We start from the raw sequence: 110,624 nt of genomic DNA, 5'->3' as shown, positions 1-110,624 counted from the left end.
GCGATTTTGGAAGATGTGATTGCATCGTCGGCGATATCTAAAGGTGTACCAGCCTGTCCATTGCCGTCAATTGCCGTAGTGGTAAGAACTACGCCTGCCGTTGGGGCTGTCCATTGTGCTACACCAGCCACTGTGGTAAGAACTTCGCCATTAGTTGTAGAAGGGTTTATCTTGGCCTCTGTAACATTTGCATCCGCAATATCCTCAGCTAGTATTGTACCGTTCAATATCTCGTCCGTAGTTACCGCTCCTGTGTTGATATCGTCTGCGATAATGGTGTTTAGCGCGATTTTGGAAGATGTGATTGCATCGTCGGCGATATCTAAAGGTGTACCAGCCTGTCCATTGCCGTCAATTGCCGTAGTGGTAAGAACTACGCCTGCCGTTGGGGCTGTCCATTGTGCTACACCAGCCACTGTGGTAAGAACTTCGCCATTAGTTGTAGAAGGGTTTATCTTGGCCTCTGTAACATTTGCATCCGCAATATCCTCAGCTAGTATTGTACCGTTCAATATCTCGTCCGTAGTTACGGCCCCTGTGTTGATATCGTCTGCGATAATTGTGTTCAGTGCGATCTTGGAAGATGTAATTGCATTATCTTTAATGTTTAGGGTTACATCCGTGAAGGTGGCATTGGCACCTCCTGTAACGTCAAGATCTGTAGAAGTAATATCGCCAGTGCCACCTACGCCACTGACTTGGGCATCCACATAAGCCTTATTGACAGCATCTTGTGCATTGGTGGGGGTGTCTACATTAATAAGCTTGTTTCCACCAACATCAACATCGGCCGTAGCTGCCCCAAAACCACTTAAAGGAATACTGGTCTTATCTAAATCTAAATTGCCAACAGTTCCATTTTGAATTTTGTCGGTATTGATAGCATTATTAGCAATCTTAGCATTGGTTACTGCCCCGTTATTGATTTTAGCCGTTGTCACCGCACTATTGTTGATTTTTCCTGTGGTAATGGCATTATTGGCTATGGTTACCACTCCCGTGTTCGTAATGGTGGCATCCCCACCCATGGCAACGCCAGTGGCTACATTGGATGCATTGCCCACATAAATAGTACCATTGTTCAATGTACTTACGGCCCCTGTGGCATTGTCCACATATGTTTTTACCGCATTTTGAGTGGGGTAGCTGTCATCTGAAGTCCCTAAAAGAACATTAGGGTCTTTGTCGTCAATATGGTCGGCAATGGCCGTGGCATTGATACCTATATTGGTGGTATTCGAACCAATATTCAAGGCATTGCTTAAAATGTCCCCCGTATTTACACTTAGGGCATCGGTATTGTCCTGAATGCTCGTCAATATCGCGGTATCGTCATAATAGGCCCCACCGTCGAGGCCGATCAAAATGGCATTGTCCCCATCACCGCTTACAATATCGGTACTGGTGATATACCCCACCGTATTCGAAAGGTAGTCCTCGACCTCTACGTTGTTCAGGGCAAGCACCCCAACGGCGTTTTCTTCGAGTTCGTTCGCGCCTACGGCATCGTTGCCTATTTTATTCTGTCCTATACTATTGTCCTGAATGTCATCCCCATTGATGCCCCCATCCACGATCTGTTCGGTACGGATACTGTTCGGGGCCACCTCAATATGGTTGTCCTCCCCATTGGTGGTAATGACGATGGTGCTTCGGGTATTGATCAACGGTTCTGTGGTCAGGTTGGGAATGCCCCCCACTTCCTCACAGACATTGATCCATTCGGTACCGTTGTAATAATGAATGCATTGCAGGTCGGTATTGTAGACCACAGCCCCGGGTAAGGGGATAATGGTGTTCATTTCTGCCGTACTTACACGGGTGACCACCAAGACCCGGGAACCGCTTTCGAGTTCCAACACCGATGAAGGGTCTATGGTCTGGGGATTGTCCCCGATCTTGATCTGACCTTTGGCGGTTGTGGCCAATAAAAGTCCCAAAACCAGAAAAAATAGTGTTCTTTTCATACGTTTGTCTTAATTGCTGCTTTAATCGATTTTGCTACCCCATACCGTCGGATAGTGCCCTATTGTTCCAGGGAAATGCGCGCTTGGTGGCTTTTTTTCGGCCCCAACACCCCCTGTTTTGTTTCTTGTTCCTTATTTATACCACTCATAATGAATGTTTTCCTTTCGCAAACCATTCGGATCGAGGGCTAACAAAAATAGAATTATATCAATACATTGCTAACTTTAGGAGATAAAATAACCGCTTATTGGGTTGAAGGGTCAACCTTGGCGGATAAACACTTTCAGGCGAACGTATTTCCCCTCATGGGCAAGCCCGATTCCCGTTTTTTATTGGGTTGAAAACAAATTAACAAAAGTTTAGACCCGACTCCTTTTATAAACCGTTTAGTTGTGTTTTCTTTATATCTCCTAAAATTGACTTAATGAAAGGATTTTTACTCTCCGTATGTTGTTTGTTATTTGTGAGTGCAGGTTTTTCCCAGGAGGATGATGGCCGCAGCTTCCTTAGGGGGCAGGTACTCTACCGCAACAGTTTTGTACCCAATGAGAACGTGATCAATACCACCGCCCAGAACGCGACGATCACCAATGACAGGGGGGAGTTCGTAATTCGGGTAAAAGAGGGTGATGAGCTTATTTTTTCCGCGATCAATTACCAATTGCGCGTGGTGATCATTACCAAGGAGATCATCGAAAAAGGAAGATTGGTGGTCGAGGTGAATGAAAAAGTCACCGAATTGGACGAAGTGGTGGTGACGCCGGAACAGCAAGAAAAGTTCCTTCAGGTAAAGAACGAGCAATTCAAGGAGTACGAATATGATGTGGATCGATCTACCGAGGTAGAGAATATAGCCATGCCGCAATACCAGAGGGGTATGAAAGACGGTATTAATTTCGTGAACATATTCAAGGCGATGGTGAATACCAAAAAGACGCCGGAGGAAAAACGCGAACCTTTAAAATTAAGCCAGGTAATGCGTCAGGTTTACGATGATGAGTTTTTTGTAAATGACCTGCATTTGCCTCAAGACAAGATCGATGCCTTTTTGATCTATTGCGATAACCGGATGCGTACCAGTACCCTTTTGAAAAAGGAGAACGAATTCGAGTTGATCGAATTTTTGGTGAACCACAGTAAAACCTTTCTGAAGCAGATAGATGACGAGGAGTAGGTTACTTCTTCCCTTATTTTTCGTATTGGGTGCGGGTGTTGGCGCCCAGACCTTGCCCAGCAAACAGTTGGAAGGTCGGGTCTACAGCGACAGCGGTGATGTGGCCGCTACCCATGTCTTGAACGTTACCTCAAAAAAAGCCTCGATCACCGATCAGGACGGATTCTTTTCGATTACGGTCAGACTAAACGATACCTTGGTGTTTTCCGCAGTGCAGTACAAACGCAAGACCATGCGGGTTACCCAGTCCGTCTTGGAAAGTAAATTGCTCTATGTGCCTATGGAGGAGCTGATCAACCAGCTCGATGAAGTTATTGTAATGCCGTATAACCTTACCGGGAATATGGCCACCGATCTTGGCCGTACCATTATTGATCCCGTCGTCACTTCGTCTACCTTGGGCCTGCCCAATGCCTATGTAAAGCTGCCCACCAAGGCCGAAAGGGAATTGTTCGCCGCAACGGCCAATCCCATTATGAGTTTCGATCCCTTGATCAATGCGATCACGGGCCGTACCAAAATGTTGAAGCAGCGGGTAGCCAGAAACAAAACATACGAACGCACCCAGCGGGTACGCGCCTTTTATGCCGATTCACTCTATACGACCGAGTTTAAGATCCCACAGGGCAACATAGATGATTTTATGTACTTCTGTGAGGTCGATCCCGTGTTCCAGACCTTGGTCGATAGCCATGACCGGTTTAAAATCTGGGAATTTATGCGCAGGAAAAGTGTGGTATACCGGGAAAATAACAGGTTGGATTGAATGCCGGTCTGGCACGAAGATTGCTTAATTTTGATTGAAATTTTATAGGAAATGAAGTTTTTGAAAAAAAGTCTGGTGGTATTGCTTTTGCCTTTGTTGGCGTTTACGGTAGCCCACAAGTTTTATTTGAGTGTTACCAACGTTACCTATTCCGAAAAGGACCAGGCCATACAGATTACCTCACGTATATTTATCGATGATTTCGATGATGTGCTCCAAGAGCGGTATGGTATCGAATCGCAGTTGGCGACCCCATGGGAATCCGAACTGGCCGATGCCTACATCGAGAAGTACCTGAGGTCGAAATTCCTGGTTTACCTCAATGGGGAGCAACAGGAGTACGATTACTTAGGGAAGGAATACGATAACGATATAATGATATGTTATATCGAGATTCCCAAGGTGGCTGCCGATAGTATGGAGTCCATCACCATCCAGAGTGAACTACTGACTGATCTTTTTGAGGAACAGCAAAATGTGGTTCACTTGAAAATATTAAATCAAAAAAAGAGTTTTGTCCTTATTAGGGAGAATAATAAAGGAATGTTAAAAATGTAACAAGTTTTATCCAATCGTTTAAAAACCTTAATTTTCGCCCTTATTTAATTTAGTAAGTAGTCTATGAAAAGAATCAAGTATTGTTTTGCATCGATTTTCTTCTTGTTTGCTGCGGTTATGACTGCACAGGATGTTGAGCAAGGGGAAAGAGAACCAGGCCACACCAATCAAAGTAAGTTCAGACAAATGTACCAGGAGTTCGCCACTCCGAATACGTATCGTTCCGCATCCGGAACGCCGGGGCCGGACTATTACCAGCAACAGGCCGATTATAAGATAAATGTTGAGTTGGATGACAAGAATGCAAAGATCTATGGTTCAGAAACCATAACCTATATCAATAACTCCCCGGATGACCTCGAATTCCTTTGGTTGCAATTGGATCAGAACGTAAGGGCGAAGGATAGCAAATCCCCATTGCGGAATGGAGGAGGGGTTCCTTTGGCGGAACAACCCGAGGGTTTTATTGCGAAATACATGAAGCAACCCTTTGATGGTGGTTTCAATATAGAATATGTAAAGGATGATTCCGGCAAGCCGTTACCCTATACCATCAACCAGACCATGATGCGGGTAGACCTGCCTGAGGCCTTACAGAGTAAGGAGCAGATTTCGTTCTCGATCAAATGGTGGTATAATATTCCAGACCATACCATTGATAGGGCGCGATCAGGGTATGAGTATTTTTCCGAAGATGGTAACCGCTCGTATGTTATTGCCCAGTTCTTTCCTAGAATGGCCGTCTACAGTGATGTAGAAGGATGGCAAAACCATCAGTTTTGGGGTAGTGGTGAATTTGCCCTTCCCTTTGGTGATTATGAAGTGAATATCACTGTGCCTGCAGACCACATACTCGATGCGACGGGGGAACTTCAGAATAGAAAGGAAGTATTCACCAAGGAAATGATGAATCGCTATGAGAAGGCGAAGAAATCGTATGACAAACCGGTGATCATCGTCACCCAGGAAGAGGCTGAGGCCGCAGAGAAAGGTTTTTCCGAGAAAAAGAAAACATGGAAGTTCAAGGCCGAGAACGTAAGGGATTATGCCTTTGCCACTTCCCGAAAGTTCATTTGGGACATGCAGGCCGTTAAAATGGGTAAAAGGGATGTGATGGCCGTATCCTTATATCCCAAGGAGGGCAATCCGTTATGGGAGGAATATTCCACCATGGCGGTCGTACAAACATTGAAGACCTATTCAAAACACACTTTTGATTATCCTTATCCCAAGGCGATATCGGTGCATGCCAAGAACCAGGGAATGGAATATCCCATGATCTGCTGGAATTATGGTAGGCCCAATGAGGATGGTAGCTACTCCGACCGTACCAAATACGGCATGCTCAGTGTTATCATTCACGAAGTGGGCCATAACTTCTTCCCGATGATCGTCAACTCCGATGAGCGTCAGTGGGGCTGGATGGATGAAGGTTTGGATACCTTTATGCAATATTTGACCGAACAGGCCTTTGGGGAGGAACATCCAGAGGTGATAGCGCCCAACAAGGCCTATCCTTCAAGAAGGGGAGACCCAAGTAAGATCGTTCCGTATATGAGTGGGGATCAAAGTACGATGGCTCCGATCATGTCGAACCCTGAAAATGTATTCCAATTGGGAGCAAATGCCTATAGCAAGCCAGCCACGGCACTTAATATCCTAAGGGAGACCGTTATGGGTAGGGAGTTGTTCGACCATGCTTTTAAAACCTATGCCCAACGATGGAAGTTTAAACACCCGACCCCTGAGGATTTCTTTAGGACGATGGAAGATGCTTCCGCAGTGGATTTGGACTGGTACTGGAGAGGATGGTTCTATTCTACCGATTATGTCGATATTGGGGTAAAAGGAATCAAAAAATATTATGTTTCCGATAAACCCGGTAAAAAAATGCAGGAATATTTGGAAGCTAGGAACCTGACCACAGCCGATCTGCGACCATTGGTTTATCTGGCTGAGGAAGATAGTGAGGATTCCGATTCCAATCTCAAGGGGAAATCCCCTTCCGAAAATTCCGAGACCCTTAAGGAGTTCATGATGGATCATATGACCGCCGAAGAAAGGGCAGCCGTTAAAGAGCCTAAGTATTTTTACGAGATCACGTATGAGAAACCGGGAGGAATACCCATGCCATTGATCGTCGAGTATACCTATGCCGATGGTAGCAAGGAAGATATCACCTATCCCCCTGAAATCTGGAGAAAGAATGATGCAGAGGTGCAATTGGTGATTTCTACCCAAAGTGAATTGGTGGGTATCGTTGTGGATCCCAAGTCGGAAACCGCTGATATTGATCCGACCAACAATTCATGGCCAAGGAAAGAAGGGCAAAATGACTTTGATCGGTTTAAGCAAAACATCAAAGGCTGATCATCCTTAATTAAAAATAAATAAGTCCTGATGATAATATCATCGGGACTTTTTCAATTAGCAATTAATCTTCACTATATTTGACGTATGTATTCGATGTTATTTTTATTTATCAGCGGAGGTGAGATTTTCTTCATCATGTTCATCGTGGTGATGGTGTTTGGAGCCGATAAGATTCCAGGGATTGCCAAAGGCCTTGGAAAAGGGATGCGACAACTTAAGGATGCTACCGAGGATATAAAGCGGGAGATCCAGAAAAGCGCCGATAAACAAGGTGTCGATACCAGTTTTGTTAAGGATATACAAAAAGACATCCGGGATGTTAAGGACAATCTACAGTCCGGTATTGGTGGTGATCTGAAAAAAGGTATGGACGACGTTAAAAAGAATGTCGAGGATGTTACGGGATCTATAAAGCGACAATAAGAATTTACCTATGCTGGAAAGAATTCTGCAATGGGATAGGGAAACACTGATATATTTAAATAGTTTAGGGATAGAGGAGTACGATCATTTCTGGTCTACGATCACCAATATCTATACATGGATTCCCTTATTTTTGTTTTTTTTCGTCTTGATTTTTTGGAAATACAAACGAAGGGAGGCCCTATTCGTAACCTTGACCGTTTTGGCCCTGATCGGTTTTATCCTTATAGCCACCGACGTGACCAAAGGTTTTTTCGAAAGGATACGGCCCAATAATGATGCGGAAGTGAATCAATTGATCCGCATATTGCACCGTCCGTCCACATTTAGTTTTTTCTCGGGCCATTCGGCCAGTTCCTTTTCAATAACCACCTTGATCGTATTGTTCCTTAGGAAAAGGGTGAAGTGGTGTTGGGTGTTCTATATCTGGCCCCTGTTGTTTGCATTGAGTAGGATTTATGTAGGGGTACATTACCCCGGGGATATTATTGTCGGTGCCCTGGTGGGAGCCGGGTCGGCATTTTTATTTTATAGCATTTACGTTCGTATTATCGTACCCTACTTAGGGTTAACCCATCCCTAATGGGGAGCAACACGGTTTCAATCCGTGGATCGTCCTTCAACATTCGATTGTATTCCAAAAGAATTTTAGTGGTCTTGTCCTTGTCCTTTATGGGTTCAACCACTTTGCCAGACCACAAGACATTGTCGGAAAGAATAATACTCCCAGAGGTCGTTTTCTGTAGGGCTACCTCAAAGTAATTGGGATATTCCTTTTTTTCGGCATCTATGAATACGAGGTCGAAGGTGAGGTCGAGGGTAGGGATGATTTTAAGGGCATCTCCGGTGTGTTGTGTGATTTGGGGACCAAATGGACTTTGGTCAAAATATTTACGCTGTATGGTGCTTAGTTCCTCATTGACATCAATGGTGTGCAATTGACCGTCTTTGGGGAGCCCTTCGGCAAGACATAAGGCCGAATAACCCGTATAGGTCCCGATTTCAAGAATATTGGTAGGGCGTATGATCTTGGATAAAAGGCTTAGGACCCTTCCTTGAAAATGTCCCGTGATCATTCTAGGCTGAATGACCTTGACGTGGGTTTCCCGGGAAAGTGCCTTTAATAATTCAGGTTCGTTTTCCGAATGGTCCTGAATGTAATCCTCGATCACAGATGACAGAAAATGCATGCGTAATTTTTTTGTAAAAGTATGTAATTATGAACTATCTTGAAATTTCAATAGATTGATGTTTTAATGTAAGTAGCTATGGACAGTATAATAATTAGGGCGGCGGTCCTTGATGATCTGGAGGTATTGCGGAATTTTGAACAAGGGGTGATCAAGGCAGAAAGACCCTTGGATGTTACCCTAGGGCCCGATCCCATATCGTATTATGATCTAAAGGCATTGATCTTGAATGATGAGGCCCATCTCGTGGTGGCCGAGTTGGGGGGGAAGGTGATCGCATCGGGTTATGCCCTGATCAAAACGGCAAAACCATATTTGATACATGACCGTTATTCGTATTTGGGTTTTATGTACACCGCACCCGAATATCGGGGAAGGGGAGTAAACACAAAAGTTTTGGAAAGTTTAAAGGAATGGTCGTATGCCAAGGGATTGAAAGAAATCAGATTGGATGTCTATAAGGGTAACGAAAGTGCCATCAGGGCTTACGAAAAGGCTGGATTCAAGAAGCATATGGTCGAAATGCGTTTGGAATAACCGTAGCGGTAATGCACTCTTTTTTTAATCTGAAATTGTACTTTTGAATAAAAGAATACGATGCAATTTCAGAATACACTCCCCTTTGCGCAGCAATTGGATGCTGCGGACGAACTTCAAGACTATAGAAAGGAATTCCATTTTCCCAAGATAGATGGTAAGCAGGTCATTTATTTTACGGGAAACTCCTTGGGATTACAGCCTAAATTGGCCCAGTCCTACGTTGATGAGATCATGAACGATTGGAAAGAACTGGGGGTCGAGGGACATTTTCATTCCGACAAACCTTGGTGGGACTACCATGAGCGTTTGGCCGCCCCATTGGCAAAGATCGTGGGTGCCCATGCAGAAGAGGTTTCCGTGATGAATACCTTGAGTGTCAACCTACATTTACTGTTGGTGTCCTTTTATCGGCCCACAAAGACCCGCTTTAAGATTTTATGTGAAGAAAAGGCCTTCCCCAGTGATCAATACCTGTTGCAGAGCCAAGTGCGCTTTCATGGTTTAGACCCCGAAGAGGCCATCGTTGAGGTTCAAAAAAGGGAAGGGGAGCATTTTTGGCGTACCGAGGATATCCTATCCAAAATAGGGGAATTGGGCGATGAGCTCGCCCTGGTCTTGATCGGTGGGGTGAACTACTATAACGGTCAGGTGTTTGATATGGAGTCCATTACCAAGACCGGTAAGGGGGCGGGTGCCATGGTCGGATGGGACCTGGCCCATGCCGCAGGGAACATTGCCTTGGAATTGCACGACTGGGATGTCGATTTTGCCGCATGGTGCAGTTATAAATATATGAATAGTGGTCCGGGAAATGCTTCGGGCGTATTCATTAATAAAAAACATTTGGGTAAGGACGATATACCCCGGTTTGAAGGCTGGTGGGGAACGAAAAAGGAAACCCGGTTTTTGATGAAGCCCGTTTTTGAACCTATGGCAACGGCCGATGCTTGGCAGATCAGTAATCCACCGGTATTGGCATTGGCCCCGTATTTGGCTTCCTTACAGCTTTTTGAGGCTGTGGGGATGGACGCCTTGATTGCAAAAAGAAACCAAATCGTGGCCTATTTGGAGTTTATACTCCATGGGATTGCCCAAGAAGTAAAAGGGAGCTTCGAGATCATTACCCCTAAGGAACGCGGATGCCAATTGTCGGTTTTGCTGCACGGCCATGGTAGACCTTTGTTCGACTACCTCATGCAACACGGGGTGTTGGCCGATTGGCGGGAACCCAACGTCATTCGATTGGCACCAGTGCCTTTTTACTGTTCCTATGAGGATATGTTCCGATTCGGACAGATATTAAAGGATGGTATATTGCTACAAAACGATTAGTGGTCAACCGCTATTTTAAGTAGTTTTACGGCTCTAGCACCGCAAAAAAAATGAATTCACTTCGATTGATCCTAAGCAATCCGCGCTATTTTGGGCCGGCTTGGGTATTTGCCAGTATAAATATTCTTTTTGGTACCTGGGTGATCTACATTCCCTCGGTAAAGGAAAAATTGGGGGTCGACAAGGCCGATTTGGGTATTGCCATCTTTTTTTTATCCTTTGGGATATTCACCATTTTTCCCATTGCGTCCAAGATCATCAATAAGATCGGGGTAGGGAAGGCGACTGCCTTTGGTGTTGTATGTAGCAGTGTCATGGCCCTATTTCCCCTATTGGCACCCAATTATTATGCACTGATGGCCGGACTCTATCTGTTTGGGGCATGTACTGGTTTTACCGATATCGCCATGAATACCTTGGTGGCGGAGATTGAGAAGGAGGACAAGAAAATGTTCATGTCCGCCGTTCATGGTTTTTTTAGTTTGGGGGGTGTTTTGGCAGGACTGGGAAGTTTTTTTATCCTATCCATTGGAAACCCCGCGGTACATATGCTTTTGGCGGTTATTGTAGTGCTTGTGGTGAATGCCGTTTTTTTTAAATATTATTATCATGTTAAGGCAGCCCCGGTGGATAAGGAGCCTTTTAATATAAAACTCTTTAAACCATTGCTTGTCATTGGTATTGTCTCCTTTGTTGCCATGGGGAGTGAGGGGGCGATCATCGACTGGAGCGGTCTGTACCTAAAGGAAGTGGGGTTTGCCCCAGAGGCCCTTTGGGGAGCAGGATTTTTGGGATTTCAAATAACCATGACCTTGGGCCGTTTTGTGGGGGATGCCATAAGTACGAGGATAGGCTCGATAAAGATGGTTGTTTTGGGGGCCATAATCGCCATTGTCGGTTATGTGTTGATACTCTCCACATCGACCTATCTGGCCATTACGGGGTTTGCTGTTTGTGGATTGGGGTATTCGGTGCTGGCGCCCGTACTATATCGTATTGGTGGTAATGTAAAGGGAATCGATTCCTCCCAGGGAATCTCATTTATAGCCGGAATGGGGTATACGGGTTTTTTGGTTGCCCCACCCATTTTGGGCTTTGTTGCCAAAAAATATTCCTTGGTTACCTGTTTTGTGATCTTATTGGGCTGTGCCGTACTTATTTTATTGGCCACCTTCGTTTTGAATCGAAAACGAGTGGAATCTTAAAGCAAGTTTATTTTTTCTTTACTTCCAGATTGGTGAAAAATAAGGTAAACCCTTCCTCATTGGTATGGGTTTGGGCAATCTGGAGTCCGCCTTTTTCAATATAATCCTCCCAAGTGGTCACTAGGGAAGCTTCCGGTTGGTTTTCCTTTCGATAGACCCATTCCTTGATCAGATAGTCGTCCCCAAAGAAAAAATCATAGGCATCACCCGGGGTATACCCCCCCTCGGAACCATAGACCATGGTTAATTTGTGCATGGGCTTCTTGCTTAGTGGCGCCATTTCGTTTTCGTGATGCTCATAAGTGTAGTTCCCTTTATCCCATACAAGATTGAAGGGGGCCAACAACCAAAACTTGTCATTGATGAATCCACCATTGATCGTATGGGTAATACTATCGCGTTGTGACCTTTGGTAGGTAACCGTATCCTTCTGTGTTATTGAGGTAACTTGGTTGTTGTCGATGTTCCAGATCCAACTGCGCTCAAAATGGGAACTGTCCCGGTCCACATTAAAGGTAAAACGCAGCTCGCCAACATTTTCCCAGGACTTGAAGCCATGGGCATTGGCTATCTTTTCTACTAAGGTATATGTCTTTTCCGCTGCGGGTTTAACCTCTTTCTTTTCCGTTTTGCAACCGATAAATAGGAGGGACAACAGGATGAGCTTGCTTATTTTCATGATCAAGTGGTTTGTTCAAATATAATGGAATCGTACTGAAAAAGGGAGGCCGGGGAGTAGCAATATAGACGCTGTTCGGTTTTTTTTGAACGATATGGAAATCCTTCGTTTGGTCAAGGCTCCAGATCTATGGGGGATAACGGTGTAAATGGGTCGGGGCCAATAGGTAAGCGATGATGTTTTTTAATGTAATTCGATGCGCAGGATATCGGTATATTTTTAATAAAATGCTTAGTTTTGGGTTATTAAAAAAATTAAGATGAGTTCGAAAAAGGGAAAAGTACAGGAAGCAATAGATGAAAAGTTATTGGAGGAACGCAAGGTTTTTCTTTGGGGCATGGTCGATGATGAATCTGCCAAGCACGTAATCGATCGTCTGATGTATCTGGATATGCAGAATAACAAAGAGATCCAGTTGTTCATTAATAGTCCTGGAGGATATGTAACCTCAGGTTTTGCGATGTACGATACGATAAAGGCATTGAAAAGTCCAGTGTCTACCATTTGTGCCGGTCTAGCGGCTTCCATGGGGTCGATATTACTCTCAGTGGGTAAAAAGGGAAGAAGGTTCATTCAGCCCCATGCCCAAGTGATGATCCACCAACCTAGTGGTGGTGCTAGGGGACAGGCTTCGAATATAGAGATCCAGGCGAAGGAAATCATTAAGACCAAAGAATTGAGCGCTAGGATCCTTGCCGATAATTGTGGGCAGGATTATGAGAAAGTACTCAAGGATTTTGATAGGGATTATTGGATGAACGCTGAGGAGTCTATCGCTTACGGTATTGTAGACGGTATTTTGGAATAGCCCAAGGGCCTTAACCGATAAAGGAAAAAGTCCTTCGCAATCGAATTGTGAAGGACTTTTTTTTGTGATATATATAGACGCCGAAGCGGAAAGTACTATATATACGTAGAAAGAGGTGGTTTTGGATGTTTTAAAAAAAAATATTTGCCCTTGTGGTGTAAGATGATGCCCAATGGCAACATCTGGAAGACGGCAGGGCATTACAGTTTATTTTATTAAATTTACATACTAACCCTTATTTTCCCCTATTTATAATGAAACAACAACCAAAGAACATTGCCATTGTAGGATCTGGTTTGGTAGGTTCCCTATTGGCCATTTATCTTAAAAAGTATGGGCATACCGTAACCGTATTTGACCGTAGGCCCGATATTCGAACCATTGTTTTTTCCGGGCGTTCCATTAACTTGGCAATGAGTGATAGGGGGTGGAAGGCGCTGTCTGAGATCGGTATCGAGGAGGAAATCAAAAAGATAGCCATACCCTTGGACAAAAGGGCCATGCATGTCGTGGGAAAGCCAGTGTACTTTCAGAAATATGGACATGATGGGGAGGCAATCTGGTCTATTTCACGGGGGGTGTTGAATCGTCGAATGATCGATTTGGCCGAAAAATCAGGGGTTATCTTTAAATTCGAGGAAAAGGTTTGGGACGTTGATCTACCTGAAGCCCAATTGTATACCGGGGATACGGAAAAAGGGGAGTGGCAAGAATACAAATTCGATTTGATATTTGGGTGTGACGGTGCATTTTCAAGGGTACGGCACAAAATGCAACGCCGTAGCCGGTTTGATTACTCCCAGGATTTTATTGATGTCGGCTATAAGGAGTTGACCATTGCGGCCAATGCCGATGGCACCCATAAGTTGGATGCCAATTCCTTCCACATCTGGCCAAGGGGCAAATACATGTTTATCGCCATGCCGAATTTGGATGGTAGCTTTACCTGTACCTTGTTCATGCCTTTTGAGGGTGATGTTTCCTTTGAAAGTATCAAGACCAAGGAAGAGGCCAAGGCGTTTTTTAAAATCAACTTCCCGAGTGTCGATCATGAAATTGAGAATTTGGCCACCGACTTCTTTAAAAACCCGACCAGTGCCATGGTCACTATGAAATGTTATCCATGGACCTATTGGGACAAAGTGGCCCTAGTGGGTGATTCGGCCCATGCCGTGGTTCCTTTTTACGGGCAGGGTATGAATGCCGGTTTTGAGGATATTTATGCGCTCAATAAGATCATAAAGCAATATGGGGACGATTGGGAGGCTATTTTCCAAGCGTATCAAAAAGAGCGAAAACCCAACGCTGATGCTATTGCGGAACTGAGTTATCGCAATTTTATGGAGATGAGCAGTAAAACTGCAGATCCCAAATTCCTATTGCAGAAAAAGATAGAGAAAAGGTTTGCGGATAAATATCCTGATAAATGGATTCCCTTGTATTCCAGGGTTACTTTCTCGGACCGACCTTATGCCGAGGCTTTGGCAATGGGCGATGAACAGGAAAAAATCATGGAACATATCATGGCTATTCCTGATATCGAGGAAAAATGGGATGGTGCCGAAGTGGAGGCCAAGATTTTGGGGATGCTATAATATACCCCATAAAAAAAGGCCATCTATACGACGGCCTTTTTATTGTATGTGTGGTTGTTCTTAAATCTTAGCGAACAATTTTTCCATTTTTTCTTGTTCTTCCTCTGCCAAAACAGGGTCTACCAATATTCTTCCACTATGCTCATCGGTGATGATTTTTTTTCTGGAAGCGATCTCTACCTGAACCTGTGGGGGTATGGTAAAGAAAGAACCTCCTGAAGCACCCCTTTCAATAGGTACGACAGCTAGACCGTTTTTTACACTGTTCCTGATTCGTGCATAGGCACTCACCAAACGATCCTCGATTTGCTCTTGGAATTCCAAGGATTTGTTTAAAAGTGCTTTTTCCTCTTTCTCGGTCTCTGCCAAGATAGCGTCCAATTCACTTTTCTTATGTTTTAAATGGGCATCACGCTCACTTAATTTCTCTTTGGTCTGCGAAATGACTTCTTTTTTCTGTTCAATTTGAACCTTGAACTCCTTAATGTTCTTCTCAGCAAGTTGTATTTCCAATTCCTGGAACTCCAACTCCTTGCTTATGGAATTGAATTCCCTGCTGTTACGGACATTTTTTTGTTGTTCGGTATATTTCTTGATTAATGTTTTGGATTCATCGATCAAATTCTTTTTAGCAGTAATTTCGAAGTTTATGGTCTCCAAATCGGTCTTGAGCTTATCCAATCTGGTTTTAAGCCCCAGTACATCATCTTCCAAATCCTCGACCTCCAAGGGTAGCTCACCTCTAACATTGCGTATTTCATCAACTCTAGAATCGATTAATTGCAGGTCGTACAATGCCCTTAGCTTCTCTTCTACGGTTACTTCACCTTTTTTTGCCATACTTATAAATACTTGATTGGATTCGTTTTGCTTCCCGATAAACGGAGTGCAAAATTAGGAATTTTTTTTGTAAGATAATCAACTAAAAGATTTTTTGTAAACTGTTCTGTTTCAAAGTGTCCAATATCGGCAATTACCATCCTTCCTTCTGCTTCGAAAAACTGGTGGTATTTTACATCGGCTGTAATAAAAATATCAGCACCTGCAGCCATTGCGGCCTTGATGGCAAAAGCACCACTTCCACCCAAAACCGCTACTTTTTCAATAGGCTTTTCGCGTAGTGCCGAATGTCGAATACCCGATGCTTGCATGCTTTTCTTGACCATTTTAAGAAAATCGAGCTCTTTCATCGGTTTTTTTAAGGAGCCGATCATACCCATTCCGATATTTTGGTTCGTATTGTCGAGGGTCAGTATTTCATAGGCCACCTCTTCATAGGGGTGGTTTTTAAAGAGGGCGTTCAACACTTTTTTCTCGGCCGAAGAAGCAAAGGTGATGTTGACCTGTATTTCTTCCTCATGATGGGTTTCCCCTATTTTGCCCTTGGTGGGATTCGCTTTTTCATTCGCCTTGTAGGATCCGGTCCCTTGGGTTGAAAAACTACAGTTGCTATAATTGCCAATATTGCCTGCCCCAGCTTCGAATAGGGCAACCTTTAGTTGGTCGGCGGCCTCCAAAGGAACATAAGTCGTCAGTTTTTTGATCGTATTCTTTTGGGGAATCAGGATTTTCGGTTGCTCAATGCCCAAAACCTCGAAGATTTTGGCATTTACACCCTCCCTGGCATTATCAAGGGCCGTATGCATGCTGTAGATGGCGATCTTATTTTGAATGGCCTTGATCACCACACGTTCAACATAGGTTTTTCCGGTGAGTTTTTTAAGACCACTGAAAATAATGGGGTGAAAGCTAACGATAAGGTTGCATTTATGGGTGATGGCCTCGTCGACCACATTTTCCAAGGTATCCAAGGTCACGAGGATTCCCGTAACTTCCTGGTTGTGGTCACCGACCAAGAGACCGACATTGTCAAAATCCTCGGCAAAATCCAACGGGGCCAATTCTTCCAATATCCCGGTAACTTCTTTTACGATCATTTTCTGGTTTTATTAAGGTTATCAAAGATAAAATATTATAATTTCGTTCTAATGCAACTGTTGAGAAAAATAGCTTTTCCCATTTCCTTGGTTTATGCCTTGGTGGTATATATTCGAAATGGGCTTTATGATATTGGTTTTTTTAAAAGTACCACTTTTAAGACTCCGACGATCTGTGTGGGTAACCTTAGTGTGGGGGGTACGGGTAAAACACCGATGATCGAGTATTTGGTGGGCCATCTGAAGGCCTCCTATAAAGTGGCCGTCCTTAGTCGGGGCTATAAACGGAAATCAAAAGGGTTTCAAATCGCATCGAAAGATGGTGCTGTTGAGGAACTCGGGGATGAGCCCTATCAAATTTTCAATAAATTCCCGGATATAACCGTAGCGGTCGATGCCGATAGGCGCAATGGGATTTCCAATTTGGAGGTATCTGTGGGGCCTGATGTCATTCTTTTGGATGATGCTTTCCAGCACCGGAAGGTAAAGCCTGACTTTTCCATATTATTGACCGCGTATGACAATCTATATGCCGAGGACTGGTATTTGCCTACAGGTAATTTAAGGGATTCGAAAAAAGAGGCCCGACGGGCCCAGGTCATCGTTGTCACTAAATGTCCGGATACCCTGGGGGAGGAAAGGCAACTGATGATTCGTGAATCGCTAAAGCCTAAAAAGGGGCAAGAGGTTCTGTTTAGCCGATTGCAATATGATGATGCTTTAAAGGGCAATACCCCTGCATTGACCTTGGAGGGACTTTTAGGCCAAAAAATAACCTTGGTCACGGGTATCGCCAATCCCGAGCCCTTGGTTCGATATTTAAAGGATAAAGGGGTCGATTTGGAACATTTGGAATTCAGGGACCATCATTTTTTCAGTGGGTCAGAAATTGAACTGTTCAATTCAAGACCAATGATCTTGACAACGGAAAAGGATTTTGCCCGGTTAAAGGGGAAAGTCTCTCATTTGTATTACATACAGGTAAGGCACGATTTTTTGAACGGGGGAGGGGAAATACTGCACAATGCCATACAGGGTATTATGTAGTGGTGTTTGCTTGTCTTCCAAATATATTCTCACCGATTTTTTGATAGAAGACCTCGGGTTTAAAAGGTTTTGTAACGACGTCATTACAGCCAGCGGCATAAAAACTTTCCAAACTATCGTCCAGGGAGATGGCCGTTAACGCAATGATAGGTGTGATGGAATCGAATTTCCTGATTTCTATTGTAGCTTCCTCACCACTGATCCCAGGCATGTGTATATCCATTAAAATGGCATCATATTTGTTTTTATGGGCGAGTTCGATGGCCTCCATCCCATTGCTGGCAATATCGGATGTAATCTCTTTTTTGGACAGCATTTTCTTGGTGATCACCTGATTGATCTTGTTGTCCTCGACAATCATTAAATGGAGTCCTTTGAAATCATAATCCTGTTTAATGATTTCAAAAGGAATGTCATCGATGATGCCATCCTTGCTTTTCAATTTCAATTCAAAGTAAAACGTACTGCCTTCGCCTATATCGCTAGTCAGTTTTATCTTGCTGTCGAACAGACCAAGTAAACTTTTTACAATGGTTAGTCCAAGTCCCGTACCACCGTATTCCCGGTTGATTTGTATGGAGCCTTGTTCAAAACCATCAAAGATCTTTTCTTGTTGTTCCGAGGAAATGCCTATGCCGTTATCCTTGACCTCAAAATATAGGGTAACATCATCTTCTTCCTTATGAACCATTTCGGCCTTTATGGTAACTTCCCCATTTTTTGTGAATTTTAAGGCATTACCGATAAGGTTCATGAAAATTTGGGAAAGCTTTATAGGGTCGCTCATCAAATGTGAGGGTATGCTTTCGTCATAATCCAGGATAAGTTTGGTATGGTTCTTCTTGGCACTTTGTTGCAGGGAATTTATAACCTCCTTTAACACCCTTCTAAGGTTGAACTCCATGATCGAAGGTTCCAATTTGTCGGCATCGATCTTATTGATGTGTAAAATATCATTAATAAAATTCAGGAGGTAATCCCCCGAGAATTTCAAGGCTTTTAGGTGTTCTATCTGGTCTTTATTGGGATTTTCCTCCAATAATAAATGGGTAAGTCCCGTAACGGCATAAAGTGGGGTCCGTAATTCATGACTTACGGTGGATAGGAAATTCGTTTTGGCCTCCATGGCACTAACGGCGGCATCCCTGGCAGCTTGTAGCTCGCTGTTTTTCGTATGCAGCAGTTCGTTGGTTTTTAATTTGATCTGATTGTTCCTGTACAAGGATACTGCCAACAACGAAATTATAATCAAAAAAGCGGAGGTCAATATGGCCGTAATCTCGGATCGGTTTGCCGATTTGCTCAACTCTTCAATGCGTTTGTCCTGCCGCTTGATTTCATTGGCCATATTTTCACTGTGTATCTCATCGGCCGTTTTGGTTTCGAGACTTAATTTTTCGAGACTAAAAAGGGAGTCTTTGGCTATTTGTAGGTTTCGGGTGGCCGCAAGGGCACTTTGGTAATTGCCAATTTCCTCATTGGTTTCGGCCAATAGTCTATTCCCGGTTACGATCTCGACCGAAAATCCATTATCCTCAGCCACTTTTAAAGCGTTGGTAGCATTTTTTGCGGCTTCCTCAAAATTGCCTGTACGCAATTGGGTTTGGGCAAGCCCTAAATAGGCCCTTGTGGCCAAATACTCCTTTTCGTAAACATCGGTATTTACGATCAATGAATTGAAATTCTTCGCTGCACTCTCATATTTTTCGAGGTTCAGGTAAATTTCCCCCTCAGTCAATAGTATGTTGTTAAAGAAGTTACGGTCGTTATTGAGTTGCCGAGCCTCATTAAGCATGAAAATAGCTTGGAAATTCTGATTGTCCCTGAAAAGGAGTATGGCTTCGATATATTTATAAATGGCATCGCCATAGGGGTATTCAACCTCCTCCAAAAGTACTTTGGCCCTGTCCCAATAGTATTTGGTCGTGTTTACCTTGTCCAGTTTCAGATAAAGCAAGGCGAACATATTGTAGCTGTCGATCAGCTTTTTCACATCTTTGTTCTCCTCGGCTATCGCGGCTGCCTTATCCAGGGATTGTAACGCCAAGTCGATTTGGTTTCTATTCCTAAAGGCCCTCGCTTCATCGAAATAAGTTTCAACGTCGTTTTGGTCTGTGTTGACTTGGGCAAATAGGCCGTTGCCAATACAAAGGAAAACCAGGATTAGGATTAATCCCTTAAAGCGTGTATTTGGTGTTTTTAGGTTCAAATGAATCTTTTTTCTATCAATAAGTTGATTACGTCTATGATTCGACTACTGTAACCGGTTTCATTATCGTACCATCCAATAATTTTTACCATTCTTCCGATTACTGAAGTCATCTGTGAATCAAACGTACAAGAATAACAACTATTGTTCACATCAACAGATACTATAGGGTCTTCCGTGTAAAAAAGTACGTTTTTTAATTCATTTTGGGAAGCTTTCCTAAAAGTATCGTTTATTTCTTGAATCGATGTTTTCTTTTTCACATTGAACGTAATGTCCGTCAATGAGTTGTTTGGCACAGGCACCCTGATGCCGCAACCCCCAATGACATCGGCCAAATCCGGGAACATCCGTGTTAAGGCCTTTGCTGCCCCTGTCGTTGTGGGAATGATCGATTGGGAAGCCGCACGTGCCCTTCTAAGGTCGTTGTGGGGCTGATCGTGTAAACTCTGGTCGGTGGTGTAGGAGTGTATCGTGGTGATATAAGCTTGCTCAATGCCACATAGGTCTTTAATGACCTTGATCATGGGAGCGGCGTTGTTCGTGGTACAGGAAGCATTGGAAATGATCTGGTCTTTAGCGGTAATCGTACCTTCATTGATGCCGAAGACCACCATTTTAATCGACTCATCAACTGGGGGAACGGAGAGAATAACCTTTTTGGCACCGTTGGTGATGTGGTGTTGGAGTGCCTCACGGGTCTTGAATTTACCGCTGCATTCAATGACAATGTCCACATCGTTGTCTGACCATGGTATCTGTTCGGGCGAGGTGGCATTGGTCAACATTATTTTTTTATCCCCGACAATAATCGCATTTTCCCCATGGGTGATATGGTTATGCCAAACACCATGGATGCTGTCATATTTTAAAAGATGGGCCAAGGTCCTTGCGTTTGCCAAGTCGTTGATGGCAACCACGTTGAGGTGTGGGTGATCCTTGAGTAATCTGAATAGGGTGCGGCCAATCCTACCGAAGCCATTGATGCCGATATTAACTTTTTTCATAGGAGTTGTCCTAAATTACAGGATGTTTTTCAATAAGGGGCTACGTTACCCAATTAATGGATATGTTTGTGTGCTTTGTAGGAAGAGCGCACCAATGCACCGCTTTCTACATGTCTGAATCCCATTTGAAGTCCGGCTTCCTCATATTTTTTAAACTGTTCGGGAAGAATGAATTCCTTTACAGGTAAATGTTTTTTGGAAGGTTGTAGGTACTGTCCAATAGTAAGTACATCCACATTGACTTTTCTTAAGTCTTCCATGGTTTCCAAAACCTCATCCTCAAGTTCGCCGAGGCCTAACATTATCCCTGATTTTGTTCGGTTTACCCCTTGGTCATGCAAATAGGCCAAAGCTTCGAGACTTCTCTCGTACTTGGCTTGTATACGGACTTCCCTTGTAAGTCTTTTAACGGTTTCCATATTATGTGATACCACCTCAGGGGCAACCTTTACAATACGGTCCAAATGCCTTTCGATGCCTTGAAAATCAGGAATCAACGTTTCCAAAGTGGTAGTAGGGTTCATTCTACGGATGGCCTTTACTGTTTCCGCCCATATGATAGAGCCCATGTCCTTTAGGTCATCACGATCGACCGAAGTGATTACAGCGTGTTTTATGCCCATTAACTTAATGGATCTTGCTACTTTTTCCGGTTCTTCCCAATCTACGGCAGAGGGGCGTCCTGTCTGTACCCCACAAAAACCACATGAACGGGTACATATGTTGCCCAAGATCATGAAGGTGGCAGTGCCTTCGCCCCAACATTCACCCATATTTGGACAGCTTCCCGAGGTACAAATGGTATTCAGGTCATACTTGTCTACCAATTCGCGTAATTGGGTATAATTTTTGCCTGTTGGCAATTTAACACGTAACCATTTTGGTTTGCCCTTTGGAGGTGCAATGCTATCTGCAGCCATATTTAAATTTTCTACAAATATACGAACAATATAACGTTTGACCATCAGTCTAAAGGGTATTGAAACACTATAGGATGATGGGGTCGTAAAGCGGGTTTGGAGTATGTATTATCTTTTCCGAATGATCTCTGCCAGTAATTTCTTGGCCCTTAACAACTTTACCTTTATGTTGTTTATCGGTTCGTTGAGTTCGGTGGCAATTGCGGCATAACTCAATTCATGAAAATACCGGAGGTTGATCACCTCTTGGTAATGAGGCTTCAGTTTTTTGATGTTCTGTAGCAAGGTAGCCAAGTTCTGCTCTGTGATCAGACGATCTTCGGCTGTGGGGGCATCATCCAAAACTTTGGAAATGGCGTCATTGTTTCCCCCTGTTCCCAACACATTTCTTTTGCGTTTACGCAAAAGATCAACATGGATGTTCTTTGAAATCGCAATGAGCCAAGTCTTGAATTTGTATGAATCGTCGAAGGTTTCGATCTTGTCGAAGGCTTTGGAGAACGTCTGTACGGTAATGTCTTCGGCATCATTCTCGTTTTCGGTACGTTTTAGCTGAAAGCCATAAACGTCGTTCCAAAAAGTATCCAATAGTAGACTGAAGGCCATTTGGTTGCCCATCTTTGCCTTGTTGATCGTAACAAGTAAATTGTCTTCGGTATTATTCACATCTGAACAGGGATTTACACCCTGAAGTACATCGTTTTAGTGCAATTCCGCCGTGGCCTCTTTTTCGCAATCCCGTTCACCAGGTAATTTTCCACACATTCCACACGCTTCACCGTCCTTGTTAAGGAAGGGACTCTGGCTTGCACATGTGCCGGCAAAACGGCCGTTTTTCTTAGACCATATTTTAATGGCAATCCCAGCAAAGGCTACTGCTAATAGACCAATTGTCAAAAGAATCAATTTCATTATAAAATTTTTGACAAAGATATAAAAATAAAGCCCTGACTGTATCGTCAGGGCTTAGGAAATAGCTTCTATTATTTTAATGGACTAGTAATTGATCTTGGCGACAATGTTCTCAACCGTCGGGGTGTTATTCCCTCCCTTGGGTTCAATGGTGATATAACTCACCGCTTTGTCGGCATAAGGCAGGGCCAATAACTTCTCTTGTCCTGCTGATTCATCAATGATTCCCAAGTTGATCATCTTACCATTAACCTCTGCCCACATTTGGAAACTTTGGTTTTTGGAAAGGTGGGGAAGTTTTTTGACGTTGATATAGGATAACTTTTTCACGGGATTGATATAGGCCACAGCCTTCAATTCCTTGGCGTTTTTGTTTCCTTTGACGTTGTATTTTTTGGTAAGTGGGTTGTTCAATACGATAAACTGGTTACGAACATCCTCCAATTCAAGTCTCATATCTTCCTTCAGGGTTTCGATCTTGTTGTTCACAAGGACATTCTCATCTTGTAGGTTCTGGTTTTGATTCCAAAGGAAATAGGAGGCCCCGGCGAACATTACCGCTGCAAAACTGGCAGCCATGGCATACCTGAAGAACTTTCTTCTACTGGTGTTCTCGGATTTGATCCGGGCCATGATCTTGTTCTTTAAACCTTCTGGGGTTTTAATGGCATGCAATTTGGCAAAAGTCTCTAAATTGCCTTGAAGCTCGTTGTAGGTTTCCCTAACTTCAGGGTACATGGCCAAATACCGCTCTACTTGCAAGGATTCTTGCTGGTTTGTTGTTCCCAGCAAATACTTTTCAAGTAAATCCGAATCTAAAAATATTTTTATTTTTTCTTTCATTACAACAGATTTAGTAAAAGTGCAAGCATCATCGACGGCCCATAGATTTTCTTCAATTCCCTAAGACCAATCTTCAATCTCGATTTTATGGTTCCCAAGGGAATACCCAATTCATCACTGGCTTCTTGCTGTGTCATACCTTGGAAAAATAGGGCTTCCAGTACAATTTGATACTTGTCCTCTATTTTGTCCAGGTTTTCACGAACATCCATAAATTCAGGCTTGATGCTATCAACACCCAAATTATATACGTCAGAAACATCCATTTGGATTTCTTTGTCGGATTTTGTGTTGACGCTTCGTAATTTGTCTATGGCGGTATTTCTGGTAATTCGAAACAGCCAAGTGAACAGTTTTGCCTTTGAGGCATCGTAGGAATCTGATTTCTTCCAAATCTTTACAAAGCTTTCCTGTAACACGTCCTGTGCAAGCTCTTCATCGCGGACCACTTTCTTTGCCACACCGTAGAGGGTGTCACCATAGTGTTCGTACAAGAGGGAAATGGCTTTTTCGTCCCGTTCTTGCAATAATTCCACAATATGCTTTTCTAGCAGTACGCTCATGTATTGGTATGGCTTGGAAAATATTTTAGCTTACGGCATCCAATCAGGTGGTAATGACCGTATATCCTTTAAACGCTAATTTATAAAATTGATTGTTATAGCTAGCGTTATCTCAAAATTTTAATCCCATAAATGTACAACTGGTTATTGTACATTTTATTTTTGGTTAGTTTGGTTTGGTATAGCCCCTGTTATTCTCTAGCAGGGGTTATTTTATTATATTCACTTCCGGATGTATCCGAATTCCATAGGTGTTATAAACGGTATCCATGATTTTTTGTGCCAAGCCGATAATTTCGGCCCCTGTCGCATTGCCGTAATTCACCAAAACCAAAGCTTGGTTTTTATGTACTCCGGCATCGCCAGAGCGCTTGCCTTTAAAACCACATTGTTCAATCAGCCAGCCAGCAGGTACTTTATAGGCATCATCGGACACTTTATAGTATTTGGCCGTCGAATGGTCAGCAATAAAACTATCGAATTCCGATTTCGATAAAACCGGGTTTTTAAAGAAACTGCCACTATTGCCTAATTCCTTGGGATCTGGCAATTTGCTTTTTCGTATGGCCACTATGGCCTTGGAAACATCCTGAATGGTAGGGTCTCCGATATTCCATTGTTCCAATAGGGTGCCAATGGCCCCGTACGACATATTGGGTTTGTGGTTTCTTTTGGTGAGTTTGAATACGACCGATGTGATAATGTACTTGCCTTTACCCTCATTCTTGAAATAAGAATCCCGATAGCCAAACGCACAGTCTTGCTTGGTAAAGACCTTGGTCGAAAGATCGTCGATATGGATGGCCTCACAACGTACCATGGTATCCTTGAGTTCAACGCCATATGCCCCGATATTCTGTATGGGGGCCGTACCGGTATGCCCCGGGATAAGCGATAGATTCTCCAGACCACCGAAATCACGTTCTAGACACCAGAGTACCAGGTCGTGCCAAATTTCACCGGCCATGACCTTGAGGTAGACGTGGTCATCATCTTCTTCGAGTATTTCCTTTCCTTTGATGTTAATGTACAACACCAAGGCATCAATATCTTTGGTGATCAGCATGTTGCTTCCTCCGCTAATGATAAAAAGATTTGGGTGTACATTGCTTTGTAAGGCTTCCCTTAAATCGTCAATAGTACTGATTTCGCAGAAAAAACTTGCCTTGGCATCAATTCCAAAGGTATTGTAGTGTTTTAATGATATATTTTTTTGGACAATCATTGGTCCTTGTAAGATTTAAGAGCCTCTTTTAAGATAAATACGGCCCTTTTAAGGCGTTCCTTATCCAAAACATAGGCAATTCGTATTTGATTCTTTCCTAACCCCTCAGAAGCGTAGAAACCCGCAGCTGGGGCTACCATAACCGTTTCGCCATCGACCCTGAATTCTTCAAGTAACCACTGGGCAAAAACGTCGGTGTCTTTTATGGGTAGTTCGGCGATACAATAAAATGCCCCTTGGGGATGTCCGATTTTGATTCCTTCTATTTTTTCCAGTTCCCCAATGAGCAGGTTTCTTCTGGAAACATATTCTTTTTTTACATCCTCGAAATAGCTTAGGGGGGTCTCCAAGGCAGCCTCACTGGCTATTTGTGCATATGTTGGGGGCGATAACCGTGCTTGTGCGAATTTAAGGGCTGTTTTCATGACATCCTTGTTCTTCGATACCATACAACCGATTCGGGCACCACACATGCTGTATCTTTTGGAGACGGAGTCTACGATAATGGCGTGCTCGTCCATTCCCGGTTCTTGTAATATCGAATAATGTTCCTTGTTATCATAAGTGAATTCCCGGTACACTTCATCCGAAATCAGGAAAAGATCATGTTTTTTGGCGATAACGGCTAATTTTTTGATTTCTTCCCGGGTGTAGAGGTATCCCGTTGGATTGCCGGGATTACAGATCAGTATTGCCTTTGTTTTTGGAGTGATCAGTTTTTCGAACTCTTCTATGGGAGGCAGGGCGAAATTATTGTCTATTTGGGAAACGACAGGTACGACCGTAACGCCCATCGCAGTGGCAAATCCATTGTAATTGGCATAAAAAGGTTCTGGGATGATGATTTCATCGTCGCTGTCGGCGATGCTCCCCATGGTAAAGGAAAGTGCTTCGGAACCGCCAGTGGTTACCAAGATATCCTGGGCGGTAACCGCTATGTCGTGGTTTGCATAATACCGGGCCAATTTTTCGCGATAGGCTTCGGAGCCTTCGGTTCGGCTATAGGACAATACCGAAATGGTATTGTTCTTTACGGCATCCAGTGCGATCTTTGGTGTTTTGATATCGGGTTGGCCAATATTCAGGTGTATCACTTTTACCCCTTCTTTTTTTGCCTTTTCAGCATAAGGAACCAATTTTCGAATCGGTGATTCGGGCATGGAAAATCCTTTTTTCGATATGGATGGCATATGATCTAAATTTTAAACAAAAATGAGAAATCATTATGGAGAAAACAAAAGTAGCCGTGTTTATTTCATGCCTTTATAATATGTTAAAAAACAGAGAGTTATTGGTTATTTTATGTAACTTAATGAGGATTAATCATGAAGCGATATAATTTTGAAAAACTGGAAGGCTTTTTTTGGGATGTTGCTATGGTGTTTTCCCGTATTGGGAACAGCGCAATCCTATGAATTGCCCAATGGCCAGAAATTCCAAAAGATCAAATTCCAACTCGTAAACAATCTCATTATCCTGCCCATTGAGGTAAATGGTACCGAACTGTCGTTTATGTTGGATACCGGTGTAAGCCAGCCTATTCTTTTTAATATTACCGATCAAGATTCCATTCAGATCAACAACGTATCCGAAATAAAGATCAAGGGATTGGGTGAAGGGGAATCGATAAAGGCACTGAGTTCCCGTGGTAATTCCTTTAAATTGAAGAATATCATCAATCGGGAACAGCTGCTTTATGTGGTGATAGATAAAAGTTTGAATTTTTCAACCAGTTTGGGGATTCCCGTACACGGTATCATTGGCTATGATCTTTTCCGGGATTTTGTGGTGGATATCAATTACGGATCGAAGACCATAAAGTTTTATGACCCTGAACAGTATGTGTATCGGCGCAGTAAAAAGGCAGAGACGTTACCTTTGACCCTTCATAGAAAGAAGGCCTACCTCGATGCCGATGTTGATATCGGCGATTCCGATAGCATCCCTGTCCATTTATTGGTCGATACCGGGAGTACCGATGCCATCTGGCTTTTTGAGGATGAGGAAATAGGGATACCCACCGAACATTACGATGATTATCTGGGCAAAGGCTTGAATGGGGATATTTTTGGAAAACGTACCAAGGTGAACAATATCCGGATTGGTAGTTTTGAACTATTCAATGCCAAGGCCGCATTTCCCGATATACGTTCTTTTATGGCCATCAAGAATTTTGCGAATAGGGACGGAAGTGTCGGTGGAGAGGTGCTAAAGCGATTCAATATTGTTTTTGATTATCCCAGAAGTCAAGTGACCCTTAGGAAGAACAGTATGTTCAAATCACCGTTTCATTATAATTTAAGTGGGATTACACTGCAACACGATGGGGTGAGAATGGTGTCCGATCGTATTTCCGATGGGCGCGGGGTGGTAAAGACCAAGGAAGGTTCATTTGGGAATGTCCAGATTTTATTTGAGGGTCAAACCCGGTTGAGTCTGGTGCCCGAAATTGTGGTTTCTGGTATTCGGGCAGGTAGCCCGGCCGAAACGGCAGGACTCAAAGAGGGCGATATCATACTTGCCGTCAATGGAAAGAGCATTCATAAGTATAAGATTCAGGAAATTATGCAAATGCTGGATGAGAAGCAAGGTAAAAAAGTAAAGGTGCTCATAGAAAGGTATAATAGGGACCTGTTGTTCTCATTTGTTCTTGAGGACCTGTTCAAACATAAAAAACCCTGATTACGTTCATTTACTTAATCAGGGTTTCTTAAAATATTTTTTGTGCCGTACTACTTGGTAGCGGCCTTAATTTCTCCTTTTATCTTTAAGACCTTTGTAGGGGTATCCGCATTGGAGATAACCGTAATCGCTTTTCTGATAGGACCAACACGGTTTGTATCATATTTTACTTGGATATGACCGGTCTTTCCTGGTAAAATGGGTCCGTCTGGCTTCTTGGGAATTGTACATCCGCAGCTAGAACTAACCTTGCTGATTATCAATGGGGCATCCCCAGTGTTTGTAAATTCGAATACACGTACACCATCACTACCTTTAGTTATCTGACCATAGTCAACAGTTTCGGTTTTAAACTTAATTTTCGCTCCAGTTTCCTGGGCAGTAAGGCTAAATCCCAATAGTCCTACAAATAATACAAGTACTATTTTTTTCATCATTATTTAGTTTTGGGTGAATTTCAAAATTAATCTTTTTAAATGAACGTCCAAAATTCTTTTTGTTATATACTAACGTTACTTATTTTTGTTTCGTATTTAATATTGGGTCAAAAAGCCTGTGAAATGAATATTTAACATAACTTTACAGGTTTATTTTTTCGTCACCGATACAATCATAAACAAAAACTGTTCCAAAAAATGGATATCCCTTCAAAATATGAGCCCCAAAAGGTAGAAAACCGTTGGTATGACTACTGGATGAAACACGATTATTTTCATTCAACCCCTGATCATCGGGAGTCGTACAGCATTGTAATTCCGCCACCCAACGTTACAGGAATACTGCATATGGGCCATATGCTCAACAATACCTTGCAGGATGTTTTGATCCGTAGGGCCCGCTTACAAGGTAAAAATGCCTGTTGGGTGCCCGGTACCGACCATGCGTCTATTGCCACGGAAGCTAAAGTGGTGGCGAAACTTAAGGAACAGGGTATCAATAAAGCGGATCTTTCTAGGGATGAGTTCTTAAAACATGCATGGGATTGGACCCATGAATATGGCGGTGTCATCCTGGAACAATTGAAGAAATTGGGATGTTCCTGTGATTGGGAGCGTACCGCTTTCACCATGGATGATACCATGTCGGCCTCAGTCATAAAGGTATTTGTCGACTTGTTCAATAAGGGGTTGATCTATAGGGGGTACCGTATGGTGAATTGGGATCCAGAGGCGCAAACGACCTTATCTGATGAGGAGGTTGTTTATGAAGAAAAACAAGGGTTGTTGTATTATTTGTCGTACCCGATAGAAGGGTCGGATGAAAGAGTGATCATTGCTACAACGCGACCAGAGACCATATTGGGCGATACGGCCATCTGTATCAACCCGAACGATGAGCGTTATTCCCATCTCAAAGGGAAAAAAGCCATTGTGCCTATCTGTAACCGGACAATACCTATTATCGAGGATGAGTATGTTGATATTGAATTTGGTACAGGTTGTCTAAAGGTTACCCCGGCCCATGATATCAACGACAAGGCATTGGGAGAGAAACACGATTTGGAAACCATTGACATATTCAATGCCGATGCCACCATGAACAGTTTTGGGTTGCATTACCAAGGCAAGGATCGATTTTTGGTTCGTAAGGAAATAAAGAAAGAACTTGAGGAAAAGGGCTTTTTGGTAAAGACCGAGAACTATATCAATAAGGTGGGTACTTCTGAAAGGACCAGGGCTGTTATTGAACCCCGTTTGTCAGAACAATGGTTCTTGAAAATGGAGGATTTGGTAAAGCCGGCCATCAAATCCGTTTTGGAAAGCGATGAGATTAATTTCTTTCCGAAAAAATTTGAAAACACCTATCGCCACTGGATGGAGAATATCAGGGACTGGAACATTTCCCGACAATTATGGTGGGGACAGCAGATACCCGCCTATTATTTCGGTGATGGTCAGAATGATTTTGTGGTGGCCGAATCAAAGGACGGGGCATTGGAAAAGGCCCGGGCCAAATCAAACAACCCCAATCTGGGATTGGATGACCTACGACAGGACGAGGACGTTGTCGATACTTGGTTTTCCTCATGGTTGTGGCCGATGACGGTTTTCAATGGCATTTTGGAGCCAGATAATGAGGACATCAATTATTATTATCCCACCAATGACTTGGTTACGGGTCCTGACATTATTTTCTTCTGGGTTGCCAGAATGATTATCGCGGGTTATGAATACCGGGATGAAAAACCCTTTGACAATGTTTATTTTACGGGAATCGTCCGGGATAAGCAAAGGCGGAAAATGTCAAAATCCTTAGGTAATTCGCCCGATGCCTTAAAATTAATAGAAAATTATGGTGCCGATGGGGTTCGTGTAGGGCTGTTATTGAGTTCTGCCGCCGGTAACGACCTGTTGTTCGATGAAGACCTTTGCCAACAGGGTAAAAACTTCGCCAATAAGATTTGGAATGGTTTCCGATTGCTTAAAGGATGGGAAGTTACGGATATCCCACAACCGGAAGCATCTTCACTGGGTATCGCTTGGTATAAGGCCAAATTCAACCAAACATTGGCCGAAATTGAGGACCATTTCAGTAAATATCGTATTTCCGATGCCTTGATGGCAACCTATAAGCTAATCTGGGATGACTATAGTTCTTGGTTGCTCGAGATCATTAAGCCGGCTTATCAACAACCCATCGACAAGAAAACCTTTGACGAGGTTATCGGGATTTTTGAAAACAACCTGAAATTGTTGCATCCTTTTATGCCTTTCCTTACCGAAGAGGTTTGGCAGCACATCGCGGAGCGTTCGCCCCAAGAAGCTTTGGTAATTGCACAATGGCCAAAAGTGGGGAAAGTGGATGAAACGTTGATAGGGCAGTTTGAATTCGCCGCTGAGGTCATATCCGGTATACGTACCATTCGAAAGGATAAGAATATACCCATGAAGGAAAGTTTGGAGCTGTTGGTCTTGAATGCGGGTAACACTGGGGACGACTGGGATGCTGTAATTAAAAAATTGACCAATGTATCCGCCATTTCCTATGTTGATAATGCTGTGGAAGGCGCATTGACCTTCCGGGTAAAAAGCAACGAATATTTTATTCCCATCAGCGGGGCGGTTGATATTGAGGCCGAAAAAATAAAGATAGAGGAAGAGTTAAAGTATACGAAAGGATTTTTACAGTCCGTACAGAAGAAGCTTTCGAATGAGCGTTTTGTAAACAATGCCCCAGAACAGGTCATCGCCATTGAACGTAAAAAACAAGCTGATGCCGAGGCTAAGATAACGACCCTGGAAAAAAGTTTGGCAAGTTTGAAATAGTAAACAACATAAGAATCATGAAAATAATAGCAATAGGAAAAAATTATGTAAATGATCTAAGTGAAATGCCCAAAGAGGAGGTCGTTCCTATAATTTTCACCAAACCGGATACATCCCTTTTGGAAAATGATGCGGATTTGGAACTGCCCGCTTTTTCCAATGATGTTTGGTATGAGGTGGAATTGGCGTATAGAATAGGGAAAACCTGTAAGAATGTCTCGGAAGGGGAAGCGTTGTCATATATTGATGCCGTTGCACTTGCCAATGACTTAACCGCCAAGGATGTTTTAAAGCAAAGTCGTGAACCCAATAAAGGGCCATGGGCTTTGGCTAAAGGTTTTGATGGGGCTACACCTATTTCCGAATTTTTACCCTTAACACAATTTCCGGATATTACGAACATTGATTTTTCAATGCGTGTTAACGGTGTTGAGACCCAAAAAGGCAATAGTGGCCTAATGATTACCAGTGTAGAAAAATTAATTGCCTATGTCGCTGGTATAATGACCTTGAATCCTGGTGATGTTGTTTTGACAGGTACGCCTTCCAAGGGTGCTGGCAAGGTGAATTCCGGGGATGAAATGGTCGGATATTTAGAAGGCCAAAAAATGTTCACTACCAAAGTGAAATAAGGCTTAAAAGATTTTTAAATCTTAAATTACCGAATTAAGGGACAGATTATTATCTTTAAGAAAAACAATTTCTTATGATAAAATCTGTCTCTTTTCTTTTGTCTTTGATTTCCGTTGGGATTTTTGCCCAGGAAAAAAAAGAAATACCACCTGTTGAAATTCAAATACAAACCGCTGTACTCCCTGCTCCAGAGGAAGATAGGGATGCTGCCATGGTATATGGTTACAATGCCTCGGGCGAAATGGTTGTATTGCGGGAAGGGACGAATAATCTTGTTTGTATTGGGGATGATCCCAATAAGGAAGGCATCAGTGTTTCCTGTTATTCCAAAAAACTGGAACCTTTTATGGCTAGAGGCCGTGAACTTGCGCTCGAAGGAAAAAACACCAAAGAAAAACGTGAAATCCGTGGAGCGGAGGTGGCTTCAGGAAAAATTCCGATGCCAAAGGTGCCCAGTATGACCTATATCTATTTTGGAAAGGATGAAAACTATGACAAAACCACAGGATTGCTCAAGGATGGCCAGTTCCGGTATGTGATCTATACGCCGTTCGCCACTCCGGAAGAAACGGGCTTGCCCATAAAACCACATGCAAAGGGGATGCCGTGGTTAATGGATCCAGGTACCCACAGGGCCCATATTATGATCGGCCCTTTTAATTAATTCGAATTCCACTTCATTCATTAACCCGAATACAGTTGGTCATAACTTGACTTTAAAACATTCGTTGATTGGACCAAATCTGTATTTAAAAATAGGATCAGCTTACATGAAATTTACCGCAGAAGACTTACAGTCGGCCAAGACAAGAAAAGACTTGATAGCCATTGCAAAGAATAAAGGGATTGACATCGACAATGTTGTAAGAAATGCCAAGTATGAAATAGAACTGGCCAAGCTTCAAAGTGAGTTGGTGAACCTGCAACAATGGATTACCCAGAAGCAGTTAAGGGTAGCCGTACTTTTTGAAGGTCGTGATGCCGCCGGAAAAGGAGGTTCGATCAAACGGTTCAGGGAACATTTGAATCCTCGTTCCTCTCGTGTTGTGGCGCTTTCAAAACCAACTGATAACGAAAGGGGGCAATGGTATTTTAGAAGGTATATCAAAGAATTGCCCAATCCTGGGGAAATTGTCTTTTTTGACCGTAGTTGGTACAACCGGGCGGTTGTAGAACCGGTGATGGGGTTTTGTTCCAAAGATCAATACAACCAATTTATGGTGCAAGTGCCCGAGTTTGAACATATGTTGTATGAGGATGGTGTTATTATCATAAAATTTTGGTTTTCCATCTCCAAAGAGGTTCAAAGTAAAAGATTCAATGCCCGACTTAAGAACCCCCTGAAGCAATGGAAATTTAGTCCGGTCGATCGGATGGGGCAAAAACTCTGGGATGATTATACTTTTTATAAGGAACAAATGTTCACCAAGACACATACCGATTTCAGCCCATGGATCATTGTAAAAACCAATGACAAGAAAACAGCCCGATTGGAGAGTATGCGCTATTTACTCTCTATGTTCGATTATACGGATAAAAGACAACTCCCAGACTTGATTCAACCCGATCCGAACATCATTTTTCGTTATTACAGGAATGCCAAACAAATTGATATATAGTATGAAGAAAATACGAGACATTGAACTTTCAAAGGAAGATTTGGCTTTACTCAACTCTAAACTAGGCTTAAAAAGTTTGTTTGGTAATAAGCGTATTGACCTGGAGCGAACCTTGGCCGAAGTGAAATATGAACTTAAATTACGGGAGCAACAGGCCGAACTGGTGAAGCTTCAGGCATGGGCCATAGAAAATCGGAAAAAAATCGTCATCCTCTTTGAGGGGAGGGATGCTGCAGGTAAGGGAGGGGCCATACGTAGAATGGCAGCCCATATAAACCCTAGGTATTATAGGATTGTCGCGCTTAACAAGCCCACGGAGGACGAGGAAGGACAGTGGTATTTTCAACGCTATGTGAACAAATTGCCCAAGCCGGGTAAAATCGTGTTTTTTGACCGTAGTTGGTACAATAGGGCAGTACTCGAACCGGTTAATGGCTTTTGTGACCAAGAACAATATGATAGGTTCATGTCCCAAGTCAATGATTTTGAAAAAATGATCATCGCATCTGACACCTATTTGATCAAATTTTATTTTTCTATCACCAAGGAAGAACAGGAAAAGCGTTTTGAGGATATTCGTAAGAGCGACTTAAAACGTTGGAAATTGTCCCCAGTGGACGAGAAAGCCCAAGATCTTTGGGATGAATATACAAAGTACAAACAAGTAATGCTCCAGGACACGGATACCGAACATGCCCCTTGGATAATTATCAAAGCTGATAAAAAGACAGAGGCACGGCTAGAGGCTATTGGTCATGTTTTAAAGGCCATACCATATAAATAACATCAGAATATATCCCTTTGGGAAATGACACTGGCTTCCTTTGTTTTTATTTTTTCCTCTTTGAGCAACACGACCAAAGCGGCCAAAATAACTATGTTTTTAGCGATATATTGTCCAAGAAGCGTTAGTTGGAAGTAGTTGTTCTGAAACACCTCCGAAGGGAAAAATAACCAAGGGGTGAATGTTAGGGTGATATGGATTATCGCCGCCCAGTAAATCATGCTTTTGTAGACGTTGAGTATAAGTAGTATGCCAATGGTGATTTCCCAAAAAGCCAATAAGAGGATGGTTGTTTCGGAAGGAATCAGTCCGAAAGTCAGTTCATATATGGTGGTTTTTGCCAAGTCTTCGGCCGGACTGATATCCGGGAAGAATTTTAAAGCCCCAAACCATAGGTAAACAATACCAATAGCGATAGGCATCATATTTTTTTTGATGAATAGGTAAATTAATCTCATTTTGGTGGTTTTTTGGTTGTTAAAACTGGTTTGCACAATGGTGATGATAAAACTACCTTAATTGCCAAATGGTCTTTTTGTGAATATTACAAAAGGCCGAATTGACTTTGCCCCTTAAGTAGTTGCAGAATCAGTTCAAATAAAAAGGGCCCATCATATTACCAAAATGACTGGCCCTTTTTATTCTTGGATTTAACTCAACTTAAATCAGGGCTAATATAAAGCGAAGATGCATAGGATGGGATTAAGCAAAAATTAAAAAGGATTAATGAAAAGTTAATTAGATGAACAAAAAATTAAAATAAGCTATGAGAAACTTATTTTTATAGCTCATTCCGATAAATTTTGAAGAAGCGCAATATTTATATCATTGTTTTTATCATATCCATTTTGGGACTTGCGGTAGTGCAATACCAATATTTACGGATAGGTATTAATTTGGCAAAGGTACAATTCAGTAGTAAGATCGGTTTGGCAAGTGGTACGATCAAGAATACCCTGGAAACCAAAAACAAATTGACTTTCCTACTTGCCAATGCCATTAAGGAGAATGATTCCTATTTTAGTATTAGTATCGATAGTCTAAAGGATGCTTCCAGTCATTTTTTGAATGACTTTATTACTGAAAAATTAGTGGAGCAAGGCATAGAGGCCGATTTTACATATAAGTTGTTGACGCGGGACTCTACCCATTATCTTAAGTCGCCTGTAGTTTATGAGCGGTCGGCCGAATTGGTAACCTATCCCATTAAAATCAAAGGGTATTTGCCCACTTTATTGGGTACGGACGTGATCTTGGAGTTGAAATTCAGGAATTTGGATAGTTATTATCTCTCCAAACTCAATGGGTTGACCGTGCCTAGCCTATTGTTTATACTTGGAATCATTGTTGCTATTTTATGGATCCTAAGAACCTATTATTGGCAGCGGAATATCATTACCACAACCAATGAGTTCATAAACAACTTGACGCATGAACTAAAGACTCCGGTGTTTTCCATTGGTCTGGCATCCAAGATGCTCGAGGGTGAGATCTCCGAGGAAAAAGCACCCGTATTGGATATCATACGGCAACAGGTAGAACGATTGAAGAATCATATCGACAAGGTACTGGAGTTGGCCAGTTTTGAGGAAAGGCAAAGTATCTTCAATTTTGAAGTCGTTGATTTCAAACCTATTTTAGAGGGGCTTTGTAAGGAATTCATGACGCTCACCTCCTTTGGTGAGGTGTGTTTTGAATATCATTTGACAGACGGTCCTTATCGGATAAGGGCAGAGGTTGCCCATTTGGAGAATGCCATCAATAACCTATTGGAAAATGCTAAAAAATATAGTGAAGATCCCAAAATAGTATTAGATGCCTCTGTTCAAAAAGGGAAATTGACCATTCGCATTTCAGATAATGGAATGGGTATTGACAAAAGGAATCAAAAACTGGTTTTTCAAAAGTACTACAGGGTTTCCGATGGAAATAAATATGGAGTCAAAGGATATGGTCTTGGACTTAGTTATGTTAAGAAGGTAATCGAAAAGCACAACGGAAAGATTGACTTGAATAGTGAAATAAACAGGGGAACAACGATAATCCTACAAATACCATTGTATAAGTATGGGAAAAAAGTATAGTATTTTATTGGTTGAGGATGATGCCTCTTTAGGTTATTTGCTTACTGAATACCTGAGAATGAAGGATTTTGATGTTATCTGGGAAAAAGAACCTACCAAGGTTGTAGATCTAATTCAATCCAATAAGTTCGATTTGGCTATTTTGGATGTGATGATGGTTCAGATGGATGGCTTTACCCTTGCCGCGGATATAGCAAAAAGGTATCCTGACCTTCCCTTTATCTTCCTGACAGCAAGATCACTGAAAGTCGATGTGTTGAAAGGATTCTCACTCGGAGCCTTGGACTACCTTAAAAAGCCCATTGATGAGGAGGAATTGGTAGTGCGTATTTTGGCTCTTTTGGATAGATTGAAAAGAACATCGGATCATGCAGGTGAAAATACAATATTCAATATCGGAATGTATCGGTTGAACAGTTCAACCCAGGAATTGTTTTTCGAATCGGAGGTTATCCATCTGACCTCCCGTGAAAGTGAGCTGCTCAAATATTTGGCCTCCCATCCGAATGAACTTTGTGGGCATAAAGGGATATTGGAAACCCTTTGGGGCAACAATGACTATTTCAATAGAAAGAGTTTGAATGTGTTCATCACCCATTTACGGAAGTATTTGGCTCATGATCCAACGCTGAGGATTGAAAATGTGCATGGTAGGGGTTTTATCCTAAAGACCAATGTTGTGAAAAATGAGTGAATTCCATATTTATTGGTATCTTTCTTAGATTAAAACAATAGAATGGAAACCTACGCCAAGGCCCTTTTGTATGCTATTCCTTTTTTTATGGTTCTTTTGGCCATAGAAATGGTGTATGGCTATGTGGTAAAGGATCAAAAGCATAAGGTACTCGATTCTGTTTCCAGTATCAGTTCAGGACTTACGAATATTATAAAGGATTCTTTGGGTATCGGTCTTATCATCGTGTCCTATCCTTTTTTGTTGGAGCACTTGGCTGTGTTTTCCCTGAAATCAACTTGGACGGTGTGGTTGGTCGCCTTTTTGGCGATAGATTTTGCAGGATATTGGAATCATCGATTGAGTCATAAAATCAATTTCTTTTGGAATCAGCATGTGATACACCATAGTAGTGAGGAGTTTAATTTGGCCTGTGCCTTACGGCAATCCATTTCCAATTTGTTGGGTTATTTTCCGCTTCTGTTGGTTCCTGCGGCCGTAATGGGCGTACCCAATACCGTTATCGCCATTTTGGCACCTGTTCACTTGTTCGCCCAATTCTGGTACCATACACAGCATATCGGAAAAATGGGGTGGTTGGAATACGTTATCGTAACCCCCTCCCAACATCGGGTGCACCATGCCATCAATCCGGAATATATTGATAAGAATTTAGGTCAGATTCTCTGTGTGTGGGATCGATGGTTTGGGACCTTTCAAAAGGAATTGGAGGAAGTCCCACCACAATATGGGGTCTTAAAGCCTGCCTCGACATGGAATCCGATCATCATAAATTTTCAACATTTATGGCGTTTGATGAAAGACGCTTGGCGTACACGGAATGTTTTTGACAAACTTCGTATATGGTTTATGCCAACAGGTTGGCGCCCTGCGGATGTTAAGGAAAAATATCCCATCCCGATTATTGAGGATGTATATCAATTTAAAAAGTATGGGACCCAGGCATCTTCCGCTTTAAAGGGGTACGCTGTGTTCCAAGTCCTTTGTACAACCTTTTTAATGCTGTTCATGTTCTATAATTATAAGGCCATAGGGTTTGATGGATTGTTGTCTTTCGGGGCCTTTGTGTTTATAGGTATCTATGGGTATACCTCGCTAATGGATCGGGTGCGTTATGCTGTGTGGATTGAGGTGATCCGTGGTCTTTTTGGCGTTGCCGTCATTTGGTATACTGGGGATTGGTTTGGTATAAATACGTATGCTGATTTTGGTGCAGCATGGGTTGCACTCTATTTTTTGATTACCCTAACAGCAGGCATTTATTTTACATATTTGGATAAAGACCTTTCAAACACGAATATTGCTATTTAATATTTCAAACCTATGAGACCATACATTTTGGCAGAGACGAACTGGAAAGCCCTTAAGGATGACCGTTTTGATGTGGCTGTTTTGCCCTGGGGAGCAACAGAGGCCCATAATTATCATTTACCCTATGGAACGGATGTCTATGAGAGCGGTCTCTTGGCCGCGGAATCGGCAAAGGTGGCCTGGGAGAAAGGGGGTAGGGCGATTGTATTGCCATCAATCCCTTTTGGCGTTAATACGGGACAAACGGATATCTATTTGGATATCAACCTAAATCCCAGTACGCAATTGGCTATTTTGGGTGATGTGGTCGAAGTGCTTAACAGGCAAGGAATAAAAAAGTTACTCATTTTCAATAGCCATGGGGGCAATAATTTTAAACCTTTGGTCAGGGAGTTGGGCTTGAAGTATCCTGATATGTTCATTTGTTTCGCCAACTGGTTCCAATCGTTGGATAAGAGCAAATACTTTGAGCATGAAGGGGATCATGCCGATGAAATGGAAACCAGTTTGATGCTCTATTTAAAGCCGGATTTGGTACTTCCGAAAGAACATTGGGGTACAGGGGCGTCCAAAGGGTATAAAATAAAATCGTTTACCGAAGGTTGGGTTTGGGCAGAACGCAAATGGTCGCAGATCAGTGAGGATACCGGTGTTGGGAATCCCGCGAGCTCGACCAAGGAAAAGGGTGAACGTTATTTTAAGGATGTAACCCAGAAAGTGGGGGACTTTATTTTTGAACTATGTAAGGCTGATTTGAATGATCTTTATGAATAGCAGCCTACGCTTGTAAAATCATTTTTTGATTTCTTTTTCCACCAAGGCAATATAGGCCTTCATCGCATCTTCACGACCAATATTCTGTGCTTGGAATAACGCATTGGCCTTAAAGGCATTGATAAGGGGCGTTTTGCTGCCTGGATTATCATAATTCTTATTGGCTATTTTGTAGTAAGCGTAAAGCTTAAGCAAGAGATCGGCAGGTAAAGGCTCTGTATAAGAATTTACAAAGGCCACAGCGTCTTCAAATTTATTACGTAAGGTCACTTTCTTCATGCTTGTCTACATAAGTGGCAATACAAGTTTTTGCACCTATTACCTTTTGGTTTAATTTTACGGCTATGCCACAATCCAAAGGTAATAATAAGTCTACCCTAGAACCAAATTTAATAAAACCGGAATCTTCACCCTGATGTACACTTTCACCCTCCTCGGCATAATTTACAATACGCCTGGCCATAGCCCCTGCAATCTGGCGATATAATATTTTACCGAACTTGGGGGTGTTTATAACCACAGTGGTTCTTTCATTGTCCGTACTCGATTTGGGATGCCATGCCACCAAATATTTCCCGGGATGGTATTTTGAATATTTTATGGTACCACTAATGGGGTAACGCGTGACATGAACATTGAAAGGTGACATGAAAATGGATACCTGTATCCTTCTGTCATTAAAGTATTCCGTTTCTAGGACTTCTTCGATCACGACGACTTTACCATCAACGGGAGCCAAGATTTCATCAAAGAGATTATTGGCACCCCTTTTTGGGTTTCTAAAGAATTGGAGAATCATAATCAATACAGCAACTGCCACAATCTGTAACCCCCAACGCAACCATTCATTCGTGACGTAGGATCCGGAAAGTAGGACAACGGCTACCACGATAAAAAAGGTTGTTAGTATAATGGTTTGACCCTCTTTATGAAACATAGGTAAATATTTTTAATGTTAAATAGGCAAAAGGTGCAGCGAATACCATACTGTCCAAACGGTCTAGCATACCTCCATGACCCGGTATAATGGCCCCACTGTCCTTGACTCCGGCAATTCTTTTGAATTTTGACTCTATCAAATCACCCAAAGTTCCAAATAATACAATTACAGATGCCAAAATTAACCATTGTATTGGATTTATCATAGTTTCATACCTGCCAAGTAGGTAGGCGGCAATCAATGTAAATACCAATCCGCCCAAAGTGCCCTCTATGGTTTTCTTTGGGGAAACCGCAGGGAACAATTTCGTTCGCCCTAAGGTACTTCCCACAAGATATGCGAAAGAATCATTCACCCAGATGAGAATAAAGATCCCCATTATGAGCAATTTGGCAAAATCATTGTTTTTGTACGGAATCATGGTCAAGAAAATGCAACCACCACCGATATATAGTAAACCGATAAGGAATTTATGATGAAATTGGAAAATTCGGTCTTTCTTCGAGAAAAGAAAAAAGAGCAGGACAATATTCGTTGATATGGTCAGGAACATTAGAATGTAGATCAACCATTTATCATGCACCAAATAGATAAAGGCCCACCATAAAGCCAAATACGCAATAAAGATGTGGTACCCCTTAAGATGTACCAGCCTTTTGTATTCGTATAAACAGGCCAGGCCAAAGGTCATAAACAAAAAATCGAAGGCATCCGAACTCAGGAATACGGCCGATAATAATAGGATAATATAAACTGCCCCGGAAAGTGCCCTTCTTAAAACTTCTTTCATACTATAGATCTTCCAAAAGTAAAAGATACAGATTTTTGGAACTACTACCGTATGTTAAAAAGTCATTTGAATTTTCATTGGTGGCCCGAAAGTGTTTGAGGGTAGTGATATTGGCCGGTATACTATGGCCATATTTTTTTTTGATTTTTTTCAGACCCTCCCCAATGGACTCGACTAATTGACTTGTGGTGGCAAAGACAATGATATTATCTGGAAGTTCATTGAGCTTCTTCTCCATTAATTGATTGGAGCAGACAAGGATCGATCCATTTTGGGCAATAAGATGTTCGCAGGTTGTAAAGAACACTTCACTTTCCTTGGTCTTATTGGTGAAAGTTACTTTTTCTTTGGAAAATCTTTCTTCCAGCATGGGGTTCAACACAAAGAAAGGATGGTTCTTCCAATCATTTTCGTTTACGATATTCTGAAGCGCTTCTGAGATTTCTTGAAAAGAATCACAATAGATGAATTTGCCTCCATTCGTTTTAAAATGAATGGTGAATTTTTCATCAACAGGAATATTCAAATCAGGCATATGCACCCCACGGGTTTCCGCAGTTTCTTTGGGTGCCTTTTTTTTGCCACCGCCGAATAATTTGTCAAATAGCCCCATTAATTTTATTAAAGCGCGTTACTATGTCCCCATTTTAGAAAGAACAACGTAAATCTTGTTTATTTATTTTCCTTGTTGTCGTCTTCAGTATCTTTTACTTCCGCTTTCTTTGCTGCTTCTGCTTCAATTTTTTCTTTTGCTTCTGCTTCGGCTTCCTCTCTGGTCACTTCTTGGCCCTTGCCATCGAAATGTTTGTCGAAAGGTCTTTTTCCAAAGATCTTTTCCAAATCTTCCTTAAAGATAACTTCCTTTTCCAAAAGGCGTTCTGCCAAGGCTATAAGTTTGTCTTTGTTCTCTTCCAAAACATCGATGGCCCTTTTGTACTGCTCTTCGATAATCGCTGAGATTTCAGTATCGATTTTTTGGGCGGTTTCCTCACTATAGGGTTTGGTGAAGCCGTATTCATTTTGTCCTGAGGAATCATAATAGGTAAGATTACCTATTTTATCATTAAGACCATATACGGTAACCATGGCGCGTGCTTGTTTGGTTACTTTTTCCAAATCGCTCAAGGCTCCTGTAGAGATCTGGTTGAATATAACCTTCTCGGCAGCCCTGCCCCCTAGGGTGGCGCACATTTCATCATTCATTTGTTCAGGTCGAACAATCAACCTTTCTTCAGGCAAGTACCAAGCGGCACCTAAGGATTGTCCCCTAGGAACGATGGTTACCTTGACCAACGGGGCTGCATGTTCCAACATCCAACTAACGGTGGCATGACCGGCTTCGTGGTAGGCAATGGTCTTTTTCTCGCCAACTGTGATGATTTTGTTCTTTTTCTCTAGTCCACCGATTATACGATCCACGGCATCAAGGAAATCCTGTTTGCCAACTGCCTTTTTCTCTTTACGTGCAGCAATCAAGGCTGCTTCGTTACACACATTGGCAATGTCCGCTCCCGAGAAACCAGGAGTTTGTCGCGCCAAGAAATCCAAATCAAGGGTCTCTGCGGTTTTAATCGGTCTAAGGTGTACTTCGAAAATTTCCTTTCGCTCACGTATATCTGGTAAATCCACATAAATCTGCCTGTCAAAACGACCAGCACGCATTAAGGCTTTATCGAGTACGTCGGCACGGTTCGTGGCGGCAAGAACGATAACATTGGTGTTGGTTCCAAAACCGTCCATTTCGGTCAATAACTGGTTCAGTGTATTTTCACGCTCATCGTTAGATCCCGTGAAATTGTTTTTACCCCTGGCTCTACCAATGGCATCAATTTCATCAATGAATATAATCGCAGGGGATTTGTCTTTCGCCTGTTTAAATAGGTCACGTACCCTAGAGGCACCTACCCCTACGAACATCTCGACAAAATCTGAACCTGAGAGGGAGAAAAAGGGAACTTTGGCCTCACCGGCAACGGCTTTTGCCAATAACGTCTTACCGGTACCTGGAGGGCCTACCAGTAGGGCTCCTTTTGGAATCTTACCCCCTAAAGAGGTGTATTTATCCGGATTCCTTAAGAATTCAACGATTTCCTCAACTTCTTCCTTGGCGCCTTCCAAACCGGCAACATCCTTGAAAGAGGTGCGGGTGTCTGTTTTTTCGTCGAACAATTTGGCTTTTGACTTACCGATATTGAATATCTGTCCGCCAGCACCACCGCCACCGCCACCCGACATACGTCGCATGAGATAGATCCAAATACCTATGATCAATACAAAAGGGAGGATTCCCAATAATAAATCACCGAGGTAGTTCGATTCCTTATCGAATTCCACAATGGTATCGAGGTTTTCTTTCTTTTTGATCTCTGTGATTTCATTTTGGAAAATCTGGAGATCGCCATAATCCAATATATATTGGGGAATAGCACCTGTTGTAGGCAACAAGGGTTTCTCTGAGACGTCTTTGTGCACTGCTTTCTGCAAGGCTTCGTCGGTCAGGAAAACTTTGGCCTGATTCGTATTGGTAATGATCAGAATCTTACTGATGTCCCCATTTCTAAGGTACTCCTGTAGTTCTGAAGTTGTTGTTTTTTTGGTATTGTTGAGGTTGCCCCCACCTATAAACTGAAACCCAATAAGAAATATTGCAATGAGTCCATAGATCCACCATGAACTGAATTTCGGTTTTTTGGGAGTTGTATTGTTATCTTTTGCCATTCTTTTTTTTTACTGATTTATACTACTTTCGATGGTTGTGAACTTGGCGTCACCCCAAAGTCCTTCTATATCGTAGTATTCTCTAATTTGTTTTTGGAAGACGTGTACCACAACGTTGACATAATCCATTAAAACCCATTCGGCATTGTCTTCACCTTCGACGTGCCAAGGTTTGTCTTTTATAGCCTTACTGACTGTTTTTTGGATTGATCCTACTATGGCATTCACATGTGTGTTGGAAGTACCATTACATATAATAAAGTAGTCGCATACGGTGTTTTCAATTTCCCTTAGGTCGAGTAAATTTATGTTTTGCCCTTTTACTTCTTCTATTCCCTGTAAAATTAATGCAATTAACTCATCTGTACTGGCTTTCCTTTTCTGCATTCAAAAATTTTAATTTTTACAAAGTTATTATTTTTTTGTTCTTTTATCCTTAAAAAGTTTAACAATAGCTGTTACTTTCTTTTATTGGATGATAGATGAGGATAATCAAACTTAATGCCACGGACTCTACAAATTTGTACTTAAAGGATTTAATGAATGAAAGTTCATTGGATGATTTTACGTTTGTGGTCGCCGATACCCAGACCCTTGGAAGGGGACAAATGGGTACGGTTTGGGAATCGGAACACGGTAAGAATCTAACATTCAGTGTGTTGAAAAAAATGGAATCGGAACAGTTCAACAATCCTTTTCTATTGAATATCTGTATATCCTTGGCGGTTTATAATGCGTTACGTACATTGGGTATACCCAATTTAAAAGTCAAATGGCCTAACGACATTCTGTCAGGACACTCGAAAATATGCGGAATATTAATTGAAAATATTTTATCGGGTAGCCGAATGATTTCTTCGGTAATAGGAATTGGGTTGAATGTAAACCAGGAAAAGTTCATAGGGTTGCCAAATGTTTCGTCCTTAAAACTAATAATGGGGAAGGCATTTGACTTGGAAATGTTGCTCTTTTTATTTTATGGGGAACTGAAGAAGTCTTTTTTGGAAATTGAAAATAAGGGGGCTGGATATATGAAGGATACTTATGAAAGTGTCTTATTTAGAAAAGATAAGCCTTCTACCTTCAAAGGAACCGATGGTCATCTGTTCATGGGTTTCATTAGAGGGGTTTCGGATCAAGGCAAATTGATGGTTACCCTTGAGGACGATATCCAAAAGGAATTTAATATGAAGGAAATCAGCCTGCTTTATTGATAATCTTAAAGGTTACCCAGGTTTTTGGAAAGGGTACCCATAAAATTTGTTATGGGTGATTTGATCATCATGGCCATCATGGCATTGAATTCGCCATTGAAATTCAGCACTACTTCACAAGATTCATTATCGAGGGCTTTGATATCCGCTGTTAGGGTAAATGGAAGTTTGTCACTGGCTGCCCCTAATACGATTTTATCGTTTGGGGTTTGTTCTTGACGCTGCAATACGATTTGCGGCATTCCTTTTAATGCGAAAAGGAACCTATCTTCATTGATAACTTCGAATTTATCAATGTTTTCAGGCATCAGTTTCTCGAAATTCTGAAGATCGATAAGAAATTCAAAAACTTCCTTTGCACTTTTGTTGATTTTGTTTTTAGGGGTTTCTATATGCATTGCGAATCATTATTGTTTCCATTGGGAAGGGTTCATACGCCATTCCAATAAAGTGTTTAATTGTTCATCCTTGATGTATCCCGTATCCGATGCCTGTTCAATCAGGTGGGCATAATCCGATAAGGTGTAAAGTTCAATTTCCTTTTTTTCGAAATTCGTGGAGGCCACATCAAAGCCATAGGTGAATATGGCCAGCATTCCTTTGATATTCGCACCTGCGGTTAAGAGGGCGTCTACAGCATTTAGGCTGCTTTTTCCCGTGCTGATCAAATCTTCAATGACCACAACACTTTGACCATGTTCGATATAACCTTCGATTTGATTTTTGCGGCCGTGTGATTTAGGTTCAGGACGCACGTAAATGAAGGGTAGTCCCAAATAATCAGCTACCAATGCTCCAAGGCCAATAGCTCCTGTGGCCACTCCTGCGATCACATCCGGCCTGCCATAGAGGGCTTCAACCTGTTTTGCCATTTCCTCCCGAACATAATTTCTAATGGTCGGATAGGACAGTATTACCCTGTTATCACAATAAATCGGAGATTTCCAACCGGAAGCCCATGTAAAAGGATTTTCGGGTTTCAACTTTATTGCATTAATTTGCAGTAGAAGCTCTGCAGTCTTTTTTGCCGTGTTTTTATCTAAAACCATTTCGCAAATGTATAAAGTTTTTGTTAAAGAATTACCTCTGATTTTAACAAATGAATTATCGGATATCGCAAATAGCAAATATTTCTTGTTGAATAGCGAAGCTGTGCATGAAGCGATAAATGCCTTGGCAAAGGGAAAGTTGACCCAAGCTTACATTTATCACCCGAATCATGAGGAATTACTTAAAAAATTCTGCAAGACCATTCCCAAGGTAGTGGCAGCAGGGGGAGTAGTTACCAATGAAAAGGGAAAAGTGCTGTTCATTTATAGGGATGATAAGTGGGATTTGCCCAAAGGTAAATTGGACAAGGGAGAGACCATTGAGGAATGCGCCATTAGGGAGGTCATGGAAGAAACGGGCGTTAAGAAGCTGGAGATCGAAAACTTCCTTAAAACGACATATCACGTCTTCAAACGCAACGGTAAGTACAAATTGAAGGAAGTGCATTGGTTCGCCATGAAAACCTCCTATGAAGGGGAATTGACCGGCCAAGAGAGTGAGGGAATCGTAAAAGTAAAATGGAAAGGTCCTAAGAAGATCAAAAAAGCACTGACCAATTCGTATGTCAATATCAGGTCATTGTTTGGGGAATAGGAAATAAGGGAAACCGCCTAGGTGTTTTGCCCCATAGGCTGTGTGATCTCGATTATTCTTGCCCTTGTTATCGGTTTGTTGTTGAATCGGATCACGTGATGGCTTTTGTTCTTGTATTTCTCACAGTTTTCATAATCAATAGGGTCGATTGAGGAGGTTACAATATTTATGATGATCTTCTCTTTAATGGGGAGGTCGGTAAAATCCTCTAAAAACTGCCATCCATCCATAATGGGCATGTTGATATCCAGAAAAATGACTTCAGGAACAGGTTGCCCCCTGTTCAGTTTTATTTTTATGTCATCGATAGCCAATTTGCCATTGACATGGGTGCTTAATGTATTGTACTTTACAGTGGCATCCAGCATTTTCCGAATACCGAAAACGGTAATCGGATCGTCATCCACGATAAAGATCGAGTTAATTATTTTCATTAAAATAGATGTTAAAAGTTGTTCCGACCCCAACATCGCTGGAAACGGTAATCTTCCCATTCATGGCTTCAATCTGGTTTTTGGACATATACAACCCAAATCCTTTCGCATCAGGATGATCGTGGAAGGTTTTGTATAGTCCGAATACTTTGTCCCCGTATTTATTCAAGTCAATACCCATCCCGTTATCAGCGATACTTAAAACGGTATATTTTCCTTTTTTAGCCGAACTAAGTACAATTTTAGGGTCTCGTTCCTGAGACTTGTATTTTACCGCATTGGTGATTAAATTCATTATGATGCTTTCTGCATATGCCGGTACGGCCTTGATAAAGACATCTTCTGGTATGGTATTAATGATCTCGACATTATTATTCTTTAGGGTAACCGAAAGACTCTGTTGGATCTTGGAAATCTTCCTATTGAGGTTGATCGGTTCTTTGGAGGTATTTGGATTTGCCCCTATGGCCAAGACTTCATTCAGGTTCTCCAAGGTTTCAAGTAAATTATCTGAAGCTCCAACAAGCATTTTTGTCAATTCTTGTTTTTCGGCCTCATTTTTTTCATTCACCAAAAATTCCAAAAGCATGGAGAAATTGGCAGAATGGCTCCTGAGGTTATGGGAAACGATATGGGCAAAGTTCAGTAACTTTTTATTTTGTAATGAAGTTACGTTGATAAGGTTTCTAAGTTCTTCCTCTTTTCGTTTTAATTCGGTAATGTCCAAACTTATGCCTACCAGGCCATTAGCACTTCCGTTTTCGTCCTTTAAAGGTATTTTGGACATTAAAAAAGTAGTAATAGATCCATCCTTACGTTTGTTGGTCTTCTCTAATCCCAGAATAGGTTTTAATGAATTCATTACACTCAAATCCTCATCACGCGATATTTGGGCAACATCCTTATCATACAGCTCAAAATCATTTTTGCCAATTATTTCAGCAGCACTTTTTACATTTAGGTAGTCACACTCGGCTTTGTTGACCAAGATCTTTCTTGATTGGGTATCTTTAATATAAACGTTTAAAGGGAGATTGTCTATTACCGTTTTGAGCAATTTACGTTCTTCCCTGATCTGTCGCTCTTTTTTCTCAGCTTCGGAAACATCCTGTATGATCGTCCAGACGAGTTTCTCGCCTTTTTTGTTGATGATCATTGATTTATTCACGATTACAGAAAGTTTTCGGCCATCCTTAGTGGTTAATTTTGCATCAAACGGACCAAAAGACCCTTTCGCCAATAGCTTTTTCTGTATTTCATCTTTTTTCTTTGCAAAAAGAAACTGCCAAAAATCGATTTTTTCGATATCCTTTTGCTTATACCCGAAAGTACTTTTAAAGGAAGGGTTGACATCTAGTATATTACCAGTTTCAAAATCATTTAGGACAAAACTGACTGGGGAGAGTTCGTAAAGTGTCCTGAATTTCATCTCACTTTCCCTGATTTTTTCCCTAGCAGTGACCATTTCGGTTATTACCCGCCCTTCAGCCAATAATGAAACCACTTGGTTGTTATCATTATAAATGGGTTTTATGGAAAAATCTATGGGTATTCCATTTTGGGAATGGTCACGTAAAACAAGTTCTTTTCGAACCGTATCGCCTTTCACGGTATTTTTTATGTCCTTTTTAAGACTTTCTTTGACATTGTCATCATTTGGCCACCAAGGTGTTTCCCAGAATTTTTTTCCGATAACCTTGTCAGCAGTACTTTTTATAACATCAAGTGCCGTATCATTGATTTCGATTAGTGTACCGTCTAAATCGAGTATGGCTGCCGTTTGGTATGAAGAATTGAAGATACTTTTGAAATTCCGTTCCGTTTCTTCAAGTTCCTTTTGAATTGCACGTGTTTCGGTAATGTCCAGGGACATGCCCACAATACCCTCGATTTCATTTTTGGTATTGAATAGGGGTAATTTATAGATTAAAATCGTGGCCATTGACCCATCTTTGGCCTTGCACGTTGTCTCTTTGCCCAGAATAGGGGTTAAGGTTTGTATGACCTCTAGATCTTCATCCCTAAAACCTTGGGCGGTTTTTTTGTCATAAATCTGGAAATCGTTCTTTCCTAAAAGTTTTTTGGGGTCATCTACTCCGGCAAAATCGCATTCAGCTTTGTTTACCAAAATCTTACGGGATTCGATGTCCTTGATATAAACACTCATCGGAAGGTTGTCGATCAACGTTTTTAATAAATGTTCGCTTTCCTTAATTTTTATTTGTGATAATACACTGTCATTAATATCTTGGATAGTTCCCAAGAGACCAATCAACTTGTCATTGTTGAAAATCGGTTTTCCTGATGCAATCACCCATTTTTCCTTTCCAGTGGCGGTGACTATTTGAAGTTTTTCACTCCATGGGGTTTTGTTTTTCAAAGCGTTGTTAAGCGCCATGGAAATAGTATTCCGGCTAAAACCATTTTTGTAAAAATAAATGCCAGTATCAACGTTTGGGACAAAATCCTCGGGGACTTCATGAATGTTTCTGGTGATTTCGCACCAGTGTAAACTGTTTTTTTCTATATCGTATTCCCAGGTGCCTATTTTTGCTATTTCCGATTTACCTGTTAAGAGCGATTCCAATTTCTCTAGTTTCAATTCGTTCAGAATCTTTTTTGTAACATCCTCGGTTTGGGCAATGACACCTATAATGTTTTCATTTTCGTCATACCAAGGTACATTGGACCATTCAAATCTTTTCTCCTGATTGTCCTTGGTAATAAAATGTGCACAACGTGTATGGCTTTTATTACCCATAAGATTGGCTTTAAAGTCGTTAAGGCAATCTTCATTCATGGTGTGTAATAATACATCTATTCGTTTACCGATAATCGTATCGTTTACCAATCCGAAATCATCAACGAATTTGTCAGAAACATGTGTAACCTCTAGGTTGTTATTCAAGAAAATAGTTGCCGTGGGCAGCTGTTTAATTAAATAATTATTGATGTTAGTCTGTGTTTCCCTGACCATGTTGTTGTAATTTCTTACGAAAGTAGGGGTATTATTCTAAATTGCTTAAGCTTTGTTGTGAATCAGGCAATACTCGTTGTAATACATGATTTAAACGATATAAAGTCAGTCAAATATATGTATGAACATATTGAAACCTGTCCTTTTTACACTAGTTCGGCCTTTATAGATTTGGATTTTGGCTACTATTGAAGGTGAAAATCGAATTATTGGAGCCTTACTGTATCCGGAACCAAAATGGAATAATTACCTCCATTTCGAATAACATCCCTTACGATTGAGGAACTGATGAACGATTTGCCTGAGGAAGTCAGTAAGAAAACAGTCTCTATATCCGAAAGTTTACGGTTTGTATGTGCGATAGCCTTTTCAAATTCAAAGTCAGCCGGATTTCTTAATCCACGTAAAATAAAACCAGCATGTACCTTTTCGCAAAAGTCGACGGTAAGGCCTTCATAGGTGAGTATCTTAATTTTGGGTTCATTTTTAAATTCCTGTGTAATGAATTCGAGCCTTTGCTCAAGGGTGAACATATATTTTTTGTCGGCATTGACCCCAACAGCGATGATAAGTTCATCAAAAAGCGTAATGCCCCTCATTATAATATCGTGGTGTCCCAATGTCAAAGGATCAAAGGAACCTGGAAAAATAGCGCGTCTCATAGGTTAAAGTTAGGGGTTTTTGGGTGATACTTCCATAATGGCATTACCAAATAACTCGGTGAGTGATATTCCTGCTATTTTGGCCTGCTGTGGTAATATGCTCTCCGTGGTCAGGCCGGGGGTGGTGTTCATTTCCAGCATATAGGGTTCGTCATTGACAAAAATGAACTCGCTTCTCGAATACCCATTCATTTTAAGAACCTCATAGGCGTATTTCGCAATTTCACTGACTTTTTTGGCCTGTTCCGAACTGATTCTGGCCGGAGTTATTTCTTGGGACTTTCCTTCGTATTTGGCCTCATAATCGAAAAAATCATTATCGGTGACTATCTCGGTAATGGGTAAAACCTTGGTTTCCCCCTTGTATTTGATTACGCCTACAGAAACTTCAGTACCTTCCAGGAAAGCTTCGATGATTATTTCGTTGTCCTCTTGGTATGCTAGGTCTATGGCAGTTTGCAAGGCCTCTTTTTTATAAACTTTGGAGATGCCAAAACTACTGCCGGCCTTGTTGGCCTTTACAAAACAGGGTAACCCTACTTTGGCGACTATGGCATTGACGTCGATTTCATCACCCATATTCAAATAATAGGATGGGGCAGATTTTATTCCGTAGGGTTTTAAGACACTCAGGAGATCCCGTTTGCTAAAGGTCAAGGCAGCTTGATAATAGTTGCACGACGTTTGCGGAATTTTAAGCAATTCAAAATAGGCTTGCAGCAAACCATCTTCCCCAGGGGTACCATGAATGGCGTTGAAAACACAGTCAAAGGTGATTTTCTTCCCTTTAGGGGTAATGGAGAAATCGTGTTTGTTCACTTCAAATTCCGTTTTATCCTCGTCTACGTAAACCCATTTGTCTTTAAAAATATGGATACGGTAACTGTCGAATTGTGATTTGTCAAGATAAGAATGTACGACATTACCGCTCTTGAGTGAAATTTTATATTCACTGGAATAACCACCCATGACAATGGCGATTTTTTTCTTCATGGCCTACTTTTTTTACATTTAAGTGTAAAGCAACTTTCAAGAATCAAAGTAAAGAAAAAGCCTTGGGTTTCTTTTGAACCTGGTGGTTTTTTTTTGGAGTTTGATCAAAGTTTTGGAAATTGCCCAGTCTTTAACCAATATTTGGGAAGGTGGTCGTTCAAAGTTATACCTCATTTCCTATATTTGTGCGATTAATATCACATGATGAGACAATTTTTCAATTTTTTACGGAGTCGTACCTTTCTGGTGCAATTGGTTTTGGCCGTAGTGGTTTCGGTCGTATTGGTCATTGTAACTTTACGCTGGTTGAACAGCACCACGCATCATGGTGAATTTGTAGAGGTACCCGATTTTTCAAAAATGTCGGTGATGGATATGCGTTCCACAGTAGAAAATGTCGGTTTGCGTTATGAGGTTTTGGATTCTGCCAATTACAACCCCAATTATCCGAGGTTCTCTATCATCGAACAAGATCCAAAGGCAGGGACCAAGGTTAAGGAAGACCGGAAAATCTATTTTACGGTAAATCCATCGGGGTATAAAAAAGTAACCGTACCCAATATTATCCAGGTTACCCAGCGTAATGCCTCGTCCATGCTAAAGGCCGTTGGTCTTGATGTGCAAAGGGTGAGTTATATTGACGAACTTGGAAAAGACATGGTTTATCAGATCAAGTACAAGGGTAAATATATTAAACCTGGGGATAAACTTCCCAAGACCTCAAAAATAGAATTGGTATGCGGTAACGGAAGTATTACTGAGCGTGCACAAATAAAGGCAGATTCAGAATAATATATGGGACCACATATTCAAGAACCCAGCGAGGAAGAACTATATGAACACCATAGGTTCGTCGCTTCAAAAGGGCAGGATCCGCTTCGTGTGGATAAATATTTGATGAATTTCATCGAAAATGCCACCCGTAATAAAATACAACAAGCTGCAAAGGACGGTCATATCTGGGTCAATGAACAGATCGTAAAACAGAATTACAAGGTAAAGGCAGGGGATGAGGTAAGGGTTCTATTTGAGCATCCTCCGCACGAGTTATTATTGACGCCGGAAGATATCCCCTTGGATATTGTTTATGAGGACGATGCGCTGTTAGTGGTCAATAAACCGGCTGGCATGGTCGTACATCCTGGGCATGGCAATTACTCAGGCACCTTGATCAATGCCTTATTGTTCCATACAAAGGATTTACCAACGAACGAAAACGAACGTCCCGGATTGGTACACCGTATTGATAAGGATACCTCAGGACTTTTAGTGGTGGCTAAGACCGAGGCGGCAATGACGCATCTGTCCAAACAATTTTTCGACAAAACATCTGAACGGGAGTATATTGCATTGGTTTGGGGCAATGTCGAGGATGACCAAGGTACTGTTGAGGGCCATATTGCCAGAAATCCTAAAAATCGCTTGCAGATGCATGTTTTCCCTATGGGCGATGAAGGTAAGGAGGCTGTTACGCATTATAAGGTTTTGGAGCGTTTGGGGTATGTTACCTTATTGTCCTGTAAATTGGAAACAGGTCGTACGCATCAAATACGTGTGCATATGAAATATATAGGGCACACCCTTTTTAATGATGAACGATATGGAGGGGACAGAATATTGAAAGGCACCACATTCACAAAATACAAACAGTTTGTCGAAAATGCCTTTAAGATCTTGCCACGACAGGCCTTGCATGCCAAGACCCTGGGTTTTGTACATCCTGTAACGGGTGAGTTCATGCGTTTCAATTCCGAGCTTCCGGAGGATATGGCGAATTGTATTGCCAAATGGCAAGAGTACGCCAAGCATAGCAAGTAAGTATAAATTTCATTTATATCGGTATTGATAACTACTTTTCGGTTAAGGTGGTTTTCTATCCAAATCCTTTTTATTTTTACCTGTAAAACAGATTCATATGAAAATTGTTGTTTCTCCGGCAAAGTCACTGGATTTTGAACGCGAATTACCCACTGAAAGGTTTTCACAGCCTCGTTTTATAGCGCAGGCAGAAAAGTTGAACAAGGTACTGGCGAAGAAGAAACCCAGTGCATTGGCAGAATTAATGGGTATTTCGAATAACCTTGCGGAACTTAACTGGGAGCGTAACCAGAAATTTTCCGTACCGTTTGATCCATCGAACGCTAGACCTGCCATCTATGCTTTTAATGGGGATGTCTACCAGGGAATCGATGCTTATTCGATTGCGGGGGAGCGTTTTGATAAACTTCAGGATACGCTACGCATATTATCCGGTTTGTACGGCATTTTAAAACCGTTTGATTTGATTCAACCGTATCGTCTTGAAATGGGTACATCGTTGAAGGTAGGTCGTAAAAAGAACCTTTACGAATTTTGGAAAAAGGAATTGACTGACCATTTGAATAGTGAATTGGAAGATGATGAGTTGTTTATAAATTTGGCCAGCAAGGAATATTTTAGCGCACTGGATACCAAAAAACTCAAAGTACCTGTAATAACCCCAATTTTTAAGGATTGGAAGAACGATAAACTCAAGATCATAAGTTTCTTTGCAAAAAAAGCAAGGGGTTCCATGGTGCGTTATATTTTGGATAAGGATGTAAAAACCTTGGACGGACTTCGCGCTTTCAATGGTGATGATTACATGTTCAGTAAGGAACATACCTTAAAAGAGCACGAACCTGTTTTTGTTCGATAGAATATTTTTGTACTTACACCGTTTTACTCATACAGAAACAATTCAAAGCGTAGTATGAAACGGTTCCTTATTTTAACTTTTAGTGTGTTTGTATTCGTTGTCGGTTGTACGGATCGCGATGATGAATTGAACGGTGTGCAGATACGTGTAAAAAACGTAAGTGCCTTACAATACGATTCCATACAAGTTGGTGGGGCGGAAATGGTACATACCAATGTAGCTCCGGATTCCTATAGCGATTATCTGGAATATGAAACAGCCTACACGTATGATTATATCAGTATTTCTGCCGAAGGGGAAACTTATGTGTTACAACCTATCGACTTTGTTGGTGAGACCCCATTGCCTTTCGGGTATTATACCTATGAAATAGGATTGGACGCAGAAGGGAATGTCACCTTGGATTTTGTGGTGGATTAGGGTTTACTTCTTTTTTTTGATATCTATTTTTTCTTCTACGGTAGGTCTTTTCTTTATTTTTCTAGGTCTTCTCGCCCCATATGAATTGTTGGCGATTTTTCCTTTTCTCGACTTTTTGTCCCCTCTTCCCATAGTTATGATTTTTTGTTACCTTTAAAAGTACTGATTTTATAAGAGATTGTCAATAAAGTTTGCAATCATTCAAAACGGTATGGCAGATTGGCTAAATCAAACTTTTTTCCGCTAAGCCCTAGATAAACGATATGTTTTTCCATTCCCATCCTTATGAACCCTTTCTGTTTAAGGAAGCAACGAAATTGATTGTCGGGACCTTGCCGCCTCCGAGATTTACAATGGGTCTGTTGAAGGAGGGCGATGTCGATTTCTGTTATGGCAGTAGGGATGGACAATTGTGGACCATCCTTGATAGGATTTTTCAATTGGATTTGAAATTTGAAACAAGTGAGGAGGCCATTGCACAACGAAAAAGGTTTTTGGTACAACACAAGATTGGAATATGTGATATCGTTCAAAGTGCTGAACGTGTCAAAATAGATGCTTCGGATCTGGGAATGCAGAATATACAACTTAGAAACCTTATTGGGTATCTTAAAAAGTACGATAAGGTCGATACCCTGCTGTTCACAGGAGGGAACAGTAAAAACGGTCCGGAATATTTTTTTCGACGGCATTTGAAAGCGCACCAAATCAAATTGGAACTGGTAGATTCCCAAGTACCAAGAATACACCGGTTTTGCCTGCCCTCGAAAGAAGGGGGGCGAAGAGTGATAGAAACCGTTTCCTTGACCGCACCTTCCGGGGCTGCCAATAGGGCAGTTGGAAGCCTGTTGCACTACAAGATGTTAAAGGCGGAAAACCCGAAGTTCAACACCTTGGATTATAGGGAGTTGCAATACAGGCCCTTTTTTAAAGGGATTAAAGATGAACCATCAGATATTTAATTGCTTTTAGTGTTGCTTTTATGGTAACAGTACCTTATTTTGTTATTTGGTAAAATAAGCAAATAATGGTATGTGTAATATACCGATATTTGTCAAGTCAAACGAGGTGAGTAAATCCGTATCCGTGTGAAATAAGGGTACATTTATTAAAGGCTATGCATCAAACAGAAAGATTAGAGGAGTTTAAAAAATCGGTACAGAATAAGTTCAATGTCTACAACAGTCTGTTTCTGAATCTTCCATATAGGAATATTGAGAATGTGGGTATGGTCGTGCCACTTTTACACCATCAATCCAAACAAGGGCTTAAAGAAGGACTTAATCCCCAGGATATTCTTGAATCATTCTTCAAGAATTATGTGAATATCAAGGAAGAAAAGGACCAGATAGATTTTATGTTCCGAATCATTCAATATGTTGAAAGACAGGTTGTATTGTACGATAGTGTTGAGGATGCTGCCTTTCCGAAGCTTCAGGAGCATAGCGATTCACTTTCGATCAAGGATTACTTCCAACTGGTCAATAGAACCAAAAGTTGGGACAAGGTTGCCGAAAAATTATCAACGTTTAGTGCGCGGATCGTTTTGACGGCCCACCCGACCCAATTCTATACTCCGGCCGTTCTTGATATCATGAATGATCTTCGATCCCTTATTGTGGATAATAAAATAGACGATATTGATGTGACCTTACAGCAATTGGGTCTTACTTCATTGATCAATAGTCAAAAGCCAACCCCTTTCGACGAGGCTAAGAATATCATTTATATCCTAAGGAATGTGTATTATGACGCCATGGGCGATTTGTATGCGTATATAAAAGAGAATATCGATAATGATGATTTTGAGAATCATAATATCATGAAGCTTGGGTTCTGGCCAGGGGGCGATAGGGATGGTAATCCTTTTGTGACCGCGGAAATAACCAAGAACGTGGCCGATGATCTTCGGTTGAATCTCATGAAATGTTATTATAATGATCTGAAGTCCCTACAGAAAAAATTAACCTTTAAAAAGGTTCAAGGTCCTTTAAAGGAATTGCGCAGTAAATTGTACTCGGCAATGTTCAATCCGGCAAAGAGTATTTCCTTTCAGGAGATCGTAGATCCCCTAATGACCATGCGGGAGCTATTACGGGACGATTATCATGGACTCTATCTAGGAATGCTAGATCATTTTATTGATAAGGTAAAGATCTTCAAGACACACTTTGCCACTTTGGATATTCGTCAAGACCATAGCAAACATATTTTGGTCGTTGAAACTATTTTAAAGGATAACGGATATATCAAGGAAAGTTTGGATGAGCTCTCAGAGTCGGAATTGGTGAATTTGTTGGTAAACGAAAACATCAAAGCCGATCCAGATACGTACGAGGACATAGTGCGTGATACTTTATTGAACATACAACAACTAAAGGAAATACAAGCCAAAAATGGAGAGGATGGCTGTAATCGATATATCATCAGTAATTCAGAGGATATTTTCTCTGTATTGTTTGTTTATGGCTTGTTTAGATGGAGTGGATGGCAAGATGATAATATCACCTTTGATATAATCCCGCTATTCGAAACGATGAAGGGCATGTCGGAAGCCGAGGGTGTTATGCAATATTTATTTGATCTACCCGAATATCGCAGTCATTTAAACCAGCGAAAAGACAGTCAGACCATGATGCTCGGTTTCTCCGATGGCACAAAGGATGGAGGGTATGTCAAGGCCAACTGGTCCATTCTAAAAACCAAAGAACAGCTTTCCAAGGTTTGTAAAAAGAACCATGTCAAGGCCTTGTTTTTTGACGGGCGTGGAGGTCCACCAGCCCGTGGTGGTGGTAAAACACATCGTTTTTATGCCTCACAGACCAAGGATATCGCCAACCATGAAATACAACTTACCATTCAAGGGCAGACCATAACGAGTACGTATGGCACCAAGGAACAGTTTAAGCACAATAGTGAGCAATTGTTGACCGCAGGATTGTCGAATAATCTTTTTGGTAAGGAAAACGTGATTTCCAAGGAACACCGTAAACTTCTTGAGGAATTGTCCGAATTGAGTTTTGCCAAATACGATGCATTGAAGCAGCATGAAATGTTTATTTCGTATCTGGAAAATAGAAGTACGCTTAAGTATTACCAAAAAGCCAATATTGGTAGTAGACCCGGAAAACGGGGTAATAAGGCAAAATTGACTTTGAGTGACCTAAGGGCTATCTCCTTCGTGGGGTCTTGGAGCCAATTAAAACAAAATGTCCCAGGGTATTTTGGAATTGGTACGGCGATTAAGACGATCCGGGAATCGGGTAGACTTAGGGAATTGAAGAAAATGTACAAAGAGGTTCCTTTTTTCAAGGCTTTGATGCATAATAGTATGATGTCACTTACCAAATGTTATTTTGAACTCACCAGTTATATGAAAGAGGATGAAAAATATGGTGAATTTTGGAATATCCTGCATAAAGAGTATGAACTATCCAAAGAGATGTTGTTACTGATTTCCGGTTACGATGTTTTGATGGAAAATGAAGCTATATCTAGGGAGTCTATCCAAATAAGGGAAAACATCGTTCTTCCGCTATTGGTAATTCAACAATATGCATTACAGAAAATAGGTCAAAACACGACCTATAAGGAGCTGTATGAGAAAATTGTTACAAGATCTCTTTATGGGAATATTAATGCTAGTAGAAATTCGGCTTAAGATTTATTCCCGGGTTGAAATAGAGTGAAAGGATGTAGACCTTTAATCAGGATTTAACGTATAGCACTATGTATTATTATTTCATTATCGCATTACAAGGGTATTGTCTTTATCATTGTTTTGTGAATAGAAATCAGTTTTATTGGTATTTCGTAATCTTATTTATACCCCTTTTGGGTTCGTTGTTGTATCTGTTTTTGTATGTTTTTCAGAAGCAGGATATCGGGAAGGTTCAAGAAGGCTTAACCGCAGTGATCAATCCAACGAAGAAAATTGCCGATCTTGAGAAAAAGCTGGATTTTTCCGACACCTTCGAGAATAGGGTCGCTTTGGCGGACGCCTATCTTGGGTCCGAACAGTATGAAAGGGCCATTGAACTTTATAAGTCTTCCCTAAAAGGAACTTTTGAAAAGGATTATTATGCCAACTCGAATCTTATTGAGGCTCTTTATTACTCCGAACAATATACGGAGGTAATTGCAAAAATTAAGGTCATTGAGGATTCTCCTAGATTCAAGAAGTCAAAGGCCATGTTCTTATATGGGTTGGCTTTGGAAAAAACGGGGGACATCGCCATGGCGGAAACACTCCTTGAGCAGTTCAATGCTCCCTACAGTAGATATCAAGAACGATTGGGACTGGCTAAATTTTATATCCGAAACGGACAAACTGAAAAGGCAAGAACCATCCTAAATGATATTTCCACCGAATCAGTGGGTATGTCAAAACCAAGCTATAAGTTGCATCAGGAGTATATAAAAAAGGCCAAGGAGATGTTGGCTACGGGATTATAGCCCATATAAAACGGATGTTTCCCAAAATGGAATGGTTTCCCTTACTACAAAATAACCTTCACAGCTGTTGTGGTTACCGTGATTGTTGGGGTCAATCCATAGGCGTACTTAATATCCCGTAAAAGGCTTTGATGCCATAGGCAATTTGACCGATTTTTAGATTTTCATTGGGACTGTGCTGATTGTTGTCGGCGTTTACCATGGGGACAATGAAAGCAGGAATCTTCAATTCGCTGATAAAAGGTCCAATAGGGACCGTTCCTCCCATAATCCGAATTTGAACCACATCCTCCGCAAAGGATTCTTTGAGGACATCGACCAAGAAATTCCCATAGGCATTATTCAAGTCGGTTCTGAAGGCATTGGTTACAGAGCCCTCAGTGATAGTGATTATTTTGTCATGTGCCATACGATCCTCTTTGGAAGGAAGCTTATCCATGATATAAAATCCTTGGTTTTCGATATGTTTCTTGACAAGGCCTTTCAATTTCGTTCCATCGGATTCAGGTACCAAACGCATATCAATTTCGGCAGTGGCGCTTTCTGGAATGATGGTCCGTGCTTTTTCACCTACCCATCCGGAACTTAATCCACGAATATTCAATGAAGGGTATTGCAATGACTCCTGATAAAAACTACCTACTTGTTCCGGTGTTTTTATCGATAGGTTATTATTGATGGTCGTGGCATCATCAGGGACATTTTTTAGAATTTCCATGGTTGTTGGATCCAACGTAATACCGTCATAATAGCCGTTGATCAATACTTTTCCATTTGCATCCTTCATACTGGCCAACAGTTGTGCCAATTGAAAGCCGGGATTGGGGGCGTAATTGCCATAATGCCCACTATGTTGCGGTTTTAGGGGGCCGTAGGTGGTTAAAGTGAGCGTGGTTATGCCTCTGCAACCATAAACAACGGTAGGTTTCCCGGATACATGTACAGGGCCATCATTAATGACCAGGAAATCAGCTTTAAACAAATCGCGGTATTCTTTTACCGCCTGGGGAAGTGGTTTACTGCTTTTTTCCTCCTCACTATCCAAGATTACCTTGACATTGAAAGGAAGGGAAACATTATTTTTTTTCAAAAGATCAATGGTGTTCAACAACATAACAATAGGACCCTTGTCATCCGACGTTGAACGGCCAAAAAGCCGCCAGTCATAATTAAGGTTGTTCGTTAGGCTATCAAAAGGTTGGGTTTTCCATTGATCACCATCTTTTGATTTCAATACGACATGATATGGGTTGGGTTGATCCCATTTGGTAGGGTCAACCGATTGCCCATCAAGATGCATATAAAATAGAATGGTGGGTTTATTGTCTTCCATGGGTAAGGCCGCAAAGAACAACGATTCCCCAGTGGTGGGTAAAATACTCGAGTTAAATCCCCTTTCATTGAACTTCTTGGTCAGCCAGGTCAGGTTTCTGTTGATATCCGCATGATCCAGAGCATCATTGGGTATGGCTACGAATTCCTGTAATTCATTGATAGTATGGCTGATATATGTTTTTAAATCATCATCATCCTGGGCGATAGCATACCCTGAGGTTAAAACTAGAAATAAGGCGACAATTTTCTTCATTTTCATTATTGGGATAAGAATTTAAAAGTAGGCATTTCTAGTTTTTCAACAAGCCGATTACCTTTAAAATAATCAGTCGGATCAAAAGGATAAAAGGGAAACCATGCAAAAGCACATCAAACCAGTCCATAAAGGCCATGCCGTTTGCGCCACCCGTAATCCAACGGATTTTACCCCAGATATGGGGTTCAGGAAAAAAAGGGGCCAAACCCAGGGTTAGGCAAAGCAAAATGACAAGTTTCCAATTGTTGATGAATTCCATAGTTTAGCGAATGGTTTTAATAAAATCCGAGATGGTGTCAATCCCAAATTGGGTTATATGTTTGATAAAGGCTGAGCCGATAATGGCCCCTGCAGTGGTTTGGGTCGCTTGGTCAAATGTTTCGGCATTATTGATTCCAAACCCGACAATCTGGGGGTTGTTGAGGTTCAGTGCCGCAATACGCCCAAAATAGGTTTTTTGTTCTTCCCCAAAACCGGTTGTGGCTCCTGTTGTACTCGCCGAACTTACCATATAGATGAATCCGTTGGAAGCTTTATCGATCTGCTTGATGCGTTTATCACTGGTTTGGGGCGTAATCAAAAATACATTGATCAGTCCGTATTTTACAAAAATGGCTTCATAATCCTTTAGGTACACATCTAGGGGTAAATCGGGGAGAATGAGTCCGTCTATCCCAATTTCCTGACAACGTTTACAAAAGGCTTCGACCCCATACTGGAATATGGGATTAAAATAGCCCATAATGATCAAGGGAATGGATACCGTTTTACGAATATCCTTTAACTGTTCAAAAAGTAATTCGGTGTGCATTCCGTTTTTTAATGCCGCCGTTGAACTTTTTTGAATGGTAGGGCCATCTGCCAATGGGTCTGAAAATGGTAATCCGATTTCGATCAGGTCAACACCATTTTTTTCCAGATCTTGAATGATTTTCACCGTGTCGTTCAGTTTTGGATATCCAGCGGTAAAATAAATGGAAAGGATTTTTTTGTCCTCTTCGAGTTTTTGGTTTATTCTGTTCATCTTATGTGTGTTTTTTCATTCCCACTTGGGTAGGAACGTCAAAAAAAGGGACTAAAGCTTAAAGTAGTTGATATACGTATCGAGGTCCTTATCTCCACGACCTGATAGGTTTATGACCACAATATCGTCCGGTTTAAATGTTTTTTGTTCTAATAAGGCCAAGGCATGCGAACTTTCGATGGCCGGGATAATACCTTCCAACTTCGATAACAATAATCCAGCCTTCATGGCATCGTCATCGGTAATTGAAACAAACTCACCGCGGCCAGACCGGTATAAATGGGCATGCATAGGACCCACACCGGGATAATCGAGTCCCGCTGATATGGAATAGGGTTCTGTTATTTGTCCGTCTGTGGTTTGCATCAACAAAGTCTTACTGCCATGAATGATACCGACCTTCCCCAAGACGGAAGTAGCGGCACTTTCACCGGAGTTAATGCCTTTTCCTGCCGCTTCCACTGCGATGACCCCAACATCGGGATTATCCAAATAATGATAGAAGGCACCTGCCGCATTACTGCCGCCACCAACGCAAGCCACTACATAATCGGGGTTTTCTGTACCTTCTTTTTCTTTTAACTGTGCTTTTATCTCTTCGGAAATCACGGATTGAAACCTAGCGACCATATCCGGGTAGGGGTGTGGTCCAACCACAGAGCCAATGATGTAATGGGTATCTACCGGATTATTGATCCAATCGCGGATAGCCTCATTGGTGGCATCCTTTAATGTTCTGCTTCCTGATAGTGCTGGGCGCACTTCGGCACCTAACATTTTCATACGGGCGACATTCGGCGCTTGTCGTGCAATATCGACCTCACCCATATACACCACACATTGTATTCCCATTAAAGCACAAACCGTGGCAGTGGCAACACCATGTTGGCCGGCACCAGTTTCGGCAATGATCCTGTTTTTGCCCAACTTTTTGGCCATGAGTATCTGCCCAATGGTGTTGTTTATCTTATGGGCACCCGTATGGCACAGATCCTCCCTTTTAAGGTATATCTTCGTATTGTATTTTTTCGAAAGTCTTTTAGCGTGATATAATGGGGTAGGTCGCCCAACATAATCCTTTAATAACTGGTCGAATTCCTTTTTGAACGAAGGTTCATCCATGATCCGTATGTAATTATGGCGTAATTCCTCTGTATTGGGATATAGCATTTCGGGTATAAATGCCCCTCCAAACTCGCCATAGTAGCCTTTTTCGTCTGCGTTATAACTCATTTTAATTTCTTTATAAATTCTTTTAATTTACCGATGTCCTTGAGGCCCGGTTTAATTTCAAATTTGCTGTTTACATCAATGGCGTGGCAAAGGATTGATTCGGGTTGCTTTATAAATTCCTTGATCGATTCCAAATCCCCCAAACCAATTCCGCCACTCAGGAAATAGGGTTTTTTTGATGGATAATTCCTTAAAATACGCCAATTGAACTTATAGCCGTTCCCACCGGGTAATTTACCTTTGGTGTCGAAAAGGAAATAATCACATACCGATTCGAAAGGCTCAAGCACTTTAAAATCAAATGTTTCTTTAATAGAAAACACTTTGATGATATCGACCCCTTTTAATTCATTTTTTAGCATACGACAGAATTCAGGGGTTTCCTTACCATGTAATTGAACAGCCAAAAGTTGATGGGTATTGACCATTTCGATGATCTCCTCGATATAGGCATCAACAAAAACACCGACTTTTTTTATACTATGGGGTAGTACCGCTGGTTTTCCATTGAAATTCCTTTTTGAGGGTTCCCAGAAAATAAATCCCAAATAATCTGGATGTAAAGCCCCAACTTCGGCGGTGTTCAGGTTCATACCACAGACTTTTATCCTAAGGGGATCCCTTTTGGAAGTATTCGTGTTTTTGTGGTACTGGCTCATTGTTTGTATTTAATTAAGGGTATTGATGAATTCGGTTGCACTTGTGCCGGGATTCCCGGTTTTCATAAAATTCTCACCAATGAGGAAACCTTGATACCCATACGGTCTTAGTTCCTTGATGGCTTCAATACTGCTAATACCACTTTCCGAGACTTTTACAAAATCATCAGGAATGATTTCAGATAGTTCTTTACTGGTTTCCAAACTGACGTCGAACGTTTTTAGGTTACGATTGTTTACTCCCAACATATCCAAACTGGGCATGATGGATTTGTGTAGTTCCTCCTCATTGTGTACTTCCAACAAGACATCCAATCCCAAACTTTTGGCCAATTCGGAGAACGTTTTTATTTCGGCTTTGGATAATATGGCCGCAATCAATAATATGACATCGGCACCATAGGCCTTTGCTTCGATTATTTGATAGGTGTCAATAATGAATTCTTTCCGTAACAACGGCATTTTTACAGCCGCCCTAGCCAGTAGCAAATCATCCAAAGATCCTCCAAAATATTTACCGTCAGTCAATACGGACATGCCGCAAACACCTGCTTGTTCATAGCCTTTTGCAACATCCTGGACATTCAAATCCTGATTTATAACCGATTTGGAAGGCGAACGCCGCTTGTGTTCCGCAATGATCCCTGTTGTACTATTGCGAAGCGCATGGGCCAAAGAAGCGGAATCGCGATCAAAAAGGACAGAGGCCTCCAGTTGGGATAAGGGAATCAACCCTTTACGCAGATTTACCTCAATCCGTTTGTCTTTAACAATTTTATCAAGAATGTTCATTTTCGTATCGATTAGACGCTTAATGCTTGCAGTTTTTTCAAGGCCTTCAATCCTTTACCCGATAATAGCGATTCCATGGCGTTTTCAAAACCTTCCTTGGGGCTAACCCCATTCACAGTGGCTATGGCGATTCCAGCATTTGCACAGACTACATTGTTCTGTGCCTCTGTTCCTTTGCCTTCTAGGATGTCGATAAATATTTTCGCCGACTGCTCAATGGAATCCCCGCCTACAATCTGTTCTTGTTTTACGGCTTTGACCCCAAAATCGGAAGGTTCCAACATCCCTTCAGATCTGTTGGAAATTGTTTTTGTCGCTCCGGTCAACGAAATTTCATCATAACCATCCAAAGCGTGTAGAACCGTAAAGTTTTTATCGGTATTCTGGTAGAGATAGCCATACATTCGGGCCAGCTCCAAATTAAAGACTCCGACCATTTGGTTCTTCGGGAAAGCGGGGTTCACCATGGGGCCTAGCATATTGAAAAAGGTTTTTACGGCCAATTCCCTACGGATTGGGGCCACGTTTTTCATGGCAGGGTGAAACAATGGGGCATGTAATACGCAGATTCCTGCCTCATCGATTGATTTTTTCAGGAAATCGGCATCATTACTGAATTTTATCCCTAGGAATTCCATGACATTACTACTACCACATTTTGAAGAGACCCCATAGTTGCCATGTTTGGTCACATGAACGCCGGCACCTGCTGTGACGAAGGAGGCCAATGTTGAGATATTGAAAGTATCCTTGCCGTCCCCACCCGTACCACATAAATCAATTGGGTTGTATTCGGATAGGTCAATGGCCAGGCATAGGTCCAAGAGCGCATTACGAAAACCTTCCAGTTCCTCGATGGTTATACTGCGCATCATATACACCGTTAAAAAAGCAGCGATCTGACTTGTATTGTATTCTCCTTTGGCAATATTGACCAAAACTGTTTTGGCATCCTCCTTGGCGAGGATGTCGTGATTGATCAGTCTATTTAAAATATCTTTCATATATGCTGAATTTTTTTCCAGTAGCTATTTTAGGCTTTTTCGGTTAACCAGTTTTGTAAAATGATCTTTCCTTTTGGTGTCAATACGGATTCTGGGTGGAATTGTACGGCAGACACGTCGTATATCTTGTGTCGTATCGACATTATTTGTCCGTTTTCATCAACCGAAGTGACTTCCAAAACTTCAGGGATATCCGGGGCTACCACCCAGGAATGATAGCGGCCTACTTCAATTTCCTTTGGTAGTCCTTTAAATAAAAGATCATCCTTTACCACCTTTATCTTTGTGGCTATACCGTGGTATACCTCGTCGAGGTTTATCAGGGAGCCACCAAAAACTTCGGCTATGGCCTGTTGCCCAAGGCAAACACCAAAGATACTCTTGGTCGGGGCGTATTTGGCGATTATCGCTTTGAGTAAACCTGCTTCATCCGGGATGCCCGGACCTGGGGATAAAACGATCTTATCGAAGGCATCAACCTCCTCCAAAGTGAGTTGGTCGTTTCTTTTTACAATGACTTCACAATCCAGGTCCTCTAGATAATGGACTAGATTATAGGTGAAGCTGTCATAGTTGTCAATTACCAATATTTTTTTCATAATCATCTTGATTTTGGAAATATTAGATGGTTTCCGCAATTTCCAAGGCCTTGGTCAATGCTCCCAATTTGTTATATGTTTCCTGTAATTCGTTTTCGGGATTCGAGGCGGCTACCAATCCTGCGCCTGCCTGGTAATGTAACTGGTGGTTTTTACTTAAGAAAGTACGGATCATAATGGCGTGGTTAAAGTTTCCTTTAAAATCCATAAAACCAATGGCACCTCCATAGTAGGACCTATTCGTTCTTTCATATTTTTCTATGAGTTGCATGGCCATATGTTTTGGGGCACCACTTAATGTCCCTGCCGGAAAGGTATCTGCCACGACCTTCATGGTGGTAATATCCTTTTTCTTCTGTCCGGTTACTTTGGACACTAAATGGATTACATGGGAGAAGAACTGCACTTCCCTGTAATTGTCCACACGTACCATATTCCCGTTTCGACTTAAATCGTTTCTGGCCAAATCGACCAACATCACATGTTCACTGTTTTCCTTGTCATCAGTGGTCAACTCTTTAGCCAATGCGGCATCTTTCTCATCATTACCGGTTCTTTTGAAGGTGCCGGCTATGGGATGTATTTCGGCCTTGCCTTCATTTACGATCAATTGGGCCTCTGGGGAACTTCCGAATATCTTGAAATCACCATAATCAAAATAAAACAGATAAGGGGAAGGGTTTACAGAACGAAGGGCCCTATAGACATTGAATTCATCGCCTTTGAATCCTTGTGAAAATCTTCGAGACAGCACCAGTTGGAAGACATCACCCCTTTGGCAGTGTTTTTTAGCCAGGTCAACAAGCGCTTTATATTCTTCATCCTTAAGGTTTGAAGTAGGTTCCCCTTCTTTGTTGAAGTTATAGGAAGCAAAGTTCTTGACGTTTAGGATTTGTTCAATTTCCGCAATATTACTGTCCTTTTCATAGCAATGGGCAAAGATGTACGCCTCATTCTTAAAATGGTTGATAGCAATGATGTTTTGATAAACAGCATAATAGATGTCTGGGATATTCAGTGCATCTTCTTTTTTGCTGATGTTGATGTCCTCAAAATACCGTATCGCATCATAGGCCATATAGCCAAACAAACCATTGTTTATGAACTTGAACGAATTTTCATCGGCTTGGAATTTTAGACTGAAATCATGTATGGTCTGTGCCACATCGGTTTCAGGGTCGATATGCTTCGTCGTTATTTTGCCATCGGGAAATTGCTCCACAATGGTTTCATTCTCAATTTTGATCGATGCAATGGGGTTGCAACAGATATAGGAAAAACTGTTGTGGTTGGCATGATAGTCACTACTCTCCAAAAGAATACTGTTTGGAAATCGGTCCCGTATCTTTAAATAAACACTGACAGGTGTAATGGTATCTGCTAGGATTTTTTTATGATGTGATTTAAATTGGTAGTCCATGATCAGTTTATAGAATTAAAAAAGGCTTGTCGTGATAGACAAGCCTTATATATAGTTTTACTACAATGATGCTTCGCTCACGACGTTTTCCGTAAGTTACTCCACCACCAAGTATTTGTTATGTTATTTTTCATTGCATCAAAGATAGAAATGATTTTTTAAACATCAAATACGTTTTTTGTAAAAAAAACTCCGGATGTTATAAAAAACAGCCGGAGTTCCACTTGTGAGGTCAAGTTTATTAAAATACCAAATCTACAACAAGATCAAATTCATCGTAAATTGTTTTATCCCCTAGATTATCGAAAAAGCTGCCGGAACCGTAACGTACGTCGTATTCAGCCCTGTCAATTTTCATCGTGGCAGTGGCTTTGCTACCATATATGGATACGTCGAAGGTAACGGGCTTGGTAATTCCTTTTATGGTTAAATCCCCGGTTACGTCATAGGAATTTTTACCATTTGGCACTACCTTCGTGAATACCAATGTTGATGTGGAGTGTTTTTCGACGCCAAAGAAATCGTCCGATTTCAAATGACCTTCCAATTTACCTTTATATTCCCCCTCTAAATCGGTACTGATCAAAGAAGTCATATCAACGGTGAAATCCCCTCCAATGAGTTTGCCTTCGTCGAATACTAATGCGCCACTTTTTAAGTCAACCGTACCGTTATGTGACCCGGTTACTTTATAGGCTTTCCATGCGACTGAGCTTTCATCCGTTTTCACCTCTTTCTTTTCCTCTGTTTTGGGTTCGATTGCTGATGCTGTAAAGCCAAATACGACGGCTAAAGTCAATGCTAATACATTCTTTTTCATTTGTTGCTGTTTTGAATTGTTAATAATTATAATTTAAATTGATTTAATAAAAGGTTCAATTGTTTCAGTTCATACTCTGAAAATTGATCCAATATTTCGGTTTCTGTCTTCGAAACGACATCATCCATCTTTAAAAGTCGATCCAGGCCTTTTGATGTAATATTAATTTCCACTTTCCTTCGATTTGAAGGGCAGGTGTGCCTTTCAACATATCCTTTCAAAATAAGTTTATCGACCAATCGGGTGGTATTGCTCATTTTTGAGACCATTCTTTTGTTCAATGTGCTAAGATTGGCGGGTTTGCCATTTTGCCCCCTTAAAATCCGTAAGACATTGAATTGTTGGATAGAAATGTCAAAGGGTTTAAGGGCAATGGCCAATTTTTCGTTTATGTTGTTTGCGACCAACATAATATGAATGATCGTCCTTCGCTCCAATGGAATTTCCTCCGATGTTTTAATACGCTCCTCTACATTCATGTACTTACAATATTTGTATATACAAATGTAATTGCTTTGGTTGGTTTGGAACAGTGTCATGGGTATAAATTTCTGTTAAAAAGAAGAAATGAATCCGTAAGGCCAATGTATTAGGCGTATTTCTATTTCTTTTTTGTTTAAATACATTATTTTTGCATCCTAAAATTTAAGAAAATGGCAGATTTATCGCAGAAAGAATGGGAAGAGCAGCTGAAAGCTGATGATAATGCATTTGTTTTGGATGTTCGGACACCGGCTGAATTTCAACAGGGCTTTATCCGGGATGCCAGTAATATTGATATTTACTTGGGACAACAATTTGTTTCGGAATTGGAGAAATTGGATAAGTCCAAAAGTTATTACGTTTATTGTAGGTCGGGTGCAAGGAGCGGACAGGCCTGTAACATAATGAAGGATATGGGTTTTGAAAGGGCATTCAACCTTCAAGGCGGAATTATGTCTTGGGAAGGTGAGGTAGTCCGGTAATACACCGAAAAATTAGATAAAAAATCCCGCATTTTTGTGGGATTTTTTATTTTAGGGCTATGCGGGAGGATTTACTTCATTTTGTCTGGAAATACAAAAAGTTACCATTGCAAGGGTTGGTTACGAACCAAAAGGAACCTCTGGTCATTGTGGACACGGGTTCGCATAACCATCTATCAGGTCCCGATTTCTTTAATGCCAAAATACGTATCGGTGGACAACTTTGGGCAGGCAATGTGGAAGTGCATATCAACACATCGGACTGGTATGTGCACCATCATGAAGAGGATACCAATTATGACAATATTATTTTGCATGTTGTTTGGCATGATGATATGGTAATATACAGAAAGGATCGTACCATTATCCCTACACTGGAGTTGAGGAAGTACGTGTCCGAAGATATTTTGGTCAACTATCGGCGCTTGTTCGAGAAACGTTCGACAAAATTCATCAACTGTGAAAATGACATTTCCAACATCGATGGATTTACAATGGGGAATTGGCTCGAACGACTCTATATTGAGCGTTTGGAACAAAAGTCCGCTTTGGTCCAATCCCTTTTGGAAGATTCTAAAAATGACTGGGAAGAAGTAACGTTCAATTTACTACTCAAGAATTTCGGATTGAATATAAACGGACAATCGTTCTTGAGCATTGCCCATGCTTTGGATTTTTCAATTGTTAGAAAGCTGCGGGGTAAGGTACATCAATTAGAGAGTGTGCTTTTCGGTTTGGGGGGATTGTTGGATCAACAAGATACAATGGATGGTTATTTGAGTGCTTTAAGCGAAGAGTATACTTATTTAAGCACAAAGTTTGGCCTTGTCCAAGAAAGCGTCCAAAGTCCGGAATTTTTTAAACTTCGCCCATCCAATTTCCCTACCATTAGGCTTTCACAGGTCGCTAAGTTGTACGAAAGGCACGAAAATCTTTTTCAAAAGCTGATGAATGCCCATGACCTGGAGGAACTGTACGCTATTTTTGAGGTTTCGGCAAGCCAGTATTGGGATGATCATTTTACTTTTGGGAAAATATCAAAAAAGAGTACGAAGAAGTTGACAAGGCCATTTATCGACCTTTTGATTATGAATACGGTCCTCCCATTGAAATTTTGTTACGGGCGCCATAGGGGCAAAGATGCGATTACTGTTATTTTTCGAATAATAGAAAACATAAGAAAGGAGGATAATGCGGTGTTGAAAAAATTCAATTCACTTGGACTGGATATGAAAACGGCTTTTGATAGTCAAGCGGTATTGCAACTCTATAAGGCCTATTGCACAAAAAATAAGTGTCTTCAATGTGCAATCGGTAGTAGTTTATTGCACGGAAATATTTAATTTTAAATTATGAATGTTTTCTATCAACTTTTATATTATTTTCAAAAAAGGGGATTCGAGGTATGTAGGCGAATTGCAGAACGCATGGGGATTCGTGCCAGAGTGGTTAGAACGTCGTTCATTTACCTTACATTCGTAACTTTGGGGTTTGGGTTTGCACTCTATCTTTTTTTGGCTTTTTGGTTAAAGATCAAAGATTTGGTATATACCAAAAGGACCTCAGTTTTTGATCTTTAATATGATTCGACTTTTTCGTTCTAAAATCTATTTGGCTATCGTTTTGATAGGGGTTGTTCTGGCGACTGGGATTATAGGTTATAGGATATTGTCCAATCTATCTTGGTTGGACGCCTTTTACATGACCGTCATAACGGTAACTACGGTTGGTTTTTCCGAAGTAGGCCCATTAAGTGGGGAGGCAAAGGTTTTTACGGTATTTTTGATAATCTCCAGTGTATTCATATTTGCATTTTCCATTTCAGTGATAACGGAGTACATTTTAAGTAGGAATACCATGGATATTTTAAAAAAGAAAAAAGTGAAGAACATGATCAATGCGCTATCCAACCATGTGATTATCTGTGGTTTTGGTCGAAATGGGAATCAAGCTGCCATTAGACTTAAAGCCTTTAATAGGCCTTTTGTTGTTGTGGAAAAGGATCGGGAGGTCATTGAAAAATTTGAGGATAGTATCTTATTTGTCGAAGGGGATGCCAATGACGATGAAGTCTTGGTGGAAGCGGGAATAGAGAGGGCCGATAATATTATTGCCACATTGCCCGAAGATGCAGCAAACCTGTTTGTGGTCTTATCCGCTAGACAATTAAACAAAAAATTGAATATCATTAGTAGGGCATCGCTGATCACGTCCCAGAAAAAATTAATACTGGCCGGTGCGAACCAAGTGATCATGCCCGATAAAATCGGTGGTGACCATATGGCCTCGTTAGTGGTAATGCCCGATTTGATTTCGTTTATGGACGAGTTGTCGTTGGAAGGCGAACATACCACAAACCTAGAGGAAGTCGCCATTGAGGAATTTGCAGAACAAGGAGATCACAAGTCGCTTCGAGATCTTGATTTAAGGCGTAAGACGGGGTGTACCATAATTGGTTATATCGCACCGGATGGTAAATACACCATAAATCCGGAGGCTGATATGCAACTGCAGCCCAAAAGTAAAATTATTGTTTTGGGAAGGCCTGAGCAGATTCGAAGATTAAACGAAATGTTTAATCTATAACAAGTTCCTTTTTGTCTATTCCTCTTTGATTGAACAGTTTTTTTTTGGATATTGCTTAATTCGTATTTTTAACCAACCTAATTAGACCTTATGAAGTATAAAATGCTTTCTTTTCTTTTCTTTTTGTTGCCTTTTGTAACTTTTTCCCAAGAATCATCAGAAATGGGAATCGATGAGCGGATAAATGCTTGGTTTGAGCCTATTACTGCAGTTTGGGAAGGAATCGTATTTTGGCAGGTACCCGGTACAGGTATCCCCCTTGTCGTAATTGTATTGGTACTAGGGGCTACTTTTTTTACTTTGTATTTTGGTTTTGTCAATATTACCAAGTTCCCATTGGCCATTAATGTGGTCAGGGGTAAGTATGACGAACTAGAGGCACCTGAAGGTCATGGTGTGGAAAAAGCAGAAGTTAATATTGTTGATGGTGATTTGCCCGATACCATTCGTGATGAGAGCAAGCACGGGGAGGTAAGCCACTTTCAGGCCCTGGCAACAGCTGTTTCAGGTACTGTGGGTCTTGGGAATATCGCTGGTGTCGCCTTGGCAATTGCCATTGGTGGTCCTGGAGCTACATTCTGGATGATTTTATGTGGCTTATTGAGTATGTCTACCAAATTCGTCGAATGTACCTTGGGGGTTAAGTACCGTGATTTTGATGCGGATGGTACTGTTCATGGGGGGCCGATGTATTATCTTTCCAGAGGTTTGAAGGAAAGGGGTTATACAGGTTTAGGTAAGGCATTGGCCGTTATTTTCGCTATACTTTGTGTTGGGGCTTCTTTTGGTGGTGGTAACGCCGTACAGTCAAATCAAGCTGCAGAACAATTAGCGGCAATGATGGGATTACAAGGTGGGTCAACAGGATTTGTCATAGGAGTGCTTTTGGCCATTGTTGTCGGTATCGTCATTATTGGGGGAATCAAAAGAATTGCTTCCGTAACTGAGAAAATAGTGCCATTCATGGCAATTATATATGCCATTGCCTGTCTTATTGTGATTTTCGCGAACTTTTCATATATCGACGATGCATTCGTGCTTATTTTTAAAGGGGCGTTTACACCTGAAGCTGGACTAGGAGGATTGTTCGGGGTGTTGATCGTAGGCTTTAGAAGAGCCGTTTTCTCCAATGAGGCTGGAGCAGGTTCAGCCGCTATTGCGCATTCTGCCGTAAAAACCAAATACCCGGCCAGTGAAGGTATCGTGGCTCTTTTAGAGCCGTTTATCGATACGGTGGTGATTTGTACAATGACGGCTTTGGTGATTATATTCTACAACAGCGGAGGTGCATTTGAATATGGTGGCGATGGTGCCGGTAAGGTAGTTGTCGACGGAGTGTCTTTGGGGGGTGTTAATTTAACATCATTGGCCTTCGAATCCGTCATTCCTTGGTTCCCATATGTATTGACCTTGGCCGTGGTGCTTTTTGCGGTTTCTACTATGATATCATGGTCTTATTATGGACTTCAATCCTGGAAGTTTTTGTTCGGTAGGGGAAGACTTGCAGATTTGGTTTATAAAATTTTATTCATCGCTTTTATCGTAATTGGGGCTTCAGCCTCTATGGGCGCTGTATTTGCTTTTTCGGATGCAATGATTTTGGCATTGGTATTTCCGAATATGATCGGACTTTTATTGTTGTTTCCAAAAGTGAAAGAGGAAATGAACAAATATTTGAGTGCTATAAAGACAGTTAGGAAATAAGTAGTGCGGTTTGAAGAATATGAAGTCCCATTTTTCTTTTAGTAAACAAGAGAAAAGTGGGATTTTCTTTTTGCTTTTGATCATTGTTGTCTTGCAAGTGGTTTTCTACTTGGTGAAAAATGCTTCCCACACTTTGGAGCCCAGTCTAACGATTGATTGGGAAACCCAGGTAAAGTTGGATTCGCTAAAACTAGCTGGGCTTCAAAAAGATTCGCCCCGATTGTTTCCCTTCAATCCTAATTATATTTCAGATTTTAAAGGGTATACTTTGGGGATGACCCCAGAGGAGATCGATCGGCTGCATGCTTACCGGAAAAAAAATTTATACGTAAATAGCGTTGGGGAATTTCAAAAGATCACAGGTATTTCGGATTCTTTGCTGAAACGTATAGCACCGTATTTTAAGTTTCCGGAGTGGGTCAATAAAAATACCGCACGAAAAACAGTATCCCGGACACCTGCTATTGTGGTCAATAAGAATAATCCACATCGGATTGTTGGGGAGATAGAGGTCAAGGACCTTAATTCGGTCACTGCCAATGAATTAAAATCGATTTATGGAATAGGGGATAAATTATCCCAAAGAATAGTCAAATTCCGGAATCGGTTGGGTGGGTTTCTGGTAAATGAACAATTGTATGATGTTTATGGACTGGAACCGGAGGTAGTTGAGCGGACTTTGGTGCGATTTCAGGTACTGAAAAGGCCTGATGTTGAAAAAATAAACATTAATACGGCATCGGCTAAAAAACTATCAAAATTAGTATATATTCAAAAAAACGTAGCCAATCGAATAATTAATTACAGAAATGACAAAGGAAGTATAGATTCCTTTGATGAATTGCTAAACATTGAAAATTTTCCAATTGAGAAGATTGATAGAATTAAGTTATATTTGGCGTTATAAATTTAATGGCTATGCAGAGCATGTACTTTACTGAAGAACATCAGTTATTTAGAGAGAGTCTCAGGGATTTTTTGTCGAAAGAAGTCATTCCCCATATCAATAAATGGGAGTCCGAAGGTAGCATAGAACGTTTCATCTGGAAAAAGTTCGGTGAAATGGGTTATTTTGGTCTTGCCATTGATGAATCCTATGGTGGGTTGGGACTTGATATCTTCTATACCGTAATCTTTTTAGAAGAACTTCAGAAAGTGAATTCTGGCGGTTTCGCTGCTGCCATGTGGGCACACGCTTACCTAGCCATGGTGCACTTGAATAAAAATGCCAGTCATGGGCAAAAGGTGGCTTATTTGACCCCAAGTGTCCATGGGGAGAAGATTGGCTGTCTAGGTGTGACTGAACCTTTTGGGGGTAGTGATGTGGCCGGTATGAGAACGACCGCCATTAAAAATGGGGATGGTTATGTCATCAACGGGTCGAAGACGTTTATCACGAACGGGGTGCATGGCGATTATTGCATTCTTGCGGCAAAAACCGATCCGGATGCAGGAAACAAGGGGATAAGCTTATTTATTGTCGACTTGAACAGTAAAGGTATTTCCGCCAATAAATTGGATAAATTGGGGTGGCGTGCATCGGATACGGCAGAACTTGCTTTTGATAATGTAAAGGTTCCCGCTGCCAATCTAATGGGGGGTGAGGGTAACGGATTTGGATTGATAATGCAGGCATTCGCCCTTGAACGACTTGTTATGGGGATCAATGCCCATGCCAGGGCCGAATATGCCCTTGATTATGCCATGCAGTATATGTCGGAAAGGGAAACTTTTGGAAAACCGATTAACCAATATCAGGTCTTAAGGCATAAGTTGGTTGATGGCCATGCTAGTATGGAACTGTGTAAGCAGTATAATTATGGTGTGGCGTATAAGATGGATAGAGGTGAATATGTTGTAAAGGAAGCCACAATTTCAAAATTGAAATCTACCGAAATGGCAGATAAGGTGGCTTACGATTGTTTGCAGTTCCTGGGGGGGTACGGCTATATGGAGGAGTATCCCATGGCACGTATGTTCAGGGATAGTCGATTGGGGCCTATTGGTGGGGGTACATCGGAAATACTTAAGGAGATTATCGCCAAAATCATCATTGATAAGAAAGAATATCGGGCCCCTAAGGCTTGATAATAGCCTGAAGGTTAAGGCATGCCGATCGACACGGATAAAAATTGACATATAATTCAAAAATAAGTAGTGCTCAATTCTAAATAAGTTTCTATATTTGCACCCTTAATCACAAAAGAGAGGAGGTTGTAGCCCATGTTAATTATACCAATAAAAGAAGGAGAGAACATAGACAGAGCTTTAAAGCGCTTCAAGCGAAAGTTCGATAAGACTGGTACCATGCGTCAATTGCGTAAACGTCAACAATTCACGAAGCCTTCGGTTCAAAGAAGAGCGCAAATACAAAAAGCACAATACATTCAAGGTTTAAGAGATCAAGAAGAAATCTAGAATCTTATTTGGTAGTGTACAATTATTGATAAGAAATCCCATCATTTGATGGGATTTTTTTATTTAGGAAAATTGCAACGGCAACTTTGCTAACTTTGTGGTATGTCGATACCCAAGTTTGTTTCTTATTTGCGTTTGGAAAAGAATTATTCGGCGCATACCGTAAATGCGTATGAAAAGGATATTTTGTCTTTTGTCGCTTTTTGTGTCGATCAACACGGTCTTTCGGATATTGATCATGTGGAATATCCCATTGTAAGAGGTTGGATCGTTAGCTTGGTCAATTCGGGAATATCCAATAGGTCTGTAAATAGAAAGGCTGCCTCTTTAAAGGCATACTATAAATTTTTACAGCAGATAGGTGTCGTGGAGGTGAATCCCTTGGCCAAACACAAAGCCCTTAAAACGGCGAAGAAAATCGAAGTCCCTTTTTCGGAGGAAGAAATGCAGGCTGTTTTGTCTCAATTGCCTTTTACGGATGATTTTGAGGGTAAGAGGGATAAGTTGGTCATTGAGTTGCTTTATACGACCGGAATAAGAAGGGCAGAGCTTGTCAATATTAAAATCAATGACGTTGATCTTGGTGGGCGATCGCTCAAAGTACTCGGAAAACGCAATAAGGAGCGTATAGTGCCTTTGTTGTTGCCAACGGTAGAATTGTTCCGCTCTTATTTACCGCTCAGGGACAGCTTGGGAAGTATTGGGGAAGGGCAGTTTCTTTTTCTTACCAATACAGGCAATAAAATATATGAAACCCTTGTTTATAGAATTATAAATAAGTATTTTAGAGAGGTGTCCTCCAAGGTAAAAAGGAGTCCACATATTTTGAGACATACCTTTGCGACTCATTTACTTAATAAGGGGGCGGATTTAAATTCAGTGAAAGAGTTGCTGGGCCATTCAAGTTTGGCTTCAACACAAGTATACACACATAATAGTATAGCTGAGCTCAAAAAAATTCACGCATCAGCCCACCCAAGGGGTAAAAAATCGCAAGGGCGATAAATTGTTTAACATATTAAATTTTAGCCTATGAAAGTAAATGCGCAATCAGTTAACTTCAATGCCGATGTAAAATTATTGGATTTTGTCCAAAGCAGATTGGATAAGATAGAGACTTTCTACGATAAGGTAATAAGTGCGGATGTTTATTTGAAAGTAGAGAATACGAGTTCAAAGGAAAATAAGATTGTGGAAATAAGACTAAATGTGCCAAAGGATAAGTTTGTTGTCAAAAAGCAGTGCAAGTCGTTCGAAGAGGCTGTAGATTCGGCATGTAGCTCCTTGGAAAGGAAGGTAAAAAAAATGAAAGAAATGCAACGTGAAAAAGTATGATGAATTTTTTTCGAATTTTATTTTGATTAAACAAATAAATATATACATTTGCAGTCCGTTAGAAATAGCGGACTTTTTTATGCTAAAAAAAGGGTTGAAAGGCCGATGTAGCTCAGCTGGCTAGAGCAGCTGATTTGTAATCAGCAGGTCGTGGGTTCGAGTCCCTCTATCGGCTCAAAAGTTCTTTAAAATATGGATTGGGGAGATACTCAAGCGGCCAACGAGGGCAGACTGTAAATCTGCTGACTACGTCTTCGCAGGTTCGAATCCTGCTCTCCCCACTATATTTTAAGTAAAAAAGGTGATTCGGAATTTTTGTTTTCTGGGTTGTATTGAATAAAGGGTTCGGGAAGTCCGGACTTTGGGTGAGATTCGTAAAAGGGTCTTAAAGTTGAAATTTTGAAATATAAAATGCGGGAGTAGCTCAGTTGGTAGAGCGTCAGCCTTCCAAGCTGAATGTCGCCGGTTCGAACCCGGTCTCCCGCTCTAATATTTCACAGGAAAATGAATGTATGTTCATTGCAATTGTGGAATATGGGGTGAGAAGTCAGTCCTGAGCGTAGTCGAAGGTAACCCGTTCTTCCGCCTGAATGTCAAATGAAGTTATTTTTCTTTGATATGTTCTTTGGGTAGTGAAGAAAGGGCGGGGTCAATAATTTGATTGATTCCGATGAAGGTCGGTTAAATTTTGGTCTAGGACTCGAAAACCATGGGTTGGCGTTTGTTGTAATTTCGATGTTGTTTATCAGTAAACGTGTAACATCAACCAGGAACCCAACAAGCCGACGTAGCTCAGGGGTAGAGCGTTTCCTTGGTAAGGAAGAGGTCACGAGTTCAAATCTCGTCGTTGGCTCAATTAAGGCATATAATTGTACACTAATATATAAACTAAGATTAAAATTCATTTAAAATGGCAAAGGAAACTTTCGATCGTTCCAAACCGCACTTAAATATAGGCACTATTGGACACGTGGATCACGGTAAAACTACATTAACTGCTGCTATTACTACGGTATTGGCAAATGCAGGACTTTCTGAATTGAGAAGTTTCGATTCTATCGATAACGCTCCTGAAGAAAAAGAAAGGGGTATAACCATTAATACTTCTCACGTTGAGTACCAAACAGCAAACCGTCACTACGCGCACGTTGACTGTCCTGGTCACGCGGATTACGTAAAGAACATGGTAACTGGTGCTGCTCAGATGGATGGTGCTATCTTGGTTGTTGCTGCAACAGATGGTCCAATGCCACAAACTCGTGAGCACATCCTTTTAGGTCGTCAGGTAGGTATTCCTAGAATGGTTGTTTTCTTGAACAAAGTTGACATGGTTGATGATGAGGAGCTTTTGGAGCTTGTTGAGATGGAAGTAAGGGAATTGCTTTCTTTTTATGAGTATGATGGTGATAATGGACCTGTTATTTCAGGATCTGCCCTTGGTGCACTTAACGGTGAGCAAAAATGGGTTGATACCGTTATGGAATTGATGGATGCTGTTGATTCATGGATCGAGTTGCCAAAAAGGGATGTTGAGAAGGATTTCTTAATGCCTGTTGAGGATGTATTCACTATTACTGGTCGTGGAACTGTTGCTACAGGTCGTATCGAAACTGGTGTTGCCAATACTGGAGATGCAGTTGATATCATTGGTATGGGTGCAGAGAAATTGTCTTCTACCATTACTGGTGTTGAAATGTTCCGTAAAATATTGGATAGAGGTGAAGCTGGTGATAACGTTGGTATCTTGTTAAGAGGTATTGAAAAAGCTCAGATAAGCAGAGGTATGGTAATTTGTAAGCCAGGTTCTGTTAAGCCACATGCTAAATTTGAGGCAGAGGTTTATATCCTTAAAAAAGAAGAAGGTGGTCGTCACACACCATTCCATAATAACTATCGTCCACAATTCTATGTAAGAACTACCGATGTTACTGGTAACATTAGTCTTCCTAGTGGTGTTGAAATGGTTATGCCTGGTGATAACTTAACGATAACTGTTGATTTGATTCAACCTATCGCTTTGAGTGAAGGATTACGTTTCGCTATCCGTGAAGGTGGTAGAACAGTTGGTGCCGGTCAGGTAACCAAGATTATAGATTAAATCTTAGAATACTAGTTTACATATAAGGTGTCCCGCTCTAGCGGGATACCTTTCAATGTAAATATAAACGGGTGTAGCTCAGTTGGTAGAGCACTGGTCTCCAAAACCAGGTGTCGGGAGTTCGAGTCTCTCCTCCCGTGCAGGAATTAGATAGGAATCTGATGACCATTGCGTTAAGGGTTTCTTTCTGTTTAATTTAAAGAATATATCAAATGTTGACGTATATAAAGGAATCAATTGAAGAATTAAGGCACAATGTTACCTTGCCTTCAAAAGCGGAATCATCTAATCTTATGGTAGTAGTGGCAGTTTTTTCTGTTTTGTTCGCTTTGGCTACATGGGGAGTGGATTCTGTCTTCAGTAAATTGATCAAGCTTTATTTTACGAACATTTTAAATTAAGTCTAGCCTTATGTCAGAAGTATTGGAAAAGAAATGGTATGTGGTAAGGGCGGTCAGTGGTCAGGAGAATAAAATCAAGGGCTACATTGAAAGTGAAGTTGCCAGACTTGGTTTTTCTGATTACTTAGAAGAGGTTTTGGTGCCTACGGAAAAGGTGGTCCAGATAAGAAATGGTAAGAAGATAAACAAAGAAAGGGTTTATTTTCCGGGGTATATTATGGTCAAAGCCAATTTAGGAGGTGAAATGATCCATATTATACGTTCGATTACCAATGTAATTGGTTTTTTAGGAGAAACAAAAGGTGGTGACCCGGTTCCTTTGAGGAAAACGGAAGTCAATCGAATGTTAGGAAAAGTAGATGAATTGGCGGTTAATACGGATAGTGTGGCTATACCATTTATCCACGGGGAAACTGTCAAGGTTATTGATGGGCCTTTTAATGGGTTCAACGGTACTGTTGAGAAAATCAATGAAGAAAAACGTAAGCTTGAGGTAATGGTTAAGATTTTCGGAAGAAAAACACCATTGGAATTAAGTTATATGCAAGTAGAGAAGATTTAAAAATTTTTGTTACATATTTAAAAGTTGTGTTGCTTCCTATAAGACACACTTTCAATTTAATTTTAAACAATGGCAAAAGAAGTAGGTAAAGTAGTTAAACTACAAGTTAGGGGAGGTGCAGCGAATCCGTCGCCACCGGTTGGACCCGCCTTAGGTGCTGCCGGTGTTAACATCATGGAATTCTGTAAGCAGTTCAACGCGCGTACACAGGATAAACCAGGTAAAGTATTACCAGTTGTTATCACGGTATATAAAGATAAGTCTTTTGACTTTATCGTTAAAACACCACCAGCGGCAGTTCAGCTTTTGGAAGCGGCTAAGATTAAGAAGGGATCTGGCGAACCTAACAGAGTCAAATCAGGAAGTGTTTCCTGGGATCAAGTCAAGGTGATAGCAGAAGACAAAATGGTGGATCTAAACGCGTTTACTGTAGAATCAGCGATGAGCATGATTGCAGGAACAGCTAGGTCTATGGGTCTAAAGGTATCAGGTACAAGACCTTTTTAAATTCTTAAAAGCAATTAAATGGCAAAGTTAACAAAGAAGCAAAAAGAAGCCCATTCTAAAATTGAGAAAGATAAATTATACTCAGTGGAAGAGGGTTCGGCTTTAATAAAAGAAATAACCAGTACAAAGTTCGATGCATCTATTGATCTTGCAGTTCGTTTAGGGGTAGATCCTAGAAAGGCAAATCAAATGGTTCGTGGGGTAGTTACCCTACCACATGGTACAGGAAAAGATGTCAAGGTTTTGGCTTTGGTTACACCTGATAAAGAAGCAGAGGCTAAAGAAGCTGGAGCTGATTACGTTGGGTTGGATGAATATTTGGAAAAAATAAAAAGCGGTTGGACCGATGTTGATGTTATCATCACCATGCCAAGCGTAATGGGTAAATTAGGACCTTTAGGACGTGTTTTAGGACCAAGGGGATTAATGCCTAACCCAAAGACAGGTACGGTTACTATGGATGTTGCCAAGGCGGTAACAGAGGTGAAGGCCGGTAAGATTGATTTCAAGGTTGATAAGACGGGTATTGTGCATGCTGCTATTGGAAAGGCTTCCTTCTCAGTGGATAAAATTGCGGAAAACGCCCAAGAGTTATTGGATACCTTGAATAAATTGAAGCCTTCTGCATCCAAAGGGGTTTACATGAAAAGTATTTTCATGTCAAGCACCATGAGCCCAAGTGTTCAATTGGATCCAAAAACGGTTTAAGTAACTGGTAGTCTAAAATTTTAATTATGACAAGAGAAGAGAAATTAAACGTTATAGAAGATTTAACTGCCCAGTTAGCTGAAAATTCAACTATTTATTTAGCTGATATTTCGGGATTGGATGCGACCACAACTTCAAATTTAAGAAGAGCGTGTTTTAAGGCCAATATTAAACTTGCGGTAGTTAAAAACACACTTCTTGCCAAGGCGATGGAAGCTTCCGATAAAGATTTCGGTGAACTTCCTGAAGTTCTAAAGGGAAACACTTCATTGATGTTCTCCGAGGCAGGAAACGGACCGGCAAAACTTATTAAGACCTTTAGAAAAAAGTCTGATAAGCCTTTGTTGAAAGGAGCTTTCGTAGAGGAAGCCATATTTGTTGGTGATGACAAATTGGATGCTTTGGTAAGTATAAAATCAAGGGAAGAGATGATCGGGGAAATTATTGGCTTGTTGCAATCACCAGCCAAGAATGTTATTTCTGGTCTTAAATCCGGTGGTGGAAAACTTGCTGGTATCCTAAAGACATTATCAGAAAGGGAGTAGTACGCACTTAAACAATTATATTTTAAAATTTTATTAAACGATAGAAAAATGGCAGATTTGAAAGATTTCGCAGAACAATTGGTTAACTTGACCGTAAAAGAGGTTAATGAGTTGGCTGATATATTAAAAGAAGAATACGGTATCGAGCCAGCAGCTGCTGCTGTTGCTGTTGCCGCAGGTGGTGGAGCTGCTGAAGGCGGTGAAGCTGTTGAGGAACAAACAGAATTCGATGTAATATTGAAAGCAGCCGGTGCCTCTAAATTGGCAGTTGTAAAATTGGTTAAGGAATTGACCGGTTTAGGATTGAAAGATGCTAAGGATATTGTTGATAGCGCACCAAAAGCAGTTAAAGAAGGTGTTTCTAAAGACGAAGCTGAAGGTATTAAAAAATCATTGGAAGAAGCAGGAGCAGAAGTTGAGCTTAAATAGTCGCTACTACCATAACAGTTTGGGTTTAGGTCTTACCACAATTTGCGGTCAGACCTAAGCCTTTTTATGCATTAAGTATATGAAGTCATATACGACCCATTAGTATTCATGATCAAAATTTTGTCCATAGATGTTCACAAATCAGACTGAGAGAATAAATTTTGCATCCGCTAAGAACACGCCGGCATATCCGGATTTCTTGGACATTCAGATTAAATCATTTCAAGATTTCTTTCAACTTGAAACTAAATCTGACGAAAGGGGCAATGAAGGATTGTATAATACCTTCATGGAAAACTTTCCAATAACAGACACGCGTAACCAGTTTGTGTTGGAATTTCTTGATTATTTCATAGATCCGCCGCGATATTCCATCCAAGAATGTATAGAGCGTGGTCTTACCCATAGTGTGCCTTTAAAAGCTAGATTGAAATTATATTGTACTGATCCCGAACATGAGGATTTCGAGACCATCGTACAGGATGTGTACTTGGGTACGATTCCTTATATGACGCCAAGTGGTACTTTTGTTATCAACGGGGCAGAACGTGTTGTTGTTTCGCAATTACACCGTTCACCAGGTGTATTCTTTGGGCAATCATTCCATGCCAATGGTACTAAATTGTACTCGGCAAGGGTAATTCCATTTAAAGGATCCTGGATAGAATTTGCTACCGATATCAATGGTGTTATGTACGCCTATATCGATAGAAAGAAAAAATTACCTGTAACTACTTTGTTCAGAGCCATTGGATTTGAAAGTGATAAGGATATTCTTGAGATATTCGACCTTTCGGAAGAGGTGAAAGTTTCAAAGGCAGGATTGAAAAAGGTCTTGGGGCGTAAATTGGCTGCAAGGGTTTTGAACACATGGCATGAGGATTTCGTAGATGAGGATACTGGTGAAGTTGTGTCTATCGAAAGAAACGAAATTATACTAGATCGTGATACCGTCTTGGAAAAAGACCATATCGAAGAAATTTTGGAAGCGGATGTGAAGACTATTCTTTTGCATAAAGAGAACAATGCACAGTCCGATTATGCCATAATCCATAATACATTACAAAAAGATCCTACAAACTCGGAAAAAGAGGCTGTAGAACATATATACCGTCAATTACGTAATGCTGAGCCGCCCGATGAGGAAACGGCTCGTGGTATCATTGACAAACTGTTCTTCTCAGATCAACGGTACAACCTAGGGGAGGTTGGTCGTTATAGGATGAACAAGAAATTACAATTGGATATTGGAATGGACAAGCAGGTCTTGACCAAGGAAGATATCATTACAATTATCAAGTATTTGATCGAGTTGATCAACTCTAAGGCTGAGATCGATGATATTGATCACCTTTCGAACCGTCGTGTTCGTACTGTGGGTGAACAATTGTCTTCACAATTTGGTGTAGGTCTTGCCCGTATGGCCCGAACTATTCGTGAACGTATGAACGTTCGTGATAACGAGGTGTTTACCCCAATAGATTTGATTAATGCAAAGACGTTGTCTTCTGTAATTAATTCCTTCTTTGGTACGAACCAGTTGTCCCAGTTTATGGATCAAACGAATCCATTGGCAGAGATTACGCACAAACGTAGATTGTCGGCCCTAGGGCCAGGTGGACTTTCAAGAGAGCGTGCTGGTTTTGAGGTACGTGATGTCCATTATACACACTATGGTAGGTTATGTCCTATTGAAACTCCTGAAGGTCCGAATATTGGTTTGATATCTTCATTGGCGGTATTCTCTAAAGTTAACCCAATGGGCTTCTTGGAAACTCCGTATCGTAAGGTGGATAATGCCAAGGTAAATACGGAAGAATTCATTTACTTAAGTGCAGAAGAGGAAGAGGGAATGAAAATAGCACAGGCTAACATTCCATTGGACGAAAACGGTCAGATAACTTCTGAAAAGGTTATTGCACGTGAAGAAGGTGATTTCCCGGTCGTGGATCCAGGTGAAATTAATTATACGGATGTTGCTCCCAATCAAATTGCATCTATTTCTGCATCACTAATTCCTTTCTTGGAACATGATGATGCGAACAGGGCATTGATGGGATCGAACATGATGCGTCAGGCAGTACCGTTATTGAAACCCCAATCCCCGATTGTAGGTACCGGTCTTGAAAGACAGGTGGCTTCCGATTCAAGGGTGTTGATCAATGCCGAAGGTGATGGTGTTATAGAATATGTTGACGCACAGAAAATAACGATCAAGTATGATCGATCGGAAAGCGAAAGATTGATCAGCTTTGATGATGATGATAAAACGTATAACTTGGTTAAGTTTAGAAAAACCAACCAAGGTACAAGTATCAACTTGAAGCCAATCGTTAAAAGAGGCGATAGGGTCAAAAAGGGACAGGTTCTCTGTGAAGGCTACGCTACTGAAAAAGGGGAGTTGGCACTGGGTAGAAACCTTACCGTTGCCTTTATGCCTTGGAAAGGATATAACTTTGAGGATGCGATTGTGATTTCCGAAAAAGTCGTTAGGGAAGATATCTTTACATCGATACACGTAGATGAGTATTCTTTAGAAGTTAGAGATACTAAATTAGGTGCTGAGGAGCTAACACATGATATTCCCAACGTTTCTGAAGAGGCTACAAAAGACCTTGATGAAAACGGTATGATCCGTATTGGGGCCGAAGTAAAGCCCGGGGATATCCTTATTGGTAAGATAACCCCTAAAGGTGAGTCCGATCCAACTCCGGAAGAAAAATTACTTCGCGCTATATTTGGTGATAAGGCAGGTGATGTAAAGGATGCTTCCTTAAAAGCTTCCCCATCGTTACGTGGTGTTGTAATCGATAAAAAATTATTCTCAAGATCTATTAAGGATAAGCGTAAGCGTTCTGAGGATAAGGAAGCGATTTCAAACTTGGAACTGGAATACGAAGTGAAATTCCAACAGCTTAAGGATGTTTTGGTTGAGAAATTATTCACTTTGATCAATGGTAAGACATCACAAGGTGTATTGAACGATTTGGGAGAGGAAGTTCTTCCAAAAGGTAAGAAATATACCATGAAGATGTTGAACTCCGTGGATGATTTTGCGCATTTGGTAGCAGGGACCTGGACTACGGATAAGGATACCAATGTATTGGTCGCCGATCTATTGCATAACTATAAAATCAAACTTAATGACCTTCAAGGGAATCTGAGAAGGGATAAATTCACGATTTCCGTTGGTGATGAACTACCAGCCGGAATCATGAAACTGGCCAAAGTATATATCGCCAAAAAGCGTAAGCTTAAAGTTGGTGATAAAATGGCCGGTCGACATGGTAACAAAGGTATCGTTTCAAGAATTGTACGTCACGAGGACATGCCTTTCTTGGAAGATGGTACTCCAGTTGATATCGTATTGAATCCATTAGGGGTGCCTTCCCGTATGAACATTGGTCAGATTTATGAAACAGTTCTTGGTTGGGCTGGACTTAAATTAGGCAAAAAGTATGCTACACCGATTTTTGATGGGGCAACGTTGGATGAGATCAATGCGTATACTGATGAGGCAGGAATACCAAGATTTGGCCATACGTACTTATATGATGGTGGTACAGGACAACGTTTTGATCAGCCCGCTACGGTTGGGGTAATCTACATGTTGAAATTGGGTCACATGGTAGATGATAAGATGCACGCACGTTCCATAGGACCATACTCCTTGATTACCCAGCAACCATTAGGTGGTAAAGCACAATTTGGTGGTCAGCGATTTGGAGAGATGGAAGTTTGGGCATTGGAAGCATACGGTGCATCAGCAACACTACGTGAAATACTCACAGTGAAGTCCGATGATGTCATTGGTAGGGCCAAAACCTACGAGTCTATCGTTAAGGGAGAGACTATGCCAGAGCCTGGTTTACCAGAATCTTTCAACGTGTTAATGCACGAACTTAAGGGATTAGGTTTGGACATTAGATTGGAGGAATAGATAAATCTATGTTATAAAGGATTTTAGAACACATTTAATTAGTATCACCATTTATTATGGCTAGAATAAAAGATAATAACCCAATTAAAAGGTTTAATAAGATTTCAATCGGTTTGGCATCTCCAGAAGCTATTTTGGCAGAGTCAAGGGGTGAAGTTTTAAAGCCTGAAACCATAAACTACAGAACGCACAAACCAGAGCGTGACGGTCTTTTCTGTGAGCGTATTTTCGGCCCTGTGAAGGATTATGAATGTGCTTGTGGTAAATACAAGAGGATCCGTTACCGTGGTATCGTTTGTGATCGCTGTGGTGTAGAGGTTACCGAGAAGAAGGTTCGAAGGGATAGGGTAGGACATATCAATTTAGTTGTACCTGTTGCCCATATTTGGTACTTCCGTTCGTTACCTAATAAAATCGGTTACCTTTTAGGGTTGCCTTCCAAGAAATTGGATATGATCATTTACTACGAACGTTATGTAGTAATACAGCCGGGTATTGCAAAAGGCCCGGAGGGTGAGGAGGTCAATAAGATGGATTTCCTTACGGAAGAGGAATATTTGAATATTCTTGAGAATATCCCACAGGAAAACCAATACTTGGAAGATAGCGATCCCAACAAGTTCATTGCTAAGATGGGTGCAGAATGCCTTATTGATCTATTGGCACGTATCGATCTTAAGGAGTTATCATATGAATTAAGACATAAAGCCAATACAGAGACTTCCAAACAACGTAAGACCGAAGCCCTGAAACGACTTCAAGTGGTTGAGGCCTTAAGGGAATCCCAAGAGAATAGGGAGAATAGACCTGAGTGGATGATCATGAAGGTTATTCCGGTTATTCCACCGGAATTACGTCCTTTGGTGCCATTGGATGGTGGTCGTTTTGCGACTTCCGATTTGAATGATCTTTATAGAAGGGTAATCATAAGAAACAATCGATTGAAGCGATTGGTCGAGATCAAAGCACCCGAAGTGATTCTTAGAAATGAGAAACGTATGCTTCAGGAAGCTGTTGATTCCCTTTTTGATAATACCAGAAAAGCATCTGCAGTTAAAACGGAATCGAATAGACCTTTGAAATCCCTTTCCGATTCTTTGAAAGGAAAGCAAGGTCGTTTTCGTCAGAACCTACTAGGTAAGCGTGTTGATTATTCGGCGCGTTCTGTTATTGTTGTAGGTCCTGAAATGAGATTGTTCGAATGCGGTCTTCCAAAAGATATGGCTGCCGAACTGTACAAACCCTTCGTAATTCGAAAGTTGATTGAAAGGGGTATTGTAAAAACCGTTAAATCGGCCAAAAAAATAATAGATAAAAAAGAACCCGTAGTTTGGGATATTCTTGAAAACGTATTGAAAGGACACCCTGTTATGTTGAACAGGGCCCCTACATTGCACAGATTGGGTATACAAGCGTTCCAGCCAAAACTTATAGAAGGTAAGGCCATTCGTTTGCATCCACTGGTATGTACGGCGTTTAATGCGGATTTTGATGGGGATCAAATGGCTGTCCATTTACCATTGGGCCCAGAAGCGATTCTGGAATGCCAATTGTTGATGTTGGCTTCCCACAACATCTTGAACCCGGCAAACGGATCACCTATTACGGTACCTTCACAGGATATGGTTTTGGGTCTTTATTATATGACCAAAGAAAGGAAGTCTACACCAGAAGTTTCTATTAAAGGTGAAGGGTTGACTTTCTATTCTGCAGAAGAGGTTGAAATCGCCTTCAATGAAGGAATGGTGAATCTTAATGCCGGAATTAAAGTAAGGGCTAAGGATTTTAATGAAGAAGGTGAACTGGTATATCAAATCATACCGACAACCGTTGGTAGGGTATTGTTCAATATGGAGGTTCCTGAGCAAGCTGGTTATATCAATGAAGTATTGAATAAAAAATCGTTGCGAGACATTATCGGTGGTATTCTTGCCGTAACCGATGTTCCTACAACGGCAGATTTCTTGGATAAGATCAAGACTATGGGGTACGAGTTTGCCTTTAAAGGTGGACTATCCTTCAGTTTGGGTGATATTATCATACCACCTGAAAAACATACGATGATAGGTGAGGCCAATGTACAGGTAGACGGCATTATGGCCAACTATAACATGGGACTTATCACAAATAACGAGCGTTATAACCAAGTTATTGATGTTTGGACATCTACCAATGCAATGTTGACCGAGTTGGCCATGAAACGTATTCGTGAAGACCAACAAGGGTTTAACTCTGTGTATATGATGCTTGATTCCGGTGCGAGGGGTTCTAAAGAGCAAATTCGCCAGTTGACAGGTATGCGTGGTTTGATGGCCAAACCTAAAAAATCCACAGCAGGTGGTGGTGAGATTATTGAAAACCCGATTCTTTCCAACTTTAAGGAAGGGTTATCGATTTTGGAATACTTTATCTCAACCCACGGTGCCCGTAAGGGACTTGCGGATACAGCCTTGAAAACGGCAGATGCAGGTTACCTAACGCGTCGTTTGGTTGATGTTTCCCAGGATGTTATTATTAACACGGAAGATTGTGGAACATTGAGAGGTATTACCGTTGAGCCATTGAAGAAAAATGAGGAGATTGTAGAGACCTTGGGAGAAAGGATACTCGGTAGGGTTTCCCTTCACGATGTCCATAATCCATTGACCGATGAGATTGTTTTAAAAGCAGGTCAGCAAATCATGGAAGAGGATGTTAAGAAAGTCGAAGCATCCCCAATTGAAAAAATTGAGGTTCGTTCTGCCTTAACCTGTGAAGCTGAAAAAGGTATTTGTGCCAAATGTTATGGTAGAAACCTATCTACCAATAAAATGGTTCAAAGAGGAGAGGCTGTTGGTGTGGTTGCCGCACAATCTATCGGTGAGCCAGGTACACAGTTGACCCTTCGAACCTTCCACGTTGGGGGTATTGCAGGTAACATCTCTGAAGATAATAAATTGACAGCCAAATTCGATGGTATTGCCGAAATTGAGGATCTAAGAACTGTAAAAGGTGAAGATTCGGAAGGCAATGATTCGGATATTGTAATATCTAGAACTTCGGAAATTAAGATTGTTGATGCCAAAACAGGTATTACATTGAGTACGAATAATATTCCTTATGGTTCTCAGTTGTTTTCAAAGAACGGTGCTAAAATCAAGAGTGGTGACGTTGTTTGTCAGTGGGATCCCTATAATGGTGTGATCGTATCTGAATTCCCAGGTAAAATTGCTTATGAAAATATTGAGCAAGGTGTTACCTATCAGGTAGAGATTGATGAACAGACTGGTTTCCAAGAGAAAGTTATTTCTGAATCCAGGAACAAGAAACTTATTCCTACCTTGTTGATCATGAACAGTAAGAACGAAGTTTTACGTTCATATAACTTACCTGTTGGATCTCACATTATGGTTGATGATGGCGATAAGATCAAAGAAGGTAAGATTTTGGTGAAGATTCCACGTAAATCTGCGAAAGCAGGGGATATTACGGGTGGTCTTCCAAGGGTAACCGAATTGTTCGAAGCCCGTAACCCATCAAATCCTGCGGTAGTTTCCGAGATAGATGGTGTAGTTTCTTTCGGTAAGATCAAAAGAGGTAACAGGGAAATCATCATTGAATCCAAATTGGGTGAGGTCAAGAAATACTTGGTTAAATTATCCAATCAAATATTGGTTCAGGAAAATGATTATGTTCGTGCAGGTATGCCACTTTCCGATGGGTCTATCACCCCAGAGGATATTTTGGCGATAAAAGGTCCTTCAGCGGTTCAACAATATTTGGTGAATGAAGTTCAGGAAGTATATCGACTCCAGGGTGTAAAAATCAACGATAAGCACTTTGAGGTTGTTGTACGTCAGATGATGCGAAAAGTACGTATCCAAGATCCAGGGGATACTATTTTCTTGGAAAACCAATTGGTGCATAAATCGGACTTTATTACGGAGAACGATGAAATTTTCGGTAAGAAAGTTGTTGTTGAAGCTGGTGAATCTGGAAATCTTAGGGCGGGTCAAATTATTTCGGCACGTGAGCTAAGGGATGAAAATTCTGTACTAAAAAGGGCTGATAAGAGTCTGGTTGAAGCTAGGGATGCTATAGCAGCCACCGCAACACCAATCTTGCAGGGAATTACCAGGGCTTCATTGCAGACAAAATCGTTTATCTCCGCAGCTTCATTCCAAGAGACAACAAAAGTATTGAACGAAGCCGCTGTTAGTGGTAAGGTCGATACCCTTGAAGGATTGAAGGAGAATGTAATTGTAGGTCATAAAATACCTGCAGGTACTGGAATGCGCGATTATGAGAACATCATTGTTGGTTCCAAGGAGGAATATGATGAGATTATGGCCCGTAAGGAAGCATTGAAATTTTAATCGATACCTATGAGTGGTAATGACCCTAAACAAAAACAGATAAACATCGAGCTCGATGAAAAAACGGCTGAAGGAGTATATTCGAATTTAGCCATCATCAATCATTCGGTTTCTGAATTTGTAGTGGATTTTATTAGTTTGATGCCAGGAGCCCCAAAGGCTAAAGTGAAAAGTAGGATTGTTTTAACACCACAGCATGCAAAGAAATTTTTAAAGGCATTGAGTGAGAATGTTAATCGGTTCGAAAAGGCCCATGGCACCATAAAGGATTATGAACAACCTCCTATTCCCATTAATTTTGGGCCTTCGGGAGAAGCTTAATAACAAAAAAACCCATGATTTTATCATGGGTTTTTTTATTTTGTGGATTTAGTAATGTTATTTGAACTCGGAGGTGAAATGTAACTTCACCGAAGGATATTTTTGTTGGGTCATTTGTAAGGAAAATTGGGAATCGGCCAAGAAGACCATTTGACCTTGTTTGTCTTTTGCCAAGAATTTTTGTTTTATCCTTTGAAACTCCCTGAATTCATCGTTTTTGTTATCTTGTGGGTCTACCCAACACGCCTTGTATACCGGGAAGTTTTCATAACTGCATTTGGCACCGTACTCATGCTCGAGGCGATATTGGATGACTTCGAATTGAAGGGCCCCGACGGTGCCAATGACTTTCCGTCCGTTCAATTCCAAAGTAAATAACTGGGCAACACCTTCATCCATAAGTTGGTCAACACCTTTACCCAATTGCTTCGATTTCATGGGGTCGGCGTTGTTGATATAACGAAAATGTTCCGGGGAAAAGCTTGGGATACCTTTATAATGCAATGATTCCCCTTCTGTAAGGGTGTCCCCAATCTTAAAATTGCCCGTATCATGCAACCCTACGATATCCCCTGGATAGGATGTGTCGACAATTTCCTTTTTTTCGGCAAAGAAGGCATTCGGACTTGAGAACTTAAGATTCTTACCTTGTCTCACATGTAAATAGGGTTTGTTTCTTTCGAACGTTCCCGAAACGACTTTTATAAAGGCTAAACGATCCCGGTGCTTGGGGTCCATATTGGCATGAATCTTAAAAACAAAACCTGTAAGTTCTTTTTCATCGGGCTTGACCAATCTTTCCTCAGCCATTTTTGGGCGTGGGGCAGGTGCTATCTCTATAAAGCAGTCAAGCAGTTCACGAACACCGAAATTGTTTAAGGCAGAACCAAAAAATACGGGTTGTTGTTTGCCGCTTAAATAACTTTCTACGTTAAACGGGGCATACACGCCATGGACCAATTCAAGATTGTCCCTTAAGTCCTGGGCGGCTTTTTCACCGATAATGGTTTCCAATTCCGGATTGTCAATATTATCGAAGGCAATAGTGTCCTCAATGTTCTTTTTGCTGTCACCACTGAAAAGATTGATGTTCTTCTCATAAATATTATATATGCCCTTAAAATCATAGCCCATTCCAATTGGGAAACTCAAAGGCGTGACCGATAGCCCTAATTTTTGTTCCAAATCATCCAGGAGGTCAAAAGCATCCTTACCTTCCCTGTCCAATTTGTTGATAAAAACAATCATGGGGATATTTCGCATTCTACATACCTCCACGAGTTTTATGGTTTGTTCCTCAACACCTTTTGCAACATCAACAACAACGATGACACTGTCCACTGCGGTTAAGGTCCTAAAAGTATCTTCGGCGAAATCCTTGTGTCCAGGGGTATCGAGTATGTTTATTTTTTTATCCTTGTATAAAAAGGCTAAAACAGACGTGGCTACCGATATACCCCTTTGCCGTTCAATCTCCATAAAGTCACTAGTGGCCGTTTTTTTTATTTTGTTGTTCTTTACGGCACCTGCCTCTTGTATGGCTCCTCCGAAAAGCAACAATTTCTCCGTCAGTGTGGTTTTTCCTGCATCCGGATGCGATATAATTCCGAAGGTACGTCTCCGCGCTATCTCACTTTTAAAGCCCATACTATTATTTTCGGCAAAAATAAAGTAAAATATAGGATTATACTCCTTTACAATTTAATTTTCCATTTCAAAAAGGGGTGATGGTTTTCAGGTCAATTTTATTGGGTGATAATAGAGGGGGATTAAATGGTTTTTATAGGGGGGCTTATTCAAAAAGATATTTTTGAATTTAAATCCAATTAAATTATAAAATGTTGGTAATCATCGATAAACAGGTAGTCCATTTCCCTTGGGTTTGCACTTGGTCGATAATTTTCGTTGTTAAAAGAAATTTAAAATTAATGTTTTCCTTTCTATTTGTCCATCTAAAATTTAACTATATCTTGCGTTAAAATATAGAAGCCCCACTTCTTATATTGGTTACTGCTTATAGCCATGGTGATTAGTAAACAATTACTGACACTTATGGAAAATTTTACATATCCCAAATTTAGATTTCTTTTAAAAGGAGGTCTTAGATTATTTCTGGTTTTTAGTTTGCTCAATATTGGTGTGAACTGTATTTACGCAAATACTAACGATACTGCTATGCCGCTCCCTGTTGGTGACGCGGATGGTGATGGGGTTCCCGACCACCTCGATATAGATGATGATAATGATGGTATTTTGGATACTGTTGAGTGTTCATTATTAAACTTGATGCCGGTATCACCATCTGATCTGGGCTTCTCCTCGGGTGTTGTAAATGGAAGTTTAACGGCTACGAATGTCGATATAAGTGCTAAATGGGGACTACCGGCCGGAAGTGTTTTAGTGTCAATGACCGGAGGAAGTACTTATGGATATGGTGGTTTCATGGTAAGAAGTGATAAGATAACTTCTTTTGTGTTTTCCGGATCTGTCCCTGTAATGGTCGTTGCAGGACATTCTCCCAGATTGGCAGGAATGGGCAGGGATGGTATTATTGCTTCGGATGGAGTTAGATATAAGCAAACAACAACATTGCCTTCTGGAATCATCGAGGGAAATAGTGGAAATGATTATTATGTTGAAAATACAACTGCATCTTCAATCAATGATTATAATGAATTTTACTGGGAATCGCAATCTACAGTTACCCAAGTGCAGTTTTATACCTCTGTCGAAAACAATAATGGTGGAATGGCAATTAGTTTAAAGCCAATGGTTTGCCAAGATACTGATGGTGATGGTGTTCCCGATTATCTAGATTTGGATTCCGATAATGATGGTATTTTGGATAATTTGGAAGTACAGGTTACCGATGCTTTTCAAGAATCTTGTGGAATGGACAGTGACGGTAACGGTCTTGATGACCATTATGAAAATATACAGGGATCAGGAGAGGGTATTACACCTATTGATTCTGATTTGGATGGTTACCCTAATTATTTGGATATCGACAGTGACAATGACGGTATCCCCGACAATGTTGAGGCCCAGACCACGGATGGATATATAGCCCCGAACGATGACGATGCGGCGACCTACGCGGCGAACAATGGGGTCAACAGTGCTTACTTGGGCGGTCTTGACCCAGTGAACACTGATGGAACGGACGAATTGGATTACCTGGACACAGATAGTGACAATGACCTTGTTCCTGATAACAATGAGGGCAACGACTTCAACTTCGATGGTATCCCCGATCAGAACTATACGGGTACGGACACTGATGGTGACGGACTTGATGATGGCTACGAGGGTACAGATGTCGACGATGGCTTCGATGTGAACGATCAGATCGATGACCCGGCGAGCTACCTTCCCGATACCGATGGTACGGAGGATGTGAACTACAGGGACTTCGACGATGACGGGGACGGCATCGACACGCCCAATGAGGATGCCGATGGAAATGGGGACCCTACCGATGACGATACCGACAATGACGGTACGCCGGATTACCTGGATCCTACCGATGATAGGACCGACACCGATGGTGACGGCGTACCTGATATGACCGACCTTGATGATGATAATGATGGTATCCTTGACAGTGTTGAGGACCCGAACCTTGATGATGACAATGATCCATTGACCGAACCTTTGGACAGCGATGGGGATGGATATCCGAACCATTTGGATATCGACAGTGACAATGACGGTATCCCCGACAATGTTGAGGCCCAGACCACGGATGGATATATAGCCCCGAACGATGACGATGCGGCGACCTACGCGGCGAACAATGGGGTCAACAGTGCTTACTTGGGCGGTCTTGACCCAGTGAACACTGATGGAACGGACGAATTGGATTACTTGGACACAGATAGTGACAATGACCTTGTTCCTGATAACAATGAAGGTAACGACTTCAACTTCGATGGTATCCCCGATCAGAACTATACGGGTACGGACACTGATGGTGACGGACTTGATGATGGCTACGAGGGTACAAATGTTGATGATGGCTTCGATGTGAACGATCAGATCGATGACCCGGCGAGCTACCTTCCCGATACCGATGGTACGGAGGATGTGAACTACAGGGACTTTGACGATGACGGGGACGGCATCGACACGCCCAATGAGGATGCCGATGGAAATGGGGACCCTACCGATGACGATACCGACAATGACGGAACACCGGATTACCTGGATCCTACCGATGATAGGACCGACACCGATGGTGACGGCGTACCTGATATGACCGACCTTGATGATGATAACGATGGTATCCTTGACAGTGTTGAGGACCCGAACCTTGATGATGACAATGATCCATTGACTGAACCTTTGGACAGCGATGGGGATGGATATCCGAACCATTTGGATATCGACAGTGACAATGACGGTATCCCCGACAATGTTGAGGCCCAGACCACGGATGGATATATAGCCCCGAACGATGACGATGCGGCGACCTACGCGGCGAACAATGGGGTCAACAGTGCTTACTTGGGCGGTCTTGACCCAGTGAACACTGATGGAACGGACGAATTGGATTACCTGGACACAGATAGTGACAATGACCTTGTTCCTGATAACAATGAGGGCAACGACTTCAACTTCGATGGTATCCCCGATCAGAACTATACGGGTACGGACACTGATGGTGACGGACTTGATGATGGCTACGAGGGTACAGATGTCGACGATGGCTTCGATGTGAACGATCAGATCGATGACCCTGCGAGCTACCTTCCCGATACCGATGGTACAGAGGATGTGAACTACAGGGACTTCGACGATGACGGGGACGGCATCGACACGCCCAATGAGGATGTTGATGGAGACGGTGACCCTACCAATGACGATACCGACAATGACGGTACGCCGGATTACCTGGATCCTACGAGTGATATGCTTGATGTCATAGATGATATGGTTGCTACAGATACCAATACGCCATTGGTTGTCGATATTTTGGATAATGATTTAGGTATTCCTAAAAATGGAACATTGACCGTGGTCGAGCCAGGGAATGGAACTGTCGTAATTAATGATGGTGGTACTCCGGATGATCCAAGGGACGATACAATCACCTATACCCCTAATACTGATTTTAATGGTACGGAGACTTTCGAGTATACCGTATGTGATGCCATGGACAACTGTGATACTGCCACCGTGACCATAGTTGTGGGAACTGTGCCAATGTTGGACGCTGTGGATGATGTGGTATCTACAGATACCAATACGCCATTGGTTATCGATATTTTGGATAATGATTTAGGTATTCCTGAAGATGGAACATTGACCGTGGTCGAGCCAGGGAATGGAACTGTCGTAATTAATGATGGTGGTACTCCGGATGATCCAAGGGACGATACAATCACCTATACGCCTAATACTGATTTTAATGGTACGGATACTTTCGAGTATACCGTATGTGACGCCATGGACAATTGTGATACTGCCACCGTGACCATAGTAGTGGGAACTGTGCCAATGTTGGACGCTGTGGATGATGCAGTATCTACAGAAGGTGATACTCCCGTTGACATTGACATTTTGGCCAATGATACAGGAATTCCTGATTTGGATACCTTGACGGTAGGTAATCCTTCTGATGGAACAGTGGTAATTAATGATGGAGGTACTCCAGATGATCCCAATGATGATACGGTTACATATACTCCGAACGAAGGGTTCATTGGAACGGATTCGTTTGAGTACACGATTTGTGATGCCATGGAGAGTTGTGATACGGCCACTGTTACGGTAACCGTTGGTACACCAGTGTCGGTAATCGTTGCGGTCGATGACGATTACAGTGGTACTTCCATTGATGGCACTGAGGGAGGTTTGGTTTCCGATGCTAATGTGTTTGACAACGATACTTTGGACGGGGAATCATTGAATCCCGATGACGTTATTTTTACGGTAACCGCCACAGATGCATTGAATATTAATCCAGATGGTACTATTGAGGTAGTACCAGGTACAACAGAGGGTACGTATACCATTGAATATTCCATATGTGAAATAGCGAATCCTTCAAACTGTGATACGGCAACAGTAACCATTCAAGTGAGTGTTTCCGAAGAAGATTCTATTTTGGTAAATCAAATGGTAACGCCCAATGGAGATGGTAAGAATGACTTCTTATTCATTAAAGGCGTTCGCAATGCCCGAAACAATTCCTTGAAGATCTTTAATAGATGGGGTGTTGCTGTGTATGAGGGTAGGGATTATAATAATCAAAATAATGTATTCGTCGGTAAATCCAAAGGTAGGTCTACGGTAAGTGAAGGGGAGTATCTTCCTTCCGGTATATATTTTTATATCTTTGAATACCAAAAAGAAAATAGTAAGAATAATACTGAAAGTGGATATATCTACGTCAGTAAATAACACCTTATACTATTTATGAAGTTAAGAAATAGCGTTTTAGTGGTATTGTTGTCAATACTAACTACAGAAATCGTATCTGCCCAACAAGATGCCCAGTATACACAGTATATGTATAACACCATGAGTGTGAATCCTGCTTATGCGGGTTCAAGAGGGCAATTGAGTATTGCGGCATTGTATCGGTCACAATGGGTAGGGCTGGAAGGTTCTCCAAAAACCCAGACCTTGAATCTTCATTCCCCAATTAGAAATAGTAAGTTGGGATATGGTCTTTCCATAGTGAATGACGAAATAGGGGATGGGGTAATACAGGAAACCTATTTTGATGCTGTTCTATCCTATACTGTCGATGTGTCTATGGAAGGCAAACTCTCTTTCGGACTTAAAGCTGGAGGTAATTTGTTGAACCTGGATTTTCAAGGCCTACGAAATTTTGACGTTGAACCTGTAAATGAGGAAAACATAGAGAATAAATTCTCACCCAATGTTGGGGTGGGAGTCTATTATCATACGGATAAGTTTTATGCCGGCCTTTCAGCACCCAATTTGCTGGAAACGGAACATTTTGACAATAGTCAACAAGATTCAAATGATATTCAGTTTTTGTCCCAAGAGCGTATCAATTTCTATTTTATAACAGGATATGTAATGGAATTGAATGGGGACCTTAAATTTAAACCGGCACTATTGACCAAAGTAGTAGGAGGAGCCCCATTACAAGTTGATTTTTCAGCAAGTTTCATGTTCAATGAAAAATTCACTTTCGGTGCGGCTTATAGATGGGATGCGGCCGTGAGTGCAATGGCAGGTTTTCAGATTTCGGACCAGTTGATGTTGGGATTGGCCTATGATAGGGAAACTACGGATTTAGGAGGAACTCAATTCAATGATGGTTCATTCGAGGTTTTTTTAAGGTATGAACTGGTTAAGGCATTCCGAAACCTGGTTTCACCTAGATTCTTCTAAAAGAATATTAAAGATGAATAAAAAAAATATATTACTTGTTATTGTATTGGCTTTTTTGGTGACCCATACTACTTGGGCACAAGAAAAACTTCTTAACAGGGCCAACCAAAGGTATCAGGAATACTCCTTCAGTCCGGCCATTGATATTTATAAAAAGGTTATCGATAAAGGATATGTTTCCGCCGACTTATTAAAGAATTTGGGGAATTCCTATTATTTTAATGCGGATTACAAGGAAGCTGCCGATACCTATAAAAAGTTATTGGCCGAATATGGCAATGATATTGGACCGGAATATTATTTCAGATATTCCCAATCCCTGAAAAGTTTGGGCGATTATAAGGCGTCTAAGGAAATGATGTCCAAGTTCAGTGGTCTTACCGCAGATGATGTACGGGCAGGATTTTTCAAAGGGGAAAAGGATTACCTCGATGAAATAAAAAAGAATTCGGGTAGGTACGATATCAAGTCATTTGATTACAATACCGTTTATTCAGAATTTGCACCATCCTATTACAAGGCAGGACTTATATTTTCCTCCGATAGGGATACAGGTAATTTAGCACGATATAGACATACTTGGAATTCCAAGGACTTTTTGGATTTGTACAAGGTGGATACCGATAGTTTGGACCATAATCACGTTACCAAACTGGGAGAGGATGTCAATACAAGATTGCATGAATCAACCTCAGTGGTAACCAGTGATGGTAAACACCTTTATTTTACAAGGAATAATTTTAAGGATGGTAAATACATTACCGATGAAAATGGTATAATCAGATTGAAATTATTGCGGGCAACACTCGTAGATGGGGTATGGACGAATATTCAGGAATTACCATTCAATAGCGATTCATATTCCACGGCACATCCTGCTTTTAGTCCGGATGGAAGGACTTTGTACTTTGCTTCCGATATGCCCGGTTCGTTGGGACAGTCCGATATTTTTAGCGTGACGGTTTATGCAGATGGTAAGTATGGGACTCCTAAGAACTTGGGCAGTACTATAAATACCGAGGCTAGGGAAACCTTTCCTTTTATTTCCTCGGACAATGTTTTATATTTCTCTTCGGATGGCCATCCAGGATTGGGTGGATTGGATGTTTTTGCAACGAAGATAGAGTCGGGTAAGTACGATCGGGCTGTTGTGAACGTGGGGGAACCGGTAAACAGTAAAATGGATGATTTTACATTCATCTTCAACGAGGATACTAGAGAAGGTTATTTTGCATCAAATAGGGATGAAGGTCTAGGAGCTGATGATATTTATGCATTTGTTGAAACCGTTCCTTTGAAATTGGTTTGTGATCAGGCAATATCAGGAACCGTTAGGGACAAGATAACGAATGAAGTTTTGGTAGGGGCCACCGTAAAGGTTATCGATGAGGATAATGAGGAAGTGTATACGACCATCACAGATTCGAACGGAAATTATAAACTATCCATCGATTGTAATCGAGGTAATTTTGTAAGGGCTTTGATGCAGGGCTATGTGCCCTCTGAGGAGTACTTAGGCAAGTCGGAAGGTAAACCGAATATTATAGATTTTTACTTGGAAAGAGATCAGGTTACTGCTGGGTTTGGGGATGATCTGGCGAAATTATTGCAGTTAAGTACTATTTATTTTGATTTTGATAAGTACGATATTCGTAAAGACTCCGAAATTGAAGTTCAGAAGGTCATTGCTGCCATGGAAAAATATCCAAGTTTAAGAATAAAAGTCAACTCCCATACCGACAGCCGAGGTAAGGATTCATATAATCTTTGGTTGTCCCAAAAAAGAGCTGAATCGACCGTAACGTATATGATATCCAAAGGGATTGCGGAAAGCCGATTAAAAGGGGAAGGATTTGGGGAAACCAAATTGATCAACAAATGTGAAAATGGTGTTCACTGTTCAGCAAAGGAACATGAAAAAAATCGTAGGTCTGAGTTTATAATCTTGGAATAAAAAGTCTGTTCATTAAAAAGAAAGGGCACCTTCAACGAAGGTGCCCTTTCTTTGTTTTTGGTATTCTTAGGCAATAATTTTAGGGAATAGGCTGCGCTTAGCTAATTTTCCAAATAACATCTGAATTCTTACCAATGAGTATCATTAAAACGTTTACAGTGATAACCAATCGAAGAATTACATATTGGGTCAAGCCAAATTGATTGTCTTTGAATACCTTAAAAAATCGCCGCATACCCCTCCCCCTTGGTGTACCCAAAGGCTATTTCCAATTATATCCTAAAAATGATAATGGCGCTTAAAGTTTGTTATGAAAAGACATTAACGAGATCATAAGGGTTAGTATTAGATAATGGTTAAATCAATATTATACCCAAGATTTTCACCCCGATTTGGTTCGGTTGAGAGGTGCTATATATAGGGTTGTGTAAGGGGTCTAGGAATATTCTTACATATAATTTACTGTTTACCAGGGTGTTATTGGTCAAACAACACCTTTTTGATGTTAAATGCCATAATTCATCAACTACACAACAAATTTTTTTAATTCTTTTTTTTTTACATCAATTTTTGTGAAGAAGGTAAGCCTCGATCAGAAATTGGGTAATCTGCCTGTAATATAATTATGTTGGGAAAATCTATTTTAATATCTCGTAAACCTATAGCATTTATGATGGGGGTGTGGCTTTTTGGTTGCATCACTGGGGCTTTTGCCCAAACTACGTTTACGGAAAGTGCGTCATCCTTTGGCCTCAATTTAGGGAAAAAAAAGGATGGGGGCCATGCTTGGGCCGATTTTGATGGAGATGGCCTTATAGATGTGTTAGTTCTCGAAAATAATAATGGCAATGGTGTCAAGAGTTTTTTAATGCGTCAATCCCCGGCCGGTACTTTTACCAATGTACAAAGTACCTTGGCTCCTGGAATGTTGGGTGATGCTGCCGAGAGGCAGGCTGTTTGGGGAGATTTGAACAACGATGGCAGACCGGATTTTATGATTAATTCGCATGGTTCCTATGGATCGGGAGGGGCCATACAGATCTTTGTTCAAAATGCCGATGGTACTTTTGGGGATGGGGCAGGAGGTACTAGTCCTATAACCGTTGGCCGATCAGGTGCTACCATAAATATCAATAGTTTAAATTCAGAAGGAACGGGTTTCTTCGATTTTGAGGGGGATGGCGATTTGGATATATTTTTCGATAACCACAATTTTGGTATAGAAATACTACGAAACAACTATATAGACCATACTACCCATACTTTGGTAAACCCTGGCCCTGGTAGTTTGTTTACCCATATAACTCCGGGAAACGGTAACGGTGTTACCGAATATGGCTTAAATCAATATGCGACCGATGGTGACTACGGTACGGCGGCAGATGTGAATGATGATGGATGGGTTGATATTTTTATGCGAAAACGGGATGAGAACGATTTTTTCTTGAACCAAGGGGGAATGTTCACTAATGGGGCCGATTTGGGGCAAGCGGCCAACAACAATAAGGGGGGAAATGGTCTATGGGATTTGGATAATGACGGGGACCTGGATGCGGTATGGACAGAAAACGGTTTAACACAAATATATAGAAATGATGGGGCAGGAGTCTGGATGGCACTGGGATCGGGTGTCTTTCCCGGTTTGCCTCAGCCTGGAAATACCAGTTCGGGTACTTCATCGGCAAGTATAGATGCCTTGGCAGGTGGTGATATCGATAACGATGGGGATATCGATTTACTCCTGGTAGGGGACAATAGAAGTTATTTGTTTATTAATGAATTGAACAGTCCTACACCTGCACCTGGGGTTGTAGGCAGTGGGGCCCCAATGACCTTTAGTCTAGATCCGGAAACCTTTAATAGTGGTAGGGATGGCGAGGGTACGACCATGGTTGATATCGATGACGACGGTGACCTCGATATTTATATGAATATAAACAATAGTTCCAATCAACTATATATAAATAATCTACCTACGGCGAACAGAAAGAATCACTTGATAATAAATGTTACCGAAGACCGGTCGGCAGATGGTACCACAGGTGCTTTTCCCGGTCGTGTGGCCATAGGTACCAACGTAATTATAAAAGATTGTGCCGGTAATATCGTTAGTGGACTTAGGCAGGTCAACGGGGTATATGGTCATGGTACCCAACAACCGGAACTGGTTCATTTTGGTTTGCCCTTGGGAGAAAATGAAACATATATCATAGAGGTTAGATATCCCAATTTTGTACATCCTACCAATGGGGTTACCCGATTGATTGCTACTACGGTGGCACAACCTAGTACCATATCCGGAACAAATCATTATTCAATGACCACTACGGATGCCGAAACTATAGAAAACCCCAATCCTCCGGTTGCCAACGATGATTTAGAGGTCGTTTCCTATGGGAACACGGTTTCCGTTCAAATTGATCTGTTCGCTAACGATTCTGAACCGGATGGGGAGAACTTTTTTATAGAAAGTATTGTACAACCTGCTATTGGAAGCGTAACGATTGACGATGCGGATAATGGCTTGGTAACCTATACCTACAGTGGGGGGTCACCTTTTACCGGAACAACATTTGACTATACCATTACCGATGCCACATCTACTATTTGTCCGGCACAGGGGAAAAGCGATACGGCTAAGGTTACCGTTTATGAGCCCTGCGCGGATCCGGCAGGTATAGATACCGATGGGGATGGCATTAACGATGTTTGTGATCTTGATGATGACAATGATGGTATTCTAGATCGGGACGAAGGATGTGGAAACTTGGTGGTCAACCCATCATTTGAAAATCAAGATTTTTCCGACCCAACTACATTTCCTAATGGGTTCTCGGATGCATCTGGAACATTTATTGGAGCTTCCTTTAACAGTAATCTTTTGGAAGGATGGACCTACACAACCAACTTGGATGGTTGGGTAGGGGGGGAAAGCCCTTCTTGGTCTTCCGATATTTATGCGGACGCTTATCATGGTAACCAGTATATTGACATAATAGGTAATAATTCCCATTCGGGAGGAGTAAACAATACCTTGTCACAAATTATTAATACCGAGGTAGGTAAAACATATACATTTTCTTTCTATTGGGGGGAAGATGTAGGGCATGGTGCCGGTGCAACGGTCAGTTTAGATGTTGATGTAATAGACACAAGTAACAATCATCTTATCGACGAAACTTTGACTGCCACTGCAGTAGGTCCGGTCAGTGGCGTTAGGGGACCTAAACAATGGTATTATTTCGAACAAAATTTTATAGCTACATCTGCCCAGACAACAATTTTGTTTTATGCAACACCTAGCGGTACGGCCAATGGGGCAGATATCGATTTGGTAAGTGTATCGCCAACCATGGGTTGTAGAGATACCGATAACGACGGTTTACCTGATGCTTTTGATTTGGATAGTGATGGAGATGGGTGTTTCGATGCTCTCGAAGGAGCGGATAGTCTGGATTTTTCTGACTTGAATGGCGATGGAAGTATTTCAGGATCGGTGGACGATAAAGGAGTTCCAATAGCGGTTAGTGGAGGACAAGGAAAGGGAAGTAGTGCCGATAACACGGTTACCTCAGATTTATGTGATGACGACGGTGATGGGGTCAATAATGCAAATGATAAATGCCCGTATTTTGATGATGCTATTGATAGTGACAATGATGGCATACCAGATGGGTGTGATGTGGATGACGACAATGATGGAGTCTCCGATTGCGATGAATCTATCGAAAGTGTTTCAAATGAGTTCGCTTGGACCTTGAATACTCCTTCGGGCAATCTGGAAATGGATACCGATTATACTCCTGAAGTAAATGATTGGATATTGGATGGTACCAACACCATGATGCTGAATAGCACAATATTCAACGTTAGCGGCGGTAATTTGAGGATAGAGACCATGTCTGCAGCAAACAAAGAGGAAGCTGTTGCCAATGGGGATTATGTAGAAGTGTCTTTTACAACAGGGCCGGAGGTTTCTTCTTTTCAATTAAATCAAATTAGGTCGGGTTGGTTTAGACCTAATCAGGGCGATTCTTACTATACGGCTACGGCCTATACAAAAGTGGGTTCTAACGTATGGACAACTTTGTCCAAAGATGTTTTACATACCGATGATGGAAGTACATATGCTACTTTTCAACATTTGGGTACTGGACCCCTTTATTTGGATGCGAATACCGAATATTCATTTAGGTTTTATGCCTACGGGCAAATAAATGACTCACCCCAGACTTATTCAATTTTAGATGATATTGCCTTTGGATTTACAGCTTGTAGAAGTGGTGATTTGGATGGAGATACCAAGCTCAATCATTTAGATGAAGACAGTGATGACGATGGTTGTTATGATGCCAATGAGGCCTATGCCGATTCCAATGCCGATTCCAACAACAATGGTATGTACGGATCAGGAGTACCCGCGGTAAACCCGGATGGCACGGTAAGTATTGCAACATATCCCACACCGGCCGATGGTGATGGGAATTCAACATTTGATTTTCTTGAATACGGTAATCCAGCTTTGATTATTGATCAGCCCCTAAATATCACTATTTGCCCTGGATGTACAGGTGCAATGGGGGTAACGGGTTCAGATTTGGATACTTTTCAGTGGCAAATATTCGATAATGGAAATTGGACGGATTTGGGTGATGGAGGGATCTACAGTGGAACTACTACAGATTCCCTGATAATTACCGATCCAACTACTCTCAATACGGGAAAAGAGTATAGGGTTGTTGTTTCAAATTCGGCTTATGTATGTAGTAAGGATATTTCTACGACCGGTATTTTGACCATAGCAACCAAAACCGTAATAACCAATCGCAGAATTACTTATCGTGTAAAGAAAAATTAAGGTTGATTTCTTGATAAAGCAGCGGAATATAGGAAATCCCTTACGATTAAAAACCGTGGAAACCATTGCTGTAATTAGGCTCATCGACCAATGAAATACCCTTGAAATTGTAAAATGACGTCATCGATACCTCATGTTTAGAGTGCTATACAGTACAAATACCGACTTACACAACAAATATTTTCCTAAGGTAGTGATAGGGCTAATTTTGTTGGATGTATCAAACTGATTCAATCCGAATTGGAAATCGAATCAAAACCAACTAACTAAAAAATTTTGAAACACCAAACCATTATAAGTAAAGAAGTTGTCATGAATAGAAAAATTTTAATTCTGATTTTCATAATGTTTTCAGGATTCGCATTTTCACAGACTACGGTAAACCTAGAGGACCAGTGTAATTGTACGGTTCTTAGTGGTCCTGAGGTTACGGCGCCAGGAATGGTTTTGCCGGCGGGTGCGGATACCGGTGACATTTATGTAAATACCAATACCGGCACCATCTATTTTTGGGATGGGGATTCTTGGGAGTTAACTTCCAATGACACCAATACAACCAACGCTAGTTTCAGTGTGGACGCTGCAAGTGGAGACCTGGTAATGACCGATAGTGACGGAAATGATGTAAGGGTTTCCCTAGCAGCAATAGCGGCAGAGACAGATACCAATACGACAAATGCGTCGTTGTCTGAAGATGGAGTTGATCTTATATTAACGGATAGTGATTTAAATACAGTCGCTATTCCACTAGCAGATATTGCAGCTCAAGTTAATACAAATACGACTAATGTAACTTTTACGGTAAATACGACCAGTGGAACATTGGATATAATTGATTCAGATACAAATCTGGTTTCTGTTCCATTGGCTGACATTGCGGCTGAAGTAAATACCGATGATCAAAATGCTACAGAAGTAAATCTTTTGAATCCCATTGATGTTGATGGTGATAGTACTAATGAGACAACGGTAGAGGAAGCTATAGCGAACTTGGCCGCAAACAATGCACTTGACCTGGACATAGATCCAACGAACGAACTTGCCACAAGTGGAAACGGCTCCCCTGTTGGAGCTCCTGCCAACGATAATCCTGGGGTAACCTATCTTGATACTAGTACGAACGAACTGTATGTGTACGATGGCACCAACTGGACCATGGTTACCGATAATCAGAATGCAGGAGAAGTGGTCATCACACCGGCAGGTAATCTTACTAGCACTGATGTACAAGCAGCCTTGGAGGAATTGGATAGCGATATAACCACAAGTGAATTAACAACAACAGTTGTAGAAGGTTCAGGAACTGATGTAAGTACGAACGTAGTAGGTAACAATACGGAATATACGGTAGCTGTTAACGTAAGTGAACTTACAGGTGACGGCGACATTACCTCTGGTGATCTGACCGTAGGTGGCGATGCCAATGCATTGTTAGGGGATGTAACCTTGGAGATAGCCGCAGGTGCGGTGGGCAATACCGAACTTGCAGCGGATGCCGTAACCAGTGATAAGATTTTGGATGGTACGATATCCTCGGCCGATATAGCTGCCGATGCAGTGAACGCGACAACGATAAACGCCGATGTAGCCGGAGTGGGATTAGTACAGAATGCCTCAGGTGCATTGGATGTCGATGTTACGGCATTGACCGGTGATGGCTCGATTACCTCTACCGACCTTACGGTTACCGGGGGAGCGAACTCCACATTGAACGATGTGACATTAACGATAGCGGACAACGCAATCACGAACGCTAAAATGGCAGATGATGCCATAACCACGGCGGAACTGGCCACAGGAGCTGTTGAGTCCAGTGATATATTGGATGGAACGATTGCGACTGGTGATATAGCCGATGATGCCGTTACCTTAGGGAAGTTGGCAGCTGGCAGTGCGTCTGGCGATCTGATACAATGGAACGGCACGGACTGGGTGTACATAGCCCCAAGTACCTTGATACCGGCGACTACGGTTTCCAATACAAGCGCTATAAATACATTAAGTACAACAGTAGATGGTGTAACGGGGACAGGAGTCGATATCATCAATAGTAATGCTCTTAGTCTCAATGGTAGTAATGAACTGATCAGTACGGTAAATGGTGAGGCATCAGTTGCATTGGACCTTACCCCGGCAATTAGCGCAACTGAATTGACCACCACCGTGGTAGAAGGAACGGGAATCGATGTTTCTTCCACAACATCTGGCAACAATACGGAATATACAGTAACGGTAGATCCTACGGATATCATCGGGGACGGCAGTATCACCTCGAGTGAGATTGATGTTACGGGCGGGGCGAATGCCACGTTGAACGATGTGACATTAACGATAGCGGACAACGCTATCACAAACGCTAAAATGGCCGATGATGCCATAACCACGGCGGAACTGGCCACAGGCGCTGTTGAGTCCTCCGATATCTTGGATGGAACGATCGCTACCGGTGATATAGCCAATGATGCAGTGACCTTAGGGAAATTGGCCAATGGTACGGCCTTGGGCCAGGTAATGCAATGGGACGGTTCCGACTGGACCCTTGTAGATCTAGGTTCCGTAACGGTTACGGAGAACGATGGTGTCATCGGGAATGAGGTTACCGGGGCCACCAATGGGACCTTGGCGCTTTCAGGAGCGGGTACAACGGTCTCCCCATATACCTTGGCAGTAGCCGCGGATGGTATAACAAATGCTGAACTAGCAGATGATGCTGTAGGCTTAGAAAACATAGCAGCAGGTTCCAATGCTGGGGATTTAATTCAATGGAACGGCACGGATTGGGTATACATAGCCCCAAGCACGTTGATACCAGCAACAACGGTATCGAATTCAAGCAATGTAAATACTTTGACCACGACGGTAGACGGCGTGACCGGAACTGGAGTTCCGATTGTAAACAGTAATGCATTAAGTTTAAATGGCAGCAACGAATTGATCAGTACCGTAAACGGGGAGGCCTCGAACTTGATCGATCTGAGTCCATTTGTAAATGACGATACCAATGAGATACAGGATGCAGGTGAGGTTGCTTTCGATGATAGTACCGCATCACTTGGTGAAACGGATGTACAGGGGGCAATCGAAGCGCTGGCAAGTGCAACCGATAATGACACCCAGTATACGGCAGGAAATGGATTGAACCTAGATGGAAGTAACGAGTTCACGGCTGTAGCTAGTCCGGATGCTGACAATGCATTGGATGTACGTGCCAATGGTATATACGTCACGGACACGAACACGGAATACACGGCAGGCAACGGATTGAACCTGGATGGAAGCAACGAGTTCACGGCAGTAGTAGACCCGGCAGCGAACAATGCACTTAGTGTAAGTGGCAGTGGTCTTTACGCTACAGATACTGATGACCAGGATGCAGGTGAGGTTACTTTCGATGATAGTACCACATCACTTGGTGAAACGGATGTACAGGGGGCAATCGAAGCCCTGGCAAGTGCAACCGATAATGATACCCAGTATACGGCAGGAAATGGATTGAACCTAGATGGAAGTAACGAGTTCACGGCAGTAGCCAGTCCAGATGCTAATAACGCATTGGATGTACGTGCCAATGGTATATACGCCACGGACACGAATACGGAATACACGGCAGGCAACGGATTGAACCTAGATGGCAGTAACGAGTTCACGGCAGTAGTAGACCCAGCCGCGAACAATGCACTTAGTGTAAGTGGTAGTGGTCTGCTTGCAACTGATGACCAAAATGCAGGTGAGGTTACTTTCGATGATAGTACCGCATCACTTGGCGAAACCGATGTACAGGGGGCAATCGAAGCACTGGCAAGTGCAACCGATAATGACACCCAGTATACGGCAGGAAATGGATTGAACCTAGATGGAAGTAACGAGTTCACGGCAGTAGCCAGTCCAGATGCTAATAACGCATTGGATGTACGAGCCAATGGTATATACGCCACGGACACGAACACGGAATACACGGCAGGCAGCGGATTGAACCTAGATGGAAGTAACGAGTTCACGGCAGTAGTAGACCCAGCCGCGAACAATGCACTTAGTGTAAGTGGTAGTGGTCTGCTTGCAACTGATGACCAGGATGCAGGTGAGGTTACTTTCGATGATAGTACCGCATCACTTGGCGAAACCGATGTACAGGGGGCAATCGAAGCCCTGGCAAGTGCAACCGATAATGACACCCAGTATACGGCAGGCAACGGATTGAACCTAGATGGAAGTAATGAGTTCACGGCAGTAGTAGACCCAGCCGCGAACAATGCACTTAGTGTAAGTGGTAGTGGTCTGCTTGCAACTGATGACCAAAATGCAGGTGAGGTTGCTTTCGATGATAGTACCGCATCACTTGGCGAAACCGATGTACAGGGGGCAATCGAAGCGCTGGCAAGTGCAACCGATAATGATACCCAGTATACGGCAGGAAATGGATTGAACCTAGATGGAAGTAATGAGTTCACGGCAGTGGTAGACCCGGCAGCGAACAATGCACTTAGTGTAAGTGGTAGTGGTCTTCTTGCAACTGATGACCAGAATGCAGGTGAGGTTGCTTTTACTGCTACGGGCAATACGGTGAGTACTGATGTACAATCTGCAATTGTTGAACTTCAGACTGAGATAGATGGTTTTGCAGCGACAGCTGGACAAACAAATACTGCATCCAACGTGGGTACTGGTGGAGTAGGTGTTTTTGCTAGAAAGGCGGGAGCAGATTTGGAATTCAAAAATATTAATGCAGGTTCTAATAAGGTAACTGTTACGAATGATACTGGTAATGATGAAATTGATATAGATATCAATGAGGCGAACTTGGCAATAGGTGCCACACAGGTCTCTGTTACAGATTCAGGCGACAATTTTACGACGGACAATGTAGAGGCTGCTTTGGCCGAGCTTGCGGGGCGGACGGATAACGACACCCAGTATACTGCGGGCAACGGATTGAATTTAGATGGAAGTAATGTGTTCACGGCAGTAGTAGACCCGGCAGCGAACAATGCGCTTAGCGTTAGTGCTAGTGGTCTTTACGCTACAGATACGGATGACCAGAATGCAGGTGAGGTTACTTTCGATGATAGTACCGCATCACTTGGCGAAACCGATGTACAGGGGGCAATCGAGGCACTGGCAAGTGCAACCGATAATGACACCCAGTATACAGCGGGCAACGGATTGAACCTAGATGGAAGCAACGAGTTCACGGCAGTAGTAGACCCGGCAGCGAACAACGCACTTAGTATAAGTGGTAGTGGCCTTTACGCTACAGATACAGATGACCAGAATGCAGGTGAGGTTACTTTCGATGATAGTACCGCATCACTTGGCGAAACCGATGTACAGGGTGCAATCGAAGCCCTGGCAAGTGCAACCGATAATGACACCCAGTATACGG

Annotated in this window: 97 protein-coding genes and 5 tRNA genes; 61 read left to right on the top strand and 41 right to left on the bottom strand. The window is 41.6% G+C overall.

Annotation, left to right across the window (positions count from 1 at the left end; translation table 11 throughout):
• Positions 1-1,967 (bottom strand): beta strand repeat-containing protein (locus HPE56_RS18820; RefSeq protein WP_223170376.1); only part of this gene is annotated, 1,967 nt, incomplete at its 3' end.
• A 425-nt stretch (positions 1,968-2,392) separates the two neighbouring features.
• On the opposite strand from HPE56_RS18820, the gene HPE56_RS18815 reads away from it, so the two are divergent.
• The 6 genes from HPE56_RS18815 (at position 2,393) to HPE56_RS18790 (ending at position 7,845) form a co-directional block, all read left to right on the top strand.
• Positions 2,393-3,142 (top strand): hypothetical protein, encoded by a 750-nt coding sequence (locus tag HPE56_RS18815; RefSeq protein WP_188245283.1) that lies wholly within the window; start codon positions 2,393-2,395, stop codon positions 3,140-3,142.
• A complete protein-coding gene (locus HPE56_RS18810; protein ID WP_223170375.1) occupies positions 3,129-3,908 on the top strand; it encodes a carboxypeptidase-like regulatory domain-containing protein in 780 nt (259 codons plus the stop codon). Before HPE56_RS18815 ends, HPE56_RS18810 begins: the two co-directional genes overlap by 14 nt.
• A 51-nt stretch (positions 3,909-3,959) precedes the next feature.
• Positions 3,960-4,466 (top strand): DUF6702 family protein, encoded by a 507-nt coding sequence (locus HPE56_RS18805; protein ID WP_188245282.1) that lies wholly within the window; start codon positions 3,960-3,962, stop codon positions 4,464-4,466.
• A 63-nt stretch (positions 4,467-4,529) separates the two neighbouring features.
• A complete protein-coding gene (locus HPE56_RS18800) occupies positions 4,530-6,836 on the top strand; it encodes a M1 family metallopeptidase (RefSeq protein ID WP_188245281.1) in 2,307 nt (768 codons plus the stop codon).
• An 87-nt stretch (positions 6,837-6,923) separates the two neighbouring features.
• Positions 6,924-7,262, top strand: a complete 339-nt coding sequence (locus HPE56_RS18795) for a Sec-independent protein translocase subunit TatA/TatB (RefSeq protein ID WP_188245280.1) — start codon at positions 6,924-6,926, stop codon at positions 7,260-7,262.
• Between the two features lie 10 nt (positions 7,263-7,272).
• A complete protein-coding gene (locus HPE56_RS18790) occupies positions 7,273-7,845 on the top strand; it encodes a phosphatase PAP2 family protein (RefSeq protein WP_188245279.1) in 573 nt (190 codons plus the stop codon).
• Here HPE56_RS18790 and HPE56_RS18785 read toward each other — a convergent pair.
• Entirely contained in the window at positions 7,811-8,452 is a 642-nt protein-coding gene (locus tag HPE56_RS18785) for an O-methyltransferase (RefSeq protein WP_188245278.1), read from the bottom strand. The two genes, HPE56_RS18790 and HPE56_RS18785, sit on opposite strands and share 35 nt — an antisense overlap.
• A gap of 78 nt (positions 8,453-8,530) precedes the next feature.
• Between HPE56_RS18785 and HPE56_RS18780 the strand changes: the two genes are divergently transcribed.
• From HPE56_RS18780 to HPE56_RS18770, 3 genes are read left to right on the top strand one after another with little or no spacing between them, the layout of a single operon-like run.
• On the top strand, positions 8,531-8,989 hold the full coding sequence (locus HPE56_RS18780) for a GNAT family N-acetyltransferase (protein ID WP_188245277.1): 459 nt from the start codon (positions 8,531-8,533) through the stop codon (positions 8,987-8,989).
• A gap of 60 nt (positions 8,990-9,049) precedes the next feature.
• Complete coding sequence (gene kynU, locus HPE56_RS18775; RefSeq protein WP_188245276.1) at positions 9,050-10,324, top strand: kynureninase; 1,275 nt, start codon at positions 9,050-9,052, stop codon at positions 10,322-10,324.
• Between the two features lie 50 nt (positions 10,325-10,374).
• Positions 10,375-11,529 (top strand): MFS transporter, encoded by a 1,155-nt coding sequence (locus HPE56_RS18770; RefSeq protein WP_188245275.1) that lies wholly within the window; start codon positions 10,375-10,377, stop codon positions 11,527-11,529.
• A 7-nt stretch (positions 11,530-11,536) separates the two neighbouring features.
• Here the strand turns inward: HPE56_RS18770 and HPE56_RS18765 are convergent, their stop codons facing one another.
• Positions 11,537-12,208: a hypothetical protein gene (locus tag HPE56_RS18765; protein ID WP_188245274.1), complete on the bottom strand. Its 672-nt coding sequence runs from the start codon at positions 12,206-12,208 to the stop codon at positions 11,537-11,539.
• Between the two features lie 259 nt (positions 12,209-12,467).
• On the opposite strand from HPE56_RS18765, the gene HPE56_RS18760 reads away from it, so the two are divergent.
• Together HPE56_RS18760 and HPE56_RS18755 are read left to right on the top strand one after the other, a co-directional pair.
• A complete protein-coding gene (locus HPE56_RS18760; protein WP_188245273.1) occupies positions 12,468-13,016 on the top strand; it encodes a ClpP family protease in 549 nt (182 codons plus the stop codon).
• A 254-nt stretch (positions 13,017-13,270) separates the two neighbouring features.
• Positions 13,271-14,611 carry an FAD-dependent oxidoreductase gene (locus HPE56_RS18755; protein WP_188245272.1) on the top strand — a complete coding sequence of 447 codons (1,341 nt, stop codon included), beginning with the start codon at positions 13,271-13,273 and terminating at the stop codon, positions 14,609-14,611.
• A 60-nt stretch (positions 14,612-14,671) separates the two neighbouring features.
• On the opposite strand, the gene HPE56_RS18750 is transcribed toward HPE56_RS18755, so the two are convergent.
• Together HPE56_RS18750 and HPE56_RS18745 are read right to left on the bottom strand one after the other, a co-directional pair.
• Positions 14,672-15,451, bottom strand: coding sequence for a zinc ribbon domain-containing protein (locus HPE56_RS18750; RefSeq protein WP_188245271.1), 780 nt, complete (start codon positions 15,449-15,451; stop codon positions 14,672-14,674).
• A 2-nt stretch (positions 15,452-15,453) separates the two neighbouring features.
• Positions 15,454-16,548 (bottom strand): Nif3-like dinuclear metal center hexameric protein, encoded by a 1,095-nt coding sequence (locus HPE56_RS18745; protein ID WP_188245270.1) that lies wholly within the window; start codon positions 16,546-16,548, stop codon positions 15,454-15,456.
• Between the two features lie 51 nt (positions 16,549-16,599).
• Here HPE56_RS18745 and lpxK point away from each other — a divergent pair, with 51 nt between their 5' ends.
• A complete protein-coding gene (gene lpxK, locus HPE56_RS18740) occupies positions 16,600-17,595 on the top strand; it encodes a tetraacyldisaccharide 4'-kinase (protein ID WP_188245269.1) in 996 nt (331 codons plus the stop codon).
• Here lpxK and HPE56_RS18735 read toward each other — a convergent pair.
• The 9 genes from HPE56_RS18735 to HPE56_RS18695 all read right to left on the bottom strand — a co-directional run bounded on the left by HPE56_RS18735 (position 17,588) and on the right by HPE56_RS18695 (position 26,464).
• Complete coding sequence (locus HPE56_RS18735; RefSeq protein WP_223170374.1) at positions 17,588-19,804, bottom strand: tetratricopeptide repeat-containing hybrid sensor histidine kinase/response regulator; 2,217 nt, start codon at positions 19,802-19,804, stop codon at positions 17,588-17,590. The two genes, lpxK and HPE56_RS18735, sit on opposite strands and share 8 nt — an antisense overlap.
• A complete protein-coding gene (gene gap / locus HPE56_RS18730) occupies positions 19,801-20,811 on the bottom strand; it encodes a type I glyceraldehyde-3-phosphate dehydrogenase (RefSeq protein WP_188245268.1) in 1,011 nt (336 codons plus the stop codon). Before gap ends, HPE56_RS18735 begins: the two co-directional genes overlap by 4 nt.
• Before the next feature lie 53 nt (positions 20,812-20,864).
• A complete protein-coding gene (gene lipA, locus HPE56_RS18725) occupies positions 20,865-21,731 on the bottom strand; it encodes a lipoyl synthase (protein WP_188245267.1) in 867 nt (288 codons plus the stop codon).
• Positions 21,732-21,839: 108 nt separating this feature from the next.
• Entirely contained in the window at positions 21,840-22,397 is a 558-nt protein-coding gene (locus tag HPE56_RS18720) for an RNA polymerase sigma factor (protein WP_317173230.1), read from the bottom strand.
• Positions 22,398-22,433: 36 nt separating this feature from the next.
• On the bottom strand, positions 22,434-22,643 hold the full coding sequence (locus tag HPE56_RS18715; protein ID WP_109654789.1) for a membrane or secreted protein: 210 nt from the start codon (positions 22,641-22,643) through the stop codon (positions 22,434-22,436).
• A gap of 84 nt (positions 22,644-22,727) precedes the next feature.
• Entirely contained in the window at positions 22,728-23,486 is a 759-nt protein-coding gene (locus tag HPE56_RS18710) for an anti-sigma factor (protein ID WP_188245266.1), read from the bottom strand.
• On the bottom strand, positions 23,486-24,049 hold the full coding sequence (locus HPE56_RS18705) for an RNA polymerase sigma factor (RefSeq protein WP_188245265.1): 564 nt from the start codon (positions 24,047-24,049) through the stop codon (positions 23,486-23,488). Before HPE56_RS18705 ends, HPE56_RS18710 begins: the two co-directional genes overlap by 1 nt.
• A 208-nt stretch (positions 24,050-24,257) precedes the next feature.
• Positions 24,258-25,274: a UDP-N-acetylmuramate dehydrogenase gene (gene murB, locus HPE56_RS18700; RefSeq protein ID WP_188245264.1), complete on the bottom strand. Its 1,017-nt coding sequence runs from the start codon at positions 25,272-25,274 to the stop codon at positions 24,258-24,260.
• The gene (locus HPE56_RS18695; RefSeq protein WP_188245263.1) at positions 25,271-26,464 is read right to left on the bottom strand and encodes a pyridoxal phosphate-dependent aminotransferase; all 1,194 of its coding nucleotides are present in this window, start codon (positions 26,462-26,464) and stop codon (positions 25,271-25,273) included. The genes murB and HPE56_RS18695 overlap by 4 nt, the downstream gene beginning before the upstream one ends.
• Positions 26,465-26,615: 151 nt before the next feature.
• Here HPE56_RS18695 and HPE56_RS18690 point away from each other — a divergent pair, with 151 nt between their 5' ends.
• Positions 26,616-27,956: an aspartyl protease family protein gene (locus HPE56_RS18690; RefSeq protein WP_317173229.1), complete on the top strand. Its 1,341-nt coding sequence runs from the start codon at positions 26,616-26,618 to the stop codon at positions 27,954-27,956.
• Positions 27,957-28,006: 50 nt separating this feature from the next.
• Here HPE56_RS18690 and HPE56_RS18685 read toward each other — a convergent pair whose 3' ends face one another.
• The gene (locus tag HPE56_RS18685; protein WP_188245262.1) at positions 28,007-28,393 is read right to left on the bottom strand and encodes a DUF1573 domain-containing protein; all 387 of its coding nucleotides are present in this window, start codon (positions 28,391-28,393) and stop codon (positions 28,007-28,009) included.
• Between the two features lie 198 nt (positions 28,394-28,591).
• On the opposite strand from HPE56_RS18685, the gene HPE56_RS18680 reads away from it, so the two are divergent.
• From HPE56_RS18680 to ppk2 (HPE56_RS18660), 5 genes are all read left to right on the top strand, one after another.
• Entirely contained in the window at positions 28,592-31,222 is a 2,631-nt protein-coding gene (locus HPE56_RS18680; RefSeq protein WP_188245261.1) for a valine--tRNA ligase, read from the top strand.
• Between the two features lie 17 nt (positions 31,223-31,239).
• A complete protein-coding gene (locus HPE56_RS18675) occupies positions 31,240-31,854 on the top strand; it encodes a fumarylacetoacetate hydrolase family protein (RefSeq protein WP_188245260.1) in 615 nt (204 codons plus the stop codon).
• A 74-nt stretch (positions 31,855-31,928) separates the two neighbouring features.
• A complete protein-coding gene (locus HPE56_RS18670) occupies positions 31,929-32,519 on the top strand; it encodes a hypothetical protein (protein ID WP_188245259.1) in 591 nt (196 codons plus the stop codon).
• A 106-nt stretch (positions 32,520-32,625) separates the two neighbouring features.
• Positions 32,626-33,474, top strand: coding sequence for a polyphosphate kinase 2 (gene ppk2, locus HPE56_RS18665; protein WP_188245258.1), 849 nt, complete (start codon positions 32,626-32,628; stop codon positions 33,472-33,474).
• Position 33,475: 1 nt separating this feature from the next.
• Positions 33,476-34,258 (top strand): polyphosphate kinase 2, encoded by a 783-nt coding sequence (gene ppk2, locus HPE56_RS18660; RefSeq protein ID WP_223170373.1) that lies wholly within the window; start codon positions 33,476-33,478, stop codon positions 34,256-34,258.
• Between the two features lie 2 nt (positions 34,259-34,260).
• Here the strand turns inward: ppk2 (HPE56_RS18660) and HPE56_RS18655 are convergent, their stop codons facing one another.
• Complete coding sequence (locus HPE56_RS18655) at positions 34,261-34,716, bottom strand: doxx family protein (RefSeq protein ID WP_223170372.1); 456 nt, start codon at positions 34,714-34,716, stop codon at positions 34,261-34,263.
• Between the two features lie 345 nt (positions 34,717-35,061).
• Between HPE56_RS18655 and HPE56_RS18650 the strand changes: the two genes are divergently transcribed.
• From HPE56_RS18650 to HPE56_RS18635, 4 genes are read left to right on the top strand one after another with little or no spacing between them, the layout of a single operon-like run.
• Positions 35,062-36,342 carry a sensor histidine kinase gene (locus HPE56_RS18650; RefSeq protein WP_223170371.1) on the top strand — a complete coding sequence of 427 codons (1,281 nt, stop codon included), beginning with the start codon at positions 35,062-35,064 and terminating at the stop codon, positions 36,340-36,342.
• Positions 36,326-37,036 (top strand): response regulator transcription factor, encoded by a 711-nt coding sequence (locus HPE56_RS18645; protein WP_188245256.1) that lies wholly within the window; start codon positions 36,326-36,328, stop codon positions 37,034-37,036. The genes HPE56_RS18650 and HPE56_RS18645 overlap by 17 nt, the downstream gene beginning before the upstream one ends.
• A gap of 42 nt (positions 37,037-37,078) precedes the next feature.
• Positions 37,079-38,347 carry a sterol desaturase family protein gene (locus HPE56_RS18640; RefSeq protein ID WP_188245255.1) on the top strand — a complete coding sequence of 423 codons (1,269 nt, stop codon included), beginning with the start codon at positions 37,079-37,081 and terminating at the stop codon, positions 38,345-38,347.
• Positions 38,348-38,359: 12 nt separating this feature from the next.
• Positions 38,360-39,121, top strand: a complete 762-nt coding sequence (locus tag HPE56_RS18635; RefSeq protein ID WP_188245254.1) for a creatininase family protein — start codon at positions 38,360-38,362, stop codon at positions 39,119-39,121.
• An 18-nt stretch (positions 39,122-39,139) separates the two neighbouring features.
• Here the strand turns inward: HPE56_RS18635 and HPE56_RS18630 are convergent, their stop codons facing one another.
• From HPE56_RS18630 to rsfS, 6 genes are read right to left on the bottom strand one after another with little or no spacing between them, the layout of a single operon-like run.
• A complete protein-coding gene (locus tag HPE56_RS18630; protein ID WP_188245253.1) occupies positions 39,140-39,400 on the bottom strand; it encodes an acyl-CoA-binding protein in 261 nt (86 codons plus the stop codon).
• On the bottom strand, positions 39,378-40,058 hold the full coding sequence (locus HPE56_RS18625; RefSeq protein ID WP_188245252.1) for a phosphatidylserine decarboxylase family protein: 681 nt from the start codon (positions 40,056-40,058) through the stop codon (positions 39,378-39,380). The genes HPE56_RS18630 and HPE56_RS18625 overlap by 23 nt, the downstream gene beginning before the upstream one ends.
• Positions 40,048-40,851: a phosphatidate cytidylyltransferase gene (locus HPE56_RS18620; protein ID WP_188245251.1), complete on the bottom strand. Its 804-nt coding sequence runs from the start codon at positions 40,849-40,851 to the stop codon at positions 40,048-40,050. Before HPE56_RS18620 ends, HPE56_RS18625 begins: the two co-directional genes overlap by 11 nt.
• Before the next feature lies 1 nt (position 40,852).
• The gene (locus HPE56_RS18615) at positions 40,853-41,464 is read right to left on the bottom strand and encodes an LUD domain-containing protein (protein ID WP_188245250.1); all 612 of its coding nucleotides are present in this window, start codon (positions 41,462-41,464) and stop codon (positions 40,853-40,855) included.
• A gap of 59 nt (positions 41,465-41,523) precedes the next feature.
• Positions 41,524-43,569, bottom strand: a complete 2,046-nt coding sequence (gene ftsH, locus HPE56_RS18610) for an ATP-dependent zinc metalloprotease FtsH (protein WP_188245249.1) — start codon at positions 43,567-43,569, stop codon at positions 41,524-41,526.
• A gap of 9 nt (positions 43,570-43,578) precedes the next feature.
• A complete protein-coding gene (gene rsfS / locus HPE56_RS18605) occupies positions 43,579-43,956 on the bottom strand; it encodes a ribosome silencing factor (RefSeq protein WP_109654750.1) in 378 nt (125 codons plus the stop codon).
• A 95-nt stretch (positions 43,957-44,051) separates the two neighbouring features.
• On the opposite strand from rsfS, the gene HPE56_RS18600 reads away from it, so the two are divergent.
• Complete coding sequence (locus HPE56_RS18600) at positions 44,052-44,783, top strand: biotin--[acetyl-CoA-carboxylase] ligase (protein ID WP_188245248.1); 732 nt, start codon at positions 44,052-44,054, stop codon at positions 44,781-44,783.
• 5 nt (positions 44,784-44,788) lie between these two features.
• On the opposite strand, the gene HPE56_RS18595 is transcribed toward HPE56_RS18600, so the two are convergent.
• Positions 44,789-45,181 carry an SRPBCC family protein gene (locus HPE56_RS18595; RefSeq protein ID WP_188245247.1) on the bottom strand — a complete coding sequence of 131 codons (393 nt, stop codon included), beginning with the start codon at positions 45,179-45,181 and terminating at the stop codon, positions 44,789-44,791.
• A gap of 9 nt (positions 45,182-45,190) precedes the next feature.
• Complete coding sequence (gene pyrE / locus HPE56_RS18590) at positions 45,191-45,832, bottom strand: orotate phosphoribosyltransferase (RefSeq protein ID WP_188245246.1); 642 nt, start codon at positions 45,830-45,832, stop codon at positions 45,191-45,193.
• A gap of 7 nt (positions 45,833-45,839) precedes the next feature.
• On the opposite strand from pyrE, the gene HPE56_RS18585 reads away from it, so the two are divergent.
• Positions 45,840-46,427, top strand: a complete 588-nt coding sequence (locus HPE56_RS18585; protein ID WP_188245245.1) for an NUDIX hydrolase — start codon at positions 45,840-45,842, stop codon at positions 46,425-46,427.
• Positions 46,428-46,444: 17 nt separating this feature from the next.
• Here the strand turns inward: HPE56_RS18585 and HPE56_RS18580 are convergent, their stop codons facing one another.
• The 4 genes from HPE56_RS18580 to HPE56_RS18565 all read right to left on the bottom strand — a co-directional run bounded on the left by HPE56_RS18580 (position 46,445) and on the right by HPE56_RS18565 (position 51,493).
• Complete coding sequence (locus tag HPE56_RS18580) at positions 46,445-46,861, bottom strand: response regulator (protein ID WP_188245244.1); 417 nt, start codon at positions 46,859-46,861, stop codon at positions 46,445-46,447.
• The gene (locus HPE56_RS18575; RefSeq protein WP_188245243.1) at positions 46,848-49,838 is read right to left on the bottom strand and encodes a PAS domain S-box protein; all 2,991 of its coding nucleotides are present in this window, start codon (positions 49,836-49,838) and stop codon (positions 46,848-46,850) included. Before HPE56_RS18575 ends, HPE56_RS18580 begins: the two co-directional genes overlap by 14 nt.
• 206 nt (positions 49,839-50,044) lie before the next feature.
• The gene (gene coaD / locus HPE56_RS18570) at positions 50,045-50,500 is read right to left on the bottom strand and encodes a pantetheine-phosphate adenylyltransferase (RefSeq protein WP_188245242.1); all 456 of its coding nucleotides are present in this window, start codon (positions 50,498-50,500) and stop codon (positions 50,045-50,047) included.
• A 9-nt stretch (positions 50,501-50,509) separates the two neighbouring features.
• The gene (locus tag HPE56_RS18565; protein WP_188245241.1) at positions 50,510-51,493 is read right to left on the bottom strand and encodes a D-alanine--D-alanine ligase; all 984 of its coding nucleotides are present in this window, start codon (positions 51,491-51,493) and stop codon (positions 50,510-50,512) included.
• Positions 51,494-51,697: 204 nt separating this feature from the next.
• Between HPE56_RS18565 and HPE56_RS18560 the strand changes: the two genes are divergently transcribed.
• The 4 genes from HPE56_RS18560 (at position 51,698) to HPE56_RS18545 (ending at position 54,590) form a co-directional block, all read left to right on the top strand.
• Entirely contained in the window at positions 51,698-52,285 is a 588-nt protein-coding gene (locus HPE56_RS18560) for a PASTA domain-containing protein (protein WP_188245286.1), read from the top strand.
• Between the two features lie 3 nt (positions 52,286-52,288).
• Positions 52,289-53,311, top strand: coding sequence for an RluA family pseudouridine synthase (locus tag HPE56_RS18555; RefSeq protein WP_188245240.1), 1,023 nt, complete (start codon positions 52,289-52,291; stop codon positions 53,309-53,311).
• Between the two features lie 97 nt (positions 53,312-53,408).
• Positions 53,409-54,170, top strand: a complete 762-nt coding sequence (yaaA, locus tag HPE56_RS18550) for a peroxide stress protein YaaA (RefSeq protein WP_188245239.1) — start codon at positions 53,409-53,411, stop codon at positions 54,168-54,170.
• A gap of 54 nt (positions 54,171-54,224) precedes the next feature.
• The gene (locus HPE56_RS18545; RefSeq protein WP_188245238.1) at positions 54,225-54,590 is read left to right on the top strand and encodes a hypothetical protein; all 366 of its coding nucleotides are present in this window, start codon (positions 54,225-54,227) and stop codon (positions 54,588-54,590) included.
• A gap of 3 nt (positions 54,591-54,593) precedes the next feature.
• On the opposite strand, the gene HPE56_RS18540 is transcribed toward HPE56_RS18545, so the two are convergent.
• Entirely contained in the window at positions 54,594-54,722 is a 129-nt protein-coding gene (locus HPE56_RS18540) for a 30S ribosomal protein THX (protein ID WP_188245237.1), read from the bottom strand.
• Positions 54,723-54,853: 131 nt separating this feature from the next.
• On the opposite strand from HPE56_RS18540, the gene HPE56_RS18535 reads away from it, so the two are divergent.
• The 3 genes from HPE56_RS18535 to HPE56_RS18525 all read left to right on the top strand — a co-directional run bounded on the left by HPE56_RS18535 (position 54,854) and on the right by HPE56_RS18525 (position 59,045).
• Positions 54,854-55,552 carry a uracil-DNA glycosylase family protein gene (locus HPE56_RS18535; protein WP_188245236.1) on the top strand — a complete coding sequence of 233 codons (699 nt, stop codon included), beginning with the start codon at positions 54,854-54,856 and terminating at the stop codon, positions 55,550-55,552.
• Positions 55,553-55,707: 155 nt separating this feature from the next.
• A complete protein-coding gene (locus tag HPE56_RS18530) occupies positions 55,708-58,251 on the top strand; it encodes a phosphoenolpyruvate carboxylase (protein WP_188245235.1) in 2,544 nt (847 codons plus the stop codon).
• Between the two features lie 68 nt (positions 58,252-58,319).
• Positions 58,320-59,045 (top strand): hypothetical protein, encoded by a 726-nt coding sequence (locus HPE56_RS18525; RefSeq protein ID WP_188245234.1) that lies wholly within the window; start codon positions 58,320-58,322, stop codon positions 59,043-59,045.
• Positions 59,046-59,136: 91 nt separating this feature from the next.
• Here HPE56_RS18525 and HPE56_RS18520 read toward each other — a convergent pair whose 3' ends face one another.
• From HPE56_RS18520 to HPE56_RS18470, 11 genes are all read right to left on the bottom strand, one after another.
• Positions 59,137-60,633 carry a M20/M25/M40 family metallo-hydrolase gene (locus tag HPE56_RS18520; protein WP_188245285.1) on the bottom strand — a complete coding sequence of 499 codons (1,497 nt, stop codon included), beginning with the start codon at positions 60,631-60,633 and terminating at the stop codon, positions 59,137-59,139.
• A gap of 37 nt (positions 60,634-60,670) precedes the next feature.
• The gene (locus tag HPE56_RS18515; protein WP_109654715.1) at positions 60,671-60,895 is read right to left on the bottom strand and encodes a hypothetical protein; all 225 of its coding nucleotides are present in this window, start codon (positions 60,893-60,895) and stop codon (positions 60,671-60,673) included.
• Between the two features lie 3 nt (positions 60,896-60,898).
• A complete protein-coding gene (gene trpA / locus HPE56_RS18510) occupies positions 60,899-61,660 on the bottom strand; it encodes a tryptophan synthase subunit alpha (protein ID WP_188245233.1) in 762 nt (253 codons plus the stop codon).
• A 51-nt stretch (positions 61,661-61,711) separates the two neighbouring features.
• A complete protein-coding gene (gene trpB, locus HPE56_RS18505) occupies positions 61,712-62,893 on the bottom strand; it encodes a tryptophan synthase subunit beta (RefSeq protein WP_188245232.1) in 1,182 nt (393 codons plus the stop codon).
• Positions 62,890-63,552, bottom strand: a complete 663-nt coding sequence (locus HPE56_RS18500; RefSeq protein WP_188245231.1) for a phosphoribosylanthranilate isomerase — start codon at positions 63,550-63,552, stop codon at positions 62,890-62,892. The genes trpB and HPE56_RS18500 overlap by 4 nt, the downstream gene beginning before the upstream one ends.
• Before the next feature lie 9 nt (positions 63,553-63,561).
• Positions 63,562-64,344: an indole-3-glycerol phosphate synthase TrpC gene (trpC, locus tag HPE56_RS18495; protein WP_188245230.1), complete on the bottom strand. Its 783-nt coding sequence runs from the start codon at positions 64,342-64,344 to the stop codon at positions 63,562-63,564.
• 11 nt (positions 64,345-64,355) lie between these two features.
• On the bottom strand, positions 64,356-65,348 hold the full coding sequence (gene trpD, locus HPE56_RS18490; RefSeq protein WP_188245229.1) for an anthranilate phosphoribosyltransferase: 993 nt from the start codon (positions 65,346-65,348) through the stop codon (positions 64,356-64,358).
• A gap of 29 nt (positions 65,349-65,377) precedes the next feature.
• On the bottom strand, positions 65,378-65,947 hold the full coding sequence (locus tag HPE56_RS18485; RefSeq protein WP_188245228.1) for an anthranilate synthase component II: 570 nt from the start codon (positions 65,945-65,947) through the stop codon (positions 65,378-65,380).
• A 22-nt stretch (positions 65,948-65,969) separates the two neighbouring features.
• Complete coding sequence (locus tag HPE56_RS18480) at positions 65,970-67,367, bottom strand: anthranilate synthase component I family protein (RefSeq protein ID WP_188245227.1); 1,398 nt, start codon at positions 67,365-67,367, stop codon at positions 65,970-65,972.
• A gap of 241 nt (positions 67,368-67,608) precedes the next feature.
• Complete coding sequence (locus HPE56_RS18475) at positions 67,609-68,187, bottom strand: YceI family protein (RefSeq protein WP_188245226.1); 579 nt, start codon at positions 68,185-68,187, stop codon at positions 67,609-67,611.
• A gap of 26 nt (positions 68,188-68,213) precedes the next feature.
• Complete coding sequence (locus tag HPE56_RS18470) at positions 68,214-68,666, bottom strand: MarR family winged helix-turn-helix transcriptional regulator (RefSeq protein ID WP_188245225.1); 453 nt, start codon at positions 68,664-68,666, stop codon at positions 68,214-68,216.
• Between the two features lie 174 nt (positions 68,667-68,840).
• Here HPE56_RS18470 and HPE56_RS18465 point away from each other — a divergent pair, with 174 nt between their 5' ends.
• The 25 genes from HPE56_RS18465 to HPE56_RS18350 all read left to right on the top strand — a co-directional run bounded on the left by HPE56_RS18465 (position 68,841) and on the right by HPE56_RS18350 (position 91,061).
• Positions 68,841-69,152 carry a rhodanese-like domain-containing protein gene (locus HPE56_RS18465; protein ID WP_188245224.1) on the top strand — a complete coding sequence of 104 codons (312 nt, stop codon included), beginning with the start codon at positions 68,841-68,843 and terminating at the stop codon, positions 69,150-69,152.
• A 59-nt stretch (positions 69,153-69,211) separates the two neighbouring features.
• Positions 69,212-70,495 (top strand): DUF2851 family protein, encoded by a 1,284-nt coding sequence (locus HPE56_RS18460; protein WP_188245223.1) that lies wholly within the window; start codon positions 69,212-69,214, stop codon positions 70,493-70,495.
• A gap of 9 nt (positions 70,496-70,504) precedes the next feature.
• The gene (locus tag HPE56_RS20410) at positions 70,505-70,732 is read left to right on the top strand and encodes a PspC domain-containing protein (RefSeq protein ID WP_109654692.1); all 228 of its coding nucleotides are present in this window, start codon (positions 70,505-70,507) and stop codon (positions 70,730-70,732) included.
• 1 nt (position 70,733) lies between these two features.
• The gene (locus tag HPE56_RS18455) at positions 70,734-71,738 is read left to right on the top strand and encodes a potassium channel family protein (RefSeq protein WP_188245222.1); all 1,005 of its coding nucleotides are present in this window, start codon (positions 70,734-70,736) and stop codon (positions 71,736-71,738) included.
• 90 nt (positions 71,739-71,828) lie between these two features.
• Positions 71,829-73,442 (top strand): alanine/glycine:cation symporter family protein, encoded by a 1,614-nt coding sequence (locus tag HPE56_RS18450; protein WP_188245221.1) that lies wholly within the window; start codon positions 71,829-71,831, stop codon positions 73,440-73,442.
• 19 nt (positions 73,443-73,461) lie between these two features.
• Positions 73,462-74,349 (top strand): helix-hairpin-helix domain-containing protein, encoded by an 888-nt coding sequence (locus HPE56_RS18445; protein WP_223170378.1) that lies wholly within the window; start codon positions 73,462-73,464, stop codon positions 74,347-74,349.
• 11 nt (positions 74,350-74,360) lie between these two features.
• Positions 74,361-75,530 carry an acyl-CoA dehydrogenase family protein gene (locus HPE56_RS18440; RefSeq protein ID WP_188245219.1) on the top strand — a complete coding sequence of 390 codons (1,170 nt, stop codon included), beginning with the start codon at positions 74,361-74,363 and terminating at the stop codon, positions 75,528-75,530.
• A 135-nt stretch (positions 75,531-75,665) separates the two neighbouring features.
• On the top strand, positions 75,666-75,860 hold the full coding sequence (gene rpsU, locus HPE56_RS18435) for a 30S ribosomal protein S21 (protein ID WP_109654682.1): 195 nt from the start codon (positions 75,666-75,668) through the stop codon (positions 75,858-75,860).
• 102 nt (positions 75,861-75,962) lie between these two features.
• Positions 75,963-76,865: a tyrosine-type recombinase/integrase gene (locus HPE56_RS18430; RefSeq protein ID WP_188245218.1), complete on the top strand. Its 903-nt coding sequence runs from the start codon at positions 75,963-75,965 to the stop codon at positions 76,863-76,865.
• A gap of 27 nt (positions 76,866-76,892) precedes the next feature.
• Positions 76,893-77,195 (top strand): ribosome hibernation-promoting factor, HPF/YfiA family, encoded by a 303-nt coding sequence (gene hpf, locus HPE56_RS18425; RefSeq protein WP_188245217.1) that lies wholly within the window; start codon positions 76,893-76,895, stop codon positions 77,193-77,195.
• Positions 77,196-77,296: 101 nt separating this feature from the next.
• Positions 77,297-77,370 (top strand) — tRNA-Thr (locus HPE56_RS18420).
• 24 nt (positions 77,371-77,394) lie between these two features.
• Positions 77,395-77,476 (top strand) — tRNA-Tyr (locus tag HPE56_RS18415).
• A 132-nt stretch (positions 77,477-77,608) separates the two neighbouring features.
• Positions 77,609-77,681, top strand: a tRNA-Gly gene (locus tag HPE56_RS18410).
• 295 nt (positions 77,682-77,976) lie between these two features.
• Positions 77,977-78,048 (top strand) — tRNA-Thr (locus HPE56_RS18405).
• Positions 78,049-78,105: 57 nt separating this feature from the next.
• Positions 78,106-79,293, top strand: coding sequence for an elongation factor Tu (gene tuf / locus HPE56_RS18400; RefSeq protein ID WP_188245216.1), 1,188 nt, complete (start codon positions 78,106-78,108; stop codon positions 79,291-79,293).
• 67 nt (positions 79,294-79,360) lie between these two features.
• Positions 79,361-79,433: transfer RNA gene (locus HPE56_RS18395), tRNA-Trp, on the top strand.
• A gap of 72 nt (positions 79,434-79,505) precedes the next feature.
• Positions 79,506-79,694 carry a preprotein translocase subunit SecE gene (secE, locus tag HPE56_RS18390; protein ID WP_188245215.1) on the top strand — a complete coding sequence of 63 codons (189 nt, stop codon included), beginning with the start codon at positions 79,506-79,508 and terminating at the stop codon, positions 79,692-79,694.
• 10 nt (positions 79,695-79,704) lie between these two features.
• Positions 79,705-80,256, top strand: a complete 552-nt coding sequence (nusG, locus tag HPE56_RS18385; RefSeq protein ID WP_109654672.1) for a transcription termination/antitermination protein NusG — start codon at positions 79,705-79,707, stop codon at positions 80,254-80,256.
• Positions 80,257-80,325: 69 nt separating this feature from the next.
• On the top strand, positions 80,326-80,763 hold the full coding sequence (rplK, locus tag HPE56_RS18380) for a 50S ribosomal protein L11 (RefSeq protein WP_109654670.1): 438 nt from the start codon (positions 80,326-80,328) through the stop codon (positions 80,761-80,763).
• An 18-nt stretch (positions 80,764-80,781) separates the two neighbouring features.
• Entirely contained in the window at positions 80,782-81,471 is a 690-nt protein-coding gene (rplA, locus tag HPE56_RS18375; RefSeq protein WP_188245214.1) for a 50S ribosomal protein L1, read from the top strand.
• A gap of 26 nt (positions 81,472-81,497) precedes the next feature.
• On the top strand, positions 81,498-82,016 hold the full coding sequence (rplJ, locus tag HPE56_RS18370) for a 50S ribosomal protein L10 (RefSeq protein ID WP_109654666.1): 519 nt from the start codon (positions 81,498-81,500) through the stop codon (positions 82,014-82,016).
• Positions 82,017-82,064: 48 nt separating this feature from the next.
• Complete coding sequence (gene rplL / locus HPE56_RS18365; RefSeq protein WP_188245213.1) at positions 82,065-82,445, top strand: 50S ribosomal protein L7/L12; 381 nt, start codon at positions 82,065-82,067, stop codon at positions 82,443-82,445.
• Positions 82,446-82,575: 130 nt separating this feature from the next.
• Positions 82,576-86,385 (top strand): DNA-directed RNA polymerase subunit beta, encoded by a 3,810-nt coding sequence (rpoB, locus tag HPE56_RS18360; protein ID WP_188245212.1) that lies wholly within the window; start codon positions 82,576-82,578, stop codon positions 86,383-86,385.
• Between the two features lie 56 nt (positions 86,386-86,441).
• The gene (gene rpoC / locus HPE56_RS18355; RefSeq protein WP_188245211.1) at positions 86,442-90,740 is read left to right on the top strand and encodes a DNA-directed RNA polymerase subunit beta'; all 4,299 of its coding nucleotides are present in this window, start codon (positions 86,442-86,444) and stop codon (positions 90,738-90,740) included.
• A gap of 9 nt (positions 90,741-90,749) precedes the next feature.
• The gene (locus tag HPE56_RS18350) at positions 90,750-91,061 is read left to right on the top strand and encodes a DUF3467 domain-containing protein (RefSeq protein WP_188245210.1); all 312 of its coding nucleotides are present in this window, start codon (positions 90,750-90,752) and stop codon (positions 91,059-91,061) included.
• Positions 91,062-91,118: 57 nt separating this feature from the next.
• Here HPE56_RS18350 and HPE56_RS18345 read toward each other — a convergent pair whose 3' ends face one another.
• On the bottom strand, positions 91,119-92,708 hold the full coding sequence (locus tag HPE56_RS18345) for a peptide chain release factor 3 (RefSeq protein ID WP_188245209.1): 1,590 nt from the start codon (positions 92,706-92,708) through the stop codon (positions 91,119-91,121).
• A 405-nt stretch (positions 92,709-93,113) separates the two neighbouring features.
• Between HPE56_RS18345 and HPE56_RS18340 the strand changes: the two genes are divergently transcribed.
• The 5 genes from HPE56_RS18340 to HPE56_RS18320 form a co-directional block, all read left to right on the top strand.
• Positions 93,114-97,466 carry an Ig-like domain-containing protein gene (locus HPE56_RS18340; RefSeq protein ID WP_223170370.1) on the top strand — a complete coding sequence of 1,451 codons (4,353 nt, stop codon included), beginning with the start codon at positions 93,114-93,116 and terminating at the stop codon, positions 97,464-97,466.
• A 15-nt stretch (positions 97,467-97,481) separates the two neighbouring features.
• A complete protein-coding gene (locus HPE56_RS18335) occupies positions 97,482-98,432 on the top strand; it encodes a PorP/SprF family type IX secretion system membrane protein (protein WP_188245208.1) in 951 nt (316 codons plus the stop codon).
• Positions 98,433-98,445: 13 nt separating this feature from the next.
• On the top strand, positions 98,446-100,386 hold the full coding sequence (locus tag HPE56_RS20600) for an OmpA family protein (protein ID WP_188245207.1): 1,941 nt from the start codon (positions 98,446-98,448) through the stop codon (positions 100,384-100,386).
• A 670-nt stretch (positions 100,387-101,056) separates the two neighbouring features.
• Entirely contained in the window at positions 101,057-105,244 is a 4,188-nt protein-coding gene (locus tag HPE56_RS18325; RefSeq protein WP_188245206.1) for an FG-GAP-like repeat-containing protein, read from the top strand.
• Between the two features lie 312 nt (positions 105,245-105,556).
• Positions 105,557-110,624 (top strand): beta strand repeat-containing protein (locus tag HPE56_RS18320; protein WP_188245205.1); only part of this gene is annotated, 5,068 nt, incomplete at its 3' end.

The organism is Maribacter aquimaris (assembly GCF_014596745.1).
GTDB classification, from domain to species: Bacteria; Bacteroidota; Bacteroidia; order Flavobacteriales; family Flavobacteriaceae; genus Maribacter_A; species Maribacter_A aquimaris.
This window is presented reverse-complemented; position numbering and strand designations above follow the sequence as displayed.

What these genes read in the sequence shown, in the direction of transcription:
- HPE56_RS18460 (WP_188245223.1), top strand. Translation starts at nt 69,212, where the DNA reads ATGCGGGAGGATTTACTTCATTTTGTCTGGAAATACAAAAAGTTACCA.
- HPE56_RS18555 (WP_188245240.1), top strand. Translation starts at nt 52,289, where the DNA reads ATGGGACCACATATTCAAGAACCCAGCGAGGAAGAACTATATGAACAC.
- HPE56_RS18630 (WP_188245253.1), bottom strand. Translation starts at nt 39,400, where the DNA reads ATGAAGAAAGTGACCTTACGTAATAAATTTGAAGACGCTGTGGCCTTT.
- HPE56_RS18685 (WP_188245262.1), bottom strand. Translation starts at nt 28,393, where the DNA reads ATGATGAAAAAAATAGTACTTGTATTATTTGTAGGACTATTGGGATTT.
- gap (WP_188245268.1), bottom strand. Translation starts at nt 20,811, where the DNA reads ATGAAAAAAGTTAATATCGGCATCAATGGCTTCGGTAGGATTGGCCGC.
- trpC (WP_188245230.1), bottom strand. Translation starts at nt 64,344, where the DNA reads ATGAACATTCTTGATAAAATTGTTAAAGACAAACGGATTGAGGTAAAT.
- HPE56_RS18715 (WP_109654789.1), bottom strand. Translation starts at nt 22,643, where the DNA reads ATGAAATTGATTCTTTTGACAATTGGTCTATTAGCAGTAGCCTTTGCT.
- hpf (WP_188245217.1), top strand. Translation starts at nt 76,893, where the DNA reads ATGAAAGTAAATGCGCAATCAGTTAACTTCAATGCCGATGTAAAATTA.
- HPE56_RS18350 (WP_188245210.1), top strand. Translation starts at nt 90,750, where the DNA reads ATGAGTGGTAATGACCCTAAACAAAAACAGATAAACATCGAGCTCGAT.
- HPE56_RS18430 (WP_188245218.1), top strand. Translation starts at nt 75,963, where the DNA reads ATGTCGATACCCAAGTTTGTTTCTTATTTGCGTTTGGAAAAGAATTAT.
- HPE56_RS18815 (WP_188245283.1), top strand. Translation starts at nt 2,393, where the DNA reads ATGAAAGGATTTTTACTCTCCGTATGTTGTTTGTTATTTGTGAGTGCA.
- HPE56_RS18455 (WP_188245222.1), top strand. Translation starts at nt 70,734, where the DNA reads ATGATTCGACTTTTTCGTTCTAAAATCTATTTGGCTATCGTTTTGATA.
- rpsU (WP_109654682.1), top strand. Translation starts at nt 75,666, where the DNA reads ATGTTAATTATACCAATAAAAGAAGGAGAGAACATAGACAGAGCTTTA.
- HPE56_RS18625 (WP_188245252.1), bottom strand. Translation starts at nt 40,058, where the DNA reads ATGTTTCATAAAGAGGGTCAAACCATTATACTAACAACCTTTTTTATC.
- HPE56_RS18645 (WP_188245256.1), top strand. Translation starts at nt 36,326, where the DNA reads ATGGGAAAAAAGTATAGTATTTTATTGGTTGAGGATGATGCCTCTTTA.
- HPE56_RS18755 (WP_188245272.1), top strand. Translation starts at nt 13,271, where the DNA reads ATGAAACAACAACCAAAGAACATTGCCATTGTAGGATCTGGTTTGGTA.
- HPE56_RS18810 (WP_223170375.1), top strand. Translation starts at nt 3,129, where the DNA reads ATGACGAGGAGTAGGTTACTTCTTCCCTTATTTTTCGTATTGGGTGCG.
- HPE56_RS18750 (WP_188245271.1), bottom strand. Translation starts at nt 15,451, where the DNA reads ATGGCAAAAAAAGGTGAAGTAACCGTAGAAGAGAAGCTAAGGGCATTG.
- rplJ (WP_109654666.1), top strand. Translation starts at nt 81,498, where the DNA reads ATGACAAGAGAAGAGAAATTAAACGTTATAGAAGATTTAACTGCCCAG.
- ppk2 (WP_223170373.1), top strand. Translation starts at nt 33,476, where the DNA reads ATGAAGAAAATACGAGACATTGAACTTTCAAAGGAAGATTTGGCTTTA.
- HPE56_RS18670 (WP_188245259.1), top strand. Translation starts at nt 31,929, where the DNA reads ATGATAAAATCTGTCTCTTTTCTTTTGTCTTTGATTTCCGTTGGGATT.
- HPE56_RS18520 (WP_188245285.1), bottom strand. Translation starts at nt 60,633, where the DNA reads ATGAAGAAAATTGTCGCCTTATTTCTAGTTTTAACCTCAGGGTATGCT.
- HPE56_RS18475 (WP_188245226.1), bottom strand. Translation starts at nt 68,187, where the DNA reads ATGAAAAAGAATGTATTAGCATTGACTTTAGCCGTCGTATTTGGCTTT.
- HPE56_RS18465 (WP_188245224.1), top strand. Translation starts at nt 68,841, where the DNA reads ATGGCAGATTTATCGCAGAAAGAATGGGAAGAGCAGCTGAAAGCTGAT.
- trpB (WP_188245232.1), bottom strand. Translation starts at nt 62,893, where the DNA reads ATGAGTTATAACGCAGACGAAAAAGGCTACTATGGCGAGTTTGGAGGG.
- ftsH (WP_188245249.1), bottom strand. Translation starts at nt 43,569, where the DNA reads ATGGCAAAAGATAACAATACAACTCCCAAAAAACCGAAATTCAGTTCA.
- HPE56_RS18800 (WP_188245281.1), top strand. Translation starts at nt 4,530, where the DNA reads ATGAAAAGAATCAAGTATTGTTTTGCATCGATTTTCTTCTTGTTTGCT.
- HPE56_RS18585 (WP_188245245.1), top strand. Translation starts at nt 45,840, where the DNA reads ATGTATAAAGTTTTTGTTAAAGAATTACCTCTGATTTTAACAAATGAA.
- HPE56_RS20600 (WP_188245207.1), top strand. Translation starts at nt 98,446, where the DNA reads ATGAATAAAAAAAATATATTACTTGTTATTGTATTGGCTTTTTTGGTG.
- HPE56_RS18635 (WP_188245254.1), top strand. Translation starts at nt 38,360, where the DNA reads ATGAGACCATACATTTTGGCAGAGACGAACTGGAAAGCCCTTAAGGAT.
- trpA (WP_188245233.1), bottom strand. Translation starts at nt 61,660, where the DNA reads ATGAACAGAATAAACCAAAAACTCGAAGAGGACAAAAAAATCCTTTCC.
- HPE56_RS18545 (WP_188245238.1), top strand. Translation starts at nt 54,225, where the DNA reads ATGAAACGGTTCCTTATTTTAACTTTTAGTGTGTTTGTATTCGTTGTC.
- tuf (WP_188245216.1), top strand. Translation starts at nt 78,106, where the DNA reads ATGGCAAAGGAAACTTTCGATCGTTCCAAACCGCACTTAAATATAGGC.
- HPE56_RS18565 (WP_188245241.1), bottom strand. Translation starts at nt 51,493, where the DNA reads ATGAAGAAAAAAATCGCCATTGTCATGGGTGGTTATTCCAGTGAATAT.
- rpoB (WP_188245212.1), top strand. Translation starts at nt 82,576, where the DNA reads ATGTTCACAAATCAGACTGAGAGAATAAATTTTGCATCCGCTAAGAAC.
- rplA (WP_188245214.1), top strand. Translation starts at nt 80,782, where the DNA reads ATGGCAAAGTTAACAAAGAAGCAAAAAGAAGCCCATTCTAAAATTGAG.
- HPE56_RS18335 (WP_188245208.1), top strand. Translation starts at nt 97,482, where the DNA reads ATGAAGTTAAGAAATAGCGTTTTAGTGGTATTGTTGTCAATACTAACT.
- HPE56_RS18345 (WP_188245209.1), bottom strand. Translation starts at nt 92,708, where the DNA reads ATGGGCTTTAAAAGTGAGATAGCGCGGAGACGTACCTTCGGAATTATA.
- HPE56_RS18340 (WP_223170370.1), top strand. Translation starts at nt 93,114, where the DNA reads ATGGAAAATTTTACATATCCCAAATTTAGATTTCTTTTAAAAGGAGGT.
- murB (WP_188245264.1), bottom strand. Translation starts at nt 25,274, where the DNA reads ATGATTGTCCAAAAAAATATATCATTAAAACACTACAATACCTTTGGA.
- HPE56_RS18540 (WP_188245237.1), bottom strand. Translation starts at nt 54,722, where the DNA reads ATGGGAAGAGGGGACAAAAAGTCGAGAAAAGGAAAAATCGCCAACAAT.
- kynU (WP_188245276.1), top strand. Translation starts at nt 9,050, where the DNA reads ATGCAATTTCAGAATACACTCCCCTTTGCGCAGCAATTGGATGCTGCG.
- HPE56_RS18765 (WP_188245274.1), bottom strand. Translation starts at nt 12,208, where the DNA reads ATGAAAATAAGCAAGCTCATCCTGTTGTCCCTCCTATTTATCGGTTGC.
- trpD (WP_188245229.1), bottom strand. Translation starts at nt 65,348, where the DNA reads ATGAAAGATATTTTAAATAGACTGATCAATCACGACATCCTCGCCAAG.
- rpoC (WP_188245211.1), top strand. Translation starts at nt 86,442, where the DNA reads ATGGCTAGAATAAAAGATAATAACCCAATTAAAAGGTTTAATAAGATT.
- secE (WP_188245215.1), top strand. Translation starts at nt 79,506, where the DNA reads ATGTTGACGTATATAAAGGAATCAATTGAAGAATTAAGGCACAATGTT.
- HPE56_RS18795 (WP_188245280.1), top strand. Translation starts at nt 6,924, where the DNA reads ATGTATTCGATGTTATTTTTATTTATCAGCGGAGGTGAGATTTTCTTC.
- HPE56_RS18575 (WP_188245243.1), bottom strand. Translation starts at nt 49,838, where the DNA reads ATGGTCAGGGAAACACAGACTAACATCAATAATTATTTAATTAAACAG.
- HPE56_RS18595 (WP_188245247.1), bottom strand. Translation starts at nt 45,181, where the DNA reads ATGCATATAGAAACCCCTAAAAACAAAATCAACAAAAGTGCAAAGGAA.
- lpxK (WP_188245269.1), top strand. Translation starts at nt 16,600, where the DNA reads ATGCAACTGTTGAGAAAAATAGCTTTTCCCATTTCCTTGGTTTATGCC.
- HPE56_RS18530 (WP_188245235.1), top strand. Translation starts at nt 55,708, where the DNA reads ATGCATCAAACAGAAAGATTAGAGGAGTTTAAAAAATCGGTACAGAAT.
- yaaA (WP_188245239.1), top strand. Translation starts at nt 53,409, where the DNA reads ATGAAAATTGTTGTTTCTCCGGCAAAGTCACTGGATTTTGAACGCGAA.
- lipA (WP_188245267.1), bottom strand. Translation starts at nt 21,731, where the DNA reads ATGGCTGCAGATAGCATTGCACCTCCAAAGGGCAAACCAAAATGGTTA.
- HPE56_RS18770 (WP_188245275.1), top strand. Translation starts at nt 10,375, where the DNA reads ATGAATTCACTTCGATTGATCCTAAGCAATCCGCGCTATTTTGGGCCG.
- nusG (WP_109654672.1), top strand. Translation starts at nt 79,705, where the DNA reads ATGTCAGAAGTATTGGAAAAGAAATGGTATGTGGTAAGGGCGGTCAGT.
- rplL (WP_188245213.1), top strand. Translation starts at nt 82,065, where the DNA reads ATGGCAGATTTGAAAGATTTCGCAGAACAATTGGTTAACTTGACCGTA.
- HPE56_RS18640 (WP_188245255.1), top strand. Translation starts at nt 37,079, where the DNA reads ATGGAAACCTACGCCAAGGCCCTTTTGTATGCTATTCCTTTTTTTATG.
- HPE56_RS18790 (WP_188245279.1), top strand. Translation starts at nt 7,273, where the DNA reads ATGCTGGAAAGAATTCTGCAATGGGATAGGGAAACACTGATATATTTA.
- HPE56_RS18680 (WP_188245261.1), top strand. Translation starts at nt 28,592, where the DNA reads ATGGATATCCCTTCAAAATATGAGCCCCAAAAGGTAGAAAACCGTTGG.
- HPE56_RS18450 (WP_188245221.1), top strand. Translation starts at nt 71,829, where the DNA reads ATGAAGTATAAAATGCTTTCTTTTCTTTTCTTTTTGTTGCCTTTTGTA.
- coaD (WP_188245242.1), bottom strand. Translation starts at nt 50,500, where the DNA reads ATGAGACGCGCTATTTTTCCAGGTTCCTTTGATCCTTTGACATTGGGA.
- HPE56_RS18445 (WP_223170378.1), top strand. Translation starts at nt 73,462, where the DNA reads ATGAAGTCCCATTTTTCTTTTAGTAAACAAGAGAAAAGTGGGATTTTC.
- HPE56_RS18325 (WP_188245206.1), top strand. Translation starts at nt 101,057, where the DNA reads ATGATGGGGGTGTGGCTTTTTGGTTGCATCACTGGGGCTTTTGCCCAA.
- HPE56_RS18470 (WP_188245225.1), bottom strand. Translation starts at nt 68,666, where the DNA reads ATGAATGTAGAGGAGCGTATTAAAACATCGGAGGAAATTCCATTGGAG.
- rplK (WP_109654670.1), top strand. Translation starts at nt 80,326, where the DNA reads ATGGCAAAAGAAGTAGGTAAAGTAGTTAAACTACAAGTTAGGGGAGGT.
- HPE56_RS20410 (WP_109654692.1), top strand. Translation starts at nt 70,505, where the DNA reads ATGAATGTTTTCTATCAACTTTTATATTATTTTCAAAAAAGGGGATTC.
- HPE56_RS18485 (WP_188245228.1), bottom strand. Translation starts at nt 65,947, where the DNA reads ATGAAAAAAATATTGGTAATTGACAACTATGACAGCTTCACCTATAAT.
- HPE56_RS18695 (WP_188245263.1), bottom strand. Translation starts at nt 26,464, where the DNA reads ATGCCATCCATATCGAAAAAAGGATTTTCCATGCCCGAATCACCGATT.
- pyrE (WP_188245246.1), bottom strand. Translation starts at nt 45,832, where the DNA reads ATGGTTTTAGATAAAAACACGGCAAAAAAGACTGCAGAGCTTCTACTG.
- rsfS (WP_109654750.1), bottom strand. Translation starts at nt 43,956, where the DNA reads ATGCAGAAAAGGAAAGCCAGTACAGATGAGTTAATTGCATTAATTTTA.
- HPE56_RS18705 (WP_188245265.1), bottom strand. Translation starts at nt 24,049, where the DNA reads ATGAGCGTACTGCTAGAAAAGCATATTGTGGAATTATTGCAAGAACGG.
- HPE56_RS18515 (WP_109654715.1), bottom strand. Translation starts at nt 60,895, where the DNA reads ATGGAATTCATCAACAATTGGAAACTTGTCATTTTGCTTTGCCTAACC.
- HPE56_RS18710 (WP_188245266.1), bottom strand. Translation starts at nt 23,486, where the DNA reads ATGAAAGAAAAAATAAAAATATTTTTAGATTCGGATTTACTTGAAAAG.
- HPE56_RS18655 (WP_223170372.1), bottom strand. Translation starts at nt 34,716, where the DNA reads ATGAGATTAATTTACCTATTCATCAAAAAAAATATGATGCCTATCGCT.
- HPE56_RS18805 (WP_188245282.1), top strand. Translation starts at nt 3,960, where the DNA reads ATGAAGTTTTTGAAAAAAAGTCTGGTGGTATTGCTTTTGCCTTTGTTG.
- HPE56_RS18480 (WP_188245227.1), bottom strand. Translation starts at nt 67,367, where the DNA reads ATGGACTACCAATTTAAATCACATCATAAAAAAATCCTAGCAGATACC.
- HPE56_RS18500 (WP_188245231.1), bottom strand. Translation starts at nt 63,552, where the DNA reads ATGAGCCAGTACCACAAAAACACGAATACTTCCAAAAGGGATCCCCTT.
- HPE56_RS18535 (WP_188245236.1), top strand. Translation starts at nt 54,854, where the DNA reads ATGTTTTTCCATTCCCATCCTTATGAACCCTTTCTGTTTAAGGAAGCA.
- HPE56_RS18785 (WP_188245278.1), bottom strand. Translation starts at nt 8,452, where the DNA reads ATGCATTTTCTGTCATCTGTGATCGAGGATTACATTCAGGACCATTCG.
- HPE56_RS18760 (WP_188245273.1), top strand. Translation starts at nt 12,468, where the DNA reads ATGAGTTCGAAAAAGGGAAAAGTACAGGAAGCAATAGATGAAAAGTTA.
- ppk2 (WP_188245258.1), top strand. Translation starts at nt 32,626, where the DNA reads ATGAAATTTACCGCAGAAGACTTACAGTCGGCCAAGACAAGAAAAGAC.
- HPE56_RS18615 (WP_188245250.1), bottom strand. Translation starts at nt 41,464, where the DNA reads ATGGGGCTATTTGACAAATTATTCGGCGGTGGCAAAAAAAAGGCACCC.
- HPE56_RS18580 (WP_188245244.1), bottom strand. Translation starts at nt 46,861, where the DNA reads ATGAAAATAATTAACTCGATCTTTATCGTGGATGACGATCCGATTACC.
- HPE56_RS18525 (WP_188245234.1), top strand. Translation starts at nt 58,320, where the DNA reads ATGTATTATTATTTCATTATCGCATTACAAGGGTATTGTCTTTATCAT.
- HPE56_RS18560 (WP_188245286.1), top strand. Translation starts at nt 51,698, where the DNA reads ATGAGACAATTTTTCAATTTTTTACGGAGTCGTACCTTTCTGGTGCAA.
- HPE56_RS18675 (WP_188245260.1), top strand. Translation starts at nt 31,240, where the DNA reads ATGAAAATAATAGCAATAGGAAAAAATTATGTAAATGATCTAAGTGAA.
- HPE56_RS18620 (WP_188245251.1), bottom strand. Translation starts at nt 40,851, where the DNA reads ATGAAAGAAGTTTTAAGAAGGGCACTTTCCGGGGCAGTTTATATTATC.
- HPE56_RS18600 (WP_188245248.1), top strand. Translation starts at nt 44,052, where the DNA reads ATGAGGATAATCAAACTTAATGCCACGGACTCTACAAATTTGTACTTA.
- HPE56_RS18440 (WP_188245219.1), top strand. Translation starts at nt 74,361, where the DNA reads ATGCAGAGCATGTACTTTACTGAAGAACATCAGTTATTTAGAGAGAGT.
- HPE56_RS18780 (WP_188245277.1), top strand. Translation starts at nt 8,531, where the DNA reads ATGGACAGTATAATAATTAGGGCGGCGGTCCTTGATGATCTGGAGGTA.
- HPE56_RS18745 (WP_188245270.1), bottom strand. Translation starts at nt 16,548, where the DNA reads ATGATCGTAAAAGAAGTTACCGGGATATTGGAAGAATTGGCCCCGTTG.